The 115343-nt window shown below is 60.2% G+C and carries 83 protein-coding genes and 4 pseudogenes (2 of these 87 running past the window's edge); 39 read left to right on the forward strand and 48 right to left on the reverse strand.

What is annotated here, in order from left to right; genetic code table 11:
- A protein-coding gene (locus EWM63_RS28170) for a M48 family metalloprotease (protein ID WP_207221174.1) crosses the window boundary here: on the forward strand, positions 1-1065 show its 3' portion. Its footprint begins 210 nt before the window's first position; the window shows 1065 of its 1275 coding nt (coding positions 211-1275); its start codon lies beyond the left edge, outside the window; the stop codon is at positions 1063-1065.
- Positions 1066-1180: 115 nt separating this feature from the next.
- On the opposite strand, the gene EWM63_RS28175 is transcribed toward EWM63_RS28170, so the two are convergent.
- The gene (locus EWM63_RS28175) at positions 1181-4273 is read right to left on the reverse strand and encodes a sensor histidine kinase (RefSeq protein ID WP_130189477.1); all 3093 of its coding nucleotides are present in this window, start codon (positions 4271-4273) and stop codon (positions 1181-1183) included.
- A 386-nt stretch (positions 4274-4659) separates the two neighbouring features.
- The gene (locus tag EWM63_RS28180; RefSeq protein WP_130189478.1) at positions 4660-5301 is read right to left on the reverse strand and encodes a response regulator transcription factor; all 642 of its coding nucleotides are present in this window, start codon (positions 5299-5301) and stop codon (positions 4660-4662) included.
- A 235-nt stretch (positions 5302-5536) separates the two neighbouring features.
- Here EWM63_RS28180 and EWM63_RS28185 point away from each other — a divergent pair, with 235 nt between their 5' ends.
- Positions 5537-5878, forward strand: coding sequence for a hypothetical protein (locus EWM63_RS28185; protein ID WP_130189479.1), 342 nt, complete (start codon positions 5537-5539; stop codon positions 5876-5878).
- Here EWM63_RS28185 and EWM63_RS28190 read toward each other — a convergent pair.
- A complete protein-coding gene (locus tag EWM63_RS28190) occupies positions 5875-6855 on the reverse strand; it encodes a LysR family transcriptional regulator (RefSeq protein ID WP_130189480.1) in 981 nt (326 codons plus the stop codon). The two genes, EWM63_RS28185 and EWM63_RS28190, sit on opposite strands and share 4 nt — an antisense overlap.
- Positions 6856-6957: 102 nt before the next feature.
- Here EWM63_RS28190 and EWM63_RS28195 point away from each other — a divergent pair, with 102 nt between their 5' ends.
- The 6 genes from EWM63_RS28195 to EWM63_RS28220 all read left to right on the forward strand — a co-directional run bounded on the left by EWM63_RS28195 (position 6958) and on the right by EWM63_RS28220 (position 16236).
- The gene (locus tag EWM63_RS28195) at positions 6958-7719 is read left to right on the forward strand and encodes an SDR family oxidoreductase (RefSeq protein WP_130189481.1); all 762 of its coding nucleotides are present in this window, start codon (positions 6958-6960) and stop codon (positions 7717-7719) included.
- Between the two features lie 10 nt (positions 7720-7729).
- A complete protein-coding gene (locus EWM63_RS28200) occupies positions 7730-8857 on the forward strand; it encodes an alkene reductase (RefSeq protein ID WP_130189482.1) in 1128 nt (375 codons plus the stop codon).
- A 51-nt stretch (positions 8858-8908) separates the two neighbouring features.
- On the forward strand, positions 8909-10159 hold the full coding sequence (locus EWM63_RS28205; protein WP_130189483.1) for an MFS transporter: 1251 nt from the start codon (positions 8909-8911) through the stop codon (positions 10157-10159).
- 198 nt (positions 10160-10357) lie between these two features.
- Positions 10358-11578 (forward strand): efflux RND transporter periplasmic adaptor subunit, encoded by a 1221-nt coding sequence (locus tag EWM63_RS28210; RefSeq protein WP_130189484.1) that lies wholly within the window; start codon positions 10358-10360, stop codon positions 11576-11578.
- Between the two features lie 3 nt (positions 11579-11581).
- Positions 11582-14770 (forward strand): efflux RND transporter permease subunit, encoded by a 3189-nt coding sequence (locus tag EWM63_RS28215; RefSeq protein ID WP_130189485.1) that lies wholly within the window; start codon positions 11582-11584, stop codon positions 14768-14770.
- Positions 14767-16236, forward strand: coding sequence for an efflux transporter outer membrane subunit (locus EWM63_RS28220; protein WP_130189486.1), 1470 nt, complete (start codon positions 14767-14769; stop codon positions 16234-16236). Before EWM63_RS28215 ends, EWM63_RS28220 begins: the two co-directional genes overlap by 4 nt.
- 312 nt (positions 16237-16548) lie before the next feature.
- Here EWM63_RS28220 and EWM63_RS28225 read toward each other — a convergent pair whose 3' ends face one another.
- Positions 16549-17256 carry a response regulator transcription factor gene (locus tag EWM63_RS28225; protein WP_130189487.1) on the reverse strand — a complete coding sequence of 236 codons (708 nt, stop codon included), beginning with the start codon at positions 17254-17256 and terminating at the stop codon, positions 16549-16551.
- A gap of 151 nt (positions 17257-17407) precedes the next feature.
- Here EWM63_RS28225 and EWM63_RS28230 point away from each other — a divergent pair, with 151 nt between their 5' ends.
- Together EWM63_RS28230 and EWM63_RS28235 are read left to right on the forward strand one after the other, a co-directional pair.
- Positions 17408-18334 carry a LysR family transcriptional regulator gene (locus EWM63_RS28230; protein WP_130189488.1) on the forward strand — a complete coding sequence of 309 codons (927 nt, stop codon included), beginning with the start codon at positions 17408-17410 and terminating at the stop codon, positions 18332-18334.
- 157 nt (positions 18335-18491) lie between these two features.
- The gene (locus EWM63_RS28235) at positions 18492-19673 is read left to right on the forward strand and encodes an ABC transporter substrate-binding protein (RefSeq protein WP_130189489.1); all 1182 of its coding nucleotides are present in this window, start codon (positions 18492-18494) and stop codon (positions 19671-19673) included.
- A gap of 20 nt (positions 19674-19693) precedes the next feature.
- Here the strand turns inward: EWM63_RS28235 and EWM63_RS28240 are convergent, their stop codons facing one another.
- The 6 genes from EWM63_RS28240 to EWM63_RS28265 form a co-directional block, all read right to left on the reverse strand.
- The gene (locus EWM63_RS28240) at positions 19694-20740 is read right to left on the reverse strand and encodes an ATP-binding protein (RefSeq protein WP_130189490.1); all 1047 of its coding nucleotides are present in this window, start codon (positions 20738-20740) and stop codon (positions 19694-19696) included.
- A gap of 59 nt (positions 20741-20799) precedes the next feature.
- The gene (locus EWM63_RS28245) at positions 20800-22647 is read right to left on the reverse strand and encodes a ligand-binding sensor domain-containing protein (protein WP_130189491.1); all 1848 of its coding nucleotides are present in this window, start codon (positions 22645-22647) and stop codon (positions 20800-20802) included.
- A gap of 118 nt (positions 22648-22765) precedes the next feature.
- Positions 22766-23497: an SDR family NAD(P)-dependent oxidoreductase gene (locus EWM63_RS28250; RefSeq protein ID WP_130189492.1), complete on the reverse strand. Its 732-nt coding sequence runs from the start codon at positions 23495-23497 to the stop codon at positions 22766-22768.
- Complete coding sequence (locus tag EWM63_RS28255; RefSeq protein WP_130189493.1) at positions 23494-25635, reverse strand: xanthine dehydrogenase family protein molybdopterin-binding subunit; 2142 nt, start codon at positions 25633-25635, stop codon at positions 23494-23496. The genes EWM63_RS28250 and EWM63_RS28255 overlap by 4 nt, the downstream gene beginning before the upstream one ends.
- Entirely contained in the window at positions 25632-26099 is a 468-nt protein-coding gene (locus tag EWM63_RS28260; RefSeq protein WP_130190663.1) for a (2Fe-2S)-binding protein, read from the reverse strand. Before EWM63_RS28260 ends, EWM63_RS28255 begins: the two co-directional genes overlap by 4 nt.
- A 228-nt stretch (positions 26100-26327) precedes the next feature.
- Entirely contained in the window at positions 26328-26639 is a 312-nt protein-coding gene (locus EWM63_RS28265) for a c-type cytochrome (RefSeq protein ID WP_130189494.1), read from the reverse strand.
- A 378-nt stretch (positions 26640-27017) separates the two neighbouring features.
- Here EWM63_RS28265 and EWM63_RS28270 point away from each other — a divergent pair, with 378 nt between their 5' ends.
- The 4 genes and pseudogenes from EWM63_RS28270 to EWM63_RS28280 all read left to right on the forward strand — a co-directional run bounded on the left by EWM63_RS28270 (position 27018) and on the right by EWM63_RS28280 (position 30280).
- Entirely contained in the window at positions 27018-27884 is an 867-nt protein-coding gene (locus EWM63_RS28270; RefSeq protein ID WP_503826257.1) for an aldo/keto reductase, read from the forward strand.
- 139 nt (positions 27885-28023) lie between these two features.
- Positions 28024-29486 (forward strand): annotated as a pseudogene (locus EWM63_RS33110) (monovalent cation:proton antiporter-2 (CPA2) family protein); the annotation flags it as partial.
- Positions 29481-29792: a hypothetical protein gene (locus tag EWM63_RS33210; protein ID WP_503826258.1), complete on the forward strand. Its 312-nt coding sequence runs from the start codon at positions 29481-29483 to the stop codon at positions 29790-29792. The pseudogene EWM63_RS33110 and the gene EWM63_RS33210, both read left to right, overlap by 6 nt.
- A gap of 80 nt (positions 29793-29872) precedes the next feature.
- The gene (locus tag EWM63_RS28280) at positions 29873-30280 is read left to right on the forward strand and encodes a hypothetical protein (RefSeq protein ID WP_130189495.1); all 408 of its coding nucleotides are present in this window, start codon (positions 29873-29875) and stop codon (positions 30278-30280) included.
- A gap of 409 nt (positions 30281-30689) precedes the next feature.
- On the opposite strand, the gene EWM63_RS28285 is transcribed toward EWM63_RS28280, so the two are convergent.
- The 3 genes from EWM63_RS28285 to EWM63_RS28295 are packed head-to-tail and all read right to left on the reverse strand — an operon-like array spanning position 30690 to position 35769.
- Positions 30690-33107, reverse strand: coding sequence for a DNA repair protein (locus tag EWM63_RS28285; protein ID WP_130189496.1), 2418 nt, complete (start codon positions 33105-33107; stop codon positions 30690-30692).
- Between the two features lie 21 nt (positions 33108-33128).
- On the reverse strand, positions 33129-34424 hold the full coding sequence (locus EWM63_RS28290) for a metallophosphoesterase family protein (protein WP_130189497.1): 1296 nt from the start codon (positions 34422-34424) through the stop codon (positions 33129-33131).
- Positions 34425-34434: 10 nt separating this feature from the next.
- On the reverse strand, positions 34435-35769 hold the full coding sequence (locus EWM63_RS28295; protein ID WP_130189498.1) for a recombination directionality factor: 1335 nt from the start codon (positions 35767-35769) through the stop codon (positions 34435-34437).
- A 354-nt stretch (positions 35770-36123) separates the two neighbouring features.
- On the opposite strand from EWM63_RS28295, the gene EWM63_RS28300 reads away from it, so the two are divergent.
- Positions 36124-37254, forward strand: a complete 1131-nt coding sequence (locus EWM63_RS28300; RefSeq protein WP_207221175.1) for a glycoside hydrolase family 88/105 protein — start codon at positions 36124-36126, stop codon at positions 37252-37254.
- A 120-nt stretch (positions 37255-37374) separates the two neighbouring features.
- Positions 37375-38484, forward strand: a complete 1110-nt coding sequence (locus EWM63_RS28305; RefSeq protein WP_130189499.1) for a hypothetical protein — start codon at positions 37375-37377, stop codon at positions 38482-38484.
- 560 nt (positions 38485-39044) lie between these two features.
- Here EWM63_RS28305 and EWM63_RS28310 read toward each other — a convergent pair.
- Positions 39045-42011: a TonB-dependent receptor gene (locus tag EWM63_RS28310; protein ID WP_165390971.1), complete on the reverse strand. Its 2967-nt coding sequence runs from the start codon at positions 42009-42011 to the stop codon at positions 39045-39047.
- A gap of 243 nt (positions 42012-42254) precedes the next feature.
- Positions 42255-42797 carry a hypothetical protein gene (locus EWM63_RS28315; RefSeq protein WP_130189501.1) on the reverse strand — a complete coding sequence of 181 codons (543 nt, stop codon included), beginning with the start codon at positions 42795-42797 and terminating at the stop codon, positions 42255-42257.
- A 272-nt stretch (positions 42798-43069) separates the two neighbouring features.
- On the opposite strand from EWM63_RS28315, the gene EWM63_RS28320 reads away from it, so the two are divergent.
- The 3 genes from EWM63_RS28320 (at position 43070) to EWM63_RS28330 (ending at position 49512) form a co-directional block, all read left to right on the forward strand.
- On the forward strand, positions 43070-46153 hold the full coding sequence (locus tag EWM63_RS28320) for a glycoside hydrolase family 2 TIM barrel-domain containing protein (RefSeq protein ID WP_130189502.1): 3084 nt from the start codon (positions 43070-43072) through the stop codon (positions 46151-46153).
- Between the two features lie 129 nt (positions 46154-46282).
- Positions 46283-47725, forward strand: coding sequence for a glycoside hydrolase family 88/105 protein (locus EWM63_RS28325; protein WP_229487551.1), 1443 nt, complete (start codon positions 46283-46285; stop codon positions 47723-47725).
- An 83-nt stretch (positions 47726-47808) separates the two neighbouring features.
- Positions 47809-49512, forward strand: coding sequence for a PQQ-dependent sugar dehydrogenase (locus tag EWM63_RS28330; RefSeq protein WP_130189503.1), 1704 nt, complete (start codon positions 47809-47811; stop codon positions 49510-49512).
- Positions 49513-49585: 73 nt separating this feature from the next.
- Here the strand turns inward: EWM63_RS28330 and EWM63_RS28335 are convergent, their stop codons facing one another.
- Positions 49586-51562, reverse strand: a complete 1977-nt coding sequence (locus tag EWM63_RS28335; protein WP_130189504.1) for a xanthine dehydrogenase family protein molybdopterin-binding subunit — start codon at positions 51560-51562, stop codon at positions 49586-49588.
- Positions 51517-51750, reverse strand: coding sequence for a hypothetical protein (locus EWM63_RS28340; RefSeq protein WP_130189505.1), 234 nt, complete (start codon positions 51748-51750; stop codon positions 51517-51519). Before EWM63_RS28340 ends, EWM63_RS28335 begins: the two co-directional genes overlap by 46 nt.
- 145 nt (positions 51751-51895) lie before the next feature.
- On the opposite strand from EWM63_RS28340, the gene EWM63_RS28345 reads away from it, so the two are divergent.
- Positions 51896-52276 carry a hypothetical protein gene (locus tag EWM63_RS28345; protein WP_130189506.1) on the forward strand — a complete coding sequence of 127 codons (381 nt, stop codon included), beginning with the start codon at positions 51896-51898 and terminating at the stop codon, positions 52274-52276.
- Here EWM63_RS28345 and EWM63_RS28350 read toward each other — a convergent pair.
- The 13 genes from EWM63_RS28350 to EWM63_RS32995 all read right to left on the reverse strand — a co-directional run bounded on the left by EWM63_RS28350 (position 52273) and on the right by EWM63_RS32995 (position 68972).
- Positions 52273-53100 (reverse strand): 3-keto-disaccharide hydrolase, encoded by an 828-nt coding sequence (locus EWM63_RS28350; RefSeq protein WP_130189507.1) that lies wholly within the window; start codon positions 53098-53100, stop codon positions 52273-52275. The two genes, EWM63_RS28345 and EWM63_RS28350, sit on opposite strands and share 4 nt — an antisense overlap.
- Before the next feature lie 406 nt (positions 53101-53506).
- Positions 53507-53722 (reverse strand): hypothetical protein, encoded by a 216-nt coding sequence (locus EWM63_RS28355; RefSeq protein WP_130189508.1) that lies wholly within the window; start codon positions 53720-53722, stop codon positions 53507-53509.
- Between the two features lie 33 nt (positions 53723-53755).
- Positions 53756-55144 (reverse strand): Gfo/Idh/MocA family oxidoreductase, encoded by a 1389-nt coding sequence (locus tag EWM63_RS28360; RefSeq protein WP_130189509.1) that lies wholly within the window; start codon positions 55142-55144, stop codon positions 53756-53758.
- A 26-nt stretch (positions 55145-55170) separates the two neighbouring features.
- Complete coding sequence (locus EWM63_RS28365; protein WP_165390972.1) at positions 55171-56457, reverse strand: Gfo/Idh/MocA family protein; 1287 nt, start codon at positions 56455-56457, stop codon at positions 55171-55173.
- Complete coding sequence (locus tag EWM63_RS28370; protein WP_130189511.1) at positions 56450-57286, reverse strand: FAD:protein FMN transferase; 837 nt, start codon at positions 57284-57286, stop codon at positions 56450-56452. The genes EWM63_RS28365 and EWM63_RS28370 overlap by 8 nt, the downstream gene beginning before the upstream one ends.
- 6 nt (positions 57287-57292) lie before the next feature.
- Complete coding sequence (locus tag EWM63_RS28375; RefSeq protein ID WP_130189512.1) at positions 57293-58102, reverse strand: 3-keto-disaccharide hydrolase; 810 nt, start codon at positions 58100-58102, stop codon at positions 57293-57295.
- A gap of 123 nt (positions 58103-58225) precedes the next feature.
- The gene (locus tag EWM63_RS28380; protein ID WP_130189513.1) at positions 58226-61375 is read right to left on the reverse strand and encodes a TonB-dependent receptor; all 3150 of its coding nucleotides are present in this window, start codon (positions 61373-61375) and stop codon (positions 58226-58228) included.
- Positions 61376-61735: 360 nt separating this feature from the next.
- Complete coding sequence (locus EWM63_RS28385) at positions 61736-62785, reverse strand: ABC transporter substrate-binding protein (protein ID WP_165390973.1); 1050 nt, start codon at positions 62783-62785, stop codon at positions 61736-61738.
- 346 nt (positions 62786-63131) lie between these two features.
- Positions 63132-64469: a sensor histidine kinase gene (locus EWM63_RS28390; protein ID WP_229487552.1), complete on the reverse strand. Its 1338-nt coding sequence runs from the start codon at positions 64467-64469 to the stop codon at positions 63132-63134.
- A gap of 147 nt (positions 64470-64616) precedes the next feature.
- Complete coding sequence (locus EWM63_RS28395; RefSeq protein WP_130189515.1) at positions 64617-65321, reverse strand: response regulator transcription factor; 705 nt, start codon at positions 65319-65321, stop codon at positions 64617-64619.
- Positions 65322-65882: 561 nt separating this feature from the next.
- Complete coding sequence (locus tag EWM63_RS28400; protein ID WP_130189516.1) at positions 65883-66377, reverse strand: FxDxF family PEP-CTERM protein; 495 nt, start codon at positions 66375-66377, stop codon at positions 65883-65885.
- Between the two features lie 258 nt (positions 66378-66635).
- Entirely contained in the window at positions 66636-67013 is a 378-nt protein-coding gene (locus EWM63_RS33120) for a response regulator (protein WP_130189517.1), read from the reverse strand.
- Between the two features lie 237 nt (positions 67014-67250).
- On the reverse strand, positions 67251-68972 hold the full coding sequence (locus EWM63_RS32995; RefSeq protein ID WP_130189518.1) for a methyl-accepting chemotaxis protein: 1722 nt from the start codon (positions 68970-68972) through the stop codon (positions 67251-67253).
- 446 nt (positions 68973-69418) lie between these two features.
- Between EWM63_RS32995 and EWM63_RS28415 the strand changes: the two genes are divergently transcribed.
- Positions 69419-71428 carry a hybrid sensor histidine kinase/response regulator gene (locus EWM63_RS28415; RefSeq protein WP_130189519.1) on the forward strand — a complete coding sequence of 670 codons (2010 nt, stop codon included), beginning with the start codon at positions 69419-69421 and terminating at the stop codon, positions 71426-71428.
- 372 nt (positions 71429-71800) lie between these two features.
- Here the strand turns inward: EWM63_RS28415 and EWM63_RS28420 are convergent, their stop codons facing one another.
- Positions 71801-72166: a MarR family winged helix-turn-helix transcriptional regulator gene (locus tag EWM63_RS28420; RefSeq protein WP_229487553.1), complete on the reverse strand. Its 366-nt coding sequence runs from the start codon at positions 72164-72166 to the stop codon at positions 71801-71803.
- A 365-nt stretch (positions 72167-72531) separates the two neighbouring features.
- Between EWM63_RS28420 and EWM63_RS28425 the strand changes: the two genes are divergently transcribed.
- From EWM63_RS28425 to EWM63_RS28445, 5 genes and pseudogenes are all read left to right on the forward strand, one after another.
- The gene (locus EWM63_RS28425) at positions 72532-73419 is read left to right on the forward strand and encodes an NAD(P)H-binding protein (protein WP_130189521.1); all 888 of its coding nucleotides are present in this window, start codon (positions 72532-72534) and stop codon (positions 73417-73419) included.
- A 10-nt stretch (positions 73420-73429) separates the two neighbouring features.
- Positions 73430-74404 (forward strand): annotated as a pseudogene (locus tag EWM63_RS28430) (quinone oxidoreductase family protein).
- Positions 74397-74726, forward strand: a complete 330-nt coding sequence (locus tag EWM63_RS28435) for a TfoX/Sxy family protein (RefSeq protein WP_165390974.1) — start codon at positions 74397-74399, stop codon at positions 74724-74726. Before EWM63_RS28430 ends, EWM63_RS28435 begins: the two are co-directional and overlap by 8 nt.
- Positions 74727-75295: 569 nt before the next feature.
- Positions 75296-75910 (forward strand): TIGR01841 family phasin, encoded by a 615-nt coding sequence (gene phaP / locus EWM63_RS28440; protein ID WP_130189523.1) that lies wholly within the window; start codon positions 75296-75298, stop codon positions 75908-75910.
- A 366-nt stretch (positions 75911-76276) separates the two neighbouring features.
- Positions 76277-76600, forward strand: a complete 324-nt coding sequence (locus EWM63_RS28445; protein WP_130189430.1) for a hypothetical protein — start codon at positions 76277-76279, stop codon at positions 76598-76600.
- A gap of 71 nt (positions 76601-76671) precedes the next feature.
- On the opposite strand, the gene EWM63_RS33215 is transcribed toward EWM63_RS28445, so the two are convergent.
- Positions 76672-77064, reverse strand: coding sequence for a hypothetical protein (locus tag EWM63_RS33215; protein ID WP_229487554.1), 393 nt, complete (start codon positions 77062-77064; stop codon positions 76672-76674).
- 78 nt (positions 77065-77142) lie between these two features.
- Between EWM63_RS33215 and EWM63_RS28455 the strand changes: the two are divergent.
- Positions 77143-77472 (forward strand): annotated as a pseudogene (locus tag EWM63_RS28455) (helix-turn-helix domain-containing protein); the annotation flags it as partial.
- Between the two features lie 24 nt (positions 77473-77496).
- Here EWM63_RS28455 and EWM63_RS28460 read toward each other — a convergent pair.
- The 3 genes from EWM63_RS28460 to EWM63_RS28470 all read right to left on the reverse strand — a co-directional run bounded on the left by EWM63_RS28460 (position 77497) and on the right by EWM63_RS28470 (position 81382).
- Positions 77497-78651 carry a S41 family peptidase gene (locus EWM63_RS28460; protein WP_130189524.1) on the reverse strand — a complete coding sequence of 385 codons (1155 nt, stop codon included), beginning with the start codon at positions 78649-78651 and terminating at the stop codon, positions 77497-77499.
- An 860-nt stretch (positions 78652-79511) separates the two neighbouring features.
- Positions 79512-79922 carry a hypothetical protein gene (locus EWM63_RS28465; protein WP_130189525.1) on the reverse strand — a complete coding sequence of 137 codons (411 nt, stop codon included), beginning with the start codon at positions 79920-79922 and terminating at the stop codon, positions 79512-79514.
- A gap of 335 nt (positions 79923-80257) precedes the next feature.
- Complete coding sequence (locus EWM63_RS28470; protein ID WP_165390975.1) at positions 80258-81382, reverse strand: sensor histidine kinase; 1125 nt, start codon at positions 81380-81382, stop codon at positions 80258-80260.
- 441 nt (positions 81383-81823) lie between these two features.
- On the opposite strand from EWM63_RS28470, the gene EWM63_RS28475 reads away from it, so the two are divergent.
- Positions 81824-82555, forward strand: a complete 732-nt coding sequence (locus tag EWM63_RS28475; protein ID WP_130189527.1) for a hypothetical protein — start codon at positions 81824-81826, stop codon at positions 82553-82555.
- 45 nt (positions 82556-82600) lie between these two features.
- On the opposite strand, the gene EWM63_RS33130 is transcribed toward EWM63_RS28475, so the two are convergent.
- From EWM63_RS33130 to EWM63_RS28490, 5 genes are all read right to left on the reverse strand, one after another.
- Positions 82601-82945 (reverse strand): ATP-binding protein, encoded by a 345-nt coding sequence (locus EWM63_RS33130; protein ID WP_371861151.1) that lies wholly within the window; start codon positions 82943-82945, stop codon positions 82601-82603.
- Positions 82946-82963: 18 nt separating this feature from the next.
- Positions 82964-83320, reverse strand: coding sequence for a histidine kinase dimerization/phospho-acceptor domain-containing protein (locus tag EWM63_RS28480; protein WP_259772495.1), 357 nt, complete (start codon positions 83318-83320; stop codon positions 82964-82966).
- Between the two features lie 675 nt (positions 83321-83995).
- Positions 83996-84169, reverse strand: coding sequence for a hypothetical protein (locus tag EWM63_RS31935; RefSeq protein ID WP_165390976.1), 174 nt, complete (start codon positions 84167-84169; stop codon positions 83996-83998).
- A gap of 143 nt (positions 84170-84312) precedes the next feature.
- Positions 84313-85461 carry a sensor histidine kinase gene (locus tag EWM63_RS28485; RefSeq protein WP_130189529.1) on the reverse strand — a complete coding sequence of 383 codons (1149 nt, stop codon included), beginning with the start codon at positions 85459-85461 and terminating at the stop codon, positions 84313-84315.
- A 214-nt stretch (positions 85462-85675) separates the two neighbouring features.
- Positions 85676-86188, reverse strand: a complete 513-nt coding sequence (locus tag EWM63_RS28490; protein ID WP_371861152.1) for a hemerythrin domain-containing protein — start codon at positions 86186-86188, stop codon at positions 85676-85678.
- A 260-nt stretch (positions 86189-86448) separates the two neighbouring features.
- Here EWM63_RS28490 and EWM63_RS28495 point away from each other — a divergent pair, with 260 nt between their 5' ends.
- The 3 genes from EWM63_RS28495 (at position 86449) to EWM63_RS28505 (ending at position 88748) form a co-directional block, all read left to right on the forward strand.
- Entirely contained in the window at positions 86449-86808 is a 360-nt protein-coding gene (locus EWM63_RS28495; protein WP_130189530.1) for a response regulator, read from the forward strand.
- Between the two features lie 92 nt (positions 86809-86900).
- Positions 86901-87404 (forward strand): PleD family two-component system response regulator, encoded by a 504-nt coding sequence (locus EWM63_RS28500; protein ID WP_130189531.1) that lies wholly within the window; start codon positions 86901-86903, stop codon positions 87402-87404.
- 450 nt (positions 87405-87854) lie between these two features.
- Positions 87855-88748, forward strand: a complete 894-nt coding sequence (locus tag EWM63_RS28505; RefSeq protein ID WP_130189532.1) for a GGDEF domain-containing response regulator — start codon at positions 87855-87857, stop codon at positions 88746-88748.
- Between the two features lie 78 nt (positions 88749-88826).
- Here EWM63_RS28505 and EWM63_RS32675 read toward each other — a convergent pair whose 3' ends face one another.
- The 3 genes from EWM63_RS32675 to EWM63_RS28520 all read right to left on the reverse strand — a co-directional run bounded on the left by EWM63_RS32675 (position 88827) and on the right by EWM63_RS28520 (position 92094).
- Positions 88827-89441, reverse strand: a complete 615-nt coding sequence (locus EWM63_RS32675; RefSeq protein WP_229487555.1) for a hypothetical protein — start codon at positions 89439-89441, stop codon at positions 88827-88829.
- Positions 89442-89742: 301 nt separating this feature from the next.
- Positions 89743-90045, reverse strand: coding sequence for a hypothetical protein (locus EWM63_RS28515; protein WP_130189533.1), 303 nt, complete (start codon positions 90043-90045; stop codon positions 89743-89745).
- A 153-nt stretch (positions 90046-90198) separates the two neighbouring features.
- Positions 90199-92094, reverse strand: coding sequence for a methyl-accepting chemotaxis protein (locus tag EWM63_RS28520; RefSeq protein ID WP_130190667.1), 1896 nt, complete (start codon positions 92092-92094; stop codon positions 90199-90201).
- A 535-nt stretch (positions 92095-92629) separates the two neighbouring features.
- Between EWM63_RS28520 and EWM63_RS28525 the strand changes: the two genes are divergently transcribed.
- The gene (locus EWM63_RS28525; protein WP_130189534.1) at positions 92630-98308 is read left to right on the forward strand and encodes a sensor histidine kinase; all 5679 of its coding nucleotides are present in this window, start codon (positions 92630-92632) and stop codon (positions 98306-98308) included.
- A gap of 327 nt (positions 98309-98635) precedes the next feature.
- Here the strand turns inward: EWM63_RS28525 and EWM63_RS33000 are convergent, their stop codons facing one another.
- Positions 98636-100195, reverse strand: coding sequence for a methyl-accepting chemotaxis protein (locus EWM63_RS33000; protein ID WP_130189535.1), 1560 nt, complete (start codon positions 100193-100195; stop codon positions 98636-98638).
- Positions 100196-100208: 13 nt separating this feature from the next.
- The gene (locus EWM63_RS28535; protein WP_130189536.1) at positions 100209-100964 is read right to left on the reverse strand and encodes a transporter; all 756 of its coding nucleotides are present in this window, start codon (positions 100962-100964) and stop codon (positions 100209-100211) included.
- A gap of 633 nt (positions 100965-101597) precedes the next feature.
- Between EWM63_RS28535 and EWM63_RS28540 the strand changes: the two genes are divergently transcribed.
- The 3 genes from EWM63_RS28540 (at position 101598) to EWM63_RS28550 (ending at position 106181) form a co-directional block, all read left to right on the forward strand.
- A complete protein-coding gene (locus EWM63_RS28540) occupies positions 101598-101879 on the forward strand; it encodes a hypothetical protein (RefSeq protein ID WP_130189537.1) in 282 nt (93 codons plus the stop codon).
- A gap of 1273 nt (positions 101880-103152) precedes the next feature.
- Complete coding sequence (locus tag EWM63_RS28545; RefSeq protein WP_130189538.1) at positions 103153-104652, forward strand: ATPase domain-containing protein; 1500 nt, start codon at positions 103153-103155, stop codon at positions 104650-104652.
- A 26-nt stretch (positions 104653-104678) separates the two neighbouring features.
- Positions 104679-106181 (forward strand): hybrid sensor histidine kinase/response regulator, encoded by a 1503-nt coding sequence (locus tag EWM63_RS28550; RefSeq protein WP_229487556.1) that lies wholly within the window; start codon positions 104679-104681, stop codon positions 106179-106181.
- Positions 106182-106391: 210 nt separating this feature from the next.
- On the opposite strand, the pseudogene EWM63_RS32690 reads toward EWM63_RS28550, so the two are convergent.
- Positions 106392-106867 (reverse strand): annotated as a pseudogene (locus EWM63_RS32690) (tyrosine-type recombinase/integrase); the annotation flags it as partial.
- 20 nt (positions 106868-106887) lie between these two features.
- On the reverse strand, positions 106888-108807 hold the full coding sequence (locus tag EWM63_RS28560; RefSeq protein ID WP_165390977.1) for a PAS domain-containing hybrid sensor histidine kinase/response regulator: 1920 nt from the start codon (positions 108805-108807) through the stop codon (positions 106888-106890).
- Positions 108808-109369: 562 nt separating this feature from the next.
- Here EWM63_RS28560 and EWM63_RS33190 point away from each other — a divergent pair.
- From EWM63_RS33190 to EWM63_RS28580, 4 genes are all read left to right on the forward strand, one after another.
- On the forward strand, positions 109370-109771 hold the full coding sequence (locus EWM63_RS33190) for a diguanylate cyclase domain-containing protein (RefSeq protein WP_130189541.1): 402 nt from the start codon (positions 109370-109372) through the stop codon (positions 109769-109771).
- 327 nt (positions 109772-110098) lie between these two features.
- Positions 110099-111718 carry a methyl-accepting chemotaxis protein gene (locus tag EWM63_RS28570; RefSeq protein ID WP_130189542.1) on the forward strand — a complete coding sequence of 540 codons (1620 nt, stop codon included), beginning with the start codon at positions 110099-110101 and terminating at the stop codon, positions 111716-111718.
- 27 nt (positions 111719-111745) lie between these two features.
- Positions 111746-112462, forward strand: a complete 717-nt coding sequence (locus tag EWM63_RS28575) for a recombinase family protein (RefSeq protein ID WP_130189543.1) — start codon at positions 111746-111748, stop codon at positions 112460-112462.
- 1008 nt (positions 112463-113470) lie between these two features.
- Positions 113471-114643, forward strand: coding sequence for a sensor histidine kinase (locus tag EWM63_RS28580; RefSeq protein WP_229487557.1), 1173 nt, complete (start codon positions 113471-113473; stop codon positions 114641-114643).
- Between the two features lie 518 nt (positions 114644-115161).
- Here EWM63_RS28580 and EWM63_RS28585 read toward each other — a convergent pair.
- A protein-coding gene (locus EWM63_RS28585) for a sensor histidine kinase (RefSeq protein WP_130189544.1) crosses the window boundary here: on the reverse strand, positions 115162-115343 show its final stretch. The gene runs 958 nt beyond the window's last position; only the last 182 of its 1140 coding nucleotides appear in the window; the start codon falls outside the window, past its right edge — the gene reads right to left on this strand; it ends in the stop codon at positions 115162-115164.

Consider the following 115343-nt stretch of genomic DNA (forward strand, 5'->3'; position numbering starts at 1 on the left):
AGCGCGCTGGTCGGTATCCTCATCAATGTGCTGGTCATTCGTTCACGCCTGCTCGAACGGGTGCATACGCATTGGGAGCGGAAAAGGACGCGTCCCTGGTCAGGCGCCCTCGTGGTTGGGGCAACGTATTACATCGTTGCCTGGTCCTTGGACTTGCCGTGGGCGGTGTATGCGAAGTGGTGGCGGGAGGTGCGCTACGGTTTAAATACGCAAACTGCGGGCGCATGGCTGGCGGAAAGTGTCATCGGTGCAGTCTTTACGGGCATCCTGCTGGCAGTCATGCTGATGCTGCTCTACGCCTTGATACGCCGCGCTCCGCGGACGTGGTGGCTCTGGTCGAGTGCACTGACGTCGACAATGATCGTCTTTGCGATCGTCATCGCACCGGTGACCATCGAGCCGATGTTCAATGAGTACAAGCCGCTGGCATCCGGGAGAAATCACGACCTCATCACGGCACTGGCAAGCGAAGCCGGCATCGCGCCGGACCGTATCGTCTCGTACGACGGCAGCAAGCAGTCCGCGAATTACACAGCGCGTGTGACAGGGCTGTTCGGGACTTCGCGCATCGCGGTCTCGGACGCGCTGTTGACGCAAGCCAGTCAGGCGGAATTGCGCGCTGTCGTCGGTCACGAAATAGGTCACCACGTCCTGCACCATGCGCTGCTGCTAGCCTTGGCATATTCGGCTCTGCTGACCTTGGCCTTCCTGGTCACCCACCTGCTTTACGCCCCGCTCGTACGACTGCTTCGAGCCGACGGCTTGGCGGGACCAGCCGATCCTGCGGGCGTGCCGATATTGTCGATCATCGTGACCGCCACCTTCCTGGTCCTGACGCCGGTGACGAATGGCCTCGTACGTTTTGTCGAGAACCAGGCGGATGTGTATTCGCTTGGCCACGCCCGCGAGCCCGATGGCATGGCAATCGCCCTGTTGCGCACCGCCGACTATCGGGCGGCCGACCCCGGGGCGGTGGAAGAGTGGCTATTTTACGATCACCCGTCGATCGCGCGCAGGATCGAACGGGCAATGGAGTGGAAGCACCAACATCGGAACGGTCGATGACCCAGCAAAAGTCCAGCAAGTTAGTCCAGATGGCGGTGCGGGAACCTCCTGGAGCCTGTTGTAAAGGCACGTTAGGGAAAACCGCGCGTCGTGCCTTAGGCTCTCGCTAACCCTGTCAAAGCAAGCTGCTGGTTCCGGTTTTGGAATATGCCAGTTGCGCAGCGATCTGGATTTTCCAGGTCGTTCCTTGCCCCTTGCCTGTGCATAGCCCGATTGACGCGCCGAGTTGTGCCGCCCTTTCACGCATCCCTTCAACTCCCCAATGACCTGGCCGCCCCATCTGCAAGTCGGTGTCGATGCCGCAACCATTGTCCGTCACACAAAGGGTGACCCCCTTGTCGTCATAGGCCAGGTCCACCGTCACGTTGGTAGGGTGTGCATGAGCGAACGCGTTGCGCATCGCTTCGCGGCCGATCATCAAGAGTTCGTCATGGACGTGGGCACGTAATGGCCGAGCTTCTCCACGCACTTGCATCGTGAATGCTATCTTGTGTTGCTCAGCTAGGTGGTAGCCAAAATGTTCCAGGCTGGCCGTCAGTTCATTGTGCGCGGTTACGGCAGATCTCAAAACCGTCACCTTATGACGGCCTTCGTTCATGACCCCGGTCGCCATCTCGAGTGCATTCTCCATCCGGGCTTTGAGCGGCTCGCTGTCTGGAAGGCGTTTAACGATGCCGGTAAACACAAGGATAAGTCCTTGTACGGACTGCAGTAATGTGTCGTGCAAATCACGCGCAATCCTCTCTCGCTCGGCCGCACGTACCTCGAAACTTACGGCCAGCCTTCGTAGTGCGACATGCAGTCGTAGACGATGCAGCGACCAAGCCAGCATAAGCAGGATCAACAAGCAAAGCAACTTGAACCATCCTGTCTGTGTAACTGTCGGCGGAATTTCAAAGCTTACTTCCGCACCCTTTTGATCCCACAAGCCGTCCTCGTTTGCCGCAACGACTTTGAACGTGTACTTGCCAGGGGCGAGGTTCGTATAGATGGCAGTCCTCAGCGTGCCTGCTTCCTGCCACTGCTGATCGATTCCATCAAGCTTGTATCGAAAATTTACCCGTTGAGGTGAGGTAAAGCTGAGTGCCGTGTAATCGATACGGACAGAATCAGCGGCCGAGTCTAGAATAAGCCCGCCTGTTGGCGAATGACTGTTACCCGCAGCTGCAATGCCGGTAATTTTGACTGGAGCCGGCGCCATATTAGTCCCTGGTTGAGCAGGGTTAAACCGGTAAGTACCGCTCAGCGTCGAAATGATCAGTTCGCCAGTGCCTGTCCGGATCATGGAAGGCAGCGGGCCGTGCGGGGGGGCGGTACCAATCAAACCATCATTTTCATCGAACTTTCGGTAGCGCACAGCATGATTTGGATTGCCTTGCAACTTCACGATCTCCGTTGCACTGATGTGAAAAAGGCCTACGCCGCTATTTGCCCAGAGATCGCCATTCGGCATGACGACCAAGCCGGTAATACCTGGGAAAAGCTCGTCATGTTCGCCGCGAATGCGGAAAATGCGGCGCCCATCGTACACAACCAATCCGTTTTCCCCACTTACCAGCGCGCCGTCTTTTCGCGGCACGATCTGCATCACCGTGCCAATATCTGCATTTTGGAAGGCGTCAAGCTTGTGCACCTGCCCATTTCGCAGGACATAAATTGTGCTGCCGAGTGAACCAAGCCAAAGGCTCTTGGCTAAGCCTGGCGTCATGGCGGTCACGGGGGCATTCTTCAACGCGGGAAGGCCGCCATATTTCTTCCAAATTCCATCCTTCATTCGCCACGTCTCAAGGCCGAGAGAAAGCCACAATCCACTGTCTTCGTCCATCGCTAGCGCATAAATAACGAAGCTTGACAGTTGATTGATTTCAGGCGGCAAATTCACCTTTTTACGCTTGAGCCCATCCAGTTTCCAGAGCCCGTCCAAGCTGGCACACCAAACGATGCCATGCGGGTCACGGTATAACGCAGTGATCAAGTCTTTTTGTTGCGGTCTTGGCGCAAAAGGTTCTGGAGCATTGTCGATGTGACGAAAATAATTGTTATCGATCCAGAGTTCTCCATCCGAACCACCCAGAAGCGCCTGTGCTTCGCCAAACACGGCGGGTTGCGATAGCAAAGCCATGCGGCTTGGGCGCGTCTGGTTGATGCCATGATCCGTCGCTACCCATATGCTGCCCTCATGGTCTTCGAACACGGCATTGACGGTTGCTCCGCTCAGACCTTGCTCGCTGGCGTAAGTTTTTACCTGCGGTTCCTGCTGAGCAAACTCGATTTTGATGAGCTCACCGTTTTTCGGAAGCCAAAAACTGCCACTTCTGTCGATGAGAAAGTTGAATGCATTGAATTGCGGCTGCTCAAGGAACCTGTCTTTCGGGCCTTTTAGTTCGGGCCAGAGTTTCTTGACACCCTTACCGCTCATGTCTGTAGACCAGATACTATGGTCCGGCGACTCAGCCAACCGTCCCCAGCCATTTTTATCCGAGACCTTCCTGAACCTGCTTTCTTGCTTCGGACGTGCGTAAATTGCTTTCGGGGCGAGCGCCCACATCGTCCCGTTCTTGTCCAATAAAAGGTCGTTAACTGGCGTCTCGGGCAAGCCAGTCTCTGCATTCATTTTGCGCCAGGTTGCGCTACCTTGGGGTAGCGAAAACAGTCCTTGCCACGACGCGACCCAAAGGGTCCCGGAATTGTCACGCAAAACGTCCCCCATGGCACCTTGTGGAAAATTGTTTTCGCCTTGTTTGAACACGCGGAAGCTCTCGTCTTTGATCAGATAAAGCCCGCCAAATTTTGCTGCCGCCCACAGTGTCCCGTCATTGAGAACGCCAATGCGTGTAGTACTGCTTGCCATGGTCTGACCAAGTGGCGGTTTGAAGCGGGTGAAAGCCATTCCATCGAATCGGAATAAGCCGACAGGACTTGAGAACCATATCCAGCCATCGGGTGTTTGAGCGATGTCGTTGGCGCCCGGTGGGGCACCATCTCTCACCAGCCACTTTGTATGAACGAAAGTCGTATGCAGTAGCTGATCTGCTCTCTTGGGGAAATCCGCTGCGATTACCTGAGACAAGCTCAAGATCATCATCATCATCATCATCATCGTCGTAGAAATGATGAGGCGCAAAGCCTGTTTTGCCAAAGTTATCATGTTCCGATTTGGTATCTTGGTGCCTGTTCGTTGAGGCTCAGCCATTCCTTGTTGTGCCATGTGCTTGGCTATCCGGGATCCCGGATTCCACGTGGTCAGAGGACTGTTACCCAACCAGCGCTCGGATGTTTTGCTGTGAGCTACCAATGTCGGGATCGTCCCGCCCACTAGTGATGTGCAAGAACTCAGCCGTTACCGGGATACGGTAGAGCTTGGTCGTGGGGCAGTGTACGAGATATACCGTCCTCGACACTCGAACTAAGTGGGCAAAGCTGTGTTGAGGAGTGCGTCCAGCATCGTTCCACAGAAGACGAATGATGACGAACCACTACGCTCCCCGACGGTTAGCCTGGGCCCTTGCCTGATACCGTCCAGTGATGGGCAAGGGCGGGGCATTCGCTAACGCTGGCAAGAGGAAACGCAAGGTCTTGATCGTACCGGAAGCATTAACTGCCGCGCTGGAGCAGGTCGATGATCCCGCGCTCCACGGCAAGCATCACAGCGTGTGTCCGGTCATTGGCATCCAACTTGGACAAGATGCTTTTCATGTGCACCTTGACCGTAGCTTCGGATATGCCTAGCTGCACACCGATCAGCTTGTTCGTTTTGCCGAAGGCTGCCAGCTCGAGGACTTGGATTTCACGCTGAGACAGTGAATCAGCGTGCATGTGATCAGCCATCGCGACGGCGACCGAGGGCGCGATACACCTTCCTCCACCATGCACTGTCCTGATGGCATTGGCAAGGTCATCGCCTACCTTGCTCTTCAACATATAACCAGCAGCACCTGCCTTGATGGCGCGCATTGCGTGCACATCGCCTTCGAACGTCGTGAGCACGATTACACGGGTGGAAGGGCAGTCCCTCCGAATCAGGGCGCTCGCCTCGATACCGTTCATTTCCGGCATCCGGATGTCCATGATGACGACGTCGGGTTTGAGCTCATGACAACGGGCAAGCGCCTCGCGCCCGGTCGTAGCTTCGCCGACTAAGGCAATGCCCTCTTCGCTGTCGAGAATGGATGTCAGACCTTGCCTGAAGAGCGGGTGGTCGTCGACGAGAAGTACGGAAATTGGTTTGCTGGGCATCTGGTAAGTTGGAGAGGGGGTAGTTACATATGTAACATTATACGGTGCAACGAATTGCCTTTCGAATGCATGCCTCCATCTAGGTATTTTCAACCTGCTGCTGGGAGTGATTCGCATTTGTTGACGGGAAGATACGATACAGGCTCCAGAGGTCGCTCGGCCCTGCAGTGCAAGGAGCGATGTGCACATCCGTTCCAATTCAGCTACCGACCAGGTTAGAAAGAGACTTTGCGAAATGATGAACTTCCTTTTCGAAGAGCGCGACTGCTCTGCGCTTTACTTGCAGCAGATCCTTCAGGATTGCCATCCGACCCGTTGCCAGATGCTGGCCGATATGTTCGCAATGGGCTGCCTGCTTCATTACCAAGGGGAACGGTCGGCAGCGTCGATTCTGATCGGGCAGGTTTTCGACTCAGTGCGTAGCACCGGAGAACGTGAATACCTGTCGACGTTGATGGACAGCATTTCCGGAAATGAACTTCGTCTGGCTTTTGAAATTGCGCCGAGCATGGAACTCAAAGAATTGTGCAACCGGGCACGGCAGGGCCCGGTCAGGGAAGCGGCCTGCGCCCGTTAGCGCTGTAGTGCAGCTCCACTTATGGCCGCTTCACTTTGAGCCTGCGACACGATCAGGTCCCACGGCGCAGGCGACGGGAAGATCTCCCGCAGGAATTCGATGAATGCCTTGACATTCGGACTGCCGCGGCGGCTCTCCGGCCACATCGCGGTGACGACAAAGCGTTCCACTGCAAGCTCGGGAAGAATTGGGACAAGGAGCCGGCGTTCAACGTGATGCGCGGCGGCATACGTGGGCGCAATGCCGATGCCACCGCCGGCGACTAGAGCAGCAAGCACGCCGTCGGTCGCGTCGATGATGATGCCGGACTCTGGCGTCATCTCGACAATGCGTTCGCCCACCTGGAAAGGCCAGCGCAGGCTCTGGCCAGTGCTCTGGTAACGGAAATTTACGCACTCGTGTGCAAGCAGGTCCTCGATGTTGCGGGGGATCCCGCGGCGCGCAAGGTAACTGGGAGCGGCAAAGGCGCACAGGCGATGCGGTGTCAGAGGACGCGATACCAGGCGCGAATCTCCTGGTGCACCGACCCGCAATGCGACATCGATGCCTTCCTCGATCAGATCGGTGTAACGGTCACCCATGCGCAAGTCGATGGTGACCTTGGGATAGCGTTCGCGAAACCGCGGCAGTGCTGGCGCCAGGATGTGCGTGCCGACAGGTAGCGGGGCCGTCACACGCAGCAAGCCGGCGGGTTCGGCCCGGGCAGTCGCGGCGGCTTGCTCGATCTGCTCGACTTCCTGCAATAGCCGCGTGGTGCGTTCCTGCAGGTCGCGCCCTTCGGGCGTCAATGCCAGCGAGCGTGTCGTGCGCGTAAAAAGGCGCACCTTCAGGTGCTCTTCGAGTCGCTGCACGCTTTTGCTCACGGCCGAGGGCGATACACCGAGCGAACGCGCCGCCGCAGTGTAGCTACCAAGCGATGCCGTCCGCGCGAACGCGATCAACCCAGTCAAGCTTTCCAATCCGATTTGTGCCGTCATGGAATTATTATATCAATTTCCACGTGGATTGTCAACGTTAATGCAAGAGCGGAAGATGACTTCATCGGCACCGCTGTGGTGCCACAACCAAAGGAAAACATCATGACCACGCAAATCGCTGCTCCATCATCGTTCTCGAACCTGCCACCTAGCGCGCTGACCGACAAGGTCGTTGTCATCTTCGGCGGCACCTCGGGCATTGGTTTGTCGGCCGCCATCCAGGCCAAGGCCGCCGGTGCCAACGTCATCGTCATCGGCAACGACCGTACACGTGCCCAGCAGGCAGCCGAGAAGTATGGCTTCGAATGGCGGACTGCCGACGTCACGCAAAGCGAAGCGGTGTACGACGCACTGAAAGAGATCCCGAAGGTCGACCACCTGGTCCTGCTGGCTGGCACCTTCGTGGCGGCCAAGGTTCTCGACGGTGACGTGACGTACATGCGCCGTGCATTCGAGGAACGTGTCTGGGCATCGGTGCACGCCATCCGCGCGCTGAACGAGCGCCTGTCCAAAGATGGTTCGATCACCTTCATTTCCGGCGTGCTCGCCGATCGGCCGAATGCCCAGGGGACGGCAGTGCTGGCCGCTGCTTCGGCAGCAATGGAAGCCTTTGCCCGTGGTCTGGCCCTGGAGCTGGCGCCGATCCGGGTCAATACGCTGTCGCCAGGGCATGTCGAAACGCCGCTGCTGCACAAGGTACTGGGCGATGCGCGCGATAGCGTACTCCCTGCAATGGCCGCCTCCACGCCGCTGAAGCGCCTCGGCACGCCCGAGGAAGCTGGTGCCGCCACGGTGTTCCTGATGGCGAACGGCTGGATGAACGGCACCACGCTGCATATCGATGGCGGCGTGAGCCTGATCTGAGGAGAACGCCATGTCCACCGTTCTTGCACAACCCCGCGTCGAAAGCCGAAGCGGCCCGGCGGCTTCGCTGTTCGACCCTATCCAGATGGGTTCGCTGCTCCTGCCCAATCGGATCTTCATGGCGCCAATGACTCGGGCCCGTGGCACGCGCGAACATGTGCCGACGGAAATGATGGCGCGCTACTACGCCGCACGGGCAGGTGCCGGAATCATCTTCAGCGAGGCCATCGGTATTTCGCAACAGGGTCTGGGCTGGCCGTATGCCACGGGTATCTGGTCTGGCGAACAGATAGACGGTTGGCGCCATGTGACCAAGGCGGTCCACGCCGCTGGCGGAAAGATCATTGCTCAGCTGTGGCACATGGGCCGGGTAGTGCACCCGAGTTTCCTTGGCGGCGCCCAGCCCGTGTCGGCTTCAGCCACTGCCGCGCCGGGCCATGCCCACACGTACCAGGGGCGGCTCGACTACGAAGCCGCGCGGCCCCTGCAAGTCGCCGAGATCCCGCAACTGCTTGAGGATTTCCGAAGGGCCACCCGTAACGCGCTGGCGGCGGGCTTCGATGGCGTGCAGATCCATGCCGCCAATGGTTACCTGATCGACCAGTTCTTGCGCGATAACACCAACTTCCGCGACGACGACTACGGTGGTTCGATCGAGAACCGCATTCGCCTGCTGCGCGAAGTCACTCGCGCCGTTGTCGAAGTGGCCGGGCCTGGCAGGACGGGGGTGCGGCTGTCCCCGAATACGCATGACCAGGGCGTCATGGATAGCGCACCACGATTGCTGTTCCCCGCCGCAGCGGCGGCACTGTCGGAAATCGGCATTGCCCACCTCGAGCTGCGCGAACCGCCGAAGGACGGCGACTTTGGCAAGGCCGAGGGCGAACCAATTGCGCCGCTGATCCGGCAAGCCTTCAATGGCACCCTGATCCTCAATTCGGATTACCCGCTCCAGCGGGCCGAAGCGGCCTTGCAGTCCGGTGCAGGGGATGCCATCACGTTCGGCCGGCCATTCATCGCCAACCCGGATTTGCCGCGCCGCTTTGCGAGCGGCATCCCGCTGGCGAAGGACGATCGGGAAACCTGGTTCACCCAAGGCAGGGAAGGCTACGTTACCTATCCCCCCGTCGCACGCTGAGACCAGGCGGCCGAGCCGGCCGCTTGGTCATACCTCTCAACAAGGAACATCATGCAAGCCACTCCTGAACACGCTACGGTGCCGGATGCCCCAGCCTCCTGGCTGGCAGTGGGCGCGCTGGCTGCTTCGTCATTCGCGCTCGTCACCACCGAATTTCTTCCCGTCGGCATGCTGCCGAAGATCGCCGACGACCTGGCGATCTCGCAGGGGCAGGCCGGGCTGAGCGTCACTATCCCCGGCTTCGTCGCCGCGCTCGCCGCACCGCTCGGTATTGCATTCGCCGGCAATGTCAATCGTCGCAAGTTGCTCGCACTCCTGCTGGCCTTGCTCGCAGCGTCGAACATCCTGGTCGCGACGGCACAGGGGGTTGGCATGTTCATGGCGGGGCGCGTGCTGCTGGGGATTGCCGTCGGTGGGTTCTGGACGTTTGCCGGTGCACTAGGCACCCGGTTGCGGCCTGGAGCGCAAGGCGTGCGGGCCAATGCACTGATCCTTGCCGGTGTTTCGCTGGGCACTGTCGCCGGCGTGCCGGCTGGCGCGCTCGTTGGCGAGCTGCTGGACTGGCGGCTGGCGTTTGCCGCGGCGGCTGTCCTCAGTGTGGTCTCGCTCGTGACGTTACTGCGCTTGCTCCCCTCGTTGCCACCCAAAGCAGGAAGCGGACTGGGGGACATGAAGTCGCTGGTGACCAGCACCGGTCCACGTGTTGCTCTGTTTGCCGCGCTGTTGATCTTCATCGGCCAGTTCGCCGCCTATACCTACATCGCGCCGTTCCTGCACGAACGGGTCGGGATCGACGGGCGCTCTCTCAGCCTCCTGCTGCTGGTGTACGGCATGGCGGGCTTCCTCGGCAACATCGCGGGTGGTGCTCTCGCTGCGCGAGACCCGCGTCGTACCACCTTGTTCATGGCGAGCTTGGTCGGTGCCGCCATCCTGCTGCTGCCTGCCGTGAGGGCATGGCCCCCTGTCGTTGTCGTGCTCATCACCGCATGGGGGTTCGGCTTCGGCATGCTGCCGATCAGCATGCAGAGCTATCTGTTCGCCAGTGCTCCCGGTCGCGCCCAGGCAATGCAGGCAGTCTTCGTTTCCGTCGGCCAGACCGCGATCGGCGGTGGGGCCCTGCTGGGCGGATTACTGGTCGACCATCTCAACATCTCCGCGGCGTTCTACGCAGGTGGCATGGCGGCACTGGTGACGTGGCTGATCATCACCCGGCCGGGCAGTCGACAACCGGCCGCGTCGCGCAAAACTATTCCACCCTGCTATCCGCTGGAAAAAGGGTTGAACGGCGATAGTGCCGACTGAGTCAATGCTCCGGGCACCCCATCCGGGTAGGGAGGGCAGCACCACTATCGTGTGATTCTGGCTTCTTGGCCGGCACCTACACTCCGCAAAGTCCCAGCGCCGTGCCAATCGCCACCGGTGCGCTTCGGGTTTGCGCCGACCGCGTCGATGCTGTCGGTAGAGAGTTCTACGTTACGTAATGCCACCAAGAGGTCAATCATGAATAGCCAACAACAGGGTCAATGGAACCTGGGAGTGCTCCTGACTGCGCTGGGAGCGGTCGGTGCCGCCACAGTCATGTCTGGATGTACGGATGCGAACAGTAAAACGGAACCGGCTGCCGCCTCAGCTGGCCCACCGGTGTCGGCAGCCGTTGTCGTCGAAAGGCCGGTAGCGGAAACCCAGGAGTTTTCCGGTCGCCTCGAGGCGATCGAGGTGGTGCAGATCCGGCCGCGTGTCACCGGCTATATCACTGCGGTCAACTTTACTCCCGGCACGGAGGTGAAAAAAGGCGATCTGCTGTTCGTGATCGATCCTCGCCCCTACCAGGCGGAAGCGGACCGTGCCGAGGCAGCGGCGAATTCGGCCCGCGCGCGCGCCGATCTTGCGCGGATCGAACTGCAGCGCGCAGAGCGGCTGCTGGCCGATAAAGCGATCGCCCAGCGCGAGCTCGACGAGCGGGCCGCTGGCCAGAAGGAGCTCGAAGCGAACGCGCGGGCAGCACAGGCGCAACTGGAGGCAGCCCGGTTGAACCTGTCTTATACGCGCGTGACCGCGCCGATCGCCGGGCGGGTGTCGAAAGCCGAGATTACCCTCGGTAATCTGGTCGACGCGACTGCGGTGCTGACCTCGGTGGTATCGCTGGACCGGATGTACGCCAGCTTCGATGGCGACGAACAAACTTACCTGCGCGTGGGATCGCGTGCGCAACGCGGACAGCCGACCACCGTCAAGGTCGGACTGAACAGCGAGGAAGGTTTTCCGCATGAAGGCGTGCTCGAATTTGTCGACAACCAGCTCGACACGCGCACCGGTAGCGTGCGCATGCGGGCAACATTGAACAACGAAGACCGGATGCTGGCGCCGGGACTGTTCGCCCGGATCCAGGTCGGCAGTGGCGTACCCCGGAACGCGGTGCTCATCCGTGACAAGGCGGTGGGCACGGACCAGACCCGCAAGTTCGTGGTCGTGGTCGGTTCAGATAACAAGGCCGTCTTCCGGCCAGTCACGCTGGGACCCCTGGTCGATGGCATGCGCGTGGTGCGCAGCGGCCTGAAACCGGGCGACAAGATCGTCGTCGACGGCCTGCAGCGCGTCAGCCCCGGCTCTCCGGTATCCGCGCAGGTCGTGCCTATGGACGAAAGCGCTGTCAGTGCTGCCAAGGCAGGCGGGGCCGCGCACGACGTGCCACTGGCATCGGCCAGTGGCAAAGAGGAGTAAGGCATGAACATCTCCCGCTTCTTTGTCGACAAGCCGATTTTCGCGGCAGTCCTGTCGATCATGGTCTTCGTGGCCGGCCTGATCGCAATCTTCAAACTGCCCATCTCGGAATACCCGGATGTCGTGCCACCCTCGGTGGTCGTGCGTGCCCAGTATCCGGGTGCGAATCCGAAGATCATCGCCGAGACCGTGGCCGCTCCGCTCGAGGAGCAGATCAACGGCGTCGAGAACATGTTGTACATGTCGTCGCAGAACACCAGCGACGGCGCGTTGCAGCTGACCGTGACGTTTGCCATCGGCACCAATGTCGACCAGGCCGAGACGGCGGTGCAGAACCGCGTCCAGCGCGCCTTGCCGCGGTTGCCCGAGGAGGTGCGCCAGATCGGTGTGACAACCGTGAAGAGCTCGCCGAACCTGACGATGGTGGTGCACCTGAAGTCACCGGATGGGCGCTATGACGACCTGTATCTGCGCAACTACGCGGTATTGAACATCAAGGACCAGCTGGCGCGGCTGCATGGCATGGGTGAGGTGCAGCTGTTCGGATCCGGTGACTATGCGATGCGCGTCTGGCTCGATCCGCAGAAGGTCGCTACCCGTGGCCTGACGGCCGGCGATGTGGTCAATGCGATTCGCGAGCAGAACGTGCAGGTGGCCGCCGGCGTGATCGGCCAGGGGCCGTCGAAGGATGCCGACTTCCAGCTGACCGTCAACACCCAGGGGCGCCTGTCGACTGCCGAGGAGTTCGGCGACATCGTCGTGAAGACCAATCCGGACGGTGCGACGACGCTGCTGAAGGATGTCGCAAGGCTGGAGATGGGATCGAATTCGTACGCGCTGCGCTCGCTGTTGAACAATAAATCGGCGGTGGCGATCCCGATCTTCGAAGCCCCGAACGCGAATGCACTGCAGCTCTCGTCAGATGTCCGGGCAACGATGAAGACGCTGTCGAAGAATTTCCCCCAAGGTGTCGAGTACGACATCGTCTACGATCCCACGCAGTTCGTGCGCGAGTCGATCAATTCGGTCGTGCATACCCTTGGTGAAGCGGTGATCCTGGTGGCCATCGTCGTCATCGTGTTCCTGCAAACCTGGCGTGCGTCGATCATTCCGCTGCTGGCAGTTCCCGTGTCCATTGTCGGCACCTTCGCCGTGATGCTGATGTTTGGCTTCTCGATCAATACGCTGTCGCTGTTCGGTCTCGTGCTGGCGATCGGCATCGTGGTGGACGACGCCATCGTCGTGGTTGAAAACGTCGAGCGCTATATCGAACAGGGTCTCACGCCGCACGACGCAACGATCCAGGCCATGAAGGAAGTGTCCGGTCCCATCATCGCTATCGCCCTGGTGCTATGCGCCGTGTTCGTGCCGATCGCGTTTGTGTCCGGCCTGACGGGCCAGTTTTATCGCCAGTTCGCCCTGACGATCGCGATCTCCACCGTGATCTCGGCCTTCTCTTCGCTGACGCTGGCGCCAGCACTGTCGGCTGCACTGCTGAAGGGCCACGACGAGCCGAAGGACGCACTGACGCGTGGCATGGACAAGGTGCTGGGCGCCTTCTTCCGCGTATTCAACAAATTCTTCAACCGCGCTGCGACGAACTATGAGGGAGGCGTGCGCGGCGTGCTGCGCCACAAAGGCATCTCGCTGGTTGTCTACGCGCTGCTCGGCGTCGCTGGCCTGTTCATGTTCAAGGCGGTGCCGCCGGGTTTTGTGCCAGGCCAGGACAAGCAATACCTGATCGGCTTTGCCCAGCTTCCCGACGCCGCCTCGCTGGACCGGACCGACCAGGTCATTCGCCAGATGTCCGATATCGCCAAGGATATTCCCGGCGTGCAGGACTCGATTGCCTTCCCGGGCCTGTCGATCAATGGCTTCACCAACGCCCCCAATGCGGGCATCGTGTTCCTTGGCCTGAAGCCCTTCGAGGAGCGCAAGGGCAAGGCGCTTTCCGCGCAGGCTATCGCAGCGGAGATCAACAAGCGGATGGGCTCCGTGCAGGGCGCGTTCGTCATGGTGCTGCCGCCGCCACCGGTGAATGGCCTAGGGACCACGGGTGGCTTCAAGCTGATGATCGAAGACCGGGGCAATCTGGGTTACGACGAGTTGTTCAAGGCAGTCCAGGCGGTGCACGCCAAGGCCTGGCAGGAGCCCCGGCTCCAGGGCGTGTTCTCGGGATACCAGATCAACGTGCCCCAGCTGTTCGCCGATGTCGACCGTGTAAAAGCCAAGCAGCTGGGCGTGCCGCTGCAGACGATCTACCAGACCTTGCAGATCAACCTGGGCTCGCTGTACGTGAACGATTTCAACCAGTTCGGCCGCACCTACCAGGTACGCGTGCAGGCCGACGCCCAGTTCCGTTCGCACGCGGAGCAGATGACACAGCTGAAGGTGCGCAACGACAGGGGCGAGATGATCCCCCTGTCGTCGCTGATGCGGGTGAAGGATACGTATGGCCCGGATCGCGTGCAGCGCTATAACAACTACGTTGCGGCGGACTTGAACGGCGGTGCCGCGCCGGGCGTATCGTCCGGTCAGGCACAGGAAATCATGGAAGGCATCCTGCGTGACACGCTGCCGCAGGGGATCACCTACGAATGGACGGACCTGACGTACCAGGACATCCTGGCCGGCAACACGATGGTCTATGTGTTCCCGCTGTGCGTACTGCTGGTCTTCCTGGTGCTGGCCGCGCAATACGAGAGCTGGACGCTGCCCCTGGCCGTGATCCTGATCGTGCCGATGTCGATCCTGTGCGCCCTGATCGGCGTGAAGCTGACCGGCGGTGACAACAATGTCTTCACACAGATCGCCCTGTTCGTGCTGGTTGGCCTGGCATCGAAGAACGCGATCCTGATCGTGGAATTCGCGCGCGAACTGGAAGATCACGGGCGCAGCGTCGTCGACGCCGCACTGGAGGCTTGCCGCCTTCGTCTGCGCCCCATCCTGATGACGTCGATCGCATTCATCATGGGCGTGCTGCCGCTGGTGTTCTCCAGCGGTGCAGGTTCCGAAATGCGCCATGCGATGGGCGTCGCGGTGTTTGCCGGCATGCTGGGTGTCACGCTCTTCGGCCTGTTCCTGACGCCGGTGTTCTATGTCTTGTTGCGCACGCTGGCCAGGCGCCTGGAGAAAAAGAAAGCGCCGCCCCCGGAAGTGTCGCTGGTCAAAATGGAAGGAACCCACGGATGAACCACTCTACATTCAAGGGCAGCGCCCCGCTCTCACTGTCGCTCCTGGCTGCGCTCGTATTGAGTGCCTGCGCCGCACCTGATTTCCAGCAGCCGGCGATGGACGTGCCGGCCGCGTTCAAGGAGAGGCAATCCACCGACGATGTGAAGGTGGCCGCCGACGGTACCCGCTGGAAGGCAGCGCAGCCGGCTGAGCAGCAGCCGCGCGGCGAATGGTGGCTGGCGTTCAACGACCCGTTGTTGACTGATTTGATCAACGAGGCGACCCGCAATAACGCCAATCTTGCCGTGGCCGCCGCCCGCGTGAAGCAGGCGAGGGCGATCGCCGGCATTGCCGAGGCGGACCGGATTCCGCAGGTCGGCGTCGGCGTCGGCGCCAATCGCTCCCGGTTGTCGCCGCAAGAGGCCAACCTGCCGCAAGGTTCCGCAGTTGCGCCGGCCAGCAGCTACCAGGCGCGCCTGACAGCGAGCTACGAAGTCGACCTGTTCGGCCGCGTTGCATCGAACGTGGCGGCGGCCCGTAACGACGCGGCAACCGTCGAAGCGAGCTACCGTTCGGTACTGCTCTCGTTGCAGGCCGACGTGGCGCAGTCGTATTTCCGGGTGCGCGCCACGGATGCGGAGCTGGCGACGGTAGCGCAGACGGTCCGGCTGCGCGAGGAAAGCGTGCAAGTCACCCAGCGCCGCTTCGATTTGGGTGACATCGGGGAATTCGATTTGTCGCGCGCAAAGACGGAGCTGGCGACGGCACGGGCGGAAGCGATCGGGCTGCAACGCCAGCGCACGACAGCGGAACATGCGTTGGCGGTCCTGCTGGGCAAGCCTGCCGCGGCGTTCACGGCGCCAGTTTCGCCGCTGGCCGACGAAGGCGCGCTGCCTGTGGTGCCGGCAGGATTCCCGTCGTCACTGCTCGAGCGCCGGCCGGACATCGCCGCGGCCCAGCGTGCAATGGAGGCATCCAATGCCCGCATTGGCGTGGCCCGTTCGGCAATGTTCCCGGCGTTGACGATCAGCGCCGACGGCGGCGGTGTCGGTCCGGCGTTTGCCGACGTCTTCCGCTGGAGCAGCCGTTCCTGGATGCTTGGCACGCTGCTGTCGATGCCGCTGATCGACGGCGGCCGCAACCGGGCCAACATCCAGCGCAGCGAGGCGGCGCTGGAGGAATCCGTGGGCAGCTACCGCCAGACCGTGCTGACGGCGTTTGCCGAGGTGGAGGATAACCTGGCCGGCTTGCGGATCCTGTCTGGTCAGAGCGTACAGATCGACGAAGCGGTGCTGTCGGCACGCCGCTCTGCCGACCTGGCGCAAAAGCTGTATGGGGCCGGGCGCTCCAGTTACCTCGAACTGCTCGACGCGCAGCGCAACCTCGCCGCCGTCGAACGCAGCGCGGTACAGCTGCGGGGCAATCGCGCGATCACCACCGTGGCGCTGATTCGGGCGCTGGGCGGGGGCTGGGACCGGACCTGATGGGTGTACCGCAATTTCTGGTACGTGGAGAAACATGCCGTTGTCTTTATTGAAGCGGCATTCCCACTCACCTGAGACTGGAGCTGGCTGTGCATGCGGCCTGGATATCCCAAGTCTTCAACCCATGCGTCACTGGATAAGCATGGTGCAACCCGCGACATTCAGTTGTGCCACGCTGGCATAACTGTTTCAACATATTGATGAGTTATCGAAAGACCAGGCCGCCATTAAACTGTGGCGTGCCTGGACCATCATCGAGCAGGCTGGAAATTAGATTTTCTGGTGGCGTTCCAAATTGTGGGTCAGGAAGCTTCAGGCGAGGGATGAGATGTCATCGAAATAGCCGGTCGTCCGTGTGTTGCCGCCTGCCGCTTCTTTTCGAGATGTCATCCACCTGTCCGATCTGTCATGCGTCCCGTTCACCATTTCCAGATCGAATTCAAGTAATCCCAGCACGTTGGCGATGACGATTGCCTGGGTTCGTGTACTGGCGCCCAATTTCATCATCAGATTGCCAAGATGGATCTTTACCGTAACTTCCGCAATGCCCAGGGCGCGGGCAATCGACTTGTTGCACAAGCCTTTGCCGAGAGAGCGCAGCACTTGCAGCTCCCGGCTCGTCAGTTTTTCGCGCCGCATTGCCGCGCGTGCTCGCCCCGTTATGCAACGGCTCAGGAACAGCGTTTCGGACTGTAGATGCAGGATCGCTTCCGCAAGTTCTCCGGCGTCGCAATCCTGCGTCAGGATGCCATGGATGCCGCCATCGATGGCATTCCTGATGTCCCATTCCCGTGTTCGATTGGTCACGACGATGATTTTCAGACCCGGTTCGCATCGGGCGCGGCATTCTTCGGCGGTTTGCATGCCATGGTCGTAGTCGGTAATGAGTGTCCCGCGTACGGAACAGCTCAATTGCGATTGGTCCAGGCTCACCAGTGGCAGATCGCAGTTCGCGGCCAGCATGGCGCTGATGCCGGCCTTGACGGTCGCTTCCTTGTGCGTGATGTAAATCATGGTCATGGTGACCTCTTCTTATTCGAATGATGGGATTGCCCGGATAGGGCGGCTGTTCGCGCCAGCGAATTCCGTTAACCGGGCCAATGCAACGATCTTAACAATGTGCTTTGCAACATGAAATCAACGATATCGCATAACGGCGATTCAGAAGTGTATGAGCCTGGACTGGAATGACTACAGGGTGTTTCTCGCGATCGCTCGCAGCGGAACCCTGAGCGAAGCTGCGCGACTCCTGGGATTGTCGCAACCGACCGTGGGTCGCCGCCTGCAGGCCCTCGAGCAGACCCTGGGCCACGCGCTATTCCAGAGGACAACCGATGGCTATGTGCTCAGTAACGAAGGTGAGGCCATCCTTTGCGATATCGAACGGATGGAGGAGCAGGCAACTGCGGTGGAACGTAAGTTGGCGGGCGGTTTCAGCCTGGACGGCCTAGTGCGGGTATCGACCACCGAATGGTTCGGCGTGCACGTCCTGGCGCCGATCTTCGCCGATGTGCGCATCCGGCATCCCAATCTGTCGATCGAATTGATCACGGAAACCCGCTCGGTGAGCCTGACCCGGCGGGAAGCGGATATCAGCTTTCGGTTCAAGGAATTCGAAGAGCCGGACGTCATCCAGATCAGGGCGATTGCGATCGAGTTTGCCGTATACGCGAGTCATGCATACCTGCAGCGGAACGGGCGTCCCGGAGCGGGCAAGGAGCCCGGTGAGGCGACAGGTCAAGGACAGGGACATACCCTGGTCACGATGGACACCGGCTTCGGAAACCTGGCGGATGTACCCTGGCTGCTCTCCCGGCTGCCGGGGGCGGTCGTCGGACTGCGTGCCAACAGCCGCGATGTCCAGGCCAAGCTGTGCGCCGCAGGTGCCGGGATTGCCGTGCTGCCGCACCAGGTGGGCGTGACCGATCCGAGGCTTGTCGCGCTCGACCTTGGCGAGCTTCCGCCAGGCAGGATCGTGTGGGCAGGCGTGCACAAGGATATGCGGCGGTCACCGCGTATTCGAGCGCTGTTGGGTGCGACATTGGACGCGCTCGCCGCGCAACAACTTGCCGCTGCTCCTCTTGCTTCCATTCCTTGACCTCTCGTGCGTAAGCGGACTAATACGTCCGCATGGTTATGTGAAAGCGTGGGCCGCGCGATACTGGCGGCAATCCGCAGACGTATCGGCGCCAGGCGCCAGGCAGGCTGCGTTCCTTCAGCTGACTCACCATCCTTCGGCAGGTACTGGAAAGCGCATGAGAACCCCGGCATCGACCCTCAAGATTGGCCATTGCCTGCCATTGACCGGCAGTGCCGCCCGGGCCGGACGTTCCGCGCGGCTGGCATCCAGCGCCTGGCATGATGACGTGAACGCCCGAGGCGGGCTACTCGGGCGTCGCGTCGAATTCGTCTGCCATGACACGCAATCGGATGATGGCAACATCGCGGGGTTGTATCGGCGGTTGATGGACGAGGACAAAGCGGATCTGTTGTTGGCGCAAGGCGCGGCCGCTGTCGCTTCGGCGCTGCCGCTGGTCGCGCACAGGGAGCGGTTCCTGCTGAGTTTGCGTGAACAAGAGGGCAATGCGGGTTTCCCTTACGATGGCCATTTCAGTCTCGTTCATGCTGCGTACGATCGCAGCGCCGCCTTGACGGAAGGGTTCTTCGAACTCGCGTCCGCGCAGCAGCCCCCGCCCAGAACGGTCGGTTTCATTTCGGCAGATGCGGATTTTGCACGCGATCCCATCCGGGCGGCCAAGGCGATGGCGGCGAAGTTCGGCCTCGACGTGGTCCACGATGCCACCTATCCATTGATGGCGACGGATTTTCGCTCTCACGTGGCGAATGCGGTCCGGGCCGGCTGCGATGTGCTCGTGCTGTGTTCGTACCTCGATGATGGCATGGGACTCGTGGAAGCCATCCGGGCATGCGGTGGGCCACTCAGCATGGTGGGTGGTGTCATGGTCGGCTTTGCGCATGCCACGGTGCGGCAGGCGCTTGGCACCTCGCTGGCGGGGTTCGTCAATTGTGCGCATATCCTGCCGGCCAGCACGGCGTTGCCGGCGCCGCTGGAGAGGGCTCTGGGTACCTCGGCAAGCGCTGCCTCGCTGGACGAGGGGGACACACATTGCAGGGACAGCGCCTCCCTCGCGTATCTGCAACTCCAAGTTCTCGAGCAGGCGGTTCTGCACGCGGGCGGGATCGATAAGGAAGGCCTTGCGGCGTCCATGCGGAGCGCAGTTTTCGATACGCTGGCCGGCAACGTCGGATTCGATCGCCGCGGCGAATGGAAGCAGGCGAAGGCGGTGCAAGTCCAGTACCAGCCGCCCGGGAACGGCGCGCCGACACAGGTCGAGATCATTGTCGCGCCGCCGGCGCTGGCCGCCGGGAGAATGCTGTATCCCTTTTCGGAGAGACATCGCTGGCAGGGCCGATGAGCATGGTTAAGCGGACATGTTCACCGGTCCGCGCGCCATCGCAAGCGCTGGAATAGCGCGTGCAGCCGCAGCCACATCCGGGAATTCTCGGATTCACTGTACACGCGATGGGCGGGTAAGCGCACGATAACTTGAGTGCCTTTGGGCTCGCGCCGCCGCAGTTCGATGGCGCCTCCCTGGGCCTTGGCACGATCATGCATTCCAGCTATGCCCCAATGCCCGTTTCTGCCGGCGTTGATGAGGACATCCGCGGGGATACCGACGCCGTCATCCCTGATCACCATCGCAAAATGATGGTTCCCATGAATGATTTCGATACTGACGTTTTCTGCTTCCGCGTGCCGGTAAGCGTTGAACAGCGCTTCGCGTCCGATGCCGTAGATATCGTGGCTGGCGGTTGCATTGACAGGTTTTTCAATACCCGTAACGATGAGTTCAAACTTGGGGCCGAGGTCTTCCGCCAACGATCGACCGAATTCGCTCAGGCTTGTGGCGAGATCGTTTCCCTGGTCCGATACGCTGCGCAGATTCAGCAGTTCCTGTCTGCCCTGGTCCATCACCTCGCCCGCCTGATCGAGGATCGGCGCAATGAGACGGCGTGTATCGCACTCCGGGGGAAGCCGCTTTGCCACGCCCTGGAAGCGCAGGATGAGACCCTGCATGCTCTGCAGCAGCGTGTCGTGCAGCGCCTGTGCAATGCGTTCCCGCTCGGCCAGCCGTTCCTGCATGCGTTCGCGGTAGCGTCCGGCGAGCCGGCGGGTTCTCCAGTAGTAGATGCCCCCAACCGCGCCGAGGAGCGCCACGCCGCAGAGACCCCGGAACCACATCATCTGCGTCAGCCGTGGCTCGATCTGGAACGACAGGGTCGCTCCTTCCCGATTCCATATGCCGTCATTGTTCGCCGCAATGACCCGGAACCGGTAGGTGCCTGGGCCCAGGTTCGTGTAGTGTGCCGAGCGCCGGCCATCGCTTTCGCGCCACGCGATATCGACGCCTTCGAGCCGGTACCGGAAGCGCACCCGCTCCGGCTCCTGGTAAGACAATGCCGAAAATTCCACCGACAACATCCGGGTTCCTGCCGGCAGCCTTAGGTCGTCGGCGACGGCATAATTGTCCGCACCCGACTTTACGCTGGTAATGACGACAGGGGGACCAGCGGATTGTGGGTCAGTTTCGCGGGATCGAAGCCATAGACACCGCCCGTGGTCGAGAACCACAGGGTACCGTCCTCACTGCGGGCGGCCGAAGGCACAGGAAGGATGGGGCTTGTCGAGCCGACGACGCCATCGCGATGATCGAGCCGGTTGAAACGCACCTGGTAGGCAGGGTTGCCCAGCGCTTTCACGAGCTCCGCCGGCGCGATGCTGGAGATGCCATCGCTGCCGTTGATCCATAGCGAGCCGTCCCGGGCGAATACCATGCCGGTGATGCCCGTAAAGGGTTCGCCGGCCCATCCTTCCACGGCATCGAAGCGTTTGCCGTCGAAGTATGCCAGCCCGTTTTCCCCGCCCACCCAAGCGCCATCGCGCATTGGCAGCATGTGCATGACGGTCCCGACGCCAAGTCCGTCCGCCCGGCCGTACTGCCTGAGCTGGCCATTTTCCAGGATAGCGAGCCGGTTGTTTACGGAACCGAGCCACACCCGGCCCTGGCTGTCGGTGGCAAGCGCGGAAGCGGCAAATGTCTTCAGCCCGGGAATGCCACCGCCTGCCTCCAGTCGACCTGCGTGCAAGGTGTACAGTCCGCCGCGCCCCATGCTGACCCACAGCGTCCCGGCCTGATCCTGTGCCAGCGCGTACACGGAGGTTGCCCTGATTTCGGGGAATGCGCGAATGCGCTGCAGTCCTTGACTTCCAGCCGTCCATAGTTGACTGCCGGCCCCTCCGACCCAGAGCGTGCCATCTGGCGCACGGTGCAACGCGGTGATGGTGTCCGCGTACGCTGGCCTGGCAGTGAAGGGCCGCGCAGGACTGCCGGGACCGGCCACGAACGAATTGTCAACCCAGGCGCTGCTCCCCGGCCCGGCCGTGATCGGCCGGGCACTGTAGTGCTTATATGCGGGCAGCGCCACTGCCCGCAGGCGTGGCAACCTGAAACGGTCGAGGCCATTCTCGGTGGCCAGCCAGACATTGTGTTCGCGGTCCTGGAACAGGACCGAAGGTGTTCTGCCACTCATGCCCTGGTCCGTGCGAAAACGTTGCACTGGCGTCTTGGTCAATGTATTGCCGAGCCGGGTGATGCCCGTCGGGTTGGCGACCCATGCATAGCCTTCGTGATCGAAGACCAGTTCCTGGAATGCCTCGTCGGTACGCCACGCGAGTGCGGGTCCCTGTTCGGGTGCGGCGAGCAGATGGATCCCCGGATTTTCGATATCGCTGGTCCAGACGCTGCCGTCGGGATGCTCGGCCAGCCCGCCGGCACCTTTCGTTTTCATCCGCAGATCGAACGAGGCCGCACCATTTTGCAGGGCGTGGACCTCGGTGGCCGTCCGAACCCACAAGACGCCACGGCGGTCGAGAAGGGTCGACAGGATCGGTGCTTCCGGCGCCTTGAGCGACAGTGCGGGCCGATGCCAGCGGAAGTCAGCACCGAGGTAATGCAGTCCTCGGCCTGTCGCCAGCCATATTCGGCCCGAAGCATCCTGCGTCGCGTCGAATACGGTGCCGGCTGGCGTATCTGGACTGTCCAGCCGGAAGTGCCGCATGAGGCCATTGCGCATCAGGCCGACGCCACCGTACTTGTAGCCGATCCACAGCGTACCGTCCTGCAGCAGGCCGATGCCGGAAATCCCCGCTGACAAGGGCGCTTCCGGCCCCGTGGCGCGCAGGAAGCGGACGCCGTCGAACTTGTACAGGCCCGACGAGCTGCCGAGCCACAGCCAGCCATCTGGCGTCTGCGCGATCCGGGTGATACCGGTGGGCGCGCCTTCGCGAGCCGTCCAGCTGGTGTGCAGGAGGTCGATGGGCGACACCATGGGCGCGCCGGCGCGCGGTACCAAAGACACCGGTGCGGCATGCGCTGGCGCACCAGCCAGTACCGCGGCCAGGACCAGCCAGACCTTGCAACGGATCATGCTTGGCGACGGCGAGCACTCACAGCTGCGCCAGCCCGCCGTCCACGAACAGTTCGATGCCTGTCACGAAGCTACTGTCGTCCGTGGCCAGGTAGCGAATGGCGTTTGCGACATCGGCGGGCGTGGCCATGCGGCCCAACGGGATCATGCTCTTCAGCGAATCGCGCATCTCGTCGTTTGCGAACTGGTCGAAGCCGGGCGTCTGCACCGGTCCGGGGCTCACCACATTCACTCGGATGCGCCGGTCCTTGAACTCCGCCGCCCAGGAGCGGGCGAACGAACGCACACTGGCCTTGGTGGCGTTGTAGACCGAGAAGCCGGCAAACCCTTTGGAGCCGCCGATTGAACCGAGCAATACGATCGACGCGCCATCCTTCAACAGCGGCAACGCTTTCTGCACCGTGAACAGGACACCACGTACGTTGAGGCCGAACGTTTTATCGAATGAGGCCTCGGTGACGTCGGCCAGGGATTCCATTTCATAGCTGCCCGCGTTGGCGACGATCACGTCCAGCTGGCCAGCGTCCTTGCGGATCTCGACAATCATCCGATCAAGGTCGGCCAGGTTGGCGGCATCGGCCTGTATCGCCGTCGCATGCGCGCCGATCTCCTCGATGGCGGCGCCGAGTTCAGCCTGGCGGCGGCCGGTAATGAATACGTGGGCGCCTTCGGCAACCAGTGCCTTGGCGGTCGCCAGCCCGATGCCGGCGCTGCCGCCGGTTACTAGGGCAAACTTGCCTGTCAATTTCATGTTGTACCTTTCGAGGTTGCGAGTTGGTCGGCGATCGGCAAGGTGCGGATGCGCTTGCCGGTCAGCTGGAAGATGGCATTGCATACGGCAGGCGCGATGCCGGGTGCCCCGCCTTCGCCCATGCCTTCGAATGGCGCACCGCTCTCGATGATCTCGGTGGTGAAAGCGGGGCTTTCGGACAAGCGGACAACCCGATAATCGTGAAAATTGCTTTGCTGGACCCGTCCTCCGGTGATCGAGATCTTGCCAAACAGCGCGGCGGACAGGCCCCAGATCGCCGCGCCTTCCATCTGCGCGCGCGCCGTGTCCGGATTGATCACCTTGCCGGGATCGGCAACGGTGCAGATCCGGTGGACGACGACCTGCCCATCCTCGACCGACACTTCGGCACTCTGGCCGACGAGGCAGTCGAGATGCTTGTGGCTGATGGCAAGGCCGATGGCACGCTGGCCTGCCAATGGCTTGCCCCAGCCGCTGATGGCAGCGAGGCGGTCCAGGACCGCCAGTGCGCGGGGATCGGCCGCCAGCAGCCGGCGCCGGAACTGGTAGGGGTCCGTTCCTGTCTTGGCCGCCAGCTCGTCGACGAAACTTTCGATCGCGAAAACAGTCTGCGATGCACCGACGGAGCGCCACATCCCCGTCGGGACCGGGGTTTCACTGCGTACCCAGCGGCCGTCCTGGTGCGGGAAACCGTACAGCGAAAAGATGTTGTCGGTGACGACCGAGTCGAATTCGCCCATGAAATCCGGAAACGTGCGGGGCAGGATTGTCGGGGTGGCCTGTTTGTGGCGGAATGCGATGACATCCTTGCCGTTCAGGCCGGCGGACATTTCCGATACCCCGGCAGGGCGGTAGTAATCGTGCTGGGTATCTTCCTCGCGGGTCCAGACCAGCTTCACGGGCCGACCGGGGAACTGCTTCGCAACCTGGACTGCCTGGGCGACGAAGTCGGCCTCCTGGCGCCGTCCGAAGCCGCCGCCGCCTAGCACGGGGTGGATCGTGACGGCCTGTGGAGGAAGCCCGAGCAGCGATGCCGCGACCTCGCGTGCCTTGTCGGGTCGCTGCGAACCCACCCATACATCGCAGGTCGCGCCGCGCACCCTGGCCACACAGGACATGGGTTCCATGGTCGCATGGGCCAGGAAGGGAACTTCGTAGCGCGCCGTGACGTTTTCCTTAGCGGCTTTAATGGTTTGCTCCGGTGTGCCAACGGATTTCACCAGAACCCCGCCGCTGCCCTCCAGGTCGCGCCAGAACTGAGCACTGATCGATTTGTCGTCCAGCTGGGCATGCTTGCCTGCATCCCATTCGGCAGCTAGCGTGTCGCGGGCACGGCGCGCGGTCCACCAGCGATCGGCCACGATGGCGACGCCGTCGGGCAGGTCGTAGACACCCTTGATTCCTTTCTGCTTGAGAATGTCGGCACGTGCGTCGCGCACCAGCGTGCCGCCAAAGACGGGGGAGGCGACCACGGTCGCGTACAGCATGTCGGGCAGGCGCACATCGATCGCGAATTGCGCCGTGCCATTCACCTTGGCCGGGATATCGAGGCGCCGGACCGGCGTCTTGACGAGGTTCGTGCCCTTGCGCGACGCCTTGCTGGTGGTTGCGGGGACAGGTTCAACCGCGGCGCGGGATGCGAGCTCACCGTACGGGAGCGACCTGCCGCTTTTCGCATGGACCACCTTGCCGGTATCGGTGGCGCATTCGTCCGCCGGCACTTTCCACTGTCGCGCGGCAGCGGCGATCAACATGGTGCGCGCCGTGGCGCCGGCGTCGCGGTACAGGTCATGGAAGCCGGATACCCCGGTACTGGCGCCGGTCAATTGGGTTTTCAGGATCGGGCTGTTGAACTGTGGCGCCACGGGCGCGAGCTCGAACCGCACCAGTTGCCAATCGGCGTCCAGGGCATCGGCAACCACCATTGGCAGCGCCGTCGACGTGCCCTGGCCAATTTCGGCAACCGGGGAAATGACGGTGACGATACCATCCGGCGCAATCCGGAGGTAGTTCAGCGTCAGCGTCGCCTTATTATCGGCCGCCGTGCTGCCATCGCTGAACGCCAGCATATAAGCGCCGGCACTGAGCATGGCCGTCGCCTTGATAAATGAGCGCCTACTGAATTGGTCGGTGCTCATGCCGGCACCTTCTTGAGGTCGAGCGTACGAGCTTCCTGCAAGGCCGCCTTGACCCGCGGGTAGGTGCCACAGCGGCAGATGTTGGTCATTGCCACGTCGATCTGCTCGTCGGTCGGTTTTGGCGTTTCGGCCAGCAGGGAAGCCGCGGCCATGAGCATGCCGGACTGGCAGTAGCCGCATTGGGGCACCTGGTGCTTGACCCACAGCGTCTGGAGCGCGTGAGGCGTCTCCTTCGACGCCAGGCCTTCGATGGTGGTGATTTTCTTGCCGACGGCCGCTTCTGCAGGGAGCACGCAGCAGCGGGTCGCCACGCCATCTAGGTGCACGGTGCAGGCACCGCACAGCGCCAGGCCGCAGCCGTACTTGGTGCCGGTGAGGCCCAGTTCGTCGCGCAGCACCCACAGCAAGGGCGTATCGCCCTCCGCGTCGACCGCGATCCGGCGGCCGTTGACTTCTAGCGTAATCACAATGTTCTCCTTCGCTGGTAATAGCTGTTCGCGTGGCTTACCGCGTTGGTTCCCGGCAGGGCGCCGGACCGGTACTCCAGATCAATGCGAACGTTACAAGTCATCAACATCGCCAGCAAGACAAGCCAGGGTTGAATCAGTAGTGCCGTTCCGGCACAAATCCGGTTGGTGAGACGCGGGCGAAAAAAAACCGGGCCATGGCCCGGTCAAGTTTGGCAGGAGACATTATTTCTGCTCGAGGATCCATCTCACGAGCGTGTGCGCTTCAGCTTCGCTGACCTGCGGGCTGGGCGGCATCGGGATCGGGCCCCATACGCCGGAACCGCCCTTGATGACTTTCGCGACCAGCTTTGCTTCGGCATCCTCTTGGCCGGCATACTTCGCGGCCACGTCCTTGTATGCAGGGCCGACCAGCTTGTTTGCGACCGCATGGCACGCTATGCAGTTCTTGGCCTTCGCCAGGTCGGCGCTCGCCAGGGCATGATTGGATATGGCAAAACAGTCCAGTAATGTGCCGGCGATGATGAAGTGTTTCATGGTCTTCTCCAGATAGGGTCCTGGCCGGATTCTAGCCGCCGCACGGGCGTCCGATTCATGCGCCCGCGGCACAACTGAAACGACAGTGGGCGGTATTGGCGTGTCAACAGCTGGCTGGTAACTTCGGACTCAGGCAGCCATGGCCGGCGTTCATCCGGACGGCGGCATGGTGATGAGCGGCGCGCTCCTGCGCGCCGGCCTTCGCTGGAGGAAGCACATCATGCAGTACAGAAGACTCGGTAACACCGGCATAATCGTGTCGCGCCTCTGCCTGGGAGGCATGACGTTTGGGGGTAAGGCAACTCCCCCTATGACAAGGTCGGCGGGCTATCGCTCCAGGAGACCGATGCGATCGTTGGGGAAGCCATCGACCTGGGTATCAATTTTATCGACACGGCGGACGTCTACGCCGCCGGCGAATCGGAAAGCCTGCTGGGTCAGGTCCTGTCGGGGTGCCGGGACAATATCGTGCTGGCGACGAAATTCCATGCGCCGACGGGCAAGGGCCCCAACGATGCTGGCCAATCGCGCCTGCACCTGATGCGTGGCCTGGAGGACAGCCTGCGCCGTTTGCGCACGGACCATATTGACCTGTATCAGGTCCATAACTTCGATGCCCTGACGCCCGTCGAGGAGACACTGCGTGCCTTGGACGACGCGGTCTGCGCCGGGAAGATCCGGTACATCGGCTGTTCGAACCTGGCAGCATGGCAGGTAGCCCGCGCGCTCGGTGTCTCGGCCCTGCGTGGCTGGTCTGCCTATGCTTCCGTGCAGGCTTGCTACTCGCTCGCCGTCCGCGACATTGAGCGCGAGATCCTGCCGCTGGCGATCGACCAGCACCTGGGCCTGATGGCCTGGAGCCCGCTGGCCGGCGGGCTGCTGTCCGGGAAGTTCGGACGGGAAGGCGGCACCGATGCGAACGCGCGGCGGATGCATATCGATTTCCCTCCGGTCGATACCGAACATGGATATCGCGTGATCGATGCGATCAGGCCGGTCGCGGCGCGGCACGACGTGAGCCCTGCGCGGATCGCCCTGGCCTGGGTGCTGGCGCAAGCCGGGGTGACGTGCGCGATCGTGGGCGCGCGGCGCGCCGAGCAGCTGCGGGACAATGCCGGGGCGCTGGATGTCGTGCTGACCGACCAAGATCTGGCGGAACTGGATGCCGCTACCAAGCTGGCGCCGTCCTATCCTGGCTGGGTGCAGGCGACAACCAATGCCCACCGGGAGAAATTCCTGCGCTGACAGGAATAGCGCTCGTTCGGTCCGGCCCTTGTCCTCAGCGGTAAATCGTTGTCGACCGGCAGTGGCCGGCTTGCCCTAACTCCTGGCTCCCTTCCTGCCGACTTTCAGTGGTCCGCAGCGATCTAACCGCGAACTTGCCATGCACGATTTGCTGATCACTCCCTTGGTGTTCCTCATTGCAGCCGTCCTGCTGGTCCCGCTGGCGCAGCGCCTCGGCCTTGGTTCCGTGCTCGGCTACCTGATTGCCGGAGCCATGATCGGCCCCTGGGGCCTGGCATTGATTACCCGCATCGACCGGATCAGCCACGTCGCTGAGATCGGCGTGGTGCTGATGCTGTTCCTCATCGGGCTCGAGTTGCAGCCCGCGAAACTGACCGCGATGCGTGCATTGGTACTGGGTGGCGGTGCATTGCAAATGATGGCCTGCAGCGTGGCGCTCGGGCGGTCGGATGGCTGCTGGGTATTTCCTGGACCGGTGCGTGCGTCGCCGGCATCGCCCTGGCCCTGTCCTCGACCGCCATCGCCGTGCAGAACATGAACGAGCGCTGCATGGAGCAAACCCCGGGTGGCAAGGCGGCGTTCGCCATTCTGCTGTTCCAGGATATGGCGGCCATCCCGGTTCTAGTCGCGGTGCCGTTGCTGGGCGGTGCCGGCACGGCCAGTTTCAACTGGCCATGGGCATTTGGCGCGGTAGCCGGCGTATTGGTCGTCGGGCGGTATCTCATGCGGCCGGCGCTGCACCTTATTGCGCGCACGGGGCTGCGTGAAATCTTCACGGCATTTGCGCTGCTGCTGGTCCTTGGCATCGCGCAACTGATGGCGCTTGCCAATCTTTCGATGGGGCTTGGCGCCTTCCTGGCCGGCGTGCTGCTGGCGAGTTCGGAGTATCGCAAGGCGCTGGAGACCGACCTAGAGCCGCTCAAGGGCTTACTGCTCGGATTGTTCTTTACGTCGGTCGGCATGTCCGTCAACTTCGGCTTGCTCGCCGATGGCCCCGCGCGCATTGCGATGCTTACCGTCGCGTATGTGGTGCTGAAGATGGCGCTGCTGTGGCTGACCGCGCGTGCGCTTCCTGTTCCGCCGGTGCAGAGGTGGCCGTTCGCAGGGGTGTTGGCGCAAGGGAGCGAATTCGCGTTCGTCTTGCTGGCGGTGGCCGCCACCGCAGGTTTGTTATCCGCAGCCTGGCAAGAAACGCTGGTGCTGGTGGTCGCGATGTCGATGGCGTTCACGCCGCTCGGGGTGGCAAGCGGCGAGTGGTTGAGCCGACGTCAATATGCACAGGCACTCCCGCCACCCGATGCGATCGACCCGGATGGTGCCAAGGTCATCATCGCGCGCTTCGGCCGGGTGGGGCAGATCGCCGGTCGCATGCTGGCCGCGTCCGGCATCGGCATGACCGTGCTGGACAACGATCCAGACCTTATCGACATGCTGCGCAACTACGGCATGCGGGTATTCTATGGCGATGCGACCCGCCTGGATTTGCTGCGCAGTGCGGATGCCAACAAGGCAGTCCTCTTGATCAATGCAATCGACAACAACGAGAGTAGCCTGCGCCTGACCGATCTGGTACGCGAACATTTCCCGCATTTGAAGATGATCGCCAGGGCACGCAACGTGGCGCACCTGTTCGAACTGCGCGAGCGCGGCGTGGACATCATCGAGCGTGAGACATTCGAATCGGCACTGCTGATCGGACAGCGGGCCCTGGAGCAACTGGGGCTGGATGCCGCCGGGGCAGCGCGCGCAAAGGAGATCTTCCGTTCGCATAACCTCGACACGCTCGAGTCGATGTTCCCGCTCTATCATGACGAAAGTCCTCTGGTGTCGGCGGAGCGTAAGGCCCGGGAGGAACTAGCGCAATCACTCGAACATGACCGGCGCAGCATCGAACGCACTCAAACTTGAATCGCTGTCTGCTTCCAATATATACGCAGCCATATAGATGCCTCTTGGGAAAAACTATAAGGAGGTCTGGCGGCATTGCCGTGCTCGATGGCGCAGGTTTCCGATCGACGCGCGTGATGATGCGGTGGCTCATCGAACAGTGCATGGCGAAGGCGCAGTTGGGGGGCGCTACGGTGGCGCAGTCCGACGCCTGGAACGTCCTCCTGTTGAATAACACGCCGCGGGTACGGATTGCCCTCGCGTCACGCCGCCGATACCCCGACACATTGCGCCACTGGCGTGTCCCGATGCGCCATGACAAAGCGTCCGATTTCGTCCTGTGCGCACTACTCGACCGAGGCAACGACGAAATCGAGCAATTCATGTTACTCGCAACTGAAACTTTTGAGCAAGGCAGCCTGTTCGTCTGTGAGCGGACGATTGCCTGCTACCACCAACAATGTTTCGCGACACTCGACAAGGTATGCGGCCTAACACCGGGTCGGTAGAGAATAACGATCGCTGTGAAGACAATGGCAGCCGACCCTGGTCACGGGACACAACGGCCTCTGCCATTCTGGGGTAAAACCCTGTCGATGATATCGTACCTATTTCTTCGCGACGGAACATGTACTTAGCAAGCTCGCGACAAGGACCCGTCGCATGGGAGCAGTACGCGTACAGGCGCATTAGATAAGCGGACTATACATCGCATGGCCGGAACATCCGAGCATCATCCCTCTCGAAGCGATCACAGCAAACTAGGAAGTTTCTGCTTGTTGACTGGTTGAATCGCCCCGGCTTTCATAGAGGCTGGCTAGTGTGAGTCAGGCCGTAACGCAGTTTCGTTCCATGCTGCGCTTAGTCTCCGCTCATGGTTGAACACGCGGCGAGAGAGATTGTCGGTCCACTCCCTTTTCACGTTGCGTAACGTTCCAGATCGATCACCGCATCCGCCATTTCCGACAACTCGGTCGTATGCGAGATGAAGTATTCCTGCGTGTAGCCGCCGATGCGCAGCACCTCGCGCTTCATCGCCATGAAGCGACGCTTGTGCGGGGCGTCAAATGCGCCATCGGCCTCGTCGGAGAACAGGGTGGCGTAGCGCGGCCCGTCGGCCCGGGCCAGGTAGAGCGCCATGGCCCGGGTCAGGCATTCGTTGATCCAGATGCGCTCGCCGCCACTCATCTTGGTGACACTCTTGGTCGCGTTGCTGTGCGCGTCGTGCACGGCGATGTCGAAGCCTTCGCGCAGTTCGCCCTTGGCCGTCGCGAGCTGGGTCTGAATCGAAAGGGAGAAACGCGGTCCATAACAGGCCAGTAGCAGCTGGTTAGCCAAGTGCGACAACTCCGGCCCGGCGTCATCGATGGCCAGCGCGATGATGCCATCGTTGCCCAGTGCCTTGTTCAGCAGGGACCACTGCTCCAGGTGCTGCGCCACCTGTTGTATCCGGCGTTCCTGCGCCTCGCACGCGCGGCGCTGCTGCGCTTCCTGGCGCGCCAGTTCCCTGGCACGTTCCTGCTCGCGCAGGGCTGCCAGTTGCGCCTGCTCCGCAGCTTGCAGGCGCGCGCTGGCCTGTTCGCAGTGGGCAACGGCCTGTGTCAGCGCTTGCGCGTTGAACGTGGCAGGGAGGTCGGCCAGCAGCGCGTCGATGCGCTGTACCGCTTCGCAAGGCCGTGCAAGCTTCTGCCGCCGATTGTTGAGTTCGGCAATCTTGCGCCGCTGCGCGCCGTATTCCTTTTCTTCTTCAGCGGCTGCGGCGATGCATTGCTGGGTGTGGGCAGCGAGGCGCGCTTCGACCTCCGTCAGCATGCAGCCGGACTGCGCCAGCAATGCGCAGCGGGCGGCGAGACGTTCACACCCGGCAAGGCGCTCGCGGCTGCGGGCCAAGCGTGCTTCCGCCCGCGCCACGGCGGCGCGCAGGGGCTCGATCTGCCCTGCCTGCTGGCGCAGCCCAGCGATCTCGTGGTCCAGCCGCGCATGCGCCGCGTTCAGGCGCGCCGCCACGGCGCTGGCGTCGGGCAGCAGGGCGTGGGCCGAGTGTGCGTCCGCCAGCAGCTTGCAGCCGCTTTGCAACGACATCCCCGCGCATGGCACCTCGGCCGTCAGCATGAACCGCTGTCGCAACTCCTGGGCCTTCAGTGCCGCCTGGCCGGCCTCGCGTTCGATGGCGGCCCGCTGGCTTTGCGCCAGCCGCAGGTCGGCGGCAACGCGCTCGGCACTTGCCAAGCTCTGGTGCAGTCCCCCTAGCAGGGCTGCGCGTCGCTGGACCACGGTGCGCCAACGCGGCAACCGTCGCGCGGCGCGCTCGGCATGCTGGACCTGTTCCAGCGACGCCTGCAGCGTGGTGCGCTGCGCACGCAAGGAGGCGAGGGCAGTCTCGCGATGGCTGGCGCGCTGGGCATGGCGTTCGGCCATCTCGTCGAAGGCGGCACCCTCGCGCCGGCACTCGGTATCGAGCGCATCGATGGCACGCTGCCGCTCGGCGAGCGTGGCAGTCCGTTCGGCCAGCAGTTGTGCACGTCGTGCCTCGTGGGTGGCGGCCAGCGCCTGGTCCGCCCGCAGGGCCGCCAGCGCGGTGCGCTTGGCATCCAGCCGCGCGGCGGCCACGTTGCGATTGTGACGCGCCAGCTCCGCCCTGACGTCATCGCCGCCCAATTGGTGCCATTCGGCGGCCAGCCGCACCAGCTGCTGGCGCTGGTGCAGCACCTGCTGCTGCGCAGTTTGCAGGCCGGCGCGTAGCAGGCGCTGGACCTCGGCCGCGCGTTCGCCCCGTGCCCGCACCGCATCCAGGCGCAGCAGGTCGGCCAGCAGGCTCTTGATCTCGCCATTGCGATAGCTCGATAGCTGGCGTCGCTGCTGGGCGGAGAACGCCGTGCTGAAGAAGGTGGTGCCCGATCCGGCAATGCCTTCCACGCAGCGGCTGTAGGTGTCCATCCGGCCGTCCGAGACGGTGCCATCCGGCAGGCGCATCGGTATCCAGCCCTGTTCGCTCAACCAGTGCAGGTAGGCTTCAGTGCGGCGCTTGCCATTCATGCGGATCACCAGGTGGCTGCGGTAGCGCACGCCGTCCATGACCCACTCCAGTTCCTTGTGGTTCTCCGGCAGGTAGACCTCGTCGTAGTAGGAGAACGCACCCAGACCGTCGGCCCCGGCACGCGAGGGCATGACGGGGTAGGGGGTCATGTTGTCGAGGATGGTGCTTTTGCCGCGTCCGTTACGCCCGGTCAGCGCCACCAGCTGGGCGCCGCCGGTTTCGGCCTCGAAGTCGAGGGTAATCGTCTCACGGCCCAGGCCATCGCGGATACCGCAAAAGCCGGTCAGGGTTTGCTTCAACGGGATCACGGCGTGCTCCTTTCATGCGGTGAGTGGGCCTTGCGGCTCCCAGGGACGATTCCATAATCCCTCACCGTTCTCGGCGTGCAAGTCGGCCTCCTCGACTTGCGCGGCGAGCAGTTGCTGCGCAATCGCCTCGGGCCCCTGTTGCTCCAGCGCGTGCAGGCACGCCAGCAGCGGCGCGGCATCGGTGGCGGTCGCCTTCGCCCAGGTGGCCAGTTGCGCGCGCAGGTCGTGGGTACGGGCCATGCCCGCCGCGCGAGAGCGCCCCACCGGCAGCACGCGGCCTTCCAGCTTGATGCCGGCCGCGCTAACCAGCGTGGCGGCGATGGCGTCGCGATCGACCGCGTGGGCGGCTTCCTCGGCGATGCTCCAGCGAACGCGTACCCAGGCGCCTTTCAAATCATGCTCGGCGGCGAAGGCCGACAGGGTGGCCAGGTCGGGGGCGCCGTCGAAGACGAGTTCGTGGGTGCGGCGTGCTGGCGTCGGGATGTGCGTGGCGCGGGCACCGTGCGCATCGATCTCCCACAGCAGGAAGCCCTTGTCACCCTGTTCGCTGTAGTGCAGCCGTCCGATCGACCCTGGATAGGCGATGAGCCGCTCGCCCTCGCGCCACGCCTGATGCTTGTGGATATGGCCAAGCATGAAGGCGCTGGCACCGGCCGCAAACAGGGCGCCGGTGGTCAATTCGTGATCCAGCCCGGCCATGGGCACGCCATGCTCCGTGGTGCAACCGCGCACTGTGCCGTGCGACAGGCCGATGGTTGGCAGGCCCTGTGCGCGGGCGGCAGCGTTGACGGGCGCCAGTCCGGCCAGCAGGGTCGCGAGCTGTTCGCCCATCGCGTTAGTGGCATTGCCGGCACCGACGGTCGCCGTCAGCGTGGCCTTGTTCAGCGTGGGAATACAACTGCACAGAAGCCGTGCGTTGTCGGGGACAGCGGTGAACCGCCAGGTGGCTGAGGGTTCCCAGCCACCGCGATCGAGCAGCGCCACCTGCTCGATCCGGTCGCTTACATGGATGGGATGGCGCCCGCCCAGCAGGGCGAATAGGCGCAACAGGCCAGGCGGCTCGTGGCTGAACGTGCCTTGCAGGAGCAGCACGGGGCAATGGTCTGCCAGGCGTCGAAGGTTCCGTGCCAGCGCGGCAAAGGCCGGGGAATGGGCGGGCAGGGCGTGGTCGGTACTGTCGCCGGTGACAATGGCAACATCCACGCTTCGCCGGATGGCCTCGTCCACCGCGAAGCGGAAGCACGGGTCCACTTCGGACAGGGTTTCGTCCGAATAGTGCAGGTCGGAGAAGTGTGCAATCGTGAGCATGGTGCGCTCCTTAGTGTTGGGCGCCGGGTTCTGCATGGATGCGGGCACGCAATCCATCGGGATCGCCCTGCATGCGCGTCAACTCGGCCAGCACGCGCTTAACGCCTTGGGCATTGCGACACCAGCCCTCTCCCCATGTCCGGTTCAGATAGGTATCCAGCTCGGCGCGGTCGGCGCCCAGACTGACGGCCAGCGCATAGACCGCATCCACGCCGGTACCTGATTCGTTCGTACAGGCTGCTTGCACTGGCGCTGGTTGGTTGGCGCGGGAACTGTGCGCCGCGTCACGCGCTGCCTCATTCACCGGCTGGTGCGCCTGGGGCATAGTATCGGGCAGCATGTCGTGCATGATCGGCTCGCCACCTTGCAGGGCCTGGACTGCCGCGTCTGCCATGCGCAGCGTGGCGTCATCATCGCGCTGGTCGAGGAGGGCGGCCACGTCCACCGGCGCTTCCAGTTCGATGATCCAGTGCGCGTTGCGCACCGGTTGTCCCGTCTTCTGGTCGAGATGCGACACCTCGCGCAGCTTCTTGGTGAGGTAGAACGTCGTGCCCTGCCGGTCGAGGAAGCCTGCGATGCGTCCGCCGCGCAGGAAGGCAATGGCTTCGAAGCGCTCGATGGCGCGCGACAGGGCATAGAAGCTGTTGGTGTGCAGCTCGAAGGCGTCGAGCGAACGGATACCGGGAATGTAGAAGAGGAAGCGGCCTGACAGGTTGCACTGACGGTGCTGGAATTCGGGACAGCGTTCGGGATCGCACAGGCCGCCGTTGTCGGGGCGGGGCTGCGTACCCCGTCCACCGAATGTGCGCACGGCACGCTGACTCCGCGCGTCGATCGTGGCCGGCGCGAACATCATGCAGCGCCGGGTCTGGCCGTCGGCCGAGTATTCGCTCCAGTAGCGCTTTTCGTTGCGTGTCCAGCAAGCCAGTTCGTGCGGCATGACGCTTTGCCAGGCGTCGGCAGGGAAGAGGACGGGAAAGCGGTACAGGCGAATGACACCGTCGCCGCGGTCCTCGCCATAGGCGTCGAGAATTTGGCTGGCAACCGCAGGATTGGGGAAGTCGTTGGGCCGTACGGTGAACCACGCCACGTTCTTCGGAACGAGCGGCGTTTTCACGTCCGGGAACTGTTCGGCGATCTTCTGCTCGATCTGCTCGAAGGTGGCCTGATGCGCCAGGCCATCGTCATACAGGGCCCGGATCCGGGGATCGCTGGCGGCAGCCTTGGTCAATACCTTGATGCCGGCTCGGATCCTGCCGGCCGTGGGAATGCGGGGTTGTTGGCGGCCAAGAATCGTCGCCGGGACAGTCGAGATTGCTTGCGCCGCAACGGTAGGGTTGCTCATGGTTGCCTCCGGATGTCTCGCTTTGGGAATGGACCTATCTTCCCATCAGACTTGAGAGGTGCAAGTCCAGGGAGTAGCAGAGCTTGTCCGGCAAATCGTAGGAAACCCACCATGGGCTTCGAACGGTTAGACCGACACTTTCTGCCTTCATACGCCCAGGCGATGCTCATAAACAATCACAATTTTGAGTAGGATGGCTGCCGCTGAGCCGCATAATTCACCCTATACAAGAGTCATCCGTGTACAGACCAAGTGCGACGCTACTGGCAAGCTCTGCTCTGCAACCGCGCCTGTCTCATCAAGAAGGCTCGCGCTTGACAAATAATCGACATCAATCGGACCTGTCCACAACCCATGAACCGACGTCTTATCCTCCTTGCCACCGCAGTTTCGATTCTCAGCGCATGCGCCACCGACGCAACTACGCCGACGCCGGGCTCACAGGGCCAGTTCACGCCAGTTGCCATTACTAGCACCATGCGCCAGGTCGCGGATTGGCAGATCGATAGCTGGTCGACCAACGGCTTCGCCAAGCCGAAGTACAACTGGACCTACTGCGCGGCCTACACAGGGATCTTCCAAGCCGGGCTTGTGACAGGGGACGGGAAGTACCATGACTTCTTGCGCAAGGTCGGCGACGATCTGCAATGGCGTACTGGCAATCGCCGCTACTTTGCGGACGACTACTGCGTAGGCCAGGTGTTCTCGCAGCTGTATGCCCAAGACCGCCAGCCCAAGATGATCGGACCGTGGCGGACACTCGCCGATGAAATTATCAGCAAGCCCGACAACGAGTCGCTGTCGCTGGCTACGCGCGACATTATGGAGCGCGAGTGGGCCTGGTGCGACGCATTGTTCATGGGGCCGACCTCGCTCGCTTACCTGAGCACGGTCACGGGCGAGCGTAAATATCTCGATACGGCCCTCAAGCTGTGGTGGAAGACCAGCGACTTCCTGTATAGCCCGGAAGAACGGCTGTACTTCCGTGACGAAAGCTACTTCGACAAGCGCGAGAAAAACGGTAAAAAAGTGTTCTGGTCCCGGGGGAATGGCTGGGTCATGGCGGGCATGGTACGGGTCCTGTCCAACATGCCATCGGATCATCCCGGCCGTGCGCGGCTCCTGGGGCAGTACCGCGATATGGCGGCACGTATTGCCGGCCTGCAGACAGCGGACGGCACATGGCACGCCTCGCTGCTCGATCCCGCCAGCTTCCCTGTCAAGGAGACCAGCGGCACGGCTTTCTACACGTATGCAATTCTGTGGGGTCTGAACAATGGCGTGCTGGACCGCGCAACGTATTGGCCGGTTGTGGAAAAGGCCTGGCCCGCGCTGGTCAGCGCGGTGCAGACGGACGGCAAGCTCGGCTATGTGCAGCCGGTGGGCGCCGCACCGGACAAGGTCGATGCGAACAGCACGGAAACGTACGGGCCAGGCGCTTTCCTGCTGGCCGGCTCGGAGCTGCTCAAATTCGTTAACCAATAGCTTCTCGGTTCCCGCCAACACCATGCCGGCAAATGCTGCCTGGTGAACGAACGTGCTAGTGGTCGTCAATAGGCGCCCATTACCCTGGCGTCGCAATCAAGTCTTGGAGAGAATCGTTCGATGAACGATAAGCGTCGTCAGTTCTTGCAAGGTGGAACGGCACTGTTAGGGAGCGCTGTCCTTCCCGTTCGCGGGGAAGTTGTCCCGGGGCGGGGTTTCGCGCCAATCAATATCCAGCCGCTGGTTGACGCAGCGATATTGGCGGTGGAACAGGCGCGGGTATCTGCCGGCCAATATAGTCGCTTCTTGGGCAAGCAGCAGCGCAGCCGCGTTGATGGCGAAAAACCGTGTGGCTATGGATCGGCTGCTGCCGCCTGCATCCTGTACACGGTGTCGCGCTTTCCTAGGCATACCCCGGAGCGTTATGCCTTTGTGTCGTTTTTACGCGCTGGACAGTCAGAGCGGTCCGGCATGTTTTCTGACCAGTACCACAACCCAACACATGCAACCGCCTATATCCTGGCAGCGCTGGACCTATTCGATGCCGGGCCAGTCCATCCGCTGCATGAATTGCAGCCACTGACTGCTCCCGGCGGCATCGAGGGGCTGCTCGCAGGTTTAGATTGGCGCAAGCCCTGGGGTGCATCGCACTATGGAGCTGGTGCATTCGCGGCCTTGTTCCTGGCAGGACAAGCGCCACTGCCATTTCAGAATCGGTATTTCGGCTGGCTCTCCGATCACCAGGACGTTGTCACCGGACTATGGCGAAAGGGAGCATTGAAGTCCGCATCTTTGCCGGATGGTGCGCCGTTGTTTGATGCGCTGGCTGCAGCTTTCCATTATCTGTTCAATCATGAAGCTGCGCGGCGCCCGATTCCGCGTCCTGCTGCACTGATCGACTCCGCGCTGAGAGTGCGAAAGGAAAACCTCTACCCGACGCTGGGCAAGACCGTGGGATTTGCGGAATTGGACTGGTTGTATTGCCTGACTCGCAGCTTGCGTCACTCCGGGCATCGTCGCGACGATGTGCTCCTTGAACTGACACAGTTTGCAAACGCGTACGTGAACCATCTGCTGGTCCATGTCCAGCAGAACCCGGCCCCATTCGAAGATCTGCATGCGTTGAACGGTACCATGTCTGCCCTGGCCGAATTGCAGCAGGCATTGCCAGGCCTGCTATCGACAGCACGCCCGCTTCGATTGCCCCTAGACCGTCGTCCGTTCATCTGATCTGCTAAATCAGGTGCCCGGTCATAACGGCACCCCCTAATACTTAAGCGCATGTTATCTGCCGCGGTCAGACCGCGCCCAAACTGCGCCATGGCGCTTACGCAACTTCCTCTGCCCATTTTCGCCCCCGCTTAGGCTTCTCTCTCCCTGCATCGGATGCGCAGCAATACCAATCGTGCGAGTACTGATGTCGGCACATCCCAAGAGAGTTGGTCGGTCGGTGGAACTGGACACCATTCTTCAATCGCCTGGGCAGTACAAGCCACTATATCTGCCTCCGGCCGAAACGGCGGTTACAAGAAGGTATAGCATCATGAAGGCTGCCAGTATAAGCGTGGCGCAGATGAAGAAGGCGAACTGAGGAACACGAAGCCAGCAATCCTGAGCACATAAGCTGCTGGACGCAACATGTAGCGCAAGTTGAAGAGGGCAGATCAAAGTGCGCAACGTGCAACGTCGAAAAAAAGCCTGGTCATCGACGGGACCAGGCTTCACAGACCTCCAACACGTCATTCCGGCCCTACTTCAGCGGAATTGCAGCGGTACCGGATGTACTTTCATCAGAACTTGTATGACATGCCCAGTGCGAAAGTACGTCCCGAGTGCGCATACAGCAGCGTGTCATTGCGTTGCGAATCACGGCCGTAACGCAGCGGCTCGTCGGTCAGGTTCGAACCTTCCAGGCTGACGCGTAACTGCGGCGTGATGTTATACGACATCGAGAAGTCGAGGTTGGTCGACGCGTCCACAAAGGTGTAGTCGTGCCCATTCACGTCCCCCAATACATTGAACAGATACTTGGAACGGTGCGCCGCTGACACGCGTGCACTGAATTTCGGATCTTCATAGTACAGGGTGAGGTTGCCGGCATCCGGCGACATACCGACCAGGTTTGCCTCCATCGACAGCTGCGGCAGCGTCGCCGTCGCGGTGCGCGTGATGTAGGAAATGGTCGACCTAACGTGCGTGTAATTCGCCAGCAGACCGAAATTGCTCCATATGCCAGGCAGGAAACTGAACGGGGTTTGCAGGTTGAATTCGAAACCTGTCAGCGGGCCACCTGGCGTGTTGACCCCACGACGCACAGTCACAATCGAACCTGGCAAAGTCGGGCACGCCGGTGTGCCGCCCGTGATCGAACATCCTCCTCCCGTCAGCAGTGCATCCGGTAGGCCGAGGGTGTTATACGGCACCCGCTCGCCCACGCTCTGGATATAGGTATCAATGTCCTTGTGGAATACTCCCAACGACACCATCGCGTTCTTGTCGTAGTACCACTCTGCCTGCAGGTCGTAAGTCTTGGCGCGAATCGGCGCGAGGTTTGGATTGCCGATATTCACAGTCTGGGCTTGGGTGTTGACCGCCGCCGACGGCGCCAGGTCTACATATTCCGGCCGCGACAGGGTTTTGCCCGCGGAAAAGCGCAGGAATACGTCCCGCGGCAGCTGCGCCGTGAGATTGAGTGCAGGCAGGTAGTCGCGGTATTTGGTATCGAAACCGATCTCGGTCAATGCACCACCCGCATTGACGAGCGCTGCCGCATTGGTCTTGGTTTCAGCGGCGCGGACACCAGCATTGCCGCGCAGAGCGACGGGGCCGATATCATAGTTGAAGTCAGCGGACAGGTAGAGAGCATTGATCTTCTCCCGCACGCGACGGTTGGTCTGGTTCAATGTCTGATACTGGGATCCTGATACCGCGTCACAGTGGCATTCGATATCCCAGACGTTGCGGAACTTGTCGAGGTCCACGGCGACCCATTGGGAAGGGTAACCTGAGCCTTCCAGACCGCGGCCGAAGTCGCTGATGATGCGTGTCACGCTCGACATCTGGAAACCGGCAGGGTTTGGCAAGCCGTTCGGCGCACCTGAACTGACCTCGAAATTGTTCCAGGTATTCTCCCTTGCCGACAGTCCAGTGCGCAACGTCAAGTTGTCGTTGACTTCCCAACTCGCATTGACGGCATTGGTCTTGAGACGGTTGCCGGTCAACAGCTTGCGACCAACGAACTGACCGTGCACGGTACCGTCGGCATCCACTGGGCCCCAAGTGAAGTTGGCAGGGTTGGCAACATCCACGCCGAAGTTCAGGGCCGGCACGTTGCGGTTATTCCGGAAATCGAACGAAAAATCGTTGGCATTTGGGGAGTCGAGTTGCACTGTCGCGCGCATCGGAGAATCGAGCGTCGATCGAGAGATCCCACTCATGAAGTCCACCTTGACGGTGTCGCTGACCTGATGTGTACCCGAGAAGACGTGCTGGCGGAACTCCGTATTGTTCACGTCGATCAGGCCTTCCGACCGGACGTCCACCCCATTGAATTTACCGTACTCCCAGCTGCCGTTATTATTGAATGAACTTTCGAGGATCGAGGTTTGCGGCTTTCCGTTGGCAGCGGCGAGGCTACGACCGAACGAGATTGCCGAGATATAGTTGTCATAACGGTCGTTCTTGAAGTCGCCGCCGAGGAGGTCGAGGTTCAGCTCCGTACCAGCTTTTGGTCGCCACTGGAACGCGCCAGTCACGCCGGCACGTTCGTACTTGGCAATCGAGCGACGGTAGCGCGGGATACGCGGGTGGAAAGCTCCGGACCCGGCAACAGGGTTTGCCGATGTGCCGCCATAGTTGTCGCGGCGACCGAACACGTCGTTATAGGCGGCAGTCGTCGATGTGCGCGGCAGGTTGAATCCGCACGCTGTCGGCGTGACGCCTTTTGTCGCCTGGGTGGCAGGGCTTTGAGGCACTTGTCCGGCGGGCGAACAAAAGCCGCCGTCTGCGTCTGCAGAAAGTAGCTCGACTGCCTCGTATCCCTCCTCGGTCGCGTCACGTTTTGAATAGGCGCCCGAAATCAAGAAACCAACTCTGCCAATGCCAGTTTCCCAACGGTTCGAATACAGCGCGGTGACGCGGGGCGCCGAGCGATGAGCAAGCGTGTTGTAGGTTTGCTGGGCCCCAAGCGTAATGGTCTCGCCCTTGAAGTCGAACGGCCGCGCGGCGCGGAGATCAACTGTCGCACCCAGCGAACCTTCTTCGATATCCGCTTGGGACGTCTTGCGGACTTCAAGACTGTTGAAAAGCTCCGAAGCAAAGACCGAAAAATCGAAGGCCCGGCTGCGGTTAGTGCTGCCATTGATGTCGGACGCCCCCGTGGCCGATACTGCCTCGATACCGTTGATTCGCACGCGGGTGAAACCCGCGCTCAGGCCGCGTACGCTGATCTGTTTGCCTTCACCCCCATCACCTCGCGCCAGCGACACACCGGGGACACGCTGCAGCGACTCGGCCAGGTTGGCATCCGGAAACTTGGCGATGTCTTCGGCTTTGATGACGTCGACAATGCCATCGGAATTCTTCTTGACGTTCATTGCGCTGTTCAGGCTAGCCCTGAACCCTGTCACGACGACCGTGCTCATGCTCGCATCTGCCGGGGCCTCTTGCGCCTGAACGCTCGCAACCGTAGCTGCCACAGCCAGAGCGATACCTGTCTTTTTGAGATAGTACTGCCGTCGGTAACTTTGCTTACTCATGTCATCTCCATATTGACTACCCATGCCGCTGCCTGTCCAGCGGTGCAATCCGGGAGTGGTTCGCGGGTGAATTTATAATTTCATGCATCCAATCAACTGGTAATTTGTCGGTGCATACGTGACAGGTAATCAGGTCCTGCAATTAAACTAAGCTTGTTTTACTTTTTTAGTAGGTGCGGCCATGCGACCCAGGCGCTGCTATGACAGCGCTGGGGAAGTGTTCAGCTTAAAAAACCGGTTACACTATCGCAATTGCTGAGTGTCTTTCGGGACGTCGCAAACTGCCTGGCCAGATTCGTTAACAATGATTGTTCCGTTCTCGACAATTTCACCGCAATAGTAAATAGACACTACAAATTCGCGCGAGCTATAGCAACCTTCTGATGTCATACGTTGACGAAATTCCCATCGCCGCTTTCGCCAAGCGATAATCGTTTCCCTTTTCTGGGGCGTCGTTGTATACGTCACTGCAGAGCCGCTAATACTCGCAGCATCTGATCGGGCGACGATTTTCAGGTATTCCAGGACGCTGTCCAGGTCGTACACCTCGAACACCTTGGCTAAGCGCCGCAAGCGGAACGCCGCATAGCCAGGAGAGACGAACCAGTGCGGGCATGCCACCTCATCCATGAAGGTCTGGACATCAACCTGGCACAAAACGCATCGGCCATCGTCCAGACCACAGCAAATGTCACGCATGGTTTGTGGCTGTCGGAGCAAATCTAGCATCGGCCGTTCAATCATCCAGTCATTGGTTCCGATGAAGGATAGCGCCGCTTGATCCATGAAGATCGTGTAGTGCGATAACAATCACACTATTGATCGATATCAAAACTGATATCGCAAGAACTGTCCAAACCTTGCAACAAAAGTTATATTTGATGCAATACCCTTGGTGCAAACCTTGGGTTTGCGCTCCACTACAATCACAAAAATGATTTTCCCGGATGACTTTCGCATTATGTCGGCCGCCTGAGATATCGTTCCTGATTGATCAGGCCAATTTACGTACTGATTGAGCCGAGCCACACACGAAATTAACTTCATCAATAAATCATATGGGTTTACTTCACCGTCTCACATTCTGCACGCTGGTGGTTGCCACGGCCTTCATACGCCCGGTCATTGCTGTAAATGCTTATGCCGGCAGTGACGCATCGTATGCGCGTTCATTAAATGGCGAATGGTCGTTCAAGTATTTGTCCCGCGAAGGTCTCAACATCGACGCAGGTTTTACGATGCCGGACTTCGACACGTCCCGTTGGGCCACAATTCCCGTGCCTGCGAACTGGGAGCTGAAGGGTTTCGCGGAGCCTGCCTATGCGGATGCATTGAAAGATGGTGCCGGCCTGTATCGCCGCACTTTCGACGTGCCAGAAAACTGGAACGGGCGACGTATCTTCCTGCGGTTTGAAGGTGTCGCGTTTGGCTACGAAGTCTGGGTGAATGGGCGGAAGGCAGGCGAATCCAGTGCGAGCGCCTATAACCGCCATACGTTCGATGTTACTGACTTCCTTGCGGGAGGCAATGCCACCAATACGCTCGCGGTGCGTGTGGCTACCCGTCCCCATGGTTACGAATTCGACCTGAACGACGACTGGTCGCTGTCCGGCATTTACCGCGATGTCACGCTGTTCTCGGTACCTGTAACGCATGTGCAGGATCTCGCTACGGCTACGACCTTACTGCCGGACGGCACAGCCGAGTTCTCAGTGGACGTAGCGGTCAGCAAAACCGAGGGCATCGTGCGCGCCAAGCTCATTGCACCGAACGGAAAAATGGTTAGTGAAGTCACGCTGAGCAAGAGCGAGGCTACTCGCCACCAAGCGGTATTACGGGTAGCAAGGCCGCAGTTATGGACAGCGGAAACACCTTCCCTGTACCGACTGCAGTTGACGCTTTCCAGTGGCGGACAAGATGTTCAATCGATCGAGGAACGCGTTGGCCTGCGGCAGGTGAGCATTGAGAACCAGGTGTTGCTCCTGAACGGCCACCCCATCAAGCTGCGTGGGGTAAATCACCATGACATCGATCCGCAGCATGGTCGTGCAATCACGCCGGCGCAAATGCGTACCGATCTGGAACTGATGAAGAAGGCGAATGTGAATTTTGTGCGCACCTCCCACTATCCGCCGGATGTGCGCCTGCTGGAACTGGCCGACGAACTCGGCCTTTACGTCATGGACGAAGTCTCGATCGGACACGGCGAAAAGAACCTGGATAACCCTGACTATCGGGACAACATCCTCGCCCGCGTGGAACCAACCATCCGTCGCGACAGGAACCGTCCTTCCGTTCTCATCTGGAGCATCGGCAACGAGAATCCGGTGAATGAAGCCGAGCTTGAAGCAGGGCGACTGGCGAAACAACTCGATCCATCCCGGCCGATCACTTATCCAAAGATCGGCAGCTACTTCTATGCGAACTACAAGCGTATCCCCGACTGGGTCGATCTGTACGCGCCCCACTACCCAACGAACGCACGACTGGAAGAGTACGCGCGGATCCTGCAACGGCCGACGATCCTGACGGAATATGCACATGCTCTCGGCCTGGCAACCGACCGCCTTCAGGAACAGTGGGAGACAATCCAGCAGCATCCAGTCCTGGCCGGCGGTGCGGTATGGCATTTCATGGATCAGGGCATACTGCGCACCAGCGCGACAGCGGTCGATCCCACCAAGGCGACGCAATCGGTGTGGCTCGACAAGCATCGGTATTTCGACACGCATGGCCTGGATGGCACCGACGGTGTCATGTACGCCGACCGGACACCACAAACGGATTACTGGCAGATGCGCAAGGTCTATGCGCCAATCCGTTTTCTGGAGCAGCGCGCGCAGGTCCGCCCAGGGCCACAGGACATCAGCGTTACTGTCGAGAACCGCCATGATTTCCGCGCACTGCGCGGCATCGCATTGCATTGGTCGTTGCAGCGCAATGGCAAGGAAGTCCAGCGGGGTAAAACAGCGCTGTCGGCGCCAGCGCGCGACACTGAGACTGTCCGTATTCCTGTGAACATCCCGACCACCAGCAGCACCGACGTGCTCGCCCTCCAGGTCCGCGCTGTCGATGAAAGCGGCCTGCAGATCAACGAGCGCACCATCGTGCTCGATCAGCCGTCGGGCAATCGGGCCACCTGGACGGCTATGCTGCCGTCAGAGAGTGCTCCCATCATCAGTGAACGCCCGGAAGCAATCAAGATAACATCATCGAAATGGGAGCTTACCGTCCAGCGCGCATCCGGCGACGTGACAGTTCAAGACGCAACTGGCCGGCTGCTCGTGGCAGGCATCCATCCGCATACCGGACGCAAGCCGCTAATGGCCGAGGCACTGCGCGCGCAGACATCAGGCCTCTGGCTGAAACCGTCCCTCACTCGCTTGATCGATCCGGCGATCAGCGCGCGCAGCCGTGACGGAAAAGTGGTGCTGTCCGTGTCTGGAACCTATCCGCTGCCGCCGGATGGGAAGGCGACACCGGCTAACGAGGCCAGTGCGGCACCGCGGCCATTCGACGACCTGATGCCTAGTGCGCGCGCTGATGATACTGCCCACACTGCTGCTGCACGCCAGCAAGGCATCACTGGTGGCTATGAGCTCGAAATCCATCGCAACGGCACCATCACGGTCAATTATGCGTTCACGCCAGTGTCTGCGTCCGGCCTGTTTTCCGAAGCTGGCCTGTCCATCGTAGCGCCGCCCGGGCTCGACGAGTTCCGGTGGATCGGCCAGGGCCCGTACGCAGGCTATCCCGGCAAGGATATGCTGAATGAGTTCGGGATCTATCACCTGAACCGCGCCGATCTGCGCTTCGCAGGCAACCGCCGTGGCACGGAACTGGCCGTGCTAGGCGACGCCACGGGTGTGGGCTTTGCACTGGCGACCGCGCCGGGCGATATCGCTGTCGAACGCGACGGAGACCGCACCCTGCTCAGTCACAACGCATTCATCGGCAGTCTGGGGAACAAAGGGACTGCGCCCGAGGTGGCAATTCTGCCGGAGAAAACACCGCGTATCGCGGGTACATTCTCGCTGGTTCCGCTGTCCCGTCAGTGGCCAGCGCCAATGGTGCGCTGGTTCGGCCAACCGGCCGCGGCTCGCGACGTTTTCAAGCCCTTCTTTCATAGCTATGACCAGTAGTGTGCACGACGCGTGTAACGCAGCGAATACTCCCTGGCGCGGACGGCAAGCAGTATGCCCTGGGGGCCTCGGCTACCGTGCCTGGTACTGCGCATACCCCACCCATTCATATCCGGAGACGATCGTAACGTGAGAAAGACCCAACCCCGACGCATGCCGGACACGGCACGCAATACCTCAGTGCTCGCCTTCGTCGCCTGTACGTTGGCTTCGCCATTCAGCGCCACCGCCCAGGAAGCGCCATCAGCGCAGGAGAGGGGGCCGGCTGCGGCAGACGCAATGCTCCACGCACTCGATGTGAAGTACCCCAATCCATACCGTGCAATGGAGTCAGACGAGGTCAAGGCGGTAATGGACCGCGTGTTCAAATACCTGGAGGCCACCACGCCAGCGGAACTGATCAACAAGCTTTCGCAAGCGCCGGTTGCCAGGCTGGAGAAGGCCGACCCGAACGTCGTACTGAAGCCCGGTGACTTCCGCCTGAACAGCTATGAATGGGGAGTCACCTACGCCGGCATGCTCGCTGCAGGCGCCGCAACCGGGGACAGTCGCTACACCGACTACACGATGAAACGCCATCAACTGCTGGCGGAACTGACGCGCTTGTATTTGCCTGCAGTGAAAGCCGACCCCGCCGGCGCGCGGGCACCAATCAAGAGCTTGCTCAATCCGCACGCACTGGACGACGCAGGCGCGATGTGCATGAGCTTCCTGCACGCAAAGAATCTGGGGTCAAAAGTCGATTACAGCCAAATGCTGGATATCTGTAGCAAGTTCGTCACCGAGACAGAATACCGTCTCCCCGACGGCACGCTGGCCCGTGGCGGCCCGGACGAAAAGGGCAAGGCCAAGCTGCGTCCTCTGCCGAACACCCTCTGGCTGGACGACATGTATATGGGCATTCCTACGATAGCGCTGATGGGAAAGTACACAGGCGATGCGAAATACTACGACGACGCCGTGAAACAGGTACTGCAATTCTCCAGGCGGATGTTCAATCCGCAGGTAGGCCTTTACATGCACGGCTACGTCGAAGGCATGCGCGATCACCCGGAATTGCACTGGGCACGTGCCAACGGCTGGGCAATCATGGCCATGGTTGAAGTGCTGGAAGTCCTGCCGAAGACCCACAAGGGTTACAAGGCTGTCGAAATGCAGTTGCGCAAGCATGCAGCCGGACTCGCACACCTGCAAGATAAGGATGGCATGTGGCACCAGCTGCTTGACCGTCCCGATTCGTATCTGGAATCTTCGGCAACAGCGATATTCGCCTACGCGTTCGCGCGCGGCGTCAACCGCGGCTATCTCGACAAGGAGATGTACGGCACCAAGGCCAACCTGGCGTGGAACGCTGTGGCCCGTCAGGTCAACGCCAAAGGCGAGATGGCAAGCATCTGCGTGGGTACCGGCATGGCGTTCGACCCGGCGTTCTACTACTACCGCCCGATCAGCACACGCGCTGCTCACGGCTATGGTCCGCTACTGCTGGCCGGCGCAGAGATCATTGACATGAACAGGAAATACAAATTTGGCTTGAACGACAGTGGCTTCATGTACCAGGGCGCGCGTTAGGCGTCTAGGTGTTTGCAACAAAACGGCGTTTTTTTCATTCGCTGGTTCACTCTAGTTTCACTCTTCCTTATCACAGGTTTTCCATGCGTTTCGCTATCACGAGCAAGTTCGCCATCGTCACGATCGGGGCGGTGGTGGGCGTCGCTGTTCATGCCGCCACGCCAAGTGGGCAGCGCATCTTTCAGAACAATTGCGCAATGTGTCATTCGGCTTCGCCAGACATGGCCACGCTGGCAGGGCCACCGTTGTTTAACGTCGTCGGTCGCAAGGTTGCCGCAGCAAAGGATTTTGCCTACTCCAATGCCTTGAGTGCTATTGGTGCCAACGGCAGGCACTGGACTGCGCAGGAGCTCGACATCTTCCTGAGAGATCCCTCTGCCTACGCGCCCGGTACGACTATGCCGGTCGCCGTTACGCAACCGGGCGAACGTGCAGCGTTAATCAAGTACCTGGCGACAGCGCAGGGCAAAGCCGTGGCACCCGGCAAGGCGCGCTCCGCATCCATAGCTGGCAGTTCCAAACAGGAGAGCTGGAGTGACGACAAGCCAGGGCGAATACGCGAGGTACGCATCGCTGACCTGCCGGCACCTTTTGCCAGTGCCAGTGCTGGCAACAATCCGCGCACCGTGCCGCGCCCGCAAGGGACACTGCCCGCCGTACCGGACAACTTCAACGTTAACCTTTGGGCTACGGACCCCGACCGCGGCCGCGTAATGGTAAGGGCACCGAATGGTGACATCTTCATATCATCGACGACGCAACGGCTGATCAAGGTTTTCCGTTCGAAGTCCGGTGTGACTGCGGAGACGGTCAGTGTTTTCGCTTCAAAGCTTGACCGGCCTTTCGGATTCGCGTTCTGGCCAGTCGGTCCTGATCCGCGTTACCTCTACGTGGCCAACGTGAATTCGATCGTCCGCTTCCCCTATCGCAATGGCGATCTGGTGGCGGGGGCGGCACCGGAAGTCGTCGTGCCCACGTTGACTGCCGAGACGGGTAGTCATTCGTCCCGCACGCTGGTTTTTGCGGCCGACAGCAAGACCATGTACCTGTCGATAGGCTCGGCTTCAAACGTTGCCGAAGGCATTGGACCGAAGCCTCCCCTGGCGCTGGCACAGTGGGAGGCCAGACACGGGCTGGGGGCTGCCTGGGGCTCCGAGCTCGACCGTGCACTCGTTCTGGCATTCGATCCAGATGGCAAGAACAAGCGCACGTTTGCCACGGGCCTTAGAAATTGCGTGGGCATGTATCTGTATCCACGCACGGGCGAATTACTGTGTAGCGTCAACGAGCGCGATATGCTGGGCGATGACTTGCCTCCCGACTACCTGACGCGTGTAAAGGCTGGTGCCCACTATGGGTGGCCGTGGCACTACATCGGCAGCCACGAGGAGCCACGCCTGAAAGGGCACCGCCCGGACCTGAGAGGGAAGGTTACCGCGCCGGACCTGCTGTTGACTGCCCACTCCGCACCACTCGGCATGATCATGTATAACGCCTCTCCATCTGCCCAGGCGGCATTCCCCAAGGACTACAACGGCGATTTGTTCCTGGCCCTGCACGGCTCCTGGAACCGCACTTCGCGCACAGGCTCGAAAGTAGTGCGGGTGTTCATGAAAGATGGCGTTCCGACAGGAAAATATCAGGATTTTATGACCGGCTTCGTTGTCAGTGATAAGGAAGTATGGGGACGTCCATCCTCGGTGGTGGTGCAGGACGACGGCTCACTGCTTGTCGATGACGATGTCACCGGCGAGATCTGGCGGGTAGCGCCGAAGAGAAACCGGTGATGCGTGTCGCTCGTGCAGTTGGCACCTGTGGCTTGTCACCTGGTGGGCCACAGATCTCCGACAGCGCAGGCTGCTAGGCCAACGTAAAACCCACCGCAGCCAGTGGCAGCTTGCGTACAGGCCTTCCTGTAGCCGCTGCAATCGCATTGCAAAGTGCCGGAGCCACCGATGGCACCGCGGGCTCGCCCGCACCGGCCGGAGGCTCGTTGCTGTCGATGACGATCAGCTCCAGCGGCGGCAGCTGATGCATACGCAACACTTCATAGTCAGCAAAATTCTGCTGTGTCACCGCGCCATCCTTGAACGTGATTTCGCCGGTTAGCACGGCGGACAGTCCCCATACCAGACTGCCCTCGATCTGTGCCCGGAAGCCGGAAGGATCGACCACGATACCGCAATCGGTGACACATACCACCCGGTGTATCTTTACAGAGCCCTTGACCACGCTGACCTCGAACGCATGTGCCGTATAGGCGTGCGTATGCGTATAGACGCAACAGGCTATACCACGATGGCGTCCCTTCTTCGCAGCACGCCCCCAGCCGATCGCGTCGCCGCAGCGGGCAAGGACCGCGGCCATGCGGACGCGATGGCTTGACGGACTATCCTCGTCGCCACCCTGGCGCAGCAATTGCAAGCGGAACCGCAGGGGATCGACTTTTTGCTGGCGGGCCAGCTCATCGATGAATGACTCCACCACGAACACGTTCTGGCTGTACGAGATGGCGCGCCAGGAGCCTACTGGCAGTGGCGATATGACTGGATACACCGCGGTTTGGTAGTCGCCGACTGGATAGATCAGGTCGTTCGACAGGCCGCCGGACAGATGCTGCGGGCTCATGATGGCCTTGGCAGGGAAACTCGTGACAGCGGCCTGGTGACGCCAAACGTCGATACCCCCCTTGGCCGCGCGCGCCGCCAACCGGTGCACGGTGGCAGGCCTGTAAAAACTATTGGCTACGTCATCGGGACGCGAGAACAGCAACTTGACCGGCTTGCCCAGCGCTTTGGCCAGTTGCATCGCCTCTGCGGCGTTGTCGACCTTTTCCTTGCGCCCGAAGCCGCCGCCCATCGGCAACAGGTGGACGAACACGGCGGACCGGTCCACCTCGAACGCTTTCGCCAGTGCGCTGGCAAAGAACGACGGCGCCTGGAATCCGCCCCACACTTCGTACTTCCCGTCCTGCCAGCTCGCGACGCAGTTCGGCGTTTCCATCGTCGCTTGGTGCAGGTAAGGAAGCTCATACTCGGCGGTCAGCAAGGCCCCCTCTGACGGGACGAACGCCTTGCTCTTACCATTGGCGTCGAACGTGGCTGCCGGCATGCTGTCGGCGATGGCCTCGCGCATGCCACGTGCCAGCGCAGCATTGTCTGCGTATGCTGGTGGCTCACCCTCCCATTGTACCTTCAGCAGATTCTGCCCCTGCATCGCCAGCCAGGTGCTGGTGGCCACGATGGCCACTCCATTGCGGTTGTCGCAGCCCGGCATCTGCTTTACCTCCAACACCGCTACAATGCCCGCGCCGAGGGCACGCACTGCGCCGTCATCGAACGACTTTACTTTACCGTGGAAGGTGGGCGATCGGACGACCATCGCCACCAGCATGCCTGGCAGCGCAACATCGATACCAAAGGTCTCGGCACCGTTGATTTTCTCGCGCACGCGCTGACGCGTCACGGACTTGCCGATGAACCGGTATTCGGCTGGGTTCTTGTATTGCACTTCTGCCGGAATAGGCAGGCGGCTGGCGGCATCGGCCAACGCGCCATACGGCAACGTGGCGTTCGTGTCGAGATTGATCGCCACGCCATTGGCAGTGCGGACACGGTGTACCGGAATGCCCCACTGCTGGGCTGCCGCTTCGACAAGCATCGCGCGTGCCGTTGCGCCGGCCTTGCGCAGGCTCGTCCAGGCGCCTCGCACGCTGGCACTGGCCCAGGTATTGAACTGGCCCGCGCTAGCCGCATCGTATGGCAGCGTTTCAACGCGTACGGTGTCGAAGTTCACGTCCAGTTCTTCAGCGAGTAGTACCGGCAAAGCAGTGCGCACGCCTTGCCCATGTCCTGCTTTTGCACATACAACGTGACAAGGCCATTTCCATCAATGCGAATGAGTGGTGACGGCCGGAACGATGCCGCTAGTTCCGGCACCTGCGCCAACGAAGCAGGGAGGGCCTCATACAGCAGCCACGCACCAGCGGAGAAGCTCGACAAACGGATGAAACTGCGGCGGTCCATGACACTCCGGTTCGACAGTAGAGGAAACAGGAATTATGCCGGGATCGCTCGCTCTCCTGACTCAAATAGGTGATTTTTTCCTGCACTGGCGTATTTGTTACCTCTGCTTGTCTACCATGGGACATACACAATGCCGGGAGCTAGCATGGCCATCACGACACGTCGACGTTTCAACCTTCTTGCCCTTTTGCTGGCAGCCGGGCCGCTGACAGGACAAACATCCGAACTTCCCGGCAACGGTCTGGCGCAACACGACTTTCTGTATGCGGGCGAGGCGATGACGCGCGACGTGTACATTGTTCGCAATGGAAAAGTCGCGTGGGAGTTCCACGATGACACGGCAAAGCGCGAAATCAGCGATATCCAAATGGCCTCGAACGGCAATCCAGTGGTCGCTCACCAGAAGATTATCGCACGCCGTCTACAAACGGAAAAACAGCGCGACCTATTGTTGGTCCAAAAATTATTTAACCACGACAGTAAACAAGACAAACAAGACAACTCTGCGCCGACGCTGTTTGCCTAAAGTGGTTCCTCTAATGGCAGGATTTCTATCCGTCGAAACTCCGTAGGGTGCGTCTCTGCCTGGATTGCAATGTAGCCGCTTTCCAGCAACTGAGGGAATCCCTTCTCCATCAGCAGCCGGCTGTGTGGATCGCTTGGATTGAGCTGCGGCTGGCTATAACTGATCACAGTTTCGCCATCAAGGATATGCTTGATTAATTTTCCACCGTGAACCTCAACCTCGAATGTTACCCAGTCGTCCCCCACATACACCTTTGACTTTGCCGAGGTGCGGTGGGTAGTCGTCAGCTGCCCATTGAATACTGCTCTAGTATGTGGAGTGCAAAACGATCCGTTGTTCTGGTCACCAGGGCCGCCTCCACCAAGCATCTGCACTTCAATCGATGCAGGAAATTCCTGGTCGAGTTCCATGGTCTCTGGCGGTTCACTAAAAATCATGATGCCGTTATTGCGATAGCCCCAGCCTGGAGCGCCCGCGACTTGGTCGCCAACGAAACGATATTCTGCCCGAATGCGGTAGTGCGATAGCCTCTGTTTCCAGAACAGGTGACCGAATTCGCCGTCGAATTTGTCGTACTCGCTGTAGTCGACTTTGAGGACGCCGTTTTCAACCTTGAAGGTGTTTTTGTAGTTGACGCCGACTTGATGGCCTTTGAATTTTGGAGTCCAGCCGGATAAGTCTTTCCCGTTGAAGAGCTGAATCCACTTAGCCTGGCTAGGCTGTGGCCCGCTGGCACTCTTCGGTTCTGGTGCGTTACTGGTAACGCTTGCACACCCAGTCAATGCAAATGCGAAATACAGGGCAGTGGGGTTTATTTTGTTCATATTTCCCTTTGTATATGCGGTCAGAAACGCTGACGACCAGTGATCCACGACCTGGTGGCAGTGCCGGGCAGGCGTCGTTTTGTCCAAAGACCGGGCGAGCGTCTGATTGAGAGGAATTTGTTAGCGATTTCCGTAATGCATGGCGGCTCAAGTACCGGGCTCGTTTGACTCTCAAAAAATACATTCGCTTGAACGCTACCTCAGATGTTTCCTTCACTATATCGGCCGTTTTCAGCACGGCGCCGAGATACCGAAGGGCTTATCCGATCGCCGGCGCTCAGCTGACCGAGCACCGGCGAGGTCATGCAGGCAGGCTAACGAACCTCGCAGTCGATGGCCGACGGTACCAGCTTTCCGGACCTCGCGCGCAAGCTTGCCGCCCCGGAGGTGCCGGTCGATTCGACGATTACCTGAGCCCCGCCATTGAACACACGTATTTGCCATGCCGGCGAGGCCGCTGCGATACGTGCCCGTGGGCGAAGCGCCAGCCCTGGTCGATATTGACGCGCTGGCGTCCGTGGTCTCCCGTCGCCTGGCCGGGTGCGGCAGTGGCACGCCCGGCCACGATCAGCGCAGCCAGTGCCTGCAGCATCCCCACTATGGTTTTCAATCGCATACTCACGCGTTTTCCAATTTTTTTGTTACGCGAATGTGCTTATGCGAGCTTGTAGTACTGCTCCCAGCCCTTGCGCGGCGGCGCCCCGGCCAGCAGGGCATTGGCCTTCGGATGATTGGTGATGCGCTTGCTGACCGGATCGAAACTGAGCTTGCCGTTGACCCTTTGGGCAATCACGCCCAATGCCATGGCCTGGCACAGCGGGCCGGCGACCGCAAAGCTGGAGCGGCAGGTTTCCTCGCCCATGCAGGCCTTGAGGAAATTGGCAAAATGCTTCGATGGACTCGTCGGCACCGATGGCAGGGCGATGTCCCGTCCTGCGGTGCCCACGATGCTCAGCTGGGAGCCGTGCGAGCCACCCTTGAACGTCAGGCCTTCGCCATAGATGATTTTCCCGGGCGGCAGCTTGGGCGCGTCGGCGCTGCCTTTCGAAGGCGGTGGAATGTTGGGGTCGACGATGGCCGCACCATAGTCCTTCGGCAGCGGCGGCAGGTTGTCAACGCCGTCGTACCAGGTCAGCTCCAGGGGGGGGAGGGCGCCGCGTTCGGGGAAGCGGAAAGCCAGCGTCGACGCTTGCGGGAAGATGAAGGGGCTCCAGCCTTCCAGCCGCACCGCCTCGACTTCGGTCGGCAGGCCCAGTTGCAGGAACTCGTGGGCCGTGTCGAAGATGTGGGCGCCCCAGTCGCCCAGCGCGCCATTGCCGTAGTCGTACCAGGAACGCCAGTCGCCGTTGATGTAGCCTCGGTTGTAGTCGTGCCAGGCGCCGGTAGCGACCCAGCCGTCCCAGTCCAGCGTGGCTGGTACCGGCTGGCGCGGCAGGTAGCCGTTCACCTTCATGCCGTGCCAGCGGCGCGGGTTGTTCATGTGTGCCGTGATGGCGCGCACGTTCTTGATGATGCCGGCATCGACCCAGGACTTGAACTGGAAATAATTCGCTTCCGAATGGCCCTGGTTACCCATTTGGGCCGCCACCTTGTATTTGCGTTCCGCAGCCATCATCAGCGCGATCTCGCGGAAGCTCTGGCCCATCGGCTTCTCGCAGTAGACGTGTTTGCCTTGCGACATCGCCAGCATGGCGATAGGGAAATGCGAGAAGTCAGGCGTACCAATGCTGACTGCGTCGATCTGCTTGCCCATGCTGTCGAACATGCGGCGGAAGTCCTGGAAGCGCGGCACGTCGGGGAATAGTTTCATGATCTCGAGCGTGTGTGGCGCGCCCATGTCGACGTCGCATAGCGCCACGATGTTGGCCAGCCCGGTAGCGTGCAGGGCCTTGATGACATCCGCGGCGCGGTTGCCGATGCCAACGCAGGCCAGGTTGACCTTGCCGCTTGCCGCCATGGCGTGGCCGAGGTATGGCGCGGTCAGCGTCGCCAGAGCGCCTTTGACCAATTGCCGGCGGCGTGGCGAGGAAAGTGTGTGTGCCATGAATGTCTCCTTGGATGTGTTTGAATTTAGTTGTAGTTGCCCGGCCAGGCGATCTCGCGGCCTTGGTCCATGGCCGCCTGCCCCATCAGCGCGGCGATGCCGGAGCGATAGGCGTGGTCGATCATGTGCGGGATAGGCCGGCCCGCGCGGATCGCATTGGCGAAGGCGGCCATCGACAGGATGGTGCCGTCGTCGTCTCCGAGCTCGCGCCGCAGCTGCTGTCCGGCCGTCCCGGCTTTGCTTTCCGGTTTCCAGGTCGGGCCGCCGATGGCAAGCGTCTCGGCGCTGCCCCGTTCGATCTGGTTCACCAGCGCGGCGATGGCCGGCGCCGGCGGCGGCTGTTCCAGGTAGAGCTTTCCGCTTTCGCCTTCGATGGTGCCTTTCGGTCCCATGACCTGGATTTCCAGCCCGTGGTGGCGGTTGCTGATCAGCGAGTCGTAGATGAAGGTGACGCCGTCGCGGTAGCGGAACAGCACGTTAACGTTGTCGAATACCTCGCGCCCGTCCTTCCAGTGATTGATGCTGCCGTAGCCGACGCAGGACAGCGGCGCGGCATCCAGGTACCAGTTGGCGACCTGCAGATGATGCGAGGCCAGCTCGGCCATCAGGCCGCCGGAGTAGGCGCGGTACAACCGCCAGTTCAGCTTGCGTTCCAATGCGGGGTGCGGGACCGGACGGCGCCAGTCGTTATTACGGTGCCAGCTGGCGCGGATCTGGGTGATCGGGCCAAGCTGGCCAGTTTGTACCACCTCATGGGCGTGCAGGAAGGAGGCGCTGAACAGGCGCTGGTGGCCGACCTGAAACACCCGTCCGCTGGCTTGAGCCGCGCGGGCGATGGCCTTGCATTCGTCCACCGTGAGCGCCAGGCTCTTCTCGCAAAACACATGCTTGCCGGCGGCCAGCGCGTCCAGGCACATCGGGGCATGCTCGTGAAGCGGCGTCGCGATCACTACCCCGTCCAGGCCAGGCATCGCCAGCAGCTTGCGATAATCCGTAAACGCCGTCGGCTTGCCAGCGGCCGCCGCCATGGCCGCCAACAGATTGGGCGGGTAGTCGTCGCACAGCGCGGCGATTTCGACCCCGGGAGTGCGCAGCAGGTATTGCAGCAGCAGGCTGCCGCGCGAGCCGATGCCGATGACGCCGATCCGTACGCGGTCCGACGGCGAGGCACCGACCGGCTGGGCGCGCAGCGGCGCCATCCATGGCAGTCCGCTGAGCAGGGTGGATCCGGCGATAACGCCGGCCAGACGCGCCAGGAAGCGGCGCCGCAGCCACGCGTCTCGCAGGATATTCTCGTGAAGCTTGTCAGTCATGTTGCCATCTCTTTTCCACAGTCCAGTGACCGTTCTTCTCCAGGTAGATAAACTCGACCGCCTGGGCGCAGGGATAGTGCCGCAGCACCTCCACGCGGCGCGCGGGTGCCAGCACGAACAGGGCGGTCGACAGCGCTTCGGCATCGGCAGCGCCGGCGCAGCTCACCGACACGGTCCGGCAGCCGCTGATCGGCTGGCCGTCGCTGGGATCGAAGATATGAGCCTGGCCGACGCGGTTACCCGAAGTGGACATTGCGGTGTCGCGCAGGTCGAAGCGATGCAGTGACCGGCCTGGATGGAACAGGTCCTCCACGCCCACTGGCCAGCTATCGGCGGCGGGGTGCTTGCCGATGACGACGAGCGAACTTTCGCCAAAGCTGAGCAACGCCTGGTCAACCCCACGCGCGAGCAGCCTCTGGCGCACCGCGTCCAGCGCAATGCCCTTGCCGATGCCGCCCAGGTCCAGCTGCATGCCCGCCGCGTCGAAGCGCACGGTGCGCGCCGCCGCATCGACATCGAGCAGCTGCATGCCGCGGCTGCCCTGCGGCCCGCCCTGGGCGATATCGAAGGCGCCCCCGGTCAGGTGGTGATGGCGCCGGCAAGCGTCCAGCACTTCCCACAAGGCCGCCGGCACCGGCGCCGGGCCGTGGGCGGCGATGCGGTTGAGCGCCGCCAGCGCGCCGTGAGCATCGAAGCGGCTCATCAGCACTTCCTGCTCTTGCAGCAGGACCTGGGCTTCGCGCGCCAGCTGCATGCCGTGGTGCTCGTCGATGGCCGGCAAGACCATGGAAAAGCGCGTGTTCATCGACGCGAAGGTCTGGTGGAACATGAGTGCTTACTTCGCGCGCAGCTCGCGGATCAGGATGTTGCGGAAGGAAACCTGGTCTCCATGGTCCTGCAGAAGAATGTGGCCGTCGGCCCATTCACCGAAGCCGGCAATATCGCGGAATTTGCTGGCCGCCACGGCAGCACGGAAGGCTGCGGAGCCTCGCTCGAATTCAACAGTCTTCCTGCCGTTGAGCCAGAACGTTACCTGCTTGCCTTGCGCCAGAATGCGCACGTGGTTCCAGTGACCCACCGGAGCGGCGGTTTTATCTTGTTTGGCCGGGATCAGGTCGTACAGCGAGCCGATGGTCCGGTTGCCGTCGCGGCCAAGTTTCGCGTCGGGGTGGCGCTCGTCATCAAGCAGCTGGAACTCCATGCCGATCGCCGAGCCCACCGTTGCCGGCTTGCCGGTGAGGCGGTCGATCGGGGCCAGGTTGGGCTGGGTGAAGATCTTGACGCCGCTGTTGGCGCCCGGGCTAAGCTTTGCTTCCAAGGTCAGCTCGAAGTCGCTATAACGCTTGCGAGTGATGATGTCGCCGCCACCGCGCGATTCTTCTCCGCCCTTGCCCATGATGGTGAGGACTCCGTCACAAGTGCGCCAGCCGTGCTGTGGAAACGCGTCGGATTTGACGCCGCGCCAGGCATCGTTCGAGCTACCGTCCCACAGCACGGTCCAGCCTTCCGCTTTTTCCTGCGCCGTCAGGGTGGGCACGGCCTGTGCGTTGGTGGCGTCGCACGCGCCCGATTGCGCCATGACGGGTGAGGCTGCGCACAACAGGGCGGTGAGGAGAACAGCCGGGACGATAGGGTAAGAGGGCATTGCAAACTCCATAAAATATAAAGACGAAAAACCGAAAAACGCCAGTCGACGCAGTGTGCCATGCAGCCTGCGTTGACTGGCTAAAGGAGACAACTGAGAAATGATTCGTGTCGCGTCTGCTCCCTAGAACTTGAACCGCGCACCGATGGTGATGGTTCGGTCGAATGCGCTCTGGTCCATGAACATTTCCTCGAATTGCGCATAGCGCGAGTCGTATGCCTTGAGCAGATTGGTGGCCTGCAGGTACACGGTGGCGTGTTGTCCGATGTCATAACTGACCGACGCGTCGACATAGGTGACCGCGTTGTACCAGGTCGCCAGGCGGGCATTCGACAGACTGGAATTGCCAAGGAACTGGTTGACCAGGGCAGGATCGGCCGGACTCAGGTTGGTGTTCGGATTGCGCTGTCCGCGGACCGAGGAGAAACGGGGGCTGCGCCAGTTCGCCGCAATGCGTGCCTGCCAGCCGTATTTCTGATACCAAATTGCCAGATTGGCGGTGTGCTCCGAAAAGTCGGGCAGGGGCAGGCTGTCGCCGGCGAAATCGGTATCGAAGCCTTTCGATTCGCCATAGGTGTAGTTGGCGTCGATGCCGAGACCGCTCCAGGCGCCCGGCAGGAAGGTGAACGGCATTTTCACGCCGCCTTCCAGGCCCTGGGTATAGGTGCCTTCGCCGTTAACGGTCTGGGTCCAGGTGCCGGTACGGCGCACCTCGCCGTCAATGTCGGGACCAGGCGCATTGAAGGTAATGGTACGTGCGAACGAATCGATGTCCAGGCGGTAGGCCGCCAGGTTGACCAGGATCTCGCGGGTTGGATACCACTCCAGGCTGAGGTTGGTGTTGGTCGAACGCCATGGCTGCAGGTCCGCGTTGCCCGCGTTGGCGTTCAAGAAGATATTGAACGCATCCGGAAGGCTTGGGTCGGTGCCATTGTTGGCATTGCGGCCATACGTGGTCTGCTTGCCCAGCACACTGATATCGGGCCGCGTGATGGCCTTGTTAACACCCAGGCGAATCGCCAGGTTCGGTGCCGGTGCGACCCGCAGGTTGAAGCTTGGCAGGTTGTCGGAATAACGCCGCACCAGCACTTCGGTGCCAAGGTCGGCCAGCGGGCCGTTGACGAACTGGCGCGTGTTGACGTCCACCAGGTGGCGTGTGATGGTCGCCTCGGAATCGACCCGGCGCAGACCAACGTTGCCCGCATAGGTCCAGCCGAACCAGGCGTCACCCGAGAAGTCGGCCTGGAAGTAGGCTTCTTTCGATACCAGTTTGAAGCGGTAGTTCTGTTCAGGCGAAGCCGCCCGGACAGGCGTGTAAGTCTGGTTGGTGGCTGGATCGGTCCAGGTCGTGAACTGGGATTGCCACTGTGCCAGCGGATTTTTCAGGACCGCCGGATCGACCAGGGCGATGGGCGGCGTGGCAATGACCCCGACCTGGTTGTAGACCTTGGTGAAATGGTCCGGATGCGCCGACAGCAGGTCCGGTGCGACTCCGGGCTTTAACGCGTCGCGAAAAGGGGTGCCGACCGGGACCGAGCTAATGCTTGGATAGGCATTGTAGTTCTGCCCCGGGGTGCCAGTGTACGTCGGGGCATACATTTGCCAGCCGAAGCGGTCGATGTTCTGCCGACTGACCCGGGCGCCGAACTTGAAGCCATCGAACAGCCATACCTTGTCGTCCCAAACGCCATTGGTGGCGAAATTGCCCAGTCGGCCCACTTCCTCGGAGCCGGCAACGCTGAAGCTGCCCAGCCGCAGCTTGGTGGCATCCCATCCGCCGTCGCGAAACCCGATCGCCGGCTCCTTGCCGGTCAAGTCGAAATCCATCAGATATCCGGGCCATGTGGCTGTGCCGGTGCCTGTCTGAACGGTGCAGTTGTTGGTACAGCCGGCCGGGCCGGAGGTGGCGGTTGGATCGAGATTGGAGTCCACTGAGCCGTTCACGAGGTCTCGCCTGTTGTTTGAATATTGGAAGCGCAGGTCGCCCGATAGCGGTCCTTGGCCACCGTACTCGAGCCGCAACATGGTATTGGTCGCCTTGCCGTCGGCACGCTCGTTGCCGGCGCGCGAGAAGAGCCGCGCGGTACGCTGGACACCCTTGGTGACGACATTGTTCTCGCTGATGGTCGGCATCTCGATGCCCGGCTGCAGACGATCGAACAACACGCCATTGTTGTGGAAATAGATGTCATGGCGGTAGTTCTGGTCAGCGATTTTCGAATGGAATGATTCGAGTGTGGCCCGCCATTCGCGGGACAACTTGTAGGTGAAGGCGGCCGAGACGGCTTCGCGGTCGCGGATCAGTTTTCTGTCGTTTGCGGAAATCATGCGCGGCATCCACACGTAATTGCCAGCGAGTAGACAATTCAGGTTATTGCGGTCATGGAAGCTCTTGACAGCGTTCGTCTGGGCCGGGGTCAACGACCCGAACGGTGCGCCAGGATTGATTCCTGCCGGGAAGGGGGCAGTGACGCAGCCGGCGCCCTTGCCCGTCAGGTCGTAATAGCCGGCACTGGCGTCGTTCGGATTCTTCAACACGCCATCTGGGGTGATCCGATCCCAGTCGTTATTCTGGGCGTTAGCGTTATAGTTCGCCCGCTCGGAGCGGGACTTGTTGGCCGATACCAGAGCGGCCCAGCTGGAATCGTGCGCCTTGTAGCCGGCTAGCACGGAAACGTTGGGACTGGTCTTCTTCGACAGGGAACCCCGCTGGGCTTCGGTGATCCCGGTCAGGTTCCATCCCTTGTTGAGATCCATTGGCTGCCGTGTTTTCAGATCGATGGTACCGGCAATGCCGCCGGGCAGAATATCGGCAGTGTTCGACTTGATGACGCTGGCGCCCGCGATTAGCGACGCTGGGATATCTGCATAGTTGGGTTGAGTCGAAACAACGTTGCCGGCACCCAGAAACATGTCGCCATTCAAGGTGGTCAGCACCTGGGGCATGCCGCGCAAGGTCACGCGACCCGCTTCCCCGGCTTCGCGCGCTACCTGAACGCCGGTTACCCGTTGCAGCGAATCGGCGATTGTAAAGTCGGGCAACTTGCCAATGTCCTCCGCCACAATGGCATCGACTACCTTGTCCTCGTTACGCTTGATATCGATCGCCTTCAATTGCGATGCGCGCACACCAGTCACCACCACCGCTTGTACTGGCGCGGTCTGCTCACCTGGCGCCGTCGCTTCTGCGATCTGCGCATGAGCCGTAGCGCTTGCAATAGAGACCAGTTGCGTGATCGCGAGCGCGATCGCCGTTTTCTTTGTCTGTTTCATATGTCTCCCCTGGTATCCAGGAAATGGATGTAGTTGTCGGCTCTACGGCCGTTGCACTGCCGGGCATGGGTGCGCGAAGATCCATGCAAATGGAGTTCGCGCGATATCTGCCGAGCTAGCAACGCTGCCGCCAATCATTGTTGATGGAATATTGCAGTAATTATTGTCTTTTGACAAGATAATTACCGCAATATTGCAAAGATTAGGCGGTGACATACAGACGGTCAAGCGCTTGATCGTTATCGCAATGGTGTTTCACGGAGTTTACGCAACACGTGCAGCGGCGCTATCCCCGGCTGCCACAGGAGGGGATTTGATTCCTGAGAAGCTCAGTTGTTAGGCGATGTCGTAACGCGGGAGTTACGGGTGCTGCCGGACCGCCTGTACAAGGCGTTTCATGGCGGTTTGCGGAGTAATCCTGCCGTCGCGCCAGAAAGCGCTGGTGATCGCTGGAATGCGTTGTTCGACGTCCCGGCGCGCCGAGACGGTCGCGTTCGGAATCAGGTTGCCATTGTGTGCTGCGCGGCGGTAGGCTTGGACGGCAATGACGCCGCAGTGATCAAAGGAGCGAGCGTCCATGTCCAGCCGAACCGGAATGGAGCCTTTTGCCAAGTTAAACGATGTCTGAACAGGTGCTGACATTGCCACGCCGGCAAAATCCAGCTGGGCCCGAGCAGCCTCCGCGCCGTCTGGCCGGAAGACAGCGAATGCGTCTGTCGCGAACAGGAAATACTGGGCCGTGCCTGGTGCCGCAGTACAGTGGAATGCCCAGCCGCTGCGCGCTTTGGCGCCAGTAAAGGTCGGCTTGGCCCAATCGCCCATGAATTGCATCCCGGCCGACCCGTTGATCAGCATTTCCGAGGCCTTCATCCAGCGCCTCGCTGGCTCCTTTGGCTGGGTGTATTGCTTGAGTCGACGGAAAGTAAGCAGTACTTGCTCCATCGTCAAACTGGACAACGCAGCGGGATCAAATTCGAGCAGCGCCTTTACATAGAATTCGCCGCCACCGACGCCCAGCGCGACGGTCTGGAACAGTAGATGATCCTGCCATTGTTCGCCGCCATGGGCGAGCGCCACGAAGCCCGCGCGTTTCAGCTTTTCCGCGGTGTCGAAGAACTCCTGCCAGGTAGACGGCACGCTGGCGCCGGCGCGCTCAAGTGCACTGGTATTAATCCATAGCCAGTTAAGCCGATGTACGTTGACAGGAACCGCCACATATTTCCCGTCATGCTGCACAGCCGCGCGGACCTGCAGCGGCAGCAAGGCGTCCCAGTTCTGGGTCCGAGCCACGATATCCACGTTGCCCAAACGGCCCTGCCGCGCCCATTCAGCGATGACGGGCGTCTGGACCTGCGCGAGCGAGGGGGGATTTCCCGACAGGACACGGAACTGCAGCAATGCGGCCGCCATCCCATTGCCGCCCCGCCGACGACGGTAAAGTCGCGCCACTTGTGGCCCTTTTCGATGACTGCAGTGCGTAGCACGGCCAGGGACCTGGCATCGGACTCGCCGTCCCATGAATGCAGCACTTCAATGGGCGCCGATGATACGACGCCGTACGCAAGTAACCCGGCCGCCAGTATCGAGCTGCCCGGCCATCCCCGGCCGATCCTGTTTGCGTGGACCGCATTTTGCATATTCAGTACTCGCAAATCAATTGGAAGAAATGGCAACCGAAAGATCGAATATTCCACTGGACACAGTTCGACACAAACGGGCTAGCAACGGGCCTCGTCGATGCGTTGCGCTCGCGGGTTCATGGGCGCGGGGTGGCCAGCGGCAAACTGAACGCCACTTTCAGCCCATGCGGCTCTACGTTACTCAGTACGACATCACCATGATGGCGCAAGGCGATCTCCCTGACGATGGCCAGTCCGAGGCCACAGCCGAGACCCTTGTCAGTGGCGCGGACAAAGCGTTCGAGTACGCGTTCATGCAGCGCGACGGGTATACCTGGACCGGTGTCGACAATCGTGACCAATGCGCGGTCTCCCTGCCGTTTCACCTGGACGGTGATCTCGCTGCCGGGCCCGGCGTATTCGATCGCATTGTCCACGATATTGAGCAATGCTTCACGCAACAGGAGCTCATTGCCCATCACACGAAGCGGCACGGCCTCCCGGCTGTCAGTCGTTTCTTCGATGCCCAGGTCGATCAGTGCACGCAGCGCCCGCGGCACGGTTTCCGTCACTAGGCCTTTCACGAACGGTAGCACCTCGACAAGGGTCTGTTCCGTCGCCATCGCGGCTTCTGGCTCTGCCCGCGCCAGCATGAGCAGCCGGTCGACCAGGTGGGCACTGCGCACAGCGCTCCCATGGACCAATGAGAGGCATGAAGCCAGCGCCGGATCGCTGTTGGTGCGTAAGGCGAGCTGGGTCTGGCTTTGCAGTCCCGCCAATGGCGTGCGCAGCTGATGAGCAGCGTCGGCAATAAAGCGCTGTTGCGAGGCGACGTTCTGGCGTATCGAAGCCAGTAAGGCATTCAGCGCTTGGACCAGGGAGCGTACTTCCTGTGGTGCAGCGTCACTGCGCAGAGGAGTCAAATCCATCGGCGTGCGCCCTTCGACCTCGCGACGCAGGCGCACCAGGGGCGCCAGGCCGGCACCGCTGCCAACCCAGACAATGATCGTCATCAGGACTATTAGTACTGACAATGGCAGAAGTGTATCGACCAGAATTCTCTTCCAGAGGTTCTCGCGGTGCGCCATGTTACGCGCCACCTGCACTAGCATCGCCTGCTGCCGGCCATCTGGATCGTCATAAGTAACGTATAAGGCCGCGACGCGCACCATGATGCGGGCGCCCGCAGTAGCGCCGGCGCCAGGTTCGGCCAACATCAATTCAGCATCGTAGAAATACGGTTCGTTCTCGCGCAGCCGGGCGTTCTTTGGCGGATGCGGAACGGTTTTGTTGCCGAGGATCACCCGGCCCGGTGGCGAGCTGACTGTGTAGAGAAGGCGGTCTTTGGGGTCGGCTTCGAGTACTTCCTGGGCTGCCCTCGGAAAATCGACTAGCAGGCCGGTGGGGGTGGGTTGGACCTGACGCGACAAGGTACGGGCGGTCTGCGACAACATGGCGTCGGCGGCCTGATTCACATAATGCACCGCAAGGCGATAGGTCAGCCCCCGCCGGCCAACCACAATACCAATTGCGGAAGCAATATCCAGAGCACTAGCTGGCGACGTAGAGATATACTTGTGTGGCGACAGCGCAAACGAGGCATCACGTTGGCTTTAGGTGCGTTAGACGCATTCCGCTCCGCCCTCCAGCAAGTAACCCAGCCCGCGGATAGTCTTGATGGAAAGGCTGGAATTGTCGAGCTTTCGGCGCAGTCGATGCATGTGTACTTCGATTGCGTTGCCCTGACCGACTTCTAAACCTTCCTTCGCCCACGCGGCGATGATTTGCTCTTTTGTCACCACGCGTTCGGCGTTGGCGAGCAGCAGGTCAAGCAGGATTGTTTCGCGTGGACTGAACTCGACCGCTCCGGCGCTGCTCACGGCCCGGCGAGTGTCCCGATCGAATCGCAAAGGGCCAGCAAGCGAGGTACTGCTGCCATGACCGGTCGGCGCCGCCGCTCTTTTATGCGCTGAACGGCGCAGCACGGCGCGTAATCTAGCTTCGAGTTCATAGAAATCGACCGGCTTGGTAATGTAATCGTCCGCCCCCGCGTTAAGCAGCGTGATCCGGCTATCGAGCCGATCCAGCGCGGTCAGGACCAGGACAGGCAAATCGTCGCCTGACGCGCGCAGTTTCTGCAGCACGGTCGGTCCGTCGACCAACGGAAGGCCAAGATCGAGAATGACGGCGTCGAAGTGATGTCGCGTGAGCAGGAACTCGGCGACCGCGCCGTTAGGGGCATGTTCCACCGCGAATCCCGATAGGCGGAGCAGGGACGCCATTCCAGTAGCGAGGATTTCGTCGTCTTCGACTAGTAAAAGTTGCATGCTGATATACTAGCCTGTTGCAGTCTTTGATTCAACGCTTGCCCTCCCGAGCATGCATGTTTGGTGCGTTACACACAGCACGGATTACGGCCAATCACTGGCCATAGTCCTTGTCCAGTTCTTGCTTCATTCAAGCGCCGTTTATCCTTGTGGAGGTTGAGATAGCTGCGGCCTCCAGGTCTAAGTGTTGGCCCTGCTACAGACCGGCAACTTTGTAAATTGATTCGTTCTTCGAAGTCAGCAGCTAATTGCCAACTAGGCGCGAGTATTGATCGACATGGCTAAGTTCTGGTGACCGGCGACTGGCGACCGGCAACCGCCACCAGCATTAGCTGTATCACATGTTGCATCTGTCCTCCGCGTAGTCGCAGACGCCCTAACGAAAGTCGATATAGTCCGCTTTGGGGCGACAGCTGCCTGTCGTGACAGTCTATGATTTTTCCTGTTCGCCATCTACTATGATGGGGCGAACGGCCGAGTTCGGCCAAAACCTGCCGGTCGGAACAATGGACGTAAAAAAAGACGCCGAAGCGTCTTTCCATCTAGCTGAGTACCGCGCAATCAAGCCTTGCGACGACGAGCCAGGAAGCCCATAACGCCCAAGCCGCCCAGCAGCATCCCGTAAGTGGTTGGCTCAGGAACAGCCGAGGTTACGTCGATCGTCCCGGCGTAGCTAGCGACGTCGCCAAATGCCTTGCCAGTGATGACCAGGGTCAGTGTGCCGTTGACCGGCAGATCCGAGAAATCGATATCGGAATACTTGGCGCCGTTCGTCAGGTCAAGCTCCACGCCGTTCAACGTTGCGGAGTAGAAGTCGATATTGCTTTTCTTGTTTTGCACGTTGCGAGCGAAACCGGTCGCATCGGCGGTCATGCCGCTGTAGCTGAACGTGAACGTGTCAGTAAAGTCGCCGATAGTATGGCTCGTGCCAAAATCAGCGGTCCAGTTCGCGTCCCCAGCTGCCAGAACGATCGTCGGAGAGGTATAGTTTTCAGCCATTGCGCCGCCAAACGCGGTGCTGAGGATTGCTGCCAGGGCGATGGATTGCAGTTTCATTTTGTTCTCTTAAGTACTAGATGTTGTTGAGCAATTAAGGTAACTCACGCGACATTAGTTGTCAATGATTTATTAAAATTTCCTTAAGAAAAGACTCACTCTGCAATACCGCCAACACGAGCTGGTGCATGGAATGCGCGTACGAGCGTCCGGTATGGGCAACATCTGGTGCCCACTCGGTGGTTGAAACCGATCAAGTGTGATTCTTCGTTCGCCGGCAATTGAGTAGGAGATGGCCCATGACGCTCTCGCGCTAAGCTACGACGCTGATGTGAAGTGGCGAGCTAGTCTGGCGACCAATTGTCGAGGCGACAGAGGCTTCTCTAGAAATTCAGCATTGCTCACCTGTCGCACCCAGGAGCGTTCGTCTAAGGCCGTCAACGAAGTCATGATCAGAATGAGGAACGAACTGTCCGGATACATTTTTCGAGCCAACGGGCACAGCGTTCGGCCATCCATACCGTTCATGTTAATGTCCGTAATGAGCACATCAGGACAGCGCTTTGCCAATTTTGACAAAGCATCGTGGCCATCGATAGCGGTGGCAACGTCGTATCCCTCTCGTTCGAGCGAAAGGCGGAGCACACGAACAACGTAAGGTTCGTCGTCAACTAACAGGATGTGATGCTGGATCATAGAATGGCTAGCTTACCCGCTTAGCAAAGCAAAAGCGTAAAACCGTCGCAGCTATTAGCCGAATTCGTTGGCCTCCGCCCGACACGTTGGCCCCGTGCATCGCATCTTTTCCGAAACTCACATATGTCCTGACCACCGAGACCTGCAGAAACAGGACGGACGCGCAGTGCCCTGCCGGTGCACGGACATGTACAATGCCCTGCTCGTGCCCGGTGGTTAATGGATCCACCGCTGGCGTCAGAATTCTTCCCAATCATCGCGATCCACAGGTTTGCCGCCCCCTCCTGGGCGCGGCTGTGAAGGCGTGGTAACGACACTTTTCGTCTGCTTCGGATACTTCGTCGGCAAGGATCGAACCGGAACAGTAGTCGATCCCGAAGCCGGTCGAGAAGTCGAACCTGCGGAGGAACGTTCCTCAATACGGAAGACCGAAATTGCGGTGGCCAGTAGCTGCGCCTGGTCGCGCATGCTCGCCGCTGCGGCCGCCGCTTCCTCGACCAACGCAGCATTTTGCTGCGTGGCCGAATCCATCGTCGTGATAGTGGTGTTCACCTGGGCGATGCCCGAGCTCTGTTCCTGGCTGGCCGAGGCGATCTCGTTCATGATGTCCGCCACCTGCTTCACGGACGTCACAATGCGCTCCATCGTGGTGCCGGCCTGATCGACTAGTCGGCTGCCTGCATCGACCTTCTCGACCGAATCGTAGATCAATTCCTTGATCTCACGCGCCGCGCTGGCCGAACGCTGCGCCAAGTTGCGCACTTCCGATGCGACGACCGCGAAGCCGCGGCCCTGTTCGCCGGCGCGCGCCGCTTCGACGGCAGCATTTAGCGCCAGGATGTTGGTCTGGAAGGCGATGCCGTCGATCACGCCGATGATGTCCACGATCTTGCTCGAGCTTTCCTTGATTGAGCCCATCGTCTCCACCACCTGGCTGACGACCTGGCCGCCCTCGTTCGCGTGACTCGCGGCCGAGACGACCAGCTGGTTGGCCTGGCGCGCGTTGTCCGCGTTCTGCTGAACGGTCGACGTCAATTCCTCCATGGACGAGGCGGTTTCCTCCAGGCTGGCAGCCTGCTGCTCAGTGCGGTTCGACAGGTCCATGTTACCGCTGGCGATTTCTGCTGCAGCGGTGTTGATCGCATCGGTGCTGTCACGCACGGTGCGTACGGTCCCCGTCAGCGCTGCTGTCATGCCGCCCAGAGCCCCGAGCAGGCGGCCCATCTCGTCCTGGCGAGTCGTAACGATCTGCGCGGTGAGATCGCCGCCCGCGACGGTCTCAGCGATCCGAACTGCTTCGGCGACGGGGCTGGTGACCGAGCGTGTGATCAGCCAACCGATCACAGCCGACACCAGGATGGCCACCACGAGCAGCACGATCATTAACGTCGTAGCCGCCTTTGCGGCGGTGGCTGCTGTATCCGCGTCGTGCTCCATCAGCTCTCGGTGAATCTTCAGCAGCTCGTCGAGATGGCGGAAGTAGACGGTTTGTGCGGGGACCACCTCGGAAAACATGGCCTGTACTGCCCCTTCACGATCGCCGGTGCGATACCGGGCGATTGCTTTGTCGAGGCGTTCTTTGTAAGCGAAATACGCTTTGTCTTGCTGGTCAAAGATAGCGCGCACGTCGGGTGTCAGATCAGACTTATGCATTTTTCCGGCCGACTCGCCGCCGGCAGCGTCGGCCGCCGCCATCTCGCGCAGGAAGTCCTCGGTTTTGGCTGGGTCCGGCGTTAGCATCGCATTGCGCACTGCTTGTGCGCCGCGATTGACTTGGCTACGCATGTCGCTAAGCCATGTGACTTTGACGTACCGGTCTTTTACCAGCTGATCGGTGCGAGCTGCCACTTCCTGGATACGGCTGATGCCGACCAGCGACATGATTAGCATGATAAGAATGGCCACCGCGAAGCCAAGTGCGAGTCGAGCGCCAATGCGCATATTAGACAGGGTCAACATCGAATTCCTTGGTCGAAATAGAGGGTGCCGAAACGGTCCGCAGTGTGTGACCGACCGAGTGGCGATGGTCGAAACTAATAATGAGATACCAGATTGCAAGTCACGATGGTACCCGCGATCTTTCTGCCACACGCAAGCCAACCATTCGAAGTGTTGCGTAAGTGCGATTGCGTGGTCTTGAAGACAACGGCATTAAGGGATTGCCGCCCGTGTGTGACGTCCTAAGAGCGGCTAACAAAATCTGTTGCTTGTCGTGGAGGCAACAACCGTGTACGCATTGGCAATGCGACCGGCTGCTTTCGGCCAAAAGCATAGAAAATCCAACCTGACTTTGCTGGGACGACGAGGTGGGCTATAGCATGCAGTTACGCACCTCTGCACTCCTGTACGCATAATAGGGCGTCTGGACAAGTAGAATTCAAGCATTCGACATTTCTCCCTCCGCCATGCTGACGCCGGACTTTGCATTTCTTGACCACGCTGGCTCTGCCGGCCGCCAGATTGCGCAAAACGACTGGAGCACGCATCCGCTTGGCCCGATCACTGGCTGGCCACCCGCCCTGCGCACGGCACTTAGTATGATGCTCAGTTCGGGGTTTCCGTCCTATGTCGCCTGGACGGATCGACTGCATACCCTGTTTAACGAGCCGTATTCTGAACTGATGGCTGAACGCCCAAACGCCTTACAAGGAATGTCAATAGGCGCGCTATGGCCAGAGGTCGCCGACGCCGTGGTGTCGATCTGCTCCCAGGCCTTTGCAGGTGAGACGATGTTTTTTCAAGATATGTCACTACCAGTCACGCGCAGCGGGTGTACCGGGCCTAATTTTTTCACATTTTCCGTTAGCCCCATCCGGGACCATCAAGGCGAAATTTGCGGCGTGCTCGGCACGGTTATTGAGACGACCGAAAAAGTTCTGGCGCTAGCTCGACACCGGGAGGCGGAGGAGCGTTACCGGCTGTCGCTGGAAGCCGGCCGCATGGGAACCTGGTCAGTGGACCCTGATACGGGCGTGACGATAATGGACGAGCGATTCGCCAGTCTGTTCGGCGTGACGCCCGATGTGGCCGAACAAGGGGCTCGTCTAGAGTACTTCACGCAGATCATTCATCCGGACGATCGTGACAACGTAATTGCTGCTGTATCGCAGGCGATGCAAAACGACGCCGCCTACGATATCGATTACCGTACCGTGCCCAAGATAGGTAGGACCGTTTGGGTAAGCGTAAAGGGCCGGATGTTCACGGACGTGCAGAGCGGCAAGCGTCGTTTTGCTGGGGTCGCTACCGACATCACTAGTCGCAAGGAGGCAGAGCTGGCCTTGCGTAATGCAGACCGGCGCAAGGATGAGTTCCTGGCGATGTTGGCGCACGAGCTACGCAACCCGCTCGCTCCAATTAGCGCGGCAGCGTCCATCCTTCGTATGCGCACGCTCGATCCCAAGCACGTGGCGGTGACGAGCGAGGTGATCAGCCGGCAGGTGGCACACATGACCAACTTGATCGACGACCTGCTCGACGTGTCGCGCGTGACGCGGGGACTGGTCACGCTGGCTATAGCGGAAGAGCCATTGGGCGGCATCATAAACGACGCGATTGAACAGGCCACGCCGCTCATGCGCGCCAAGGGCCAGCGTATCACCTTGCAGCTGGCCGCAGAGCCCGTGGTGGTCTGCGGCGATAAAAAAAGATTGGTACAAGCGCTGTCCAACATCCTCAACAATGCGACCAAATATACTCCTGACGGTGGCCACATCCTGCTCGCGACCACGTTCAAAGCCGCCCGCGTGCAGATCGACGTGACGGACACTGGCGTTGGCATGGATCCCAACTTTACGAGCCGCGCGTTCGAGCTTTTTTCTCAGGCTGAGCGCAGTTCCGACCGTGCGTCAGGCGGATTGGGACTGGGCTTGGCGCTCGTTAAAAGTCTGGTCGAACTGCATCAAGGCACTGTTAGTGCCTTTAGCGCCGGCATAGGCAAGGGCAGTACCTTTTCGCTGATTCTGCCGTGCCTGCTCGAGCGCGAAGTGAAGCCAGATAGCACCCTATACGACGATGCTGCGCACCGAGGCATGCCATCATTGCGCATTATGATCGTAGACGACAACCAGGACGCGGCTTTGATGATGGCGATGCTCCTGGAGGCCGCTAGCCACGAGGTTATCGTAAAACATTCAGCGAAGGCGGCTTTGGAACATTTCGCGGTAGCTCGACCTGACGTGTTCCTGCTCGACATTGGCCTACCGGAAATGGATGGGAATACCCTTGCCCGACACTTGCGCGCTCAGCCGGAAACCGCCAACGCCGTGTTAATCGCCGTAACCGGATATGGCCAAGAACATGATCGTAAGGCCACGCAGGCTGCCGGGTTCAATCATCATCTGGTCAAGCCGCTTGACTCAGATCACTTGCTGAGGTTGTTGGCCGACATAGCGCAAGCAAATAGCTGGCATTGAATATCGCCGCGGCGCGCTGCAAGATGTATCCGGCATCTTGTGATGTCGCTGCAATATGGCTCCACTAGCGCAACGTCCGGTAAGGGGCGGGAGCTGCCGGTCGTGACAGTCTGCGACTTTTCCTGTTCGGCGGCCTACTATGCTGCGGCGAACGGCCGAGTTCGGCCGAGGCTGTGTAAAAACGCGAGATCTGCGTATTTTCAGGGGTCTCTTTACCATTCCGGACCTCCAGAAAACGCCTTGGAGAGCGTTCTGAGAGGCCGGGTATCACTGGCGTGCTGTCCGCTTTGCGTTTTCACACAGCCTGGGCCAAAAGCGGACATTAACCCGGTCCCAAAAGCCTTCTGCTACTGTCTACGAGGTAGATAGTATTTATTCAGTCGCAGGGTGCCCGAGCATATCGAGGGTGACATGCAGGTCCGCGACATCGTCTTCGGTAAGCCCGCAACTCGACTTAATTTTATCCGGGACACTGCGAACGTCCGATTCTAGGGCTCGCCCTGCTGCCGTCAGGTCCACCATCACACGGCGCTCGTCGTTTGCGTCTCTGGTTCTCGTAACGAAACCAGCCAGCTCGATACGCTTGACCAACGGCGTAATCGTGCCAGTGTCCATTCCTAGCCGGTTTCCAAGTTCGCCAACGGGAACGGGCGCGCCGTCCAGCAGTTCGAGAATCACCAAATATTGCGGAAATGTAAGACCCAGTGGTTCCAACAAAGGCCTGTGCATACGCACCATGCGATTCGCCGCGCCGTACAAGGCGAAAGACAGTTGAGTGCGAAGGCGATTGTGTCTTGTAGTCATACTCTCTATTTTACTAGGGTCTCGCTCACAAGATAATTCATCTGACGAAGCATGGGGCAATGGTGTGCGCCTTGACACATTGATTAACCCAATTTACCTTGTTTACAAGAGACTTGCATGGTAGGGATTTAGTGCGGTGACAGGTTCCGATAACAAATGTTGCGCAAAGTGTGTTGTTGTCCATGGGAACCTAGTCAAACATAGGGGCCATCGGTAAGACCTCAACCATCCTGGCAGCGTTAAGCAAGTTCCAGTTCTCTAACTCCATAGACCCAAAAACAAAGCAGAAAGGATGAACCGTGAGCCTCAAAATCGTCATCACTGGAGCGAGCGGCCATATCGGTACGCGAGTCTGTAAGCTAATCGGCGACAAAGCGCACGTCGTCGCCCTGGTCGGCTCGGCGGACGGCCGAGAAAAAGCTCAGGGAGCAGCTGAGACGCACGTTGTCGACCTCGACCAGCCTGATGGCCTTGCAGAATTGTTCGCCGGCGCGGACGCGGTGTGTGCCATTACTGCTGGCGATGCCAAGCCTGATCGTGAGCGCAACGCGTTGGAAGCCGCAGCAAAGGCAGGTGTCGGCTATGCAGTGAAGCTATCCAGCGAATCGGTGCCGCTGACGGAGGGACGACCTGGCAAACCCGATCCGGTCGCCGCGCGCCATACTGCTAACGAGGCGGATGTGCGACGCCTATTCGACGCCTACGCGATCGTGCGGCCGACTTGGTGGGCAAATCTGGACCAGCTGCCTTCTGTCAAAGCGGGGTTGGCGCAGCACGTATTCGCCTGGCCACGTCGGGAAACGTCGCTCGCGCCGATCGCACCCGACGACGTGGCTGCAACGATCGCCGCGCTGCTGCTCAATCCAGCGCCAGGAACGCGCACACTCCCGCTGACCGGACCGGAGACGCTGACCATCGACCAGATCGCAAGCCACTATGCCGCCGCCCTCGACTGCCAGGTCGAGGTGCCCGACCTGACACCCGACAGCTATGCTGACTGGCTGACCACGCACACGCCGATGACGAAGATGGAAGCGGAAGTCACGACAGCGACCTTGATGCCCTTTGCTGATCGCCGCGATGCGCCTGTCAGCAACGCGGTGGAGACCATTACAGGTCGTCCGCCACAACGGTTCGCCGATTATTTGGCCGCGAACTTTTCGGCTGACCATCTGAAAGAAAAGTGAGGACATGAACATGAAGGCTGCAGCCTATCACCACAACGGCGGGCCGGAAGTGCTCGCTTACCAAGATGTCGCCGACCCGCAGCTTAGCCCTACTGGCGTGCTGATTCGCGTCGCACACGCGGCATTGCAGGGCGGCGACCTGCTCAACCGCCGCAGCACGCCCCCTCCGGGCGACTCTGCGCATGTCGTCGGTTATCAGGCAGCCGGCGTGATAGAGAGAGTCGGTGTGGAGGTGAGCGACCTGCGGCCAGGCGACCGGGTGGCAGGCTTCGCCTTTGCTGGAAGTCATGCCGAACTGTTCGCGGTGGAGCGCGCCCATGCCTATCTGGTGCCCGATTCGCTGGACTTATCGGTCGCTGCGGCAGTCCCGGTCGAGTTCGGCACAGCGCACGACGGGCTGTTCGAGTATGGCAGGCTGAAGCCAGGTGAAACGGTGCTGGTAAGGGGGGCTGCGGGCGGCGTCGGCATCGCCGCGGTGCAGCTTGCACACCGAGCCGGCGCCAAGGTGATCGCGGTCGCAGCGACGCCGGAGCGGCTGGAACGGATCGCAGCGCTCGGCGCCGACTACCTGATCGACTATCAGGCGGAGGACGTGGTCGAGCGGGTGAAGGCGCTGACTGACGGTCGCGGCGTCGATCTCGTGCTCGACATGGCGGGCGGCAATCCACTGTTCGATGCCTGCGCGTTCAAGGGCCGTTAAGGCCTCATTGGGGCGTCGGGGGGCGCGTCTACCAAGTTCGGCTTCGAGGAGTTGCTGCCGCAGAGCCTCACCGTGTTCAGCTTCATGTTCGGTAAGGAGATGGGCACACCGCGTGCACGAGCCCTGATAGCCGATCTGATGGCGCGTGCTGCGACGGGTGAGCTGACCGTGCCCGTCGAACGGTCCTTCCCACTAGCGGATGCCGGGGCCGCACATGCTTTCGCCGAACGTGCACGTCCGCTTGGCCGTGTATTGCTCAATATGGAGGGGACGCTTGATGGATGATGCACGCATAGCGGAATACTTTGCCTCGGTCGGGCAGGTGTCGATCCGGCCCGTCTTCGGCGGGAAGGGAATCTACCTCCACGGGAAAATCATCGGCTTCCAGCGTAAGGACGAGCTGCTGGTCAAAGGCGACAAAAAGAACGCCGCGAAGATCGAGAAGGCCGGCGGCACGCGCATGTTCTACCGCAGCCGTAAGGGCCATCGACAGAAGGTGTACTTGCCCTACTGGTCGGTGCCGAAGAGCGCTTACGACGATGCCGAAGAGATGGCCCGCTGGGTAAAGATCGGGGTGGAGGCGTCGAAACGTTCCAGCAAGAAGTAAGCAGGCGGTCGCCACCAGCTCCGGCATGAACACGAGTGATAGCGCCCCTTGAGTAGGTACGCCGGCTTGACAGCGCCTGCAACGCCCCGTTTCCCCAGCGCAAGAATGATGTAGAAGACTGGAAAGGGTCAATGCGAAGGTCTGCAATGGGGCGGGAGCAGCCTGTCGTGACAGTCTGTGACTTTTTCGGTTCGGCGACCTGCCATGGTGCGTCGAACGGCCAAGTTCGGCCAAAACCGGAAGTTCGCGCGCCCTGGGGCGTGGGGCGGCAAGCTCAGCAAACGGGCTCGAAATGGACAGTAAACCACCCGCTTGATATGCCTCCAGCTGGTATGCCAGTATGGCGACAAGTTAGCTCGGTGCGTTCGGGTCTTGATGCTGCATCGTAATGGAACGCCATCATTGTGTAATCGATCTACTATCAATACACACTGGATTCGCTCTGGCCCACGCCTAGGGCAATACCGCCGGTGCTAAATGCAGCAATTAACTTCTATCGCCCTGTCAGGTGCCTGAAACAACTACCTGACGCGGTCGCCCTTTGCTTGACTCTCTTTTCGAAGGTATTTATGTTTCCATTTTCCCCCGAAGTGACCCCAGCAGTACGGGCCCATCTCGATGCCCAGATGGCATATCTCAACGAGATGTCCAATGCAATGTCGCGCTCTTTCCAGAGCCTGTGTGAAGCCAATATTCAGCTGACCCAATCGCTGCTGGAAGACAGTGCCATTGCATCCCAACAGTTCCTGGCTGCCGCCACGCCAGCCGAGGCACTCGCGGTTGCAACAGCGCGCGCCCAGCCAGCCAGCTCGAAACTGCAGGCATACCGCCAGCAGATCGCCCGCGTGGCAACCGACGCCCAGGTCGAGCTGGCCCGGGTGTCGTCTGAGCATGTGCCACAAACCTCGCGTACTGCGCAGTCGTTGGCGCAAGAGGTAGCGCGCGTTGCCGTCGATCAGACCCAGCGTAACGTGCGTCAGCAGGAAGAAAACCTGAAGAACTTCCGTAATCCTTTCGAAGGCATGCGCGGTGAGAGCGGCAATGCGAGCATGCAGGCCCACGCCACTATGCAAAGCGCCGGGAGTGCTGGCGCCCAGGTCGATGCGGGCAATGGAAGCAAGGCGGAGGGCAATGCCCAGGGGAGCGCAGCAGCGCCCAACGACAAATCGAACAAACATTCTTGACCGGTAGAGGTCGGCGGTAGCGACCGGCTGTCCGGCCTCCTGTTCCAGGTTGCTCAACGACCCGTCGCCGACGCACCCGCCCGCTTTGTGGCGGGTTTTTTGCGCGCTAGTGCTAGTCAATCCCTTGTATGTGCCCCCAATCCCGGATAGTCCCTATGACCCAAAGAAAACAGCCAGTGTGTCAATCGGTGGACTTTTCCGCTTTGCAATCTGTTAACCTGGCGCGACAGGCCGGTTTCGGCTAGGAGCAGTAAGTCAATTTTAGTTTTCTTGCCGTAGAGGTGTCCGTTGAGTGAGCGGAGGCCCAGACATCTTGATTTCTTGCTGTTCGTCTCTAAATGAAGAGTAAAACACAGGAGTCATAAAATGGAGATGAATGATCAACAACGGCTGAGTCAAGTCTATGACCCGGCCAGATTCCTCGATGCACTGGCTTTACATACAGGCGTCTCAGGTGACGCCGGATTAGGCAAGGCACTGCAGATTAGTAAGCATCTTCTCACTTGGATCAGACAACGTCGGTATCCCGTCAGTGCGACGCTTTTGTTGCAAATTCACGATGCGACTGGTCTGAGCGTTCGTGAGTTGCGCGATCTAGTGGGCGACCGTCGACGTGCCGTGCGGATGAGTGACCGGCGTGTGCTGAGTCCAGAGGAACGCGTTAAAGAACATACGCGGCGCCTAACTTAAATTGCGAATATGTGGGCTAGATCCAGCCGGTAATAGCCGCGCAGTTGAGTAGCAAGCTATTCTGGCTTGATTCAAATGAATCGGCCTAGGCCAAAGTTGGAACGATTCATACTGCCAACTGCCAACTGCCAACTGCCAACTGCCAACTGCCAACTGCCAACTGCCAACTGCCAACTGCCAACTGCCAACTGCCAACTGCCAACTGCCAACTGCCAACTGCCAACTGCCAACTGCCAACTGCCAACTGCCAACTGCCAACTGCCAACTGCCAACTGCCAACTGCCAACTGCCAACTGCCAACTGCCAACTGCCAACTGCCAACTGCCAACTGCCAACTGCCAGCTGCCAGCTGCCAGCTGCGCGTCCGAGAAGCTGAACTGCACAAACACCATAAAGACGCCGCTTTGTCTACTTTGGGACGACAACTGCACGACATTGTTGATTTGCAGCGAAATCTGACCCACTTTACCCAGTAATTTGCAAGTGAATCTGCCCCACGTTTAAGACACAATCCTGCTCAACAAGTTGAGTGGGGAACCGGAGTGATCGACGTGGCACTACTAGGCATTATTCGACGCTGGCACATTCGTGACCAGGTCCCCCTTAGAGAGATCGCCAGACGCTTAGGCATCTCAAGAAACACTGTCCGGCGCTACCTGCGCGCGGAAATCACCGAGCCGGCCTACACCGAGCGGCGCTCGCGCAGCGCAATCGACAAATACTCGATTCAACTTTCAGCCATGCTCAAGACCGAGGCAGCACGATCTAGAAAGCAGCGGTGTACGCTAAAGCAGATCCATGAGGACCTGAAGGAATTGGGATTTGAGGGTTCTTACGACAGGGTTGCAGCGTTCGCGCGGGTGTGGAGGGAGGGTCAAACTGAGCGGGTCAATCCATCAAGCAAACGAACACAATAGCTGCTTTGTCTCTTGCGTGCGTGGGTCGGCACTGCCATAGCGTTCCGCCATCATGTCGACGTAGGCGCTTACGCCAGAAATCGAAATATCGGAAACCCGCCATTGTGCATACACCTGAAGCTGGTGTTCGAGTCCGCTGGTATCGAATTCCAGGCCGCCTGTGGCTGCATCGAAAATCTTCTGGCCGACCGCGCTGTCGCCCCCGGCATTTTCGCGTGTATCGAACACAATCGAACGCACGTCACGCAAGGCGGCAATTTCCCTCGACATGATGTCCAAATCTTTTGCCGCATCCGGACCGGGCATGAAATCAGGGACCCTGATCCAAAGCACCTTATCGCGGAAGTCATAGCGATTGCGGCGATCGGGGGAATGCGTGTGGACCCTGCGCAGGCCCTTCCACACATCCATTGTCGGCATGCGCCGATATTTCACCTCCATTTTCACCTGCTCGCCATCAGGCTGAACAAACGTGCAGCGCTTCAGTTCTAGACCAGCAAGTCTCAGGGAACTCAGCTCCGGGAACAGGCTATTACGCACGGAAGGTAAATTACGCCGATCAAAGTAGGGTGCTTGGTCCTCTGCTACGATCGCACCCGGCGTACGACCGTCACATTCCAGCAAAGTCGCACCGGGCGTAGGCAAGAGGCCGTCCCACCCCGGCATGACCGCGGTGACGACGGCTGCACCACCATGCTCATCTATGCGCCAACCGTTCACCATTTCGTGGAAGCCATCGCTACGGGTATTGTCCGAATAACCGAGATGACCATCCTGAAATCCGGTAACGTAGTAGCGCACTGCCGACATCATCGTGTCGTAGTTGATTACTCGAGGGATCAGTGCTCGCGCTTCACGGTAGCCTTGCTCAGTCCATAACCGCACAACGGGATTGGCTGTATCGATGTAGCCGGGATGCGCCTCAATAATGGCGGTATGGACCGCATTCAGGTCCGCAAGGGCCACAGCTTGCCACTGCTCTGGCGTTTTGTCCGGTGTCGGCGCCCTATGGATGGCCTGGTAGCCAGCCAATGTGGCTAAGCATACGAGCGCTACCCACAGCATTGTTGGCACGGAGCTGGGGGGAACAATCGGCGGATTTTCCATTGCATAAGAGCCATGCGGTTTCATCAAGGAACACTAGCTTAACGAAAACCCGAGCTCAAATGTGCGTGCATTCCCACTTTGCGAACTTCCGCTCTTGGCCGAACTCGGCCGTTTGCCGCAGCATAGCAGATTGCCAAACCGGAAAAGCCACAGACTGTCACGACAGGCAGCTCCCGCCCCGAAGCAGCCATAGATGAATCGCTCAATCCGCAGCCCGCTTATCGTTGGGAACTATTCGTCGGAAGTCGATGCCTGGGATGAGTCCATTGCTCCTGTTCTGGATCGCCTGCTGAGTCGAGCCGAATGTTCTGCGACTATGCTGGTCCATTCGCATTTCCGGGGTCAGTTCAGGAAATTCCTGTACCGCAGGGTTGATGATACGGTCAATTTTTCCCCCATCACCCAGCCAAAAGTATGCTTCAAGTCCTGCGCTTGCTCAGCAGGTAGCCCCGATGCCTGAACTGTTTGAATTTTCCGTTACACTATCTCCACCGACGCAGGACGCTTTCCGCAATATCGTGAATTCGTGCGATCTGAGTTGGTTGCAGATGGGGAGTGAACTCGACCGCCCTTCGGTTTGGAATAGGTCATCGGGGCAATCGTTTCTTATCCCCGAGGTCTCGTGGGCTGAAATCGCGCTGCACGAGTAGATGCAATGTGGTCAGCTGCGCGTAGAAGGTCTGCTATGAGGAGGGAGCCGCCTGTCGTGGCAGTTCAAAAGTTTTTCAGTTTGGCAACATGGTATGCTAGCTCGACGGGCCAGAAGCGGACCATGGGGAGAGCACCGGGCGCTTCCGACCTGTTGTTCACTAAGAATCGGCAGCGGAATCGCGGGGCGCCGGATGGGGCAACGCTCAAGCGTTTGGCGGTTGAACGTGCCAGCTGTTTCAAGGTAGCTTTGGAGGAGCGAAGCCGTTAAGCGATGCGGCCTTGGCCCGCGCCTTGGATACGGGATGTTCCAAGATGACCAGGTCGTGGAAAAGCTCGTCCAATGCGAACTCGCTAAGCGTGAACGCGTTGGAAATTTCAGAAAGATGCTCTTCCCAGCGCAGCCGGTCAATGTTGGCGGCCTCGTCTCGCTTTGAAACCATCGCGAACCCTTGGCCGCCCCTCATCTCCCGGCGGATGGACGCCAGTTGCTCAACGAAGGCTCGCCTGTCGCCTCGGTGGTGAAGGGCTTCAAGCTCGATTAAATGTTTGGCGGTAAAGCCTGGATCGTGAGTCTTCAGTTTTTCCAGCGCGTCGGCCCATGATACGCAAAGGTAGATTTTGCGCCCAATAAGGGCGCGTAGCCCCACCGACAACGCGCGCGAATGACGCGGGCAAGATCCGGCCCTATTGGCGACACGCCCCGCTGAGACAAGAAATTGACAACCTCCAACTGGCAAGGCGTGGATGGGAAGGCCATATGCTCAATGCTCCAAGGGCGCGCGCGATGTTGGCGATGATTAAACAAAAGATCGATGATATCTTCGCGCCCGCAACGCGGGCGCGCGAATCTGCTGGCGTCACAAGTGGCTTGTGGCTTGCGCTTCGATATCGACAGGGTGCGCCGTTTTCTTGGCAAGCTGCTCATGCCGCTCATGAGCTTCTAAGGCAACCATCGTCGCACGGCATCGCTCGGCCGGGACGTTCAAATCGCGGATTGCGCGCACTTGGTCGCGTGCTTGACGAAGGGCCGGCAGTCGACGGGGACCTCGATGGTGAAGGTCGTACCGGCGGCGGCGGAGCTGTCGACCTCCGCACTGCCTCCGTGGGACTCGGCGACGCTGCGGACGAAGGACAGCCCGATGCCCCAGCCCAGCACGCCATCGCCTTGGTGGCGGTTGAGGTAGCCAAAAATGCGCTCGCGCTTACTTTCGGGGATGGGCCGCCCGTGGTTGTGAACCGAGAGCGAAAGCCTGCCCCGACGTTCGCGGGTCGTGATTTGAACCTCTCCAGCGGTGCCGTGCTTCAACGCGTTGGAGACCAAGTTCTCCAACGCCCTGCGCATCGCCGGCGCGCACCAATGGCCCTCGACGCTGTCGCCAACGACGAGGAATGGCCCGCCGTCGCCGTCGGAAAACTGGTGGGCGACGTCGCTGGCCAGATCGAGCATGTCGAAGTTGGACAGGATCAGCGGAGGCGTCTCCTCCCGGAGGACCGTCAGGGCGTCCAGCAGATCGCACATCATCGATTCAAGCCGGTCGGCGTGGCGACAAATCTTCTCGGCGCTTCGTCGCGCGAGGGCGGAGTCGTCCGTGAGGCAGACCAGTTGCGCGCCGTTCTTCATGACCGATAGCGGGGCGCGCATGTCGTGCGACAGCGCCGCGGCGACCTTGCGGCGGGTCCTTTCGTGCGTGGCGGCGTATTCCTCCAAAGCCTCGCACGAGGCGATCTCAACGGAGCGGCTGATCGCCGCCCACACCGCGTCGGGCCAAGCGACCTTGTGAGAGCGCGACACCTCGCGGATCGCGTCCCTGAAAAGCTGATATTCTCGCAGAACTTCATGCGGGCCAAAGCAGGTGAGCCGCGCGCGCTCGCTTCCGTGCGCCATCGCCGCGGTCGAGTTTTCGGTCGCGGTCTGGCGCGCAATCCCAGGGCTGATGGCCTCGGCCAAATTCTCGTAAAGGCTGGGCAGGTTGTCAGTGAGGGCGGGACCGATGAGCTCGGCGGCGCCCTTGATCTCGGCCCGCACGCTCGCCTCCCAATGATCGAAGACGTCGTCCCGCATGGACAACAGCTCCCGCGCCTCGAGAGAAAGCTTTGATTCGTCCATGCGCGCGGCTGGAGAGGAAGTCATTTCGCAATCCTTTCTTGGTGACACGAGCCGCGCCGAGGGGGCGCCGCGGGCGGGGAGATCCTGTCGCCAGGTGGTCACGCGGCGAGCGTAACTTAAAATTGCGCGCGCGTGGCGCCAGTGTCGCGCGCCGCATCATTCCCTCTACACACCGGCCAAGTCGGGCCAATCGCGTGTAAGGGAGGTTGTGCGCCGAGGTCGGTCAACGCGGCGCCCGTCCGTCAAAGCGGAGTGCTAGCATAAATCATCAGAGATCTCCACCAGGAGGCCGCCATGTCTTATCCCGATATCCACATTGTCGTGAGCGCCGATTCCGATACGCGCGGCGTGTTTGCCCCCGCTTCTTGGTGCCACTTGGCGAGCAGGTGCGGCCGTAATCGCAGCGGTGGGGAAGTCCCAACGCGAGATGAGGCGGAGTCCTTGGCCAAACGCCTTGCGCGAGCCAAGCAGGCATCGCCGATGCGGGACACGCCTGACGACGAAGTGGCCAAGGCGGCCAAGCTCGCCCAAGCCGAGCTGTCCTTCCCAAAAACCGCCGAGGGCGTCGCGCGGGCCTCCAAGACGTCGCACAGGTTCGCCGACTGCGCGGCCCGGGCCTCGGCGTGGATGGCGGCGGTCTATTTGCGAGACCCCGTCGCCGAGAACCCCTTCGCTGGGCTTGCAAGGGAGCAATTGTCGACCGTCGTCCACGACCAAAGCGGGGCGTTCAACCTTCCGGAGCGGGCTGCGGCGTCCATGCAGGTCCGGAGCGACGAGCTGCGTTGGCGCGAAGCGATGCATGCCAAGCTCGATAGGGCTCGATCCGAAGGCGGCTCGCTCGGTGGCCTGTTCCGGGAGGCGCTCGCCCACTTCAACGAGCTGCCGAGGGCCGAACGGGCGCAGTATCCGAAGGTTCACGCCGCGGGCCTCGAGAATCTGATCAAGTTCGCAAGCGGCGCCACTGGCGGCGCAGGTGGGACCACGGCGCGAAACGATGTTTCCTTGGATATCGCCCAAGCTCTCGGCGGGCCATTGCCCGGAGAGACCGGGGAATTTGAAAGGGCCTGCGGGATTGCCTCCTATCCACGCATCACCGCGCCGACGCCATACGTATCCACGCCATGCCTCTGCAACCCATCGTGCCGGCCAGCAAGCGAGGATGGAGGCCGGTAGGCAGGCAATCCACGCCGCAACCCAAGGCCGCAGCTTCGCGCAGAGCTACCGTCGCATCAAGGCGAGGTCGACTCGGCGAGGCGGGAAAGCGCTGGCAATGGCAGGTCTGACGAAGGGGCGGCAATCGACGGGAGCTTCGATCGTGAAGGTGGTGCCTGACTCATCGCAGCAGTCCACCGAAACGCTGCCGCCATGGGCCTTCGCGATGCTTTGCGCGGATGGAAGGCCTATGCCCCATCCGGCGACGCTTGGCCCAACGTCGCGGGCGAGGTAGCCGAAAATCCGTTCGCGGCGCTCTGCCGGATGGCCGGCCCAGCTTGTGGACGGACACGGAGGCTCGCCCGCGTTCTTGCTTGACCTCGATCTTGACCGCGCCGCTGGCGGCGCCATGCTTGATGGCGTTCGTGATCAAGTTTTCCAAGGCTCTGCGCATCGCGGGCGCGCAGCAGTGACTTTGACGCGTTCCCCGGAGACTGCGATGGCTCGGCCGCCCTCGAACTCTCCCGCCACGTCAAGCGCCAAATCCAGCATGTCGAAGCACGAGAGGGGCAGCAGGCGCGGCACCTCTCGCATCGCGGTCAGGGCGTCGAGAAGCTCGCCAATCATCGCGTCGAGCCGCTCGGTTTGATGCTTGATCTTGTCGGCGAAGCCTTGGGCCGCGCCAATGTCGTAGGTCAGCCCGATGAGGTGAGACCCCATGGCGATAACCGAAAGCGGCGCGCGCATGTCGTGCGACAGGGCAGCCGCGACCCGGCGGCGCAGCACCTCGTGGGTCGCGGCGTATTCGCAAAGGGATTCGCGCGCGGCGATCTCAATCGAGCGCTGAATCGACGCTTAGGTCTCGGGAGACCACCGCGCGCCGCGCGCGTTGGCGACGTGGCGGATGGCGTCCCGGAAAAGCTGATTCGCGCAAGACCTCGTCGCGGCCGAAGCGCCTGAGGCGCGCTCGTTCGCTTCCATGGGACTAGGCGGCGGTTGTGTTTCCGGTGGCGGTGCGCCGGGCCCGCCCGGGACTGATGGCCTCGGCGAAATTGTCGTGAAGGCTTGGCAGGTTGTCGGTGAGGGCGGGGGGCGAGCAGCTCGGCCGCCCCTTCGATCCCGCCCCGCACGCTGGCCTCCCATTGGGCTAGGACAGCCTCCCGCATGGCCAGCAGTAGAACCGCTTCGTCGGAGAGTCTCTCGCAAGGGAGGCTTTTTCTCAGCAGTCTCTGTCATCGCGCCACCCCTGATCGGCAAATCGCCTTGAACGGCGGAGCGAGTCCGCCACCAGGCGTGGGTGTCGGTGCGCCCGTCACCGTTGTTCAAACGAGATTAACTTCAAAACCGGTGGTCGGAGCGCGCTGCCCGTCGAGGTTGCAAATATTGTCGATGCAGAGCAACGGTCGCCCCACTCAAAGCGGTTGGCTTGGTCATCTGGCCGCAGAGCGGGGCTGGCCGGAGCTAGCCCGTGGGGAACGCGCCTCGGTAAGGCGGATCGCCGGGCCGGCGGCAGGCGGAGGTGAGCACGCGCGCGATCGTATCGGCCTCGACGCCATGGGCCGCCATGTGAGTCCAGGCGGCGACGCTGCCCTTGGCGGCGTCGATCTCAAGGCCGCGCCGGACAACGTCGGACATTTGGCTGTCGCGCCTTGATTGGATGTTCAATTGACGCCCCTTCGATTTGGCTGGCCCTGGTGGCGAGGCGTGAGGCGGTCCGCCCCCCAAGCCAAGTGAGCGTTGCAAACGCGTCAGGAATTGGGCGAGCCCTGACTTGTCGCTCACGCTCCCGCCCCCGCATCCACGACAAAAGGCCTGCTGTCCACCGGGACGTCGATCAGGAACGTCGTGCCGGTTTCAGGCGAGCTGTCGACCGTGACGCTGCCGCCATGGCTTTCCGCCACGGTCTTCACAAACTGCAGCCCGATGCCCCAGCCTGTCCGGGAGGCTGCGTCGCCTTCGCGCCTGAGGTAGTCAAAGATGCGGTTGTGCTGTTCCCTGGGAATGGGGTTGCCCTCGTTGTGGACGCTGAGCATGACCCTTCCGCGCGCCTCCCGGGCCATGATGCGGACGATTTTGTTGTCGCCGTATTTGATCGCGTTGTTAACGAGGTTCTCCAAGGCCCGCCTCATGGAGCCACGGCACCAATGGCCCACGGCCGGCTCCCCGATGGCCTCGAACTCAATCTCCTGTCCGCCCTTGCGGCTTTGGCAGTATTGCTCGCGCATTTCCTTGACCAAGTCCAATGCGTCAAAACGCGTGAGGGAGAGCGCGATTGTGGCGCCGGTGTGCAGCGTGAGCGCGTCGAGCAGCTCGCCCATCATGTTTTCGAGCCGCTCCGCATTCGCCTCGATCTTGTTGGCGGCGTCGCGCGCCATGTCCAAGCTCGGGGCGATCGAGATGAGTTGGGCGCCGTTGGTGATCACGGACAGGGGCGTGCGCATGTCGTGCGACAACGCGGCGGCCATCCTGCGCCGCAGCTCATCTTGTATAGCGGCGAAGGCGCGAATCGCTTCGCGGGTCGCTTGGTTGATCGATCGGTCGATGATTTTCCAGTCGCCCGCGTCCAAGCCGACGCGGCTCTCGGCCACCTCAGCGATCGCCTCCCGGAAAAGCTGGTATTCGTGGACGACTTGATCGGGGCCGAACGGGGTCAGCCGGGCACGCTCGCCGCCGTGGGCGGTCGACGCGTTGTTGCCGCTCGTGCCATCCGCGCGCGGATGCGCGGGGCTGAGCGCCTCGGCGATGTTGTCGTAGAAGGCCGGCAGGGTGTTGGTCAACACGGGGCCGAGCAGTTCGCGGGCGCCGTCGACGCGCGCGCGGACCTCGCGCTCCCAATGATCCATGACCGCGTCGCGCAGGGATGCGAATTGAAGGGCCTTCGCCGAAAGGCCGCGCCCATCGATGTTTTGATCTGTCGCCAGAGACATTCAACACTTTCGGAGAAAGCGGAGCCAACGTCGGCGGCCTTGGGGGCGCGTTGGCGAAACCGCGCGCCATGGGGCACGCGAAGCCGTCGCGGGAGCTGGGCGAGCGGCTGGCAAAATTGCCAGCGCGCACTGTAACAATCGAATGGCAACGCCGCTACTCGATTGAGTCGACATATCGCGAAGAGAGCGTCGGTTTAGCCGCCTCGAAATTGGGTCAGTTCAGAAGCGGCAGGCCGATTTCATCCTTGCGGGCTTGGATGGCTTGGCCAAGCTCGGCCATGTCCAGATTGGCCTTCCGCGCCTTGGGAAACATCTCCTTTTCCTCTTCCTCGACGTGATGCTCAATTTGCTCGGAGAGCACTTTCACTTTCGCGTCGTAGAGGTCGTCGCTTGGCTCCATCGAAAGGATCTGGGCAATCAGGTCTTTGGCGCACGCGTGCTCCACGGTGGCCTCGTTGACCATGTCCTTGTCCCCGACGGCCTCGCGTACGGCCGAGTAGAAAATTTCCTCCTCGGCGATGGCGTGCTTGGTCAGCTCCAAGCAGAGGTCGCGTGCGAGCTTCTTCTTGGCGACCAAGGCGCGGTCGCCCAAGCCTTCATATTTTTCAAACATGGCTTTGACCTTGTCGTGGTCGGCTTTGAGCAGCTCGATGGCATTCATGGTTTCAGGCGCGATGGCAGCGGACTTCCTTGACGGGCTTTGCGTGGCTTTGACGGTGTTGGGCATGTCTTCTCCATAAATAAGCGGCTCGACACCGAGCCTTCAATGTTAAGAATATGATAACGCGTTGGATTCATGGCTTTCGTCAGGCAAGCAGCCGAGCCATCGTAGGACGCGCGCTATCAAACGGGCAGTCGAGCGACGACACGTGTTAGTACGTTTATGTAACTCACGTTTGATGTTCCGCGCCGTATAATCAGACCAAGAACTCTGCTAGACGCGACGCGATCTTGTGCCGTCGGAGCGAGCCGCGTCGGGAGGTTGGCATGGCATCAGCGAAGAAGATATTGATCGTCGACGACAACGTCGACGCGGCGGATTTGACTGCGGAAATGCTGCGCATGTATGGGCATGAGGTGGAGGTCGCGTATGGCGGGCCCGAAGGATTGGCGGCGGCTAAAGCCACCGCCCCCGGCGTCATCTTCTTGGACATCGGCATGCCTGTCATGGACGGCTACCAAGTGGCGACGGCGCTGCGTGCGGACGAGGCTTTTCGGAGGGTAAAGATCGTGGCCCTGACCGCTTGGGGCGACGCGGCGTCGCGCGAGAAGAGCAAAGTCGCGGGGTTCGACTTGCACCTGACCAAGCCAGCGAACTTTCGCAACCTTCTCTACATCGCCCAGTGAGGCGCAGTCGCGGTGGGCGCCAGGGCCGGATAGCGCGCTGCGGTGTCGCGCGCCTCGGCTGTTGGCGTGCAGCCAGCGATGACGCAGCGACAATGAGAATACTTATTGCCGACGGCAGCGCCGAAGTGACGGACATGCTCCAAGAAATTCTACCCGTGAACGGTCACACCGCAACCGCCGCGTTGATCCTGGAGGAGGTGATCGCAGCGCGCCGGGAGCGCATGTTCGACGCCTACATCATCGACCTGGACTTCATCAATTGTGGCGGCCCCGCGGTGCTCGGATCGTTGCGGCGGGAGGGAGAGGCGCCCCGTTCCCGCTCGGGCCATCGGATGGACGGCTTCCCCCGACATGTGGCGGGCCAGCCCCTCCAGGTGTTTGTTCGACGTGTTCTTGGAGAAGCCCGTTTCGCTTCGGATGCTGCTGGCGGCGCTGGAGTGCGACCTTTGCCCGGAGTGCCTCGTCGCGTTGGAGAGGCGGTACTCCCACGCGCTTTGCCAGCGGCCGGCAAGCCGCCGCTGACATGTTGGGGCCAGCGCGCGCTGGGCATTCAATCGAATGGCGCGAAGGGCGGCGTCAACTCCCAAGGCCAGTAGCACGCGGTCCGGGCTAAGGCGCTTTCCACGCGCAGAACCCGCTGGACCTCCTCGTTTAGCCTTCGAAGTCGACTGGCTTGGTGAAGTGGGCGGCAAAGCCAGCCTCGCTCGCCGCTCGCTTGTCGGACTCTTGGCCCCAACCGGTGAGGGCAATCAACGCCATCCCCGCCCCCACGGCTCGGCCCGGATTCAGGGACGTGCTCGTGCCCGCTCATGTCCGGCAAGCCGATGTCCAACACGGCGACGCTCGGCTCGAACGCTTCGATTTCGCGCAAGGCGTCTGCACCGGTATGGGCCGTTAGCTCGACACTTGACTGCCGCGATCTAGTGCATCGCAAGACTTCGCTGTCCCCAGTTCACCTGTAAGATGGCGTATTTGTCTACGACAAAATACCCTATACTTGATAACTGGCTGGTTTGGCTAGCGCGAAAGTGGGAGCGTTCTCGACAATGAAAATTTTGGTGATCGATGACGACGCGTGGGCTTTAGAGCATCTTGCCAAGCTGCTAGGAGATTTGGCCGAGGTCCATACTGCACTGGGGGGCATCCAGGGGTTGGCCGAAACGGCGCGGATCTTGCCCGACCTCATTCTCTGCGACATCGATATGCCGGACATCGACGGCCTCTTGTTTTGCCGGCATCTGCAAGCCGACGTTTTCACCAAGAATATCCCCATTCTATGCGTGTCGTCTTGTATGGACGAGGGAGAGGAACTCGCGGCGTTGACGGCGGGAGCCGTTGACGTCATCCGAAAACCGATCAGTCCCATGCTCGTTCGCGCGCGGGTAAGGATCCAGATCGAGCTGTGCGAGAAGTCGGAAATGCTGCTCGACTTGTCGCGGCGCGATCCGCTGACAGGGATCTTCAATCGCCGCTATTTCGATGGCCGGATGCGCGACGAATGGACGCGGCACAGAAGAATGCGGGAGCCCATTGCAGTGGCCATGGTCGATGTGGACCACTTCAAGGCGTTTAACGACCACTATGGGCACGTGCGAGGCGACGAATGCTTAATGGAGATCGCCGATCGGCTTCGCCACGCAACGCGTAGGCCTGGGGAGCTGGTTGCCCGCTACGGCGGTGAGGAGTTCGTCATGCTCCTGCCGGGCACGTCCGCCTTGGCGGCCGGTGTCTTTGGGAAGCGGGTGTGCGAGGACGTACGTGCTATGAAATACCCCCACGCGAGAGGAAAGAACGGGTTGATATCCGTCAGTGTTGGCCTCGCAACCGCGGTTCCAGATGAGAGCATCATGATTTCGGAGTTGATTCGCCGTGCAGATATGGCTCTGTACACCGCCAAGAAGGATGGACGCGATTGCCACGCTGTATTTGGTGCGGGTTAATCGTCGCCCCGGCATGGTCGAGCGGCTAAGGCAATGTCGAGGTGTTGCATGAGAGTCAATGTTGAGTTAACGCTTATTTCATCGTTGGCCGTGATCTTCTAGCCAAGCCTGGGCCATGGTCTCTGCATCCGTCAAGGACGCCTCTGTTAAGTAGGCATTGTAGGCTTCAGTCACTGTCGGTTCGATGGCTTGCGTCAGCCAATCGGCACGATTGTCTTCGCTCAACCTGTTCCACCATTTCATACACTCTGCCGTATCGTATGCTGGCACAGCGAATATACCGCCACCGACTTCTTCTTCACCTGCAAAAAAGCGCAATAGCCACCCGCCGCCCATATGATCCGACCGCGGCTCGATCGCATACCTGTAATGCAGGTCCAGCTCTCCCTCGATCGAGGTATTTGCCACAGGGGGCCGAGCTTTTCGATGGTCCCGGACCACCGTCATTTTCATACGTCGCCAGGTTGCCGAACTCGTAGGCATCCAGAGCGTTGCACCGCATTTAGCATCGCCACCGACTGCGCGCCAGGTATGCCCTAGCTCGTCGACGGCAATGGCGCCAGGCTCCCAATGTTCAGGATGTCGAAGTTCGTTCATCCATCCAGCGACCGTGTCGTTGAACACAACAACTACTCCACCCCGACCAGCATAGCCATGCTCGCGCCGCCAGGCGATCGCTTTAACGGTCTGCATGGACTGAAGGAGATCCATCAGCTACCTGACTTTGAGGGCGAGGCACCCGTACTGGATTTCGAAAAATCCTCACGGCGCCGCTTCCCGTTATCGACATTGCTTGTCTGGCGGCGATCGAGGGGGCCAGTTATCGTTTCCCTGTGGCGTAAGGCGGTCTCGTTCCGGGGCAGGACGTTGGTGGTGAGCGTACCGCTCAGGCCGGCCAGGATGGCGTACCAATATGCCCGGTCGGTACCAAAGGCATCGCGGCTTAGAACAGCAATGCCAATGAGTTCAGCAGTACGAAGATCTTTGCGCCGGTTCATGGTGATGAAAAATTGTTGTCGGTTAGCCACTTGCGCGCGACGGCCACGGCTTGAACAAAAGCATCCTCCATCATGTGGAGCCGATACGCACCCGCCGGGCGATGATGTGCGGACTGATCTCGCCAGAAGGCCCGTTCGGCAGAACCCAGGGAGGTCCACCAGGTCATCAGTTCATCGAGGCTGGGCTCAGGCACCCAAAACCGCTCATGCCAGACTTCTTCGCCATCGTTCAGTATGCGAAGATCCCATCCATTGCCCAAGTTTTTGGGGAAGGAGTTGATTTGGCAGGCGAACTTCATCTGAGTGTCTTCTCCTCACGCTGCCATTTTGAAAACTCCACCTGAGCGAAGCGCAGGCCAAGGCTTCTTATTTCATAAGCGAACTGGCACGCACTTATGTCAGAGCGCTTCTCACTCGTCATCACAGGAAGAGCTCGTGGTCAGGAGTAGCCATTACCGTACTACCATAGAAGTAGAGGGTTGATCGAGTTTGAACGTTCCTACTACACGCTCCAGCGTAGTTGCCTGCACGCGCAGCGATTCGGCGGCGGCGGCCGCTTCTTCCACCAACGCTGCATTTTGCTGCGTCACGTCGTCCATCTCGGTGATCGCGCCGTTGACCTGGCCGATGCCTTTGCTTTGCTCATCGCTGGCCGTGGCGATCTGCGCCACCAGGTCGGTCACCTGCTGCACCGACTGCACGATCTCGCCCATCGCCTGCCCGGCGCCGTCGGCCAGCCTGCTGCCAGCATTGACCTGGTCGACGGAGGCCAGGATCAGATCCTTGATTTCCTTCGCGGCCGTGGCCGAGCGCTGCGCCAGGTTGCGCACCTCGGACGCGACGACGGCAAAGCCGCGCCCCTGTTCGCCGGCCCGTGCCGCTTCCACGGCGGCGTTGAGCGCCAGGATGTTGGTCTGGAAGGCGATGCCGTCGATCACGCCGATGATGTCCGAGATCCGGCGCGAACTGTCGGTGATCGCGCCCATCATGTCGACCACCTGCGACACCACGGCGCCGCCCTTGCGCGCCGCGTCGGCCGTGCTGGCCACCAGCGTATTGGCCTGGGCGGCATTGTCGGCATTCTGGCGCACGGTCGCCGTCAGCTCTTCCATCGCTGCCGCCGTTTCCTCCAGGTTCGACGCCTGCGCTTCGGTGCGGTTCGACAGGTCGAGGTTGCCGGTGGCGATCTCGCCGGTGGCGCTGGAGATCTGCTGCGCGCTCGAACGCACCTGCAGGATCGTGCCGTTCAGCGACGAGATAAACCGGTTGAACGCATCGGCCAGCTTGCCGACTTCGTCCTCGGATTCCACACGCATGCGGCGGCTCAGGTCGCCGTTGCCATCGGCGATCTCGCCCAGCATCCTGGCTGCCCGCATGACAGGGGCGGCGATGGCGCGGCTGATGAACCAGATGCCGGCCAGGCCGATGCTGCCGCCCACCAGGCCGGCGATCAGCGCCGAGATCGTGGCCGAGCGCGCGATATCGCCCAGCACTTCCCGCTCGGGCACCCGGGCCAGCACGTACAGGTTCAGTTCCTTGATATACGACGAGGCGACGAACAGCCGTCCGTCCGGGCCGTCGATGGCCGCATGCGCGAACGGCTGACCGCCGAACAGCGCCTTCACCACGCCGGCATCGAAGCCCGGCTGGTCCTGCAGCGTGTGCTTGCCGTCGGCCAGTTGCGGATCGCGGTCGATCAGCAGCGTGCCGTTCGGGCGCACCAGCGACACGGTACCCGTTTCGCCCAGCCGGTAATTGCGGATCGTGTTGGCCAGGTCGTTGACGGCCAGCCCGATGCCTGCCACGGCCAGCTTGCCGCCTGCCGTCTGCACGCGGTTATTGATGAACAACATGTAGGAGGTCGAGCCGGCATCCTTGTCGATGTCCAGGCGATACGGCACGTTACTGGACAGGAAACCATAGAACCACGCATCGCTTGCCGCAGTGGGTGCCAGCGTGCGGCCATAGCCCCCATCGGTGAAGTACTTGCCGGTGTCCTTTGACACCCAGAACACCGTGGCGGCGCTGTTCTTCTCCTTCAGGTGGCTGGCATAGGTCGTCCACGCGGCCATCCCCTCGTCCGGCAGGCCGGCATCTTCCCAGGCATGCACGTAGGTATCGTTGGCCAGCGTTTGCGATACCGCCAGCGCCTGGCCGATCTGGCGCAGGATGTCGTTGCGGATCTCGCCCACCTGCGCTGGCAACTCCTGTGCCACGGCGCGTTCGCGCGCCCGGTTGCCATTCATGGTCACGCTCAGCACGGAAGAAATCACCATGAAGACCAGTAGGCACAAGCCCATGCTCATCATAAGTTTTTTCTGAATAGATAATTTGCGAATCGATAACATCACGGCCTCTCAGGTAACCTTGAGTACAGTGTAGTGTCGAAGAGCCGGATTACCGTCAAACCATGCTATTGCGTTAACGCAATTCAAAAAACGCTGATACAAATTCGCAACATCGTTTAGTGCCCGATCTGCGCAGCCCACACCTGGCGAAGACGGTGGTTGCCCCACAGTATCGTCAATCACATCTAGCTGAAACAAGCGTGCTCATATCCATGCAGCTCTTCGACTAGCTGATTTTCCCCAGAAGCGGTCAATAGCTGTTGGCTATTCTTCCGAAGAATATGCCAGTCCCGTCGCGGGAAGTTCAGTCGGCCAGAAGTGGAAATGCCTATCGGTGGAAGGAGCGCACTTTGGCAGCATGACCAGCCGAGCGCCGTGTCATCAGTTGTGTGCGGCAATTGATACCTGTCAGGTACCATATGCCTAGCCCAAATCATTATTGGTCGCTCTACGATCAAGGCCGCTAATAACAGAGCCAGATCGCGTGTTGGTCTCACTGCGGTTCCTTCCCACATCACAGCTTGCGTTGACGCAGATGAATGAACAGTACGGCGCCAACGAGCCGGATTACGGCGATCCGTCAAATGTCCACGACAACTCCAGTCCTGGCACCGGCCGCTTCAGGTTCCAGCGCTTTCTGCGCCATGGCCGCCACCTTGTTGGAAAGGCCGTATCGCTGGCAGGTCCGGATGTGGCAGCAATTGCGGCGTTGCGCCATGAATACGCGCTGCTTGCCGGCCTGGTTCTGCCAGGTATTGTCACCGTGCTGGAACTCATGCAGTGCGACGGTGATCTGGTGCTGGTCATGGAAGATGCCGGTGCGAGCAACCTAGCTGAGTGCATCGACAAGCACCCACTGGGAGTGGCTGAGTTCCTGGACATGAGCGTGCAACTTGCGCTGGCAACCGCAAATTTGCATGCTGCCGGCATCCTCCATCGCAATATCTGCCCTGAAAACATCGCATGGAATGCCCGCTCCGGCAGGGTCACGCTGGTGGATTTCGCCATCGCGACGACGGTAGTTGCTGAGGCTGCATCCCCAGTACAGATAGAGGGTACGCTGGCCTATATGTCCCCCGAGCAAACTGGGCGTACTGCGCGCGTCGTCGATACACGTTCCGACCTGTATTCGCTCGGCGCCACGTTGTACGCGCTACTTGCCGGCCGACCGCCTTTCACTGCGCTCGATTCTATCGGCCTGATTCATGCACAGCTTGCCCAGAGCCCGGCAGCAGTGCACCTGGCGCAGCCGCAGGTGCCGCCCATTCTATCGGAAATTCTGGGCAAGCTCCTGGAAAAGGCGCCCGAGCGCCGCTACCAGAGAGCCGAGGCCCTCATTGCCGACTTGCGCGAAGCAGCGAGCCAATGGGATGAGAAGGGCTTGATCGAACCGTTCCCGCTGGGCAGACACGAGGTCCCGGCCCAGCTGTCCATTCCAGGGCAACTGTATGGCAGGGCGAACGAGATCAGCCTGCTCCTGGAAACATTCGAGCGCGCGGCAGGTGGCGTACGCGAGCTTGTCCTGGTCACCGGCGCACCGGGCATCGGCAAGACGGCGCTAGTGGAGCAACTGGCCGGCCCGGTTACAGGGCGGCGCGGCTATTTCATTGCCGGCAAGTTCGACCAGTTACAGCGCAGCGTGCCGTATGCGGGCCTGATCGAGGCGTTTCGCCAGCTGGTGCGTCAGGTGCTCACGGAACCGGATGCGGCCCTCGTCGCCTGGCGGGCGCACCTGCAGGCAGCGGTGACACCGAACGGTCGCATCCTGCTGGATGTGATTCCGGAACTCGGCGCCCTGCTCGGCCCACAGGCCGCAGTCACCGAGCTGGGCCCGGTAGAAGCACGGCATCGTTTCAACCAGGTGTTCACGTCATTCCTGAATGCATGCAGTCCACCGGCAAGGCCACTCGCACTGTTCCTCGACGACGTGCAGTGGGCCGACTCGGGCTCGCTCCAGTTGCTGGAGAACTGGATGCAGGAGCGGGCCGGCCACTTGCTGGTGGTGGCAGCCTACCGGCACGGCGAGGTCGATCGCCTGCATCCGCTGGCGGATCTGCTGGCAAGGCTGCGGGCGGCGCGCAGCGTGCCGGCGATCCATCTCGGGCCGCTGGCTACCGCGGACGCGACCGCCCTGGTTGCCGACACGCTCAACCGGCCGCCCGGCGACTGTGCCGCCCTGGCTGAACTGATGGTCCGCAAGACGGCAGGCAACCCCTTTTTCCTGCGACGCCTCTTGAAGATGCTGCACGGTGAAGGGTTGATCCATTATTCCCTGGAAGACGCGGCGTGGCATTGGGACATCGGCCGGATCGAGCGCGCCCCCGTTACCGACAACGTGCTGGACTTGATGGTACAGGCCATCGGCAGGTTGCCGGAGCCCGCCCGGTGTCTACTGCAGGCGGCTGCTTGCGTGGGCCACCAGTTCGAGCTGGGCGTGCTGGCCAGTGTGACCGGGCAGCCGCACGCGAACGTCATGCGTGAGCTCTGGCCGGCACTGGAGGACGGACTAATCGTGACGGCTGGGGAAGCCGACATGGCACCGCGCGGTTCTGATCCGCGCGACAACCGCCTCGCGGAAATACCGGTCATCCTGCGCTTTGTGCACGATCGCGTGCAGCAGGCCGCCTACATGCTGCTAACCTCGGGCGAGAGGGACGCGCTGCATGTGGCAATTGGCCGCGCACTGCTCGACGCCACAGGCGCACCGGCAGCCGACGAGCTTTTCTTGATCGTTGACCAGTTCAACTTGGGTGCCGCACTGCTTGCCGATCCGGCGGAGCGGCTGCGCCTTGCACGCCTCAATGCTGAAGCCGGACGCAAGGCCAGGGCCTCCACCGCCTACGGCGCTGCGTTCGATTACCTGACCGCGGCGTGCCGGCTGCTGGCGCCGGACAGCTGGGATGCCGAGCCGACACTGGCCTATATGATCCACCGGGATCTGGCCGAGTGCGCCTATCTGACAGGTGAACACACGGTGGCCGAACAGCTTCTGGAGACTGCCCTCAGTCACCAGCTGCCCCCGGCAGCACAGGCCGACCTTTACAGCCTGCGCGTGCTCGCCGCCACCGTGGCCGGTGACTGGGCCGGCGCGCTGCACTGGGGCTGGAAGGGCCTGGCCGTGTTCGGTCAAGAGTGGCCGCGCGCAGGCCTGGCCGAGGCGATCGAAGCGGAAGCGGCTGCCGTGATGGCCAACTTGGGCGGCCGCGCGATAGCCGACTTGGTAAATGCGCCAGAAGCACGCGACGAGGAGGTGTGCTCCTGCATGCGCCTGCTTTCCCTGCTTGGCCCGCCTGCGTATTTCAGCGGCTCTGAGGTGCTGGCATTTCTGGTGACCCGTGGTGCAAACCTCTCGCTGCTGCACGGCGCCTCCGTCTACTCGGCATTTGCCTATGTCTTCCACGGGGCGCTGCACAATGCGCGCACGGGCGAGTACGACGTGGGCCACGCCTTCGGCGAAGTCGCGCTGGTGCTCGCGCGGCGCTTCGGTAACCGCGCCGAGCAAAGCCGTACACTCGAAGTGTTCGGCCTGCTCGTGCATGCCTGGCGCAGGCCATTGCGCGACAGCCTGCCACTCCTGCGCGAAGGCCACCGGGCGGGCGTGGAATCGGGCGAACTGGCGTATGCCGCGTTCAACCTGTGCAGCATCCTGATCAATGGCCTGCCGGCCGGCATCCCGCTGCCGACCCTGTTGGACGAAGCCAACGCGGCCATCGAGTTTGGCACCCGTTACCGCAACCGTACGGCCGTGGAAATCTTGCTGCCGTTCCGGCAATTCGCCCGCGCGCTGTCGGGCGCTACGCGTTCGCCGGCCAGCTTCGACGACGACGAATTCGACGAAGGCACCTTCTTGCGCGAGGCGGCCGGCAACCAGACCGCGCTCGGCCAGTATTGGGTAGCCCGGCTGCAGGCCGCTTTCCTGGCTGGCGAGTATGATACCGCGTGGCGATGCGCACAGGCTGGCGAGCAGACCATCCTCGCCGGCATTCTGGGCATGGTCACGTGCGCCGAGCATGTGTTCTATTCCGCGCTCACACTGGCTGCGCGCGGCGCCGAGGAGCCGCTATCAGGCATAACGCGCTTGCACGAGCGGCTGGCCTTGTGGGCGGGCCATTGCCCGGCCAACGTCCTGCACAAGCAGCGCCTGGTCGAGGCGGAGCTGCATCGGCTCGCTGGTAAGCAGTGGGCCGCATTGGAGAGCTACACCGCAGCCATCGACGGAGCCCGGGAGAACGGCTTCGACCAGGATGCGGCATTGGCCAACATGCTGGCGGGTCGGTTTTTCGCGGCGCAGGGGCAGCCCGCCATGGCCGCGATGCACCTGCGTACGGCCCGTGATGGATTTCGTGCTTGGGGCGCTGCCACGTTGGCGGCCGAATGGGGCCCCACGCACGCTCCCGAACCGGACCAACACATTGCCGCGCGCGCCGCCTTCGCCGAAACGCTCGACGCCCAGGGCCTGATCAAGGCTAGTCTGGCCATTGCCGCAGAAACCATTCCGGACCGGTTGTTCGAGCGTATCCTGCGCATCATTGCCGAAGTTGCCGGCGCCGATGCCGGCGCGCTCGTGCTGGGCGGGCCGGACGTGCTGATGGTCAGGGCACGGATAACCGTCAGGGATAGTACCCGGGTGGCCCTGTATCACACGAGGCTGGAAGAGTGTACGCGGCTGCCAGGTGCCATCGTGCGTTACGTGGCGCGCCTGCAGGAGCCGGTAGTGCTCGCCGATGCGGCCGGCGCCGGCCCATTCGCCGCAGATCCCGATGTCGGCAGGTTAGGCCTGTGCTCGGTACTGTGCGTGCCGCTACGCCAGCACGCGCAGCTTGTCGGCGTACTCTTGCTGGAGAACCGCGCGCTGCCCGGTGCATTCACGGCGAAGCGGGTCGACGTGGTGCAGGCGCTCGCCGCCCAGGCTGCGATAGCGCTGGAAAACAGCGCCTTGCTGCGCGAACGGGAAGGCGCCCAGCAGGCCGCCGCCTTCCTTTCCGGAGCCGGTGCGGTACTGGCCGAGTCGCTCGATAGCACCACGACCCTGAGGCAGATCGCTGCGCTGGCGGTTCCCGCCTTTGCAGACTGGTGCCTTCTGGACCTGGCCGCAGCGGACGGCACGCTGCAGCGCGCCGAAGTGGTCGCCGCCGACGCGGCCGAACCGGCGAACTCGCGCCGTGCCGAAGCCCTGCGGCGCGCGCCGCCTGGTCGTGTCGGCATGGAACGCCATGTGTTGAGAGAGGAAGCGATGCCCGATGGCGTGCTGGCGCTCGCCCGCGGTGACGCCGACCTCCAGGCATTGCTGGAAATCGCGCCCCGCTCGATGATTGCCGTGCCGCTGGTGGCACGCGGCCGCACGCTGGGCATGCTTACCTTCCTTACTGGCCAGGGTGGGCGCCGCTACGGCGAAGCCGACCTGGCGGTAGCGCGCAAGTTCGCCGACCGCTGCGCGCTGGCCATCGACAACGCGCACCTGTACCGCCAGATGCAGGACGCGGTCAAGGTGCGTGAAGACTTCCTGGCAGTGGCCTCGCACGAACTGCGCACGCCGCTGACGCCACTGATGATCCAGATCCAGCTGATGCAGCGCCGCCTGCCGGCACTGGCACGGGACGAGGACAGTGCAGCCTCGCTGGCGCGCAGTCTTGCTGTATTGCAACGCCAGGCCGTGCGGCTGCTGCGCCTTGTCGACGAGTTGCTGGACATCGCTCGCATCAGCGGCGGCCGCCTGGCACTGACGCCGGAACCTGTCGATCTCGTGGCACTGGTGGATGACGTCATCAAGGAACTCGCTGCCGGCGGTGAGATCACGCCCGCTGCCGCGCTGGTGAATATGACCCATGGCAGCGACGTGCACGGGTTCTGGGACAGGCTGCGTGTGGAACAAGTGGTCTCGAACCTCATCTCAAACGCAGTTAAGTATGGCAAAGGCAAGCCGGTTGAGGTCTATGTGTGGTTAGAGGATGGCACGGCGGCATTTTCTGTAACGGATCACGGGCTGGGCATCGCGGCTGAGCATTTGGAGCGGATTTTTGGTCGATTTGAGCGTGCGGTTCCGGTGACGCAATACAGCGGGCTCGGGCTGGGTCTGTATATCGTCAGTGAAATTACGACGGCCTTAGGGGGGACGATCCACGTTGCTTCCGTGCTAGGGGAGGGATCGACATTTACAGTCCGCTTGCCACTTGGATGGGGCGGCAAGGCAGTGAACAACATGGGCCCAACGTAGCTATGCTCGCGAACGACCGGATCCACGAGAATTGCACCGGCCCTTTGCGGTGGTGGCAGCGGCACCTACATGAACGACGTCCGGGCTCCCAACGTGAGCAAGTCACTCTCCTTAGATGGTCAATCTCTGGACGATGTTGCTTTGACAGCCGATCGCCAGGACTTGGTTGATCAATTCAATGCGGCCGCCGGTTCGCCAGGGAAAGTCACCGAAGAAATACAAAGGGACTTTGGCCATGGACGAATGCCGTATCGAGATGCGGTGGCGTATCGAACAGTGTGCGGCGAAGGCGCAATGCATAACCGCCTCAGGCGGTGCTGGTCAGCATCATTTGGCTGTCGCATTGCCAAGTTGGAACACATTGACGACGTCCTTCAGCGTCGCCGCCCGGTCCTTCATTGCCGCCGAAGCCGCGGCGGCTTCCTCGACCAGTGCTGCATTCTGCTGCGTGATGCCATCGATCTCGCTGATCGCCCGGTTGACCTGCTCGATGCCGCTTTCCTGCTCGGCACTGGCGATACTGATTTCGGCCATAATGGCGCTCACGCGTTGCACACTGACGACGACCTCTTGCATCGTCGCGCCAGCGGCGTCTGCCAGCGTGCTGCCGCGAGCGACGGCACTAGCCGCCGTCCCGACCAGTTGCCTAATTTCCTGGGCAGCGGCGTTAGAGCGGTGGGCCAGGCTGCGCACCTCGGCGGCGACAACGGCAAAACCCCGGCCTTGCTCACCCGCTCGGGCTGCCTCGACGGCGGCATTCAAGGCCAGAATATCCGTCTGGAATGCGATTCCTTCGATGACGCCAATGATATCGCCGATCCTGGCGGATGTTGTCCTGATTTCTCCCATCGTCTCGACGACTTCACCAACAACCACGCCGCCTCGGACGGCTACGTCCGAAGCCGTTGAAGCCAGTGCGGTTGCCTCGCGGGCATTGCCGGTGTTCTGTCGCACAGTCGAAGTCAGTTGCTCCATCGTGGCCGCAGTCTCTTCCAGCGAACCGGCCTGCATTTCGGTACGGGACGACAGATCCATGTTGCCGGTCGCTATCTGGCTCGATGCCGTGGCAATGCTGTCGGTGTTGGTGCGCACTAGCGAAACGATGTTGTGCAAGCTGCTGCGCATATCTGCCAGTGCCAGCGTCAGGCGTCCGGTTTCGGTGCGCGTGTCGGTTCGGCCGTTAAGGGCACATTCAGAGAGGTCCCCGCGGGCAATGCGGGCGGCAGTTTGCATGACCGCATTGAGCGGGACGACGATGGCACGCGCGTTCATTTGGCCCAATGCAAGTGCGACGACCATCGACAAGATCGACACACCCAGGATCTGGCGTTTTGCATTACGTGCGGCATTTTCCCCTGCTGCGGCCAGCAGCGTCGAATTCTGTTCGATATGCTCACTAAGCGCAGCCATGCTTTCCTCAAGCGTGCGAAAACTCGCCAGAAACGCGGGGTAGGCCGCGTCAATGGCGGCTTTATCGCCGGTGCCCATCTTTCCAATAGCGCTGGCACTTGAAAGATATGCCTCGGCGTCCGGTATCACCAACGCCATCGCCTGTTGCAGGGCGGCGTCGCTGGTCAAACCGGCCATGCTGGCCAGACGCGCGCGCAATAGTGTCGTATGTTCCAAGAGATCTTTGCGCGCTTCAGTCGCCTGGGCAGCATCGCCGTTGGTTGCACTGAGCAGGATGCCCAGGACGTCGCCGCGGATGGCGTCATGGGCCATGTCGGCTTGCAACTGGTCCTTAATGGCGCTGCCATTGTCACGCACTGCCTGCATAGCGGCGTCCAGGTCGCGGACGGCCTGGAAGGCAATCAGCCCGCACACCGCAACAAATAACAGAGTGGAGACGTTAGACAGCAGCAAGCGCTTACGGATCGACAGGTTCATAGATGCGGTGATATCAGAGCTTGATAGACAGGCCGACGGTCAGGCCTAAGTCAGGCGTACGCCCATTCAGACCGTGCGAGAATGCCGTATCAATCTGGACGTTTTTCTGCAGGAGATACGCCGCACCGACTGACAGGCTCGCTTCGGTACCGCCATGGGCCGCGCGCGCTATATGGGGCGACGAAACCTCGACGAAGCTACGCAGGCGCTCGCTCAACGCCTTGCCTACTACCAGGCCGAAAATCGCAAACGTCGTACCGCCGTTGGCCTTTTCGTGGCCAATTCCGGGCATGATGCCGAGCGATAGGTCATGTGGCAGGTCCCACTCGGCAACCACGCGCGCTGTCGGTCGCGTTCCCTCACCGCGAAATGCGGTGCTACCGGTGCTGAGGTCCGCGTGCAGCAACACAGCGACCGACGGCAAGTTGCCGACGGCGTCCATGGCATGCCATTTCATACCCAACGAAGTGTCGGCATAGCCACGTTCGGTAACAGGGGCATGGCCCGCCGTCCTGCTGCGTTGGCGTAGCGCACCATCGGACTCAAGGCGCAGTTCGACCGTCTCGCCAATGCCGAAGCGGAGCAACGTCGGCATCGCCCAAAGCGTTTCAGTGTCGCCACGGCCCGTAGTGCGATCGCGCGCAACGCTTGTTTCGATTTGTATGCGCCCCTTGCCCACGACATTGCTGGATTCAACGAAATCCGGACGGTCTGTGGCAATGGGCTCCTCGTCTGCTGCGTAGGCAGGAGATGAGACGAACGCAAACATGGTGAAAGCTGCCTGGAGGCGGCAGCGAAATCGGATAGACAAAGGAAACTCCGGTATGCAAGGGGAGGGTACAAGTAGGCCATTGTCATACCGCAGGGGTAGCGTTCGCATGAAACCTGCAAGAGTGATATTGAAATCGCGGGGGAGGGCGTTGTAGTTGTACAACGATGCAGATGCTGTTAGCGCAAAAGTGAGTTACAAAAACATTTCGTTTTCGCAAAAATGCATGGATCAAGGCTACACGTGCTCAGAACAGCATTTCGCAGCAAGAATTTGCAACGAACTGTTTTGTCGATACCGACACTACTTTCTCGGTATCGACAGCACTTTCGATAGGTATCATGGCACCAGCAGAATTTTTTCGCGGCACTTTAATAACAGTTGTCTACAAAATGTTTAAGCGCGAAGCGATGAGGCCATTGGGCCAGCAGCGTTGTCTAGCACTTTGCGCTCCAATACGGCAACGCATTGGAAACACCTGAGCAAAAATATTTTCCCAAGGCAAACCACAGCTGTAGGAGCTAAGTTTTGCTAGAAGCCGAGGCGCTGCAGACGTTTAAGTACTATACTCGTGCTTTGCAGCCAGCCTGTTTGGAAGTTCGTAAATAGGCGGTTGATATCAGAGATAAAATTATGAACAATGAAGTATTGGCGATGATTAAAGAGCAGGCGGCGCAGATTCAAATGTTAAGCGAGGCATTTCATCAGCAAACAAAGCAGCAAGGGATTTATGCGCTTCGAGATCTTGCACTGTTGAAAGTGTTGATACTAGAGCTTGAAGAATCGCAGCCAGGGATTTCTGCGAGTCTGCAAAAGCGCCTGGATATGCTTATCTTGCAAATCGGCGATGACCCCGATCTATGCGCATCAATTCACTTGGCAAACCAATTTCTCGTGACTCCAACGAAGACCTAGGGGATGATTATCTGGCCTTAGCTATGGCCAAAGGAACCCTTAACTGTGAGAATAACGGATGAGATGACTTCCGTCAGAGATACTGGCGATCGTATTCTCTAATTGGCGTACGATAAAAATCAAGTTGTGCACGATTTTTGGCATCGCTTTTGAAGACAGCGTGGCCTACCAGCAATCAGCGGACTATTGTAGAGAACGAAGAATGGCATGGTGCGATGTCCTCAGCCGACACGCGTTCGGCGACCCTAGTGTGCCAGTTTTAAGGGCTGAACGTCTGCGATGGGGTGGAGCTGTCGCCACCAGTGTCCGACATGGCGGCATTGTAGCGCGGCGTTAGTGGCAATGCGTTGAGGGCTGATGGCCGGCCCTGGGTAGGTTGTCGTAGAACCCGACAGACTGTTTCGAACGATAGGCGGTGTTCACATAATGCGTGTGGCTGTGTACATCCCGTGCGACCTAAGGATTTCGAGCAACAGGTCAATAAGCTTTGCAAGTTCTCGATGTGGGCGAGGCTTCATTGCAATTCTATCGAGAGGCGCTGATCGGAGCACAAAGCTTAGGTTAGAGCGGCTAACAACACCTTTCGCTTGTCCTAGGGGCAACAACCACGTGCACTTTGGCAATGTGACCATTCGCTTTTGGCGAGAAGCAGCCGTTGGCCGCGGGTACGTTGTACTATGGTAAGCGTCCATAAGACTAAGGAACCCCATCCACCAACTTGCTCGCTCAGGCAGCTTTCTTAGGTCTGACGAAGGCTTTTCAAGCAAAAGTAGCCGGCTCAAGGTCGGCTAAATCTCGTTCCTTGGGGGAGCTAGAGGACACATATGCACCTCTCAACTTGCCCCTGACTAAACCAATTTCATCTGGTCATACTATCCATTACTGAAGCGCATATCGCGTCATGTGGTGGCATAAAAACTAGTCGGTCCCTGCGACTCGGGTTGGCTCTTTACAATCTAACTACATTGGACGTTCACGTTTGCGCGCTACTGTAACTGCAGCACAGGCCGTCCACCCGTGAGCTTTGATATTTTGATGACTACCGTAAATTTTCCCGGACAAGCGCTTGGAACCCCCTAAGTAGCAGTGTCTTGAAATTGGGCAATGCGGGTGAGCAGTTTGTCAGCTCGGCCTGTCGAGGCTCACGCTCTGCGTTCTCGCCAAACCCGTACCCGTGCCGGACAAATGTGTAGAGCTTGCTCAGTGTGGCCTTGTATAATTGAAGTGGTTTCAGCTCCAGACGTCAGTTGGCATTTGGGCAACTAGGATAATTATGACTGCTCAAAATTCGGTAACGACGGCGTTTATTTCAACGGGTATTCCTGGCTTGGACAATGTCCTTGGAGGAGGATTGACGAAGGAGCGTTTGTACTTGCTCGAGGGTGATCCTGGCTCTGGGAAGACGACTATGGCCCTTCAATTTTTGATCGAGGGCGCCCGCTTGGGGGAGACAGTTCTCTACATTACGCTTGCCGAGAACAACATCGAATTGCATGCAGTAGCAGACGCTCACGGATTCCAGATGGATGGGGTGCAGGTGCACGAGGTGATACCTGAAGAAAGCTTACTAGATCCGAGTGAGCAATACACGGTCTTGCACCCTTCCGAAGTCGAGCTAAGTGAAACAAACAGTCTTATTCTGGGGATGATCGAGAAGCTAAATCCTAGCCGGGTGGTCCTCGACTCTCTCTCGGAGCTTCAGCTTTTGTCAGGTAGCGCTTTGCGCTACAGACGTCACGTGCTTGCCTTGAAACAGTACTTCGCAAAGCGTTCATGCACAGCTCTACTTCTTGATGACAAGACTGCAATTCGCGGAGATCAGCAAGTCCGAAGCATTGCCCATGGGGTGATTACCTTACAGCATACGGATTCGGAATATGGCGCCGAAAGGCGGGTAGTCCGTGTACTTAAATATCGTGGCATTTCCTTTCGACGTGGACCCCACGATTATTCGATTATTACAGGTGGAATCGTTGTTTATCCGCGAATAATTGCCGCTGAGACTCGCGAGCTAACTCCGCGAACAAAAGTCCGCAGTGGCATTGAGGAGTTGGACGCTTTATTAGGCGGAGGTATCGAGGCGGGCTCAAGCACCCTGGTGTCAGGACCACCAGGCACCGGTAAATCAACGCTCGCGGTGCAATTTGTTAAAGCAATAACCGACCAGGGCGACAAGGCAGCAATGTTCCTTTTTGAGGAGTCATTCAACACGCTGTTAAATCGGTGCTACGGTGTGGGAATCAATTTGCGCGATCCTCATGATGCAGGACTGCTTACGATACACCAGATTGATCCGGCTGAACTGTCACCTGGCGAATTTACACATGCTGTGTGTCGGGCGGCTGACGCCGGCGCGAAAGTAGTGGTTATCGACAGCCTCAACGGCTACTTGAATGCGATGCCGGAAGCTCGGTTTCTGACGACACATCTGCATGAAGTGCTCACGTATCTAGGGCAACGAGGTGTTGTAACATTCTTAATTGGGGTGCAACAAGGAATCGTCGGAGCAATGACGACAGGAATCGACATCAGTTACATGGCCGATAACGTTTTGATCTTGCGGTATTTTGAGGCCCGCGGTGCTGTCCAAAAAGCAATTTCGGTGTTCAAGAAAAGGGGCGGCGCGCACGAGACAACCTTGCGCCGATTTGGTATTACAAGCAGCGGGATCGAAGTCGGTCCGGTACTCGACAATTTCCAAGGAATTCTGACAGGCGTACCAGCCTTGATCAATGGCGAGCAGGACGTCGTCGTTTTGGCTCAGCAGCCATAATCAGGGTAATAATGGTAGGTTTAGTTGTGGAAAATCGCGTTCTGATCTATGCCCCGATTGGCAAAGATGGCAGGCTAATTGCCCAGTTACTGCACCGAGGCGGTGTGGGTCAACATGTTTGTACCACCTCGGCCCAGGTTGTCACTGAGCTAACTAACGGCGCTGGCGCACTGCTATTGACAGATGAAGCGCTAGACTCATCTTTGTTGCGTTCACTCAATCATTTTATCCAGCAGCAACCTGCTTGGTCTGATCTTCCGATTCTTCTGATGGTGCACAGCGCTCGTGCTAATGATGAGTCAAGCGGACTGTACGACAAGCTTGGATATGTTTCTTTATTGGAACGCCCGCTTCAGGGAGCGACGATTTTGAGTGCTGTTAAATCGGCTCTTCGGGCACGCGAGCGTCAGTATATGATGCGGGAAATAGATCGCCGCAAAGATGAGTTTTTGGCTATGCTGGCGCATGAACTTCGTAATCCCCTCGCCCCAGTTAGCGCAGCATCTGACTTGCTCAAGCTCGGCAACCTGAGCTCCGAAAAAATTAAACAGACAAGTGAGGTCATTTCGCGCCAAGTCAGACATATGACGGGCCTTATTGACGATTTACTCGATGTTTCCCGTGTTTCTCGGGGGCTTGTCAATCTTGATAGCGCCGCCGTTGACGCGAGGCAAGTGATTTCTGGAGCGCTCGAGCAGGCCCGTTCGTTCATCGATGCAAAACGTCATCAGTTGATTTTGCGAACATCGCCGGAGCATGCATGCATCCAAGGTGACCACAAGCGACTAGTCCAGATTCTCGCTAACATCCTTAACAATGCGGCGAAATACACTCCTGAAGGTGGAGAAATTTCCCTATCAATGGATGTTGACAATTCCGAGGTTACTTTTACCGTATCCGACAATGGGATTGGGATTGCTAACGATGTGATCGAACATGTTTTTGAGATGTTTGCCCAGGCAGAGAGAAGTGCAGATCGCGCCCAAGGTGGGCTCGGTATTGGCCTTGCGTTAGTGAAAAATTTGGTACATCTCCATCGAGGGAGAGTCACCGTTCATAGCGATGGGATCGGTGCTGGTAGCAGCTTCAAGGTCATCCTACCGCGTTGCGCTGAAATCAATCATCCTTTAGTAGAACTAATTGTCCAGCCTCAACAGCCGACTAGATCACCAAAAATCCTTGTGGTTGACGATAATAAAGATGCCGCTGACATGCTCGGCCTGTTTCTAGAAGCGGCGGGATATGACGTCAAAGTTGTTCATAGCGCTACTGCTGCGTTGTCTATGGTGGCTAAGGGTAATGTGTTTGACGCCTGTCTGCTTGATATAGGGCTGCCTGATATGGACGGAAATGCCCTTGCAACGCGATTGCGCGAACTTGCGCCAACTGCGGAATCGTTCTTAATAGCTATCACTGGATATGGCCAAGATAGTGATCGTGCGAGAACTCGCGAGGCTGGCTTTGACGAACATCATGTCAAACCAGTGAACATGGACAACTTGTTGCGCTCGCTAGCCGCTTTGCCTTAATTAATCTTCTCTAGAAATCTGATTGTTGTCACTGTCTCCAAGCTACAGGTTCCCCATCGGGGATGGATACGAGGACGTCTGACGCCACACTGCTGTCGGAAATGTAACGGTCTGCTCTGCGGCGCTGTCAGCCGGTCGCTGGGCACAACGACTGGCAGGTTAGCGTTTATGGAACGTCAGCATCAAGTGCTTTGCCGCCACCGCGTTGGCCTACGCGTCGGTCTGTTCAGCCATCTCAAGTGCTCTTTGATCTCGGTGCCCAGGTATCGGACGGTGTTGTCCGGTTTCGTATGACCGAGTAGCAGTTGCACGGCCCTGAGATTTTTTTGTTTGGTGGTAGATGAGCGTTGGTTTTGTCTTGCGCATCGTGTGCGTACCGTATGCTGCTGAGTCCAAGCCAATGGTTTCGATCCATCGGTGGACAATCCGCGCGTACTGGCGTGTCGAGAGATGGGGCGAGTCTGGGACGCGACTCGGAAACAGGTAATCTCCGGTCCGTGGGCCGCGCTCGCCGGGCCAGTTTGACAGGCTTAGGCGAGTGCCCTTGCTCGGTTCGAATTGAACCGGCTGCTTTGTTTTCTGTTACATGACGATGGCAGGTCCGCCGATTCGACCTCCTTGTGAGAGTCCTACACCTTTAACTGCACTAGGTCACAGCCGCGAAGCTTGCTGTCGATGGCTAGGTGATCTCCTGACGCATGCAGTTTCATGACGCGTTCAACGTCCCAAGGAAGGAAAACAGCTGCGCAGCGTCCAAAGGTTTAACGAGGTGAAGGGCAAAACCAGCCTCTAGTGTCTGCTCACGGTCCTGCTCTTGTCCGTAGCCTGTGACCGCAATCATTATTGATTTGGCCATTCCGGGCATTTGACGAAGGCGCCGCGCTAACTCCTTTCCATCTAAGTCAGGAAGACCAATGTCGAGTAGGCATACGTCAAATGCCTCACTTTCAGCACATGCTAGTGCGTCTGCAGGATGGTGAACAACAAATGTGGTATGCCCAGCAGCGTCGAGAAGCATGGCGAGTGTACGCGCCCCATCTACGTTATCATCAACCACGAGTAAGCGCAGCGAATGCTGCTGAGCGGGCAATGTCCGTGTGGCCTCATGAACTGATCGAGGTTCGGTCGGAACATTTAGGCGAGGAATACATACGGTAAATTTGCTGCCTTTACCTGGACCATCACTTTCGCACTTGACGGTTCCCTCGTGGAGTTCGATTAAGTTTTTGACCAATGGTAGGCCTAGTCCGAGTCCACCTGATGTCCTGTCAGATGTGACCTCTGCTTGGGAAAATAGATCGAATACTCGCCTGACTAAATCCGGCTGCATCCCGATGCCGTTGTCCAATACGGAAACCATAACGTTGTTGCCGTGCGCCTCTGCACGGATCTCGATCTCCCCACCTTTAGGCGTGTATTTCGCTGCATTGTTCAGTAGGTTTGCAATCACTTGCACAAGACGTTTGCGGTCGCCATTTACCACGGTTGTACGCGGTGCAAGGTCCACACGAAGGTGATGCTGTCTTCCTTGTATCAGCGGAGTCACTTGCTCGATTGCTTCCCCAACAATTTGCCTGATGTCGATGGGGATACTTTCAAGCTTCACTAACCCTCTACTTACCCGCGAGACATCCATCAAGTCGTCGACCAGGCTACTCATGTGCCGAATTTGTCTAATGATGACTTCGCTTGTCTGCCGCACCCGGTCCTTGTCGAGAGGAGCGATTCTCAACAGCTCCGCTGCCGAACTGATTGGCGCCAATGGGTTCCGAAGCTCATGCGCTAGCATTGCAAGGAACTCATCTTTTCGGCGCTCTCCTTCCTTCAAACGCTCTTCCGCGAGTTTGCGTTGGGTGATATCGCTGGCTGATCCAATCCATTCGCGGATGTTGCCGCTTGCGTCAAGCAGAGGCACGGCCCTGGAAAATGTCCAACCCGGAGAATCATCTTGGCGCAAGACCCGATGTTCGAGTTCGAACACGCTTTTCCGATGTATGGCTTCTTGAATTTTGTGCCGCGCTAGCGCAAGGTCCTCGGGATGGACATACTGCTCGATACGGTATTCAGCCCAGCCGGCAGTAGTCTTGAGGAAGTTCCGGCCATCGAGTTCATGCATGTACCTCCAATCAGGACTCATACGGTAGAGAACCTCCGAGGTCGCCGAAACGTAGGCATTGAGCCGGCCTTCGCTCTCGCGCAGCGACAACGCTGACTGCACCTGGTCGGTGACGTCAATCGTTGTGTGCGAGATGCAAATCAAACTTCCTTCCTCGTCGTAGATGGGCGTATTGGTGGCGCTCCAGTACATATCCTCGAACCAGCTTCGGCCATCCGCATGCATCTCAATTGGATACCGCTGCGCTACCATCTTCTGGCTCTGACCGGTCTCGATGGCCATTGCGATTGAACGTGCAAGATCTTGTGCACCTGTGTCGCCGTAATCATTCGGATCATTTGGGAACACGGAGAACAATGGACGCCCCTCTACTTCTGCGCGCGTTCGCGAGACTGATGAAAGAAAAGCTTCATTTACCGCCAGGATCTCTAGATTTTCTGTCGGCGCCAACAGGTACTGACCGATAGGGGAGCGGTCAAAAGAAGAGTGAAATATTTTGTCAGGCAGCATGAGTCTTCCAGTGGAATAACGCGTTGAAGGCATGTGCCTAAGCGTTTCCCATCTTACGGAACTTTCTCGCTTTGGCGTCGCTAATTTCGACCAGTGTGCCATCATCTATATCTACGGCGAACGTCCGGAATGGGGCGTGGGCTTCCGTACACTGGACGGCGGCAATCGGCAAAGTCCCGACGCACCGCGATGTAGTTTGCTGTGATCTATGTTCGCCCGGTGCGACGGTGTGCCGACCGGCGGTTTTTTTTCAAGGCCGGCAAGGTACGAGCGCTGAAACCGCGATCCTGATTGGGGTGACTACCTCGGTGGGCTTCGCCGGTTTCGTTCTCATGCAGGAATTCTGGAAAAAGCCATGGAGGACCGTCTGCTCTCGCTTGTGCGAGGCCGTGGGCCGTGGCTGGCAACGATTACCGTCAAACGGTCCAGCACCCACGCAGCGAGATGCGCATGGTGCAGGCACGGGAGGGCGCTTTGCCACTGTTGCGACCGTCCGCATCTGGCCCTCCATCCGATACCTTGATAACGCTGCCCGGCGGTTGCGGGCGGAAGGATACCGCCTGTGCTGGCATTGTTGTTTATCGATCCGGATGGGTTCAAACAGGTGAACGATACGATGGGTCACCATACGGGACCACCTGCTGATTGGCGTGGCGCAGCGGAGGACCGGGATGGTACGGCGTACCGATACGGTCGCGCAGCTGGGCGGCGACGTATTCAACGTCTTGCTTGCGGACGTGAACCAGGCGCCCCAGAGTGCCTTCGCAGCGGCAGAAAAATTCTAGGCGACCTGCAAGCGCCCTTTTTGAACGGCACCAGTGGCGTGGGAATTGGCGCCAGTATCGGCCTCGTGGTGTGGGAAGGCGCCAGGTCGGCGGCGGACTTCGAGCATCTTCTGCAGCTTGCGGACGCGCGGATGTATCTGGCCAAGCAGAGCGGCAAGAACCGCGTGGTTGGCCCCTAGCACCTGTTCGCATCGTGCCAGGTGAGTAGCGGTGCCGCATCGCCCAGGTGGGTCGCTGGCCATCGGCGCAATCCGGCGGATCCTCGGTATGCATCCAGGGGCAGCGGAGCGTCCGAAGAACCCTGGCTGCATTGCGCTGTCTTGGCGCCCCGGCCAGCTGTCTTCGACGCCGCGCTGTTCTTGGCGCATCGTTCGGCAGCGGGTGCACTGGCGTTTTTTTAGCGTTTTTTTTACATTCTTAATTTCTTTCCATCCTTTTGTTCGCACCGTCGCCGTTAACCCTGATGACGAGCTGGAATGTATTCACACAAACAGGGGAACTACCGCATGAGAGTAAAAGATTTGTCAATCGCCAAGAGACTGGGCCTGGGATTCGGTATCGTGAGTGTACTGCTCGTGTGTCTGATCATGATGAGTAACGTCATGCTTGGACGCATGGACTCGAATACTGATGCAATCGTTCATGATCGCATGCCGAAGATCATGGCCACGAAGGACATGCTGCTGGAGGTGAACGATATCGCCATCGCTTTGCGCAATATGATGCTGTCGCCGGGGTCAGCTGACCGCGCACTACAAATGGATGAAATCAAGGCATCGAGAACGGCCATTGCCGGCATTTTGAACTCCATGAATGTTTCCATGAAGCGTCCCCAGGCGCGGGCATTACTGGCGCAAATCACTAAGGATATGGATGCCTACGTGGTCGGGCAAGATCAGCTGATCCAGTTGGTCAACGATGGCAATCTGGAGGCGGCGCGAACCTTGTTGAGTACGGAACTCCGGCCCTTGCTGGCGCGTCTGAAGGGATCGGCAAATGAATTGGTCAACTTCCAGAAAGGGTTGAGCGATGAGGCGGCCGCAGCTGCCGCGGCGACCTACACCGAATCGAGATTGCTTTCGATCCTGATTGGCGTGCTTGCCGTTGCTTTTGCGGTGGGCGTGGCCTGGTGGATTACCGTGTCGATCGTCCGGCCCGTGCGCAGAGCCCTGGAAGTGGCCAATACCGTTGCGGCCGGTGACTTGACCAGTCAGATCGACGTGGAAACCACCGATGAAATGGGGCAGTTGCTGCTGGCAATGAAAGCAATGAACGAGAGCTTGGCCCGGACGGTGCAAGTTGTCCGCGCGGGCACCGACACGATCGCCACCGCGGCCGCGGAGGTCGCTGCAGGCAGCCAGGACTTGTCGGCACGTACGGAGCAGCAGGCCAGCTCCCTCGAGGAGACGGCTTCCTCGATGGAAGAATTGACATCGACCGTGAAGCAGAGCGCCGACAACGCCCGGCAGGCCAATTCGCTCGCGGAAAGCGCGTCCGCTATCGCCATGCGAGGTGGTAACGTCATCGGGCAGGTGGTGACAACGATGGATGAGATCCGGGCTTCTGCGGCAAAGATCGGCGACATCACCAGCGTCATCGATAGCATCGCCTTTCAGACAAATATCCTTGCCCTGAATGCAGCTGTCGAGGCCGCACGTGCCGGCGAGCAGGGACGGGGCTTTGCCGTTGTCGCCAGCGAAGTGCGCACGTTGGCGCAGCGTTCGGCAGCGGCCGCAAAGGAGATCAAGCAGCTCATCAGCGATTCGACGGAGAAGGTCGCCGACGGTGCCGCGCTGGTGGGCCAGGCTGGCGCAACAATGACGGAGATCGTATCGAGCGTGAACCGCGTGACTGGTATTATGGGAGAGATCACGACGGCGAGTACCGAGCAGACTGCAGGGATCGAACAGATCAACCAGGCGGTGGGCGAAATGGATTCGGTGACTCAGCAAAATGCTGCACTGGTCGAGCAGGCGAGTGCGGCATCCGAAACGATGAGCGAGCAAGCCGCCAAGCTGGCCGAAGCGGTGTCGGTGTTCCGTCTTCACGCGCCGATGCCGCCGATGTCAGCGGGCGCCAAGGGCGCATCACACCCACTACGGCGCCCGGTACTTGCAATGAACTGACGAGACTTCGATCACGGGAGGCTACATATGGAGGTCCGCTGGGACGAGGCAGGGAAGCCGGTCCCCAGTGAGCGCAAACCGCTGGCGGCTGATCGCGTGGCGCTCACACCAGGCCGTGATGCCGACGTAGCATTGATCCGCCGAATCTACGCACTGTATATCGGACAGGGTGCCGGCGACAGTGCGATCGCCAGGGAACTGTCCACGGAAGGCTTGCGCACGGACCTGGATAAACCCTCAGATGCGGCGACGGTGCGGCCGATTCTGACGAGCGAAAAATGCTGCGGTGTCCTGGTCTTTAACCAGACCACGCGCAAGCTGCGGCGTCCCGTCGCCGGCAATCCGGAGAGCGTATGGGTCCGTTGCGAGAATGCGTTGGCGCCGATTGTCAGCCGCGACATCTTCAACCATGCCCAGCGTGTTTGCGCGGCGCGTGCAAGCACACCTGATCGCGAGCGTATCCTGCAGGCGCTCAGGGACATCCATGCGCATCACGGCACAATCAACGCACGCTTGTGTCAGCATTCCTCGCTGCCCGGCCGCACGACGATCCATGCCCTGTTTGGCGGCTACGTCGAGGCCTATGCGGCCGCAGGCTTGCCGGTGCAGAAGACGGCATCGGGCGCTCTCGGTATCCGGTCGAGGCGCATGATGATGAAGTGGCTTATCGAACAGTGCGCGGCAAAGGCACGGCTGGGGCCGCGAGGGTGGCGCAGTCCGATGCCTGGAATGTCCTCCTGTTGAATGACACGCTGCGGGTTCGCAGCGCCCTCGCGTCATGCCAGCGATACCCCGATACATTGCGCCGGTGGCGCATACCGATACGGCAAGGCGAAGGCTCCGACTTCGTCCTGTGCGCATTGCTCGACCGCGGCAAATGACAGGATCGAGCAATTCATATTGCTTGCTACCGAAATGTTTAAGCAAGGCAGCCTGTTCCTTTGTGAGCGAACGCTTGGCCGCTGCGTTGAACAGTGCTTCGCGACACTCGACGAGGTATTCGGCTTGACACCGTACGGGTAGAAAAGCTCCGAACACCAGGACGAGCACGGCAGCTTGCCACCGTCACGCGACGCGCCTTGGCGATCCTGCGACAACGTCCTTTCGATGAGATCGTCGCTCAATCCCTCGCGACGCTGGATGCGATTGCGAACAGATGATTTCGATTGCGTCGAACGCTTGTACATTCCGCTATGCCGACACGTTAATCGGGCTGCAGCATCTAGCGCATACGGAACTGAGAGCGCGCCTATCGGGACGTATCGTCACATCTGAGGATCGCGTCCTGCAGCGTGGTGTATCAAGACTTCACCACAGTTGGCGTAAAAAAGACAGCTTGAGGGCGGTCGTTGTCATTCTTGAGGTAGCGTTGGGTTTGCGACGACCTTAACGCAACCATATGGAGCCATGACCGACGCCACTATCGCCTTTTCGGAGCTCGCCGAATACTGGACATGTCCTCCTTTATCAGTCGTGTTCGGCGATTGAGAAGGTATCGAGCGGTGTTCTCCAGCCATCATGCGCCGTTTCTTTGCTCTAGACGTATCTCTCTTCGGTGATACGGCTGTGCACACGAATTAGCATAAGTTAAATATAGTTGCTAGTTGCATTTAACATTGCTCGTCTGAGATTCTCAGTCAGCAATCATTGCTATTGGATCACAACTGGCGCGACGTGCCTTCGTCCGCACCTGATGAATGCAATATCCCCATTTGTAAGCAATCGGTATCGCAATAGGGTACGCTTATCAGCGTGATCTTCTTCTTCATAGAAAGATGTCCGTTAACTTTGCACCCCATTCCTATGACCATAGCTAAATTCATCAGGGCAAATAGCGAAAAAATACTTGCTAAATGGGAAGTATTTGCGCGAACATTGGGAGCCGTTACTGAAAATATGTCCAGTACGGATTTGCGAGATCACGCCAAGCAGATATTAGAGTTTGTTGCAGCTGATATCGATGACGTGAGGCAAGACCTTCATGGGGACAGTCAACGCAGCCCGGCAGCACTCGCCGACTCCAAGGACAGTGCTTCATATATCCATGGCCGATTGCGCTATGCTAGTGGTTTTACACAACTACAGCTCATTGCCGAGTATCGGGCGCTCCGTGCGAGTGTACTGCGGCTTTGGGAACAAGACAGCGAATCGATCTCGCGGGACAGTCTGCACGACGTTATTCGCTTCAACGAGGCGATAGATGAGTCGATTTCTGAAGCGGCGATGGCGTTTTCTGAGAAGGTCAACGAAACCCGTGACCTGTTTTTAGCGATTCTGGGGCACGACCTACGTAGCCCGTTGGCAGCAACTTCAACAGCGGGAACCTATCTATCAACACCTGGTGTCTTCAACGAGCAAGTGAGGCAGATAGGAGGCCGGGTTAAGAGAAGTGCGGTGACAATGTCGGGTATGGTGGACGATCTGTTAGCGCTCGCTAGAACGCAGCTTGGTGATGGCATTGCCATCGAACGAGAAACTTGTGACCTCCTCCAGATGTGTGAATGGGCCATAGAGGATGCGCGTTCCGCACATCCACGGGCGTTATATGAACTGAGTGCCATTGGTGATCTTGCCGGTAGCTTTGACCGCCCGCGACTGCAACAATTGCTAACGAATTTGGCGAACAATGCTGCGCAGTATGGATCACCAGGCTTGCCTATTCTGATCAGCGTATCGGGTGAGGTAGAGCGCATAGTCTTTATGGTGCGCAATCAAGGACCGACGATCCCAAAAGATGCTTTACCCAAATTGTTCAGTTCGCTAGTTCAGTTACCTGAACAGAATGGCGACGAGAGGCCAAGGAGTAGCCTGGGGTTAGGGCTGTTTATTGCGAAGCAAATTGCAGTGGCACATGGAGGTAGTATTGATGTGACGTCAGACGAAGTAAATGGCACCGTTTTCTCAGTGATTATTCCGCGAACGTGACACTGGGAGGCGGCGGAGTAGTGAATTGAAATCAACTTCCTGGCCTAACGCGATGGCATGGACTTGTCCGCACAGTGGACAGGATGGTCAGTATATTCGCTGCCACATGGCAAAGCCAGAACGCCGGGAGATCTCTGATTATCTCCCGCCGATCTATCAGCGAGTAGTTCGCCGCGGCGCTTTCGCCGCGACTGTCGGCCTGTGGTGCAGGTTGGTCCCGACAAGCATTGGCACTGCATGCATAATGCATGCGCTGCCGCTGCGTTGTTGGTTTGCACACACCCGTCCTTAGGCGATGCGTGAGCGCTGGCCGAAAGTGGGCGAGTACGCATCCCCGCAGCCGCATCGGATTTACCTACGAGCTCCTCAAGAAATTTGCGCAGCGATTTTTCGAGATCGGCACGCAGCGTTTTCTAAGCGTTCAACGAATTACCGGCGTGTATAAGACGACTGCCCACAGACAGGCTCACGGCATGCCACTTGGTCAGTTCCTAACGTGCGTGGCAAATGGCCGGCGACTAGATAGCTTTGGCGATGGGCAGGGCAAATGTAACGGTCGCTCCAGAGCCAGGCCCTCGACTTCGGACGTCAACGCATCCTCCGTGAGCCTCGGCAATGTTCTTTGCAATGGTCAGGCCCAAACCTGCCCCAGGCTTTGTCCGATCGGGCGATTCGGCAAAACTCTTGAATGGCTCGAAGA

Source organism: Pseudoduganella lutea (genome assembly GCF_004209755.1).
In the GTDB taxonomy this organism is placed as follows: Bacteria; Pseudomonadota; Gammaproteobacteria; order Burkholderiales; family Burkholderiaceae_D; genus Rugamonas; species Rugamonas lutea.

Excerpts from the sequence above, each read along its gene's own strand:
- EWM63_RS28200 (WP_130189482.1), top strand. The coding sequence starts at position 7,730 with ATGTCCACCGTTCTTGCACAACCCCGCGTCGAAAGCCGAAGCGGCCCG.
- EWM63_RS28435 (WP_165390974.1), top strand. The coding sequence starts at position 74,397 with ATGGATGATGCACGCATAGCGGAATACTTTGCCTCGGTCGGGCAGGTG.
- EWM63_RS28525 (WP_130189534.1), top strand. The coding sequence starts at position 92,630 with ATGAATGAACAGTACGGCGCCAACGAGCCGGATTACGGCGATCCGTCA.
- EWM63_RS28370 (WP_130189511.1), bottom strand. The coding sequence starts at position 57,286 with ATGTTCCACCAGACCTTCGCGTCGATGAACACGCGCTTTTCCATGGTC.
- EWM63_RS28570 (WP_130189542.1), top strand. The coding sequence starts at position 110,099 with ATGAGAGTAAAAGATTTGTCAATCGCCAAGAGACTGGGCCTGGGATTC.
- EWM63_RS28185 (WP_130189479.1), top strand. The coding sequence starts at position 5,537 with ATGATGAACTTCCTTTTCGAAGAGCGCGACTGCTCTGCGCTTTACTTG.
- EWM63_RS28340 (WP_130189505.1), bottom strand. The coding sequence starts at position 51,750 with ATGGACCGCCGCAGTTTCATCCGTTTGTCGAGCTTCTCCGCTGGTGCG.
- EWM63_RS28290 (WP_130189497.1), bottom strand. The coding sequence starts at position 34,424 with ATGCTCACGATTGCACACTTCTCCGACCTGCACTATTCGGACGAAACC.
- EWM63_RS33000 (WP_130189535.1), bottom strand. The coding sequence starts at position 100,195 with ATGAACCTGTCGATCCGTAAGCGCTTGCTGCTGTCTAACGTCTCCACT.
- EWM63_RS28400 (WP_130189516.1), bottom strand. The coding sequence starts at position 66,377 with ATGAAACTGCAATCCATCGCCCTGGCAGCAATCCTCAGCACCGCGTTT.
- EWM63_RS28210 (WP_130189484.1), top strand. The coding sequence starts at position 10,358 with ATGAATAGCCAACAACAGGGTCAATGGAACCTGGGAGTGCTCCTGACT.
- EWM63_RS28240 (WP_130189490.1), bottom strand. The coding sequence starts at position 20,740 with ATGTTGTCGGTGGAATTTTCGGCATTGTCTTACCAGGAGCCGGAGCGG.
- EWM63_RS28235 (WP_130189489.1), top strand. The coding sequence starts at position 18,492 with ATGAGAACCCCGGCATCGACCCTCAAGATTGGCCATTGCCTGCCATTG.
- EWM63_RS28560 (WP_165390977.1), bottom strand. The coding sequence starts at position 108,807 with ATGCTGCCTGACAAAATATTTCACTCTTCTTTTGACCGCTCCCCTATC.
- EWM63_RS28490 (WP_371861152.1), bottom strand. The coding sequence starts at position 86,188 with ATGCCCAACACCGTCAAAGCCACGCAAAGCCCGTCAAGGAAGTCCGCT.
- EWM63_RS28445 (WP_130189430.1), top strand. The coding sequence starts at position 76,277 with ATGGAGATGAATGATCAACAACGGCTGAGTCAAGTCTATGACCCGGCC.
- EWM63_RS28265 (WP_130189494.1), bottom strand. The coding sequence starts at position 26,639 with ATGAAACACTTCATCATCGCCGGCACATTACTGGACTGTTTTGCCATA.
- EWM63_RS28350 (WP_130189507.1), bottom strand. The coding sequence starts at position 53,100 with ATGAACAAAATAAACCCCACTGCCCTGTATTTCGCATTTGCATTGACT.
- EWM63_RS28215 (WP_130189485.1), top strand. The coding sequence starts at position 11,582 with ATGAACATCTCCCGCTTCTTTGTCGACAAGCCGATTTTCGCGGCAGTC.
- EWM63_RS28250 (WP_130189492.1), bottom strand. The coding sequence starts at position 23,497 with ATGAAATTGACAGGCAAGTTTGCCCTAGTAACCGGCGGCAGCGCCGGC.
- EWM63_RS33130 (WP_371861151.1), bottom strand. The coding sequence starts at position 82,945 with ATGGCGCCGCCAGCGGCGCGGTCAAGATCGAGGTCAAGCAAGAACGCG.
- EWM63_RS31935 (WP_165390976.1), bottom strand. The coding sequence starts at position 84,169 with ATGTCCGACGTTGTCCGGCGCGGCCTTGAGATCGACGCCGCCAAGGGC.
- EWM63_RS28515 (WP_130189533.1), bottom strand. The coding sequence starts at position 90,045 with ATGAAGTTCGCCTGCCAAATCAACTCCTTCCCCAAAAACTTGGGCAAT.
- EWM63_RS28485 (WP_130189529.1), bottom strand. The coding sequence starts at position 85,461 with ATGTCTCTGGCGACAGATCAAAACATCGATGGGCGCGGCCTTTCGGCG.
- EWM63_RS32675 (WP_229487555.1), bottom strand. The coding sequence starts at position 89,441 with ATGCAGACCGTTAAAGCGATCGCCTGGCGGCGCGAGCATGGCTATGCT.
- EWM63_RS28520 (WP_130190667.1), bottom strand. The coding sequence starts at position 92,094 with ATGTTATCGATTCGCAAATTATCTATTCAGAAAAAACTTATGATGAGC.
- EWM63_RS32995 (WP_130189518.1), bottom strand. The coding sequence starts at position 68,972 with ATGTTGACCCTGTCTAATATGCGCATTGGCGCTCGACTCGCACTTGGC.
- EWM63_RS28345 (WP_130189506.1), top strand. The coding sequence starts at position 51,896 with ATGGCCATCACGACACGTCGACGTTTCAACCTTCTTGCCCTTTTGCTG.
- EWM63_RS28505 (WP_130189532.1), top strand. The coding sequence starts at position 87,855 with ATGAAAATTTTGGTGATCGATGACGACGCGTGGGCTTTAGAGCATCTT.
- EWM63_RS28175 (WP_130189477.1), bottom strand. The coding sequence starts at position 4,273 with ATGGCACAACAAGGAATGGCTGAGCCTCAACGAACAGGCACCAAGATA.
- EWM63_RS28225 (WP_130189487.1), bottom strand. The coding sequence starts at position 17,256 with ATGACCATGATTTACATCACGCACAAGGAAGCGACCGTCAAGGCCGGC.
- EWM63_RS28255 (WP_130189493.1), bottom strand. The coding sequence starts at position 25,635 with ATGAGCACCGACCAATTCAGTAGGCGCTCATTTATCAAGGCGACGGCC.
- EWM63_RS28380 (WP_130189513.1), bottom strand. The coding sequence starts at position 61,375 with ATGAAACAGACAAAGAAAACGGCGATCGCGCTCGCGATCACGCAACTG.
- EWM63_RS28415 (WP_130189519.1), top strand. The coding sequence starts at position 69,419 with ATGCTGACGCCGGACTTTGCATTTCTTGACCACGCTGGCTCTGCCGGC.
- EWM63_RS28310 (WP_165390971.1), bottom strand. The coding sequence starts at position 42,011 with ATGAGTAAGCAAAGTTACCGACGGCAGTACTATCTCAAAAAGACAGGT.
- EWM63_RS33120 (WP_130189517.1), bottom strand. The coding sequence starts at position 67,013 with ATGATCCAGCATCACATCCTGTTAGTTGACGACGAACCTTACGTTGTT.
- EWM63_RS28545 (WP_130189538.1), top strand. The coding sequence starts at position 103,153 with ATGACTGCTCAAAATTCGGTAACGACGGCGTTTATTTCAACGGGTATT.
- EWM63_RS28180 (WP_130189478.1), bottom strand. The coding sequence starts at position 5,301 with ATGCCCAGCAAACCAATTTCCGTACTTCTCGTCGACGACCACCCGCTC.
- EWM63_RS28230 (WP_130189488.1), top strand. The coding sequence starts at position 17,408 with ATGAGCCTGGACTGGAATGACTACAGGGTGTTTCTCGCGATCGCTCGC.
- EWM63_RS28385 (WP_165390973.1), bottom strand. The coding sequence starts at position 62,785 with ATGGCGGCCGCATTGCTGCAGTTCCGTGTCCTGTCGGGAAATCCCCCC.
- EWM63_RS28395 (WP_130189515.1), bottom strand. The coding sequence starts at position 65,321 with ATGCAACTTTTACTAGTCGAAGACGACGAAATCCTCGCTACTGGAATG.
- EWM63_RS28305 (WP_130189499.1), top strand. The coding sequence starts at position 37,375 with ATGAACGATAAGCGTCGTCAGTTCTTGCAAGGTGGAACGGCACTGTTA.
- EWM63_RS28205 (WP_130189483.1), top strand. The coding sequence starts at position 8,909 with ATGCAAGCCACTCCTGAACACGCTACGGTGCCGGATGCCCCAGCCTCC.
- EWM63_RS28320 (WP_130189502.1), top strand. The coding sequence starts at position 43,070 with ATGGGTTTACTTCACCGTCTCACATTCTGCACGCTGGTGGTTGCCACG.
- EWM63_RS28315 (WP_130189501.1), bottom strand. The coding sequence starts at position 42,797 with ATGGATCAAGCGGCGCTATCCTTCATCGGAACCAATGACTGGATGATT.
- EWM63_RS28540 (WP_130189537.1), top strand. The coding sequence starts at position 101,598 with ATGAACAATGAAGTATTGGCGATGATTAAAGAGCAGGCGGCGCAGATT.
- EWM63_RS28495 (WP_130189530.1), top strand. The coding sequence starts at position 86,449 with ATGGCATCAGCGAAGAAGATATTGATCGTCGACGACAACGTCGACGCG.
- EWM63_RS28300 (WP_207221175.1), top strand. The coding sequence starts at position 36,124 with ATGAACCGACGTCTTATCCTCCTTGCCACCGCAGTTTCGATTCTCAGC.
- phaP (WP_130189523.1), top strand. The coding sequence starts at position 75,296 with ATGTTTCCATTTTCCCCCGAAGTGACCCCAGCAGTACGGGCCCATCTC.
- EWM63_RS28365 (WP_165390972.1), bottom strand. The coding sequence starts at position 56,457 with ATGACTGACAAGCTTCACGAGAATATCCTGCGAGACGCGTGGCTGCGG.
- EWM63_RS28195 (WP_130189481.1), top strand. The coding sequence starts at position 6,958 with ATGACCACGCAAATCGCTGCTCCATCATCGTTCTCGAACCTGCCACCT.
- EWM63_RS28470 (WP_165390975.1), bottom strand. The coding sequence starts at position 81,382 with ATGGACGAATCAAAGCTTTCTCTCGAGGCGCGGGAGCTGTTGTCCATG.
- EWM63_RS28190 (WP_130189480.1), bottom strand. The coding sequence starts at position 6,855 with ATGACGGCACAAATCGGATTGGAAAGCTTGACTGGGTTGATCGCGTTC.
- EWM63_RS28500 (WP_130189531.1), top strand. The coding sequence starts at position 86,901 with ATGAGAATACTTATTGCCGACGGCAGCGCCGAAGTGACGGACATGCTC.
- EWM63_RS28535 (WP_130189536.1), bottom strand. The coding sequence starts at position 100,964 with ATGTTTGCGTTCGTCTCATCTCCTGCCTACGCAGCAGACGAGGAGCCC.
- EWM63_RS28420 (WP_229487553.1), bottom strand. The coding sequence starts at position 72,166 with ATGGTGCGTATGCACAGGCCTTTGTTGGAACCACTGGGTCTTACATTT.
- EWM63_RS28330 (WP_130189503.1), top strand. The coding sequence starts at position 47,809 with ATGCGTTTCGCTATCACGAGCAAGTTCGCCATCGTCACGATCGGGGCG.
- EWM63_RS33210 (WP_503826258.1), top strand. The coding sequence starts at position 29,481 with ATGATCGCCAGGGCACGCAACGTGGCGCACCTGTTCGAACTGCGCGAG.
- EWM63_RS28360 (WP_130189509.1), bottom strand. The coding sequence starts at position 55,144 with ATGGCACACACACTTTCCTCGCCACGCCGCCGGCAATTGGTCAAAGGC.
- EWM63_RS28295 (WP_130189498.1), bottom strand. The coding sequence starts at position 35,769 with ATGAGCAACCCTACCGTTGCGGCGCAAGCAATCTCGACTGTCCCGGCG.
- EWM63_RS28575 (WP_130189543.1), top strand. The coding sequence starts at position 111,746 with ATGGAGGTCCGCTGGGACGAGGCAGGGAAGCCGGTCCCCAGTGAGCGC.
- EWM63_RS28220 (WP_130189486.1), top strand. The coding sequence starts at position 14,767 with ATGAACCACTCTACATTCAAGGGCAGCGCCCCGCTCTCACTGTCGCTC.
- EWM63_RS28245 (WP_130189491.1), bottom strand. The coding sequence starts at position 22,647 with ATGGTGTCGCCCATCGACCTCCTGCACACCAGCTGGACGGCTCGCGAA.
- EWM63_RS28375 (WP_130189512.1), bottom strand. The coding sequence starts at position 58,102 with ATGCCCTCTTACCCTATCGTCCCGGCTGTTCTCCTCACCGCCCTGTTG.